General features: G+C 43.6%; 94 protein-coding genes (2 of these 94 only partly in view). 52 read left to right on the plus strand and 42 right to left on the minus strand.

Annotated elements, in window-relative coordinates; genetic code table 11:
- Together AVL57_RS11330 and AVL57_RS11335 are read left to right on the plus strand one after the other, a co-directional pair.
- Window positions 1–462: the 3' portion of an SDR family oxidoreductase gene (locus AVL57_RS11330; RefSeq protein WP_057791297.1), read on the plus strand. 270 nt of this gene lie to the left of the window's left edge; 462 of the gene's 732 nt are visible here — the last part of the coding sequence; its start codon lies off the left edge, out of view; it ends in the stop codon at window positions 460–462.
- Window positions 463–787: 325 nt separating this feature from the next.
- A complete protein-coding gene (locus AVL57_RS11335; protein ID WP_057791295.1) occupies window positions 788–1,252 on the plus strand; it encodes a metal-independent carbonic anhydrase family protein in 465 nt (154 codons plus the stop codon).
- Window positions 1,253–1,320: 68 nt separating this feature from the next.
- Here the strand turns inward: AVL57_RS11335 and AVL57_RS11340 are convergent, their stop codons facing one another.
- Entirely contained in the window at window positions 1,321–1,620 is a 300-nt protein-coding gene (locus AVL57_RS11340) for a hypothetical protein (protein WP_057791293.1), read from the minus strand.
- 298 nt (window positions 1,621–1,918) lie between these two features.
- On the opposite strand from AVL57_RS11340, the gene AVL57_RS11345 reads away from it, so the two are divergent.
- From AVL57_RS11345 to AVL57_RS11355, 3 genes are read left to right on the plus strand one after another with little or no spacing between them, the layout of a single operon-like run.
- On the plus strand, window positions 1,919–2,728 hold the full coding sequence (locus AVL57_RS11345) for an SAM-dependent methyltransferase (protein WP_057796086.1): 810 nt from the start codon (window positions 1,919–1,921) through the stop codon (window positions 2,726–2,728).
- Between the two features lie 41 nt (window positions 2,729–2,769).
- Window positions 2,770–2,979: a hypothetical protein gene (locus tag AVL57_RS11350; RefSeq protein WP_057791291.1), complete on the plus strand. Its 210-nt coding sequence runs from the start codon at window positions 2,770–2,772 to the stop codon at window positions 2,977–2,979.
- Window positions 2,980–3,009: 30 nt separating this feature from the next.
- A complete protein-coding gene (locus tag AVL57_RS11355) occupies window positions 3,010–5,799 on the plus strand; it encodes a tetratricopeptide repeat-containing hybrid sensor histidine kinase/response regulator (RefSeq protein WP_057791289.1) in 2,790 nt (929 codons plus the stop codon).
- 166 nt (window positions 5,800–5,965) lie between these two features.
- On the opposite strand, the gene AVL57_RS11360 is transcribed toward AVL57_RS11355, so the two are convergent.
- Window positions 5,966–8,353 carry a zinc-dependent metalloprotease gene (locus AVL57_RS11360; RefSeq protein ID WP_057796084.1) on the minus strand — a complete coding sequence of 796 codons (2,388 nt, stop codon included), beginning with the start codon at window positions 8,351–8,353 and terminating at the stop codon, window positions 5,966–5,968.
- Between the two features lie 419 nt (window positions 8,354–8,772).
- On the opposite strand from AVL57_RS11360, the gene AVL57_RS11365 reads away from it, so the two are divergent.
- From AVL57_RS11365 to AVL57_RS11380, 4 genes are all read left to right on the plus strand, one after another.
- The gene (locus AVL57_RS11365) at window positions 8,773–9,981 is read left to right on the plus strand and encodes an aminotransferase class I/II-fold pyridoxal phosphate-dependent enzyme (RefSeq protein WP_376738707.1); all 1,209 of its coding nucleotides are present in this window, start codon (window positions 8,773–8,775) and stop codon (window positions 9,979–9,981) included.
- 228 nt (window positions 9,982–10,209) lie between these two features.
- Window positions 10,210–11,385, plus strand: a complete 1,176-nt coding sequence (locus AVL57_RS11370; RefSeq protein WP_057791287.1) for a saccharopine dehydrogenase family protein — start codon at window positions 10,210–10,212, stop codon at window positions 11,383–11,385.
- Window positions 11,386–11,789: 404 nt separating this feature from the next.
- A complete protein-coding gene (locus tag AVL57_RS11375) occupies window positions 11,790–13,655 on the plus strand; it encodes a peroxidase family protein (protein ID WP_057791285.1) in 1,866 nt (621 codons plus the stop codon).
- Between the two features lie 214 nt (window positions 13,656–13,869).
- A complete protein-coding gene (locus AVL57_RS11380) occupies window positions 13,870–14,133 on the plus strand; it encodes a DUF7218 family protein (RefSeq protein ID WP_057791283.1) in 264 nt (87 codons plus the stop codon).
- Between the two features lie 186 nt (window positions 14,134–14,319).
- Here AVL57_RS11380 and AVL57_RS11385 read toward each other — a convergent pair whose 3' ends face one another.
- Together AVL57_RS11385 and AVL57_RS11390 are read right to left on the minus strand one after the other, a co-directional pair.
- A complete protein-coding gene (locus AVL57_RS11385; RefSeq protein ID WP_057791281.1) occupies window positions 14,320–15,504 on the minus strand; it encodes a pyridoxal phosphate-dependent aminotransferase in 1,185 nt (394 codons plus the stop codon).
- A gap of 605 nt (window positions 15,505–16,109) precedes the next feature.
- Window positions 16,110–20,495, minus strand: coding sequence for a hypothetical protein (locus AVL57_RS11390; RefSeq protein WP_138118197.1), 4,386 nt, complete (start codon window positions 20,493–20,495; stop codon window positions 16,110–16,112).
- Window positions 20,496–20,689: 194 nt separating this feature from the next.
- On the opposite strand from AVL57_RS11390, the gene AVL57_RS11395 reads away from it, so the two are divergent.
- On the plus strand, window positions 20,690–21,106 hold the full coding sequence (locus AVL57_RS11395; RefSeq protein WP_057791277.1) for a hypothetical protein: 417 nt from the start codon (window positions 20,690–20,692) through the stop codon (window positions 21,104–21,106).
- Between the two features lie 154 nt (window positions 21,107–21,260).
- Here the strand turns inward: AVL57_RS11395 and recD are convergent, their stop codons facing one another.
- From recD to recC, 3 genes are read right to left on the minus strand one after another with little or no spacing between them, the layout of a single operon-like run.
- A complete protein-coding gene (gene recD / locus AVL57_RS11400; protein ID WP_082604893.1) occupies window positions 21,261–23,321 on the minus strand; it encodes an exodeoxyribonuclease V subunit alpha in 2,061 nt (686 codons plus the stop codon).
- The gene (gene recB / locus AVL57_RS11405; RefSeq protein ID WP_057791275.1) at window positions 23,318–27,418 is read right to left on the minus strand and encodes an exodeoxyribonuclease V subunit beta; all 4,101 of its coding nucleotides are present in this window, start codon (window positions 27,416–27,418) and stop codon (window positions 23,318–23,320) included. Before recB ends, recD begins: the two co-directional genes overlap by 4 nt.
- Complete coding sequence (recC, locus tag AVL57_RS11410; protein WP_057791273.1) at window positions 27,415–31,035, minus strand: exodeoxyribonuclease V subunit gamma; 3,621 nt, start codon at window positions 31,033–31,035, stop codon at window positions 27,415–27,417. Before recC ends, recB begins: the two co-directional genes overlap by 4 nt.
- 594 nt (window positions 31,036–31,629) lie before the next feature.
- On the opposite strand from recC, the gene AVL57_RS11415 reads away from it, so the two are divergent.
- Window positions 31,630–32,283, plus strand: coding sequence for a dUTP diphosphatase (locus tag AVL57_RS11415; protein WP_057791271.1), 654 nt, complete (start codon window positions 31,630–31,632; stop codon window positions 32,281–32,283).
- Between the two features lie 108 nt (window positions 32,284–32,391).
- On the opposite strand, the gene AVL57_RS11420 is transcribed toward AVL57_RS11415, so the two are convergent.
- From AVL57_RS11420 to AVL57_RS11430, 3 genes are all read right to left on the minus strand, one after another.
- Entirely contained in the window at window positions 32,392–34,071 is a 1,680-nt protein-coding gene (locus tag AVL57_RS11420) for an AMP-binding protein (RefSeq protein ID WP_057791269.1), read from the minus strand.
- Window positions 34,072–34,338: 267 nt separating this feature from the next.
- Complete coding sequence (locus AVL57_RS11425; RefSeq protein ID WP_057791266.1) at window positions 34,339–38,520, minus strand: EAL domain-containing protein; 4,182 nt, start codon at window positions 38,518–38,520, stop codon at window positions 34,339–34,341.
- Window positions 38,521–38,632: 112 nt separating this feature from the next.
- Window positions 38,633–39,940 (minus strand): ribonuclease J, encoded by a 1,308-nt coding sequence (locus AVL57_RS11430; protein WP_372620420.1) that lies wholly within the window; start codon window positions 39,938–39,940, stop codon window positions 38,633–38,635.
- A gap of 166 nt (window positions 39,941–40,106) precedes the next feature.
- Here AVL57_RS11430 and AVL57_RS11435 point away from each other — a divergent pair, with 166 nt between their 5' ends.
- Window positions 40,107–40,760 carry a YceH family protein gene (locus AVL57_RS11435; RefSeq protein ID WP_057791264.1) on the plus strand — a complete coding sequence of 218 codons (654 nt, stop codon included), beginning with the start codon at window positions 40,107–40,109 and terminating at the stop codon, window positions 40,758–40,760.
- On the opposite strand, the gene AVL57_RS11440 is transcribed toward AVL57_RS11435, so the two are convergent.
- From AVL57_RS11440 to AVL57_RS21305, 4 genes are all read right to left on the minus strand, one after another.
- A complete protein-coding gene (locus AVL57_RS11440) occupies window positions 40,757–40,987 on the minus strand; it encodes a DUF2789 domain-containing protein (protein ID WP_057791262.1) in 231 nt (76 codons plus the stop codon). The two genes, AVL57_RS11435 and AVL57_RS11440, sit on opposite strands and share 4 nt — an antisense overlap.
- Window positions 40,988–41,052: 65 nt before the next feature.
- The gene (locus AVL57_RS11445) at window positions 41,053–41,403 is read right to left on the minus strand and encodes a DUF2750 domain-containing protein (protein ID WP_057791259.1); all 351 of its coding nucleotides are present in this window, start codon (window positions 41,401–41,403) and stop codon (window positions 41,053–41,055) included.
- A 16-nt stretch (window positions 41,404–41,419) separates the two neighbouring features.
- A complete protein-coding gene (locus AVL57_RS11450; RefSeq protein ID WP_057791257.1) occupies window positions 41,420–42,256 on the minus strand; it encodes a LysR family transcriptional regulator in 837 nt (278 codons plus the stop codon).
- A gap of 128 nt (window positions 42,257–42,384) precedes the next feature.
- Window positions 42,385–42,552, minus strand: coding sequence for a hypothetical protein (locus tag AVL57_RS21305; RefSeq protein ID WP_167347521.1), 168 nt, complete (start codon window positions 42,550–42,552; stop codon window positions 42,385–42,387).
- A 388-nt stretch (window positions 42,553–42,940) separates the two neighbouring features.
- Here AVL57_RS21305 and AVL57_RS11460 point away from each other — a divergent pair, with 388 nt between their 5' ends.
- Together AVL57_RS11460 and AVL57_RS11465 are read left to right on the plus strand one after the other, a co-directional pair.
- Window positions 42,941–43,300 carry a MaoP family protein gene (locus AVL57_RS11460; RefSeq protein ID WP_057791253.1) on the plus strand — a complete coding sequence of 120 codons (360 nt, stop codon included), beginning with the start codon at window positions 42,941–42,943 and terminating at the stop codon, window positions 43,298–43,300.
- A 271-nt stretch (window positions 43,301–43,571) separates the two neighbouring features.
- Complete coding sequence (locus AVL57_RS11465; protein WP_057791251.1) at window positions 43,572–44,315, plus strand: PRC-barrel domain-containing protein; 744 nt, start codon at window positions 43,572–43,574, stop codon at window positions 44,313–44,315.
- Between the two features lie 62 nt (window positions 44,316–44,377).
- Here the strand turns inward: AVL57_RS11465 and AVL57_RS11470 are convergent, their stop codons facing one another.
- On the minus strand, window positions 44,378–44,713 hold the full coding sequence (locus AVL57_RS11470) for an ArsR/SmtB family transcription factor (protein ID WP_057791250.1): 336 nt from the start codon (window positions 44,711–44,713) through the stop codon (window positions 44,378–44,380).
- 188 nt (window positions 44,714–44,901) lie between these two features.
- Here AVL57_RS11470 and AVL57_RS11475 point away from each other — a divergent pair, with 188 nt between their 5' ends.
- Window positions 44,902–45,252, plus strand: coding sequence for a rhodanese-like domain-containing protein (locus tag AVL57_RS11475; protein ID WP_057791249.1), 351 nt, complete (start codon window positions 44,902–44,904; stop codon window positions 45,250–45,252).
- Between the two features lie 72 nt (window positions 45,253–45,324).
- Window positions 45,325–46,260: a LysR family transcriptional regulator gene (locus AVL57_RS11480; RefSeq protein WP_057791248.1), complete on the plus strand. Its 936-nt coding sequence runs from the start codon at window positions 45,325–45,327 to the stop codon at window positions 46,258–46,260.
- Between the two features lie 135 nt (window positions 46,261–46,395).
- Here AVL57_RS11480 and AVL57_RS11485 read toward each other — a convergent pair whose 3' ends face one another.
- Entirely contained in the window at window positions 46,396–47,001 is a 606-nt protein-coding gene (locus AVL57_RS11485; protein WP_057791247.1) for an exopolysaccharide biosynthesis protein, read from the minus strand.
- Window positions 47,002–47,580: 579 nt separating this feature from the next.
- On the opposite strand from AVL57_RS11485, the gene AVL57_RS11490 reads away from it, so the two are divergent.
- The 9 genes from AVL57_RS11490 to AVL57_RS11530 all read left to right on the plus strand — a co-directional run bounded on the left by AVL57_RS11490 (window position 47,581) and on the right by AVL57_RS11530 (window position 55,236).
- A complete protein-coding gene (locus tag AVL57_RS11490) occupies window positions 47,581–48,912 on the plus strand; it encodes a sigma-54-dependent transcriptional regulator (protein WP_057791244.1) in 1,332 nt (443 codons plus the stop codon).
- A gap of 17 nt (window positions 48,913–48,929) precedes the next feature.
- Window positions 48,930–49,154, plus strand: a complete 225-nt coding sequence (locus tag AVL57_RS11495) for a hypothetical protein (RefSeq protein WP_057791242.1) — start codon at window positions 48,930–48,932, stop codon at window positions 49,152–49,154.
- 4 nt (window positions 49,155–49,158) lie between these two features.
- Window positions 49,159–50,673: a sensor histidine kinase gene (locus AVL57_RS11500; RefSeq protein ID WP_057791241.1), complete on the plus strand. Its 1,515-nt coding sequence runs from the start codon at window positions 49,159–49,161 to the stop codon at window positions 50,671–50,673.
- Complete coding sequence (locus AVL57_RS11505) at window positions 50,663–51,115, plus strand: response regulator (protein ID WP_057791240.1); 453 nt, start codon at window positions 50,663–50,665, stop codon at window positions 51,113–51,115. The genes AVL57_RS11500 and AVL57_RS11505 overlap by 11 nt, the downstream gene beginning before the upstream one ends.
- Before the next feature lie 157 nt (window positions 51,116–51,272).
- Window positions 51,273–53,258 (plus strand): response regulator, encoded by a 1,986-nt coding sequence (locus tag AVL57_RS11510; protein WP_057791238.1) that lies wholly within the window; start codon window positions 51,273–51,275, stop codon window positions 53,256–53,258.
- A gap of 255 nt (window positions 53,259–53,513) precedes the next feature.
- Entirely contained in the window at window positions 53,514–53,831 is a 318-nt protein-coding gene (locus tag AVL57_RS11515; RefSeq protein WP_057791236.1) for a hypothetical protein, read from the plus strand.
- 3 nt (window positions 53,832–53,834) lie between these two features.
- Complete coding sequence (locus tag AVL57_RS11520) at window positions 53,835–54,347, plus strand: hypothetical protein (RefSeq protein ID WP_057791234.1); 513 nt, start codon at window positions 53,835–53,837, stop codon at window positions 54,345–54,347.
- Window positions 54,348–54,396: 49 nt separating this feature from the next.
- Window positions 54,397–54,654, plus strand: a complete 258-nt coding sequence (locus AVL57_RS11525; protein ID WP_057791232.1) for a hypothetical protein — start codon at window positions 54,397–54,399, stop codon at window positions 54,652–54,654.
- A gap of 30 nt (window positions 54,655–54,684) precedes the next feature.
- Entirely contained in the window at window positions 54,685–55,236 is a 552-nt protein-coding gene (locus AVL57_RS11530) for a CC0125/CC1285 family lipoprotein (protein WP_057791230.1), read from the plus strand.
- Between the two features lie 94 nt (window positions 55,237–55,330).
- Here AVL57_RS11530 and yfbR read toward each other — a convergent pair whose 3' ends face one another.
- The gene (gene yfbR, locus AVL57_RS11535; RefSeq protein ID WP_057796075.1) at window positions 55,331–55,984 is read right to left on the minus strand and encodes a 5'-deoxynucleotidase; all 654 of its coding nucleotides are present in this window, start codon (window positions 55,982–55,984) and stop codon (window positions 55,331–55,333) included.
- A gap of 256 nt (window positions 55,985–56,240) precedes the next feature.
- On the opposite strand from yfbR, the gene AVL57_RS11540 reads away from it, so the two are divergent.
- Window positions 56,241–56,417: a DUF1328 domain-containing protein gene (locus AVL57_RS11540; RefSeq protein ID WP_041452796.1), complete on the plus strand. Its 177-nt coding sequence runs from the start codon at window positions 56,241–56,243 to the stop codon at window positions 56,415–56,417.
- Between the two features lie 64 nt (window positions 56,418–56,481).
- Window positions 56,482–56,676, plus strand: a complete 195-nt coding sequence (locus AVL57_RS11545) for a hypothetical protein (RefSeq protein WP_057791228.1) — start codon at window positions 56,482–56,484, stop codon at window positions 56,674–56,676.
- Between the two features lie 51 nt (window positions 56,677–56,727).
- Here the strand turns inward: AVL57_RS11545 and AVL57_RS11550 are convergent, their stop codons facing one another.
- The 7 genes from AVL57_RS11550 to AVL57_RS11580 form a co-directional block, all read right to left on the minus strand.
- Entirely contained in the window at window positions 56,728–56,943 is a 216-nt protein-coding gene (locus tag AVL57_RS11550) for a hypothetical protein (protein WP_057791225.1), read from the minus strand.
- 1 nt (window position 56,944) lies between these two features.
- Complete coding sequence (locus tag AVL57_RS11555; protein WP_057791223.1) at window positions 56,945–59,926, minus strand: DUF349 domain-containing protein; 2,982 nt, start codon at window positions 59,924–59,926, stop codon at window positions 56,945–56,947.
- Window positions 59,916–60,209 carry a YeaC family protein gene (locus AVL57_RS11560; RefSeq protein WP_013783657.1) on the minus strand — a complete coding sequence of 98 codons (294 nt, stop codon included), beginning with the start codon at window positions 60,207–60,209 and terminating at the stop codon, window positions 59,916–59,918. The genes AVL57_RS11555 and AVL57_RS11560 overlap by 11 nt, the downstream gene beginning before the upstream one ends.
- Complete coding sequence (locus AVL57_RS11565) at window positions 60,206–60,535, minus strand: M48 family metalloprotease (protein WP_013783656.1); 330 nt, start codon at window positions 60,533–60,535, stop codon at window positions 60,206–60,208. Before AVL57_RS11565 ends, AVL57_RS11560 begins: the two co-directional genes overlap by 4 nt.
- 197 nt (window positions 60,536–60,732) lie before the next feature.
- Complete coding sequence (locus AVL57_RS11570; RefSeq protein WP_057791221.1) at window positions 60,733–62,391, minus strand: alanine/glycine:cation symporter family protein; 1,659 nt, start codon at window positions 62,389–62,391, stop codon at window positions 60,733–60,735.
- A 100-nt stretch (window positions 62,392–62,491) separates the two neighbouring features.
- Window positions 62,492–63,622, minus strand: a complete 1,131-nt coding sequence (locus AVL57_RS11575; protein WP_057791219.1) for a M14 family metallopeptidase — start codon at window positions 63,620–63,622, stop codon at window positions 62,492–62,494.
- 158 nt (window positions 63,623–63,780) lie between these two features.
- On the minus strand, window positions 63,781–65,226 hold the full coding sequence (locus AVL57_RS11580; RefSeq protein ID WP_057791217.1) for a glyceraldehyde-3-phosphate dehydrogenase: 1,446 nt from the start codon (window positions 65,224–65,226) through the stop codon (window positions 63,781–63,783).
- Between the two features lie 147 nt (window positions 65,227–65,373).
- Here AVL57_RS11580 and AVL57_RS11585 point away from each other — a divergent pair, with 147 nt between their 5' ends.
- Window positions 65,374–66,243: a DUF2989 domain-containing protein gene (locus tag AVL57_RS11585; RefSeq protein ID WP_231519009.1), complete on the plus strand. Its 870-nt coding sequence runs from the start codon at window positions 65,374–65,376 to the stop codon at window positions 66,241–66,243.
- 179 nt (window positions 66,244–66,422) lie between these two features.
- Here the strand turns inward: AVL57_RS11585 and msrB are convergent, their stop codons facing one another.
- The 5 genes from msrB to malQ form a co-directional block, all read right to left on the minus strand.
- Window positions 66,423–66,821 (minus strand): peptide-methionine (R)-S-oxide reductase MsrB, encoded by a 399-nt coding sequence (gene msrB / locus AVL57_RS11590; protein WP_057791215.1) that lies wholly within the window; start codon window positions 66,819–66,821, stop codon window positions 66,423–66,425.
- Between the two features lie 84 nt (window positions 66,822–66,905).
- Window positions 66,906–68,459, minus strand: a complete 1,554-nt coding sequence (gene gnd / locus AVL57_RS11595) for an NADP-dependent phosphogluconate dehydrogenase (protein ID WP_057791213.1) — start codon at window positions 68,457–68,459, stop codon at window positions 66,906–66,908.
- A 112-nt stretch (window positions 68,460–68,571) separates the two neighbouring features.
- Entirely contained in the window at window positions 68,572–70,659 is a 2,088-nt protein-coding gene (gene glgX / locus AVL57_RS11600) for a glycogen debranching protein GlgX (RefSeq protein ID WP_057791210.1), read from the minus strand.
- Window positions 70,660–70,667: 8 nt separating this feature from the next.
- Window positions 70,668–72,869, minus strand: coding sequence for a 1,4-alpha-glucan branching protein GlgB (glgB, locus tag AVL57_RS11605; protein ID WP_057791208.1), 2,202 nt, complete (start codon window positions 72,867–72,869; stop codon window positions 70,668–70,670).
- Window positions 72,870–72,983: 114 nt separating this feature from the next.
- Window positions 72,984–75,179 carry a 4-alpha-glucanotransferase gene (gene malQ / locus AVL57_RS11610; RefSeq protein WP_057791206.1) on the minus strand — a complete coding sequence of 732 codons (2,196 nt, stop codon included), beginning with the start codon at window positions 75,177–75,179 and terminating at the stop codon, window positions 72,984–72,986.
- A gap of 240 nt (window positions 75,180–75,419) precedes the next feature.
- On the opposite strand from malQ, the gene gap reads away from it, so the two are divergent.
- Both gap and AVL57_RS11620 read left to right on the plus strand, forming a co-directional pair.
- Window positions 75,420–76,415: a type I glyceraldehyde-3-phosphate dehydrogenase gene (gene gap / locus AVL57_RS11615; RefSeq protein ID WP_057791204.1), complete on the plus strand. Its 996-nt coding sequence runs from the start codon at window positions 75,420–75,422 to the stop codon at window positions 76,413–76,415.
- Window positions 76,416–76,606: 191 nt separating this feature from the next.
- Window positions 76,607–77,455 (plus strand): D-hexose-6-phosphate mutarotase, encoded by an 849-nt coding sequence (locus AVL57_RS11620; RefSeq protein WP_057791202.1) that lies wholly within the window; start codon window positions 76,607–76,609, stop codon window positions 77,453–77,455.
- Window positions 77,456–77,559: 104 nt separating this feature from the next.
- Here the strand turns inward: AVL57_RS11620 and AVL57_RS11625 are convergent, their stop codons facing one another.
- The 5 genes from AVL57_RS11625 to zwf are packed head-to-tail and all read right to left on the minus strand — an operon-like array spanning window position 77,560 to window position 83,190.
- A complete protein-coding gene (locus tag AVL57_RS11625) occupies window positions 77,560–78,207 on the minus strand; it encodes a bifunctional 4-hydroxy-2-oxoglutarate aldolase/2-dehydro-3-deoxy-phosphogluconate aldolase (protein WP_057791201.1) in 648 nt (215 codons plus the stop codon).
- A gap of 3 nt (window positions 78,208–78,210) precedes the next feature.
- Window positions 78,211–79,164, minus strand: coding sequence for a glucokinase (locus tag AVL57_RS11630; RefSeq protein ID WP_057791199.1), 954 nt, complete (start codon window positions 79,162–79,164; stop codon window positions 78,211–78,213).
- Window positions 79,161–80,990, minus strand: coding sequence for a phosphogluconate dehydratase (gene edd, locus AVL57_RS11635; protein ID WP_057791197.1), 1,830 nt, complete (start codon window positions 80,988–80,990; stop codon window positions 79,161–79,163). Before edd ends, AVL57_RS11630 begins: the two co-directional genes overlap by 4 nt.
- Window positions 80,991–80,999: 9 nt before the next feature.
- The gene (gene pgl, locus AVL57_RS11640; protein ID WP_057791195.1) at window positions 81,000–81,692 is read right to left on the minus strand and encodes a 6-phosphogluconolactonase; all 693 of its coding nucleotides are present in this window, start codon (window positions 81,690–81,692) and stop codon (window positions 81,000–81,002) included.
- A 1-nt stretch (window position 81,693) separates the two neighbouring features.
- Window positions 81,694–83,190 carry a glucose-6-phosphate dehydrogenase gene (gene zwf / locus AVL57_RS11645; RefSeq protein ID WP_057791193.1) on the minus strand — a complete coding sequence of 499 codons (1,497 nt, stop codon included), beginning with the start codon at window positions 83,188–83,190 and terminating at the stop codon, window positions 81,694–81,696.
- Window positions 83,191–83,487: 297 nt separating this feature from the next.
- Between zwf and AVL57_RS11650 the strand changes: the two genes are divergently transcribed.
- The 4 genes from AVL57_RS11650 to AVL57_RS11665 all read left to right on the plus strand — a co-directional run bounded on the left by AVL57_RS11650 (window position 83,488) and on the right by AVL57_RS11665 (window position 88,492).
- Window positions 83,488–84,339 carry a MurR/RpiR family transcriptional regulator gene (locus tag AVL57_RS11650; protein ID WP_057791191.1) on the plus strand — a complete coding sequence of 284 codons (852 nt, stop codon included), beginning with the start codon at window positions 83,488–83,490 and terminating at the stop codon, window positions 84,337–84,339.
- Between the two features lie 425 nt (window positions 84,340–84,764).
- Window positions 84,765–86,201, plus strand: coding sequence for a pyruvate kinase (gene pyk, locus AVL57_RS11655; protein ID WP_057791189.1), 1,437 nt, complete (start codon window positions 84,765–84,767; stop codon window positions 86,199–86,201).
- A gap of 183 nt (window positions 86,202–86,384) precedes the next feature.
- Window positions 86,385–87,269, plus strand: coding sequence for a 5'-methylthioadenosine/S-adenosylhomocysteine nucleosidase (locus tag AVL57_RS11660; RefSeq protein ID WP_200965816.1), 885 nt, complete (start codon window positions 86,385–86,387; stop codon window positions 87,267–87,269).
- Between the two features lie 170 nt (window positions 87,270–87,439).
- Window positions 87,440–88,492, plus strand: coding sequence for a DUF2891 domain-containing protein (locus tag AVL57_RS11665; RefSeq protein ID WP_057796070.1), 1,053 nt, complete (start codon window positions 87,440–87,442; stop codon window positions 88,490–88,492).
- A gap of 43 nt (window positions 88,493–88,535) precedes the next feature.
- Here AVL57_RS11665 and AVL57_RS11670 read toward each other — a convergent pair whose 3' ends face one another.
- The gene (locus AVL57_RS11670; RefSeq protein WP_231519014.1) at window positions 88,536–88,898 is read right to left on the minus strand and encodes a hypothetical protein; all 363 of its coding nucleotides are present in this window, start codon (window positions 88,896–88,898) and stop codon (window positions 88,536–88,538) included.
- Window positions 88,899–89,269: 371 nt separating this feature from the next.
- Window positions 89,270–89,881, minus strand: a complete 612-nt coding sequence (locus AVL57_RS11680; RefSeq protein ID WP_057791183.1) for a BON domain-containing protein — start codon at window positions 89,879–89,881, stop codon at window positions 89,270–89,272.
- Window positions 89,882–90,175: 294 nt separating this feature from the next.
- Between AVL57_RS11680 and AVL57_RS11685 the strand changes: the two genes are divergently transcribed.
- Complete coding sequence (locus AVL57_RS11685; protein ID WP_057791181.1) at window positions 90,176–91,162, plus strand: endonuclease/exonuclease/phosphatase family protein; 987 nt, start codon at window positions 90,176–90,178, stop codon at window positions 91,160–91,162.
- A gap of 55 nt (window positions 91,163–91,217) precedes the next feature.
- Here AVL57_RS11685 and AVL57_RS11690 read toward each other — a convergent pair whose 3' ends face one another.
- The 3 genes from AVL57_RS11690 to AVL57_RS11700 all read right to left on the minus strand — a co-directional run bounded on the left by AVL57_RS11690 (window position 91,218) and on the right by AVL57_RS11700 (window position 92,926).
- Window positions 91,218–91,799: a hypothetical protein gene (locus AVL57_RS11690; RefSeq protein WP_057791179.1), complete on the minus strand. Its 582-nt coding sequence runs from the start codon at window positions 91,797–91,799 to the stop codon at window positions 91,218–91,220.
- Window positions 91,800–91,884: 85 nt separating this feature from the next.
- Window positions 91,885–92,475 (minus strand): hypothetical protein, encoded by a 591-nt coding sequence (locus tag AVL57_RS11695; RefSeq protein ID WP_057791177.1) that lies wholly within the window; start codon window positions 92,473–92,475, stop codon window positions 91,885–91,887.
- 214 nt (window positions 92,476–92,689) lie between these two features.
- Window positions 92,690–92,926, minus strand: a complete 237-nt coding sequence (locus AVL57_RS11700; RefSeq protein ID WP_057791175.1) for a hypothetical protein — start codon at window positions 92,924–92,926, stop codon at window positions 92,690–92,692.
- Between the two features lie 141 nt (window positions 92,927–93,067).
- Here AVL57_RS11700 and AVL57_RS11705 point away from each other — a divergent pair, with 141 nt between their 5' ends.
- The 7 genes from AVL57_RS11705 (at window position 93,068) to AVL57_RS11735 (ending at window position 99,240) form a co-directional block, all read left to right on the plus strand.
- Window positions 93,068–94,477, plus strand: a complete 1,410-nt coding sequence (locus tag AVL57_RS11705; RefSeq protein WP_057791173.1) for an ATP-binding protein — start codon at window positions 93,068–93,070, stop codon at window positions 94,475–94,477.
- Window positions 94,477–95,166: a response regulator gene (locus tag AVL57_RS11710; protein WP_057791171.1), complete on the plus strand. Its 690-nt coding sequence runs from the start codon at window positions 94,477–94,479 to the stop codon at window positions 95,164–95,166. Before AVL57_RS11705 ends, AVL57_RS11710 begins: the two co-directional genes overlap by 1 nt.
- Window positions 95,167–95,312: 146 nt before the next feature.
- Window positions 95,313–96,335, plus strand: a complete 1,023-nt coding sequence (locus AVL57_RS11715; protein WP_057791169.1) for a YHYH protein — start codon at window positions 95,313–95,315, stop codon at window positions 96,333–96,335.
- Window positions 96,332–96,775: a hypothetical protein gene (locus AVL57_RS11720; protein WP_057791167.1), complete on the plus strand. Its 444-nt coding sequence runs from the start codon at window positions 96,332–96,334 to the stop codon at window positions 96,773–96,775. The genes AVL57_RS11715 and AVL57_RS11720 overlap by 4 nt, the downstream gene beginning before the upstream one ends.
- 239 nt (window positions 96,776–97,014) lie before the next feature.
- Window positions 97,015–97,917, plus strand: a complete 903-nt coding sequence (locus tag AVL57_RS11725; RefSeq protein WP_057791165.1) for a glycosyltransferase family 2 protein — start codon at window positions 97,015–97,017, stop codon at window positions 97,915–97,917.
- 31 nt (window positions 97,918–97,948) lie between these two features.
- Window positions 97,949–98,614, plus strand: a complete 666-nt coding sequence (gene gntA, locus AVL57_RS11730) for a guanitoxin biosynthesis heme-dependent pre-guanitoxin N-hydroxylase GntA (RefSeq protein WP_057791163.1) — start codon at window positions 97,949–97,951, stop codon at window positions 98,612–98,614.
- Between the two features lie 38 nt (window positions 98,615–98,652).
- The gene (locus AVL57_RS11735; RefSeq protein ID WP_057796068.1) at window positions 98,653–99,240 is read left to right on the plus strand and encodes a DUF1989 domain-containing protein; all 588 of its coding nucleotides are present in this window, start codon (window positions 98,653–98,655) and stop codon (window positions 99,238–99,240) included.
- 119 nt (window positions 99,241–99,359) lie between these two features.
- On the opposite strand, the gene AVL57_RS11740 is transcribed toward AVL57_RS11735, so the two are convergent.
- Complete coding sequence (locus AVL57_RS11740) at window positions 99,360–100,553, minus strand: DUF4861 family protein (RefSeq protein WP_057791161.1); 1,194 nt, start codon at window positions 100,551–100,553, stop codon at window positions 99,360–99,362.
- Window positions 100,554–100,707: 154 nt separating this feature from the next.
- Between AVL57_RS11740 and kduD the strand changes: the two genes are divergently transcribed.
- The 10 genes from kduD (at window position 100,708) to AVL57_RS11790 (ending at window position 111,743) form a co-directional block, all read left to right on the plus strand.
- Window positions 100,708–101,466, plus strand: a complete 759-nt coding sequence (gene kduD / locus AVL57_RS11745; protein WP_057791160.1) for a 2-dehydro-3-deoxy-D-gluconate 5-dehydrogenase KduD — start codon at window positions 100,708–100,710, stop codon at window positions 101,464–101,466.
- Between the two features lie 15 nt (window positions 101,467–101,481).
- Window positions 101,482–102,327: a 5-dehydro-4-deoxy-D-glucuronate isomerase gene (gene kduI / locus AVL57_RS11750; RefSeq protein ID WP_057791158.1), complete on the plus strand. Its 846-nt coding sequence runs from the start codon at window positions 101,482–101,484 to the stop codon at window positions 102,325–102,327.
- A 53-nt stretch (window positions 102,328–102,380) separates the two neighbouring features.
- Window positions 102,381–103,331, plus strand: a complete 951-nt coding sequence (locus AVL57_RS11755; protein ID WP_232363274.1) for a TRAP transporter substrate-binding protein — start codon at window positions 102,381–102,383, stop codon at window positions 103,329–103,331.
- Window positions 103,332–103,335: 4 nt separating this feature from the next.
- Complete coding sequence (locus AVL57_RS11760) at window positions 103,336–103,827, plus strand: TRAP transporter small permease (protein ID WP_232363289.1); 492 nt, start codon at window positions 103,336–103,338, stop codon at window positions 103,825–103,827.
- Entirely contained in the window at window positions 103,818–105,113 is a 1,296-nt protein-coding gene (locus AVL57_RS11765) for a TRAP transporter large permease (protein ID WP_057791154.1), read from the plus strand. Before AVL57_RS11760 ends, AVL57_RS11765 begins: the two co-directional genes overlap by 10 nt.
- Before the next feature lie 106 nt (window positions 105,114–105,219).
- The gene (locus AVL57_RS11770; protein WP_057791152.1) at window positions 105,220–106,236 is read left to right on the plus strand and encodes a LacI family DNA-binding transcriptional regulator; all 1,017 of its coding nucleotides are present in this window, start codon (window positions 105,220–105,222) and stop codon (window positions 106,234–106,236) included.
- 152 nt (window positions 106,237–106,388) lie between these two features.
- Window positions 106,389–107,873, plus strand: a complete 1,485-nt coding sequence (locus AVL57_RS11775; protein ID WP_057791150.1) for a UxaA family hydrolase — start codon at window positions 106,389–106,391, stop codon at window positions 107,871–107,873.
- Window positions 107,874–107,885: 12 nt separating this feature from the next.
- Window positions 107,886–109,301 (plus strand): glucuronate isomerase, encoded by a 1,416-nt coding sequence (uxaC, locus tag AVL57_RS11780; RefSeq protein WP_057791148.1) that lies wholly within the window; start codon window positions 107,886–107,888, stop codon window positions 109,299–109,301.
- A 2-nt stretch (window positions 109,302–109,303) separates the two neighbouring features.
- Window positions 109,304–110,779 (plus strand): mannitol dehydrogenase family protein, encoded by a 1,476-nt coding sequence (locus tag AVL57_RS11785; RefSeq protein ID WP_057791146.1) that lies wholly within the window; start codon window positions 109,304–109,306, stop codon window positions 110,777–110,779.
- 46 nt (window positions 110,780–110,825) lie between these two features.
- Window positions 110,826–111,743 carry a sugar kinase gene (locus AVL57_RS11790; RefSeq protein ID WP_057791144.1) on the plus strand — a complete coding sequence of 306 codons (918 nt, stop codon included), beginning with the start codon at window positions 110,826–110,828 and terminating at the stop codon, window positions 111,741–111,743.
- 76 nt (window positions 111,744–111,819) lie between these two features.
- On the opposite strand, the gene AVL57_RS11795 is transcribed toward AVL57_RS11790, so the two are convergent.
- Together AVL57_RS11795 and AVL57_RS11800 are read right to left on the minus strand one after the other, a co-directional pair.
- The gene (locus AVL57_RS11795; protein ID WP_057791142.1) at window positions 111,820–112,581 is read right to left on the minus strand and encodes a rhamnogalacturonan acetylesterase; all 762 of its coding nucleotides are present in this window, start codon (window positions 112,579–112,581) and stop codon (window positions 111,820–111,822) included.
- Window positions 112,582–112,680: 99 nt separating this feature from the next.
- Window positions 112,681–115,343 carry the 3' portion of a TonB-dependent receptor gene (locus tag AVL57_RS11800; protein WP_057791140.1) on the minus strand. It continues 34 nt past the right edge of the window, so the window shows 2,663 of its 2,697 coding nt (coding positions 35–2,697); its start codon lies beyond the right edge, outside the window; it ends in the stop codon at window positions 112,681–112,683.

Below are 115,343 nucleotides of genomic sequence, written 5' to 3' on the forward strand. Positions count from 1 at the left end.
CTTTTTACCAAAACTGCATTTTCCGAAATTAGTGCCGAGCGCTTCAAAACAATATTAACTACGAATGTACTCAGCGCTTTTCTTTGCTCGAAAGCTTTTGTAAAACAAGTTCAAAGTGATGGTGCAATTGTGAATGTTTCTTCGATCGCGTCTCGTACAGGTGCCCCGTTTGAATACGTAGACTATGCAGCTTCGAAAGGTGCTATGGATTCGCTCACCACAGGTATGTCCTTAGAGCTTGCCGGCCAAAATATTAGAGTCAATAGCGTTCGCCCTGGCTTCATTGCCACTGATATTCATGCCGACGGAGGGGAGCCAGATCGCGTAAATCGCCTTAGCTCACAAATCCCAATGGGGCGCGGAGGCAATACGCAGGAAGTAGCAGATGCTATCGCATGGTTGTTATCAGATGAAGCATCTTACGTAACAGGTTCATTTATTGACATTGCGGGTGGGAAATAAGTCACAATAGTCGCGAATACACTTACGCGTTTAAAACGCAGTAAAAAGTTCTATTCACTTAGTCCTTGATAGATAAAAGCTATCTCCAATTACTATTGCTAACTGTAGCTAAATCTTTAAGCTGAAACCGTGATGATATCACATAACAAAATAAAGCAGTTTGGTTAACAGTATTTGTTTTATTCACGTATTTATTTGTTTTGTCTATATGTTTACAACGTGCGAAACCCTTGCTGGTGTTTTGCGCAAAAGACGAAACCGTTTTAAAATTTGGTAACCAGCTTTAAAACCAACGAAACGATATTTTAAAGGAGAGGTATACATTATGTTTACTAAAGAGATGGTGCATACGGCGCTACAAACTTGGTGCGACAATGTAGTAAAAGTTGGAAAAGTTCATGCCGAAGGTGGAGACGTTCAAGCGTTTTCTCTTCAGGTACTCTCTGACAGCTATGATTATGACAATGGTCATGTGTTGTTTAAGCCTACTTTGACGTTTGGTCAGCAAACGTTCCGCCCGACTAAAGAAGGCGCGCTTTCTTATTTTGTAGGTGGAAACAGCGACTACCCCAACGACAATGGTTTTAAGCTCAAACCTTGGGTTAAAGTGTGGTACAGCAAAGAAGATTTTATTTTAAATGGTGAACTAGCCATTGTGCAGTGCAATGTTCACTTTATTGGGGAAGACGACAGTCACATCTTTGTGAACAAAAGCTTTGTATTTAAGCAGTGTGAAGATGGCAAAGTGCGTATTATTTTACATCAATCCTCATTGCCTTATCAGCCGTAAAGGGCTTATTGAAGGTTAACCTATCGCGTTGCATTTCGTTGTAAAGTGAATGCAACGCGGTATTTGTACTAACGATTACGTCTGTTATCTTCCAACTCACTTTCAATCATGTCTTTACGCTGATTGACCGGAAGCATTTGCTGGTCGAAATCACTATGAGGATTGGTTTCACTATAAGCCAGCGGTTCATTTTCGCAATTGAGCTTGTTCGTTAAAACTGCAACACAAACTGGCTTCTCGGCTTTGGCACGAGGATCATGACTAAATGTACAAGCAGACTGTGTGGACAATGCGCCCAGTGCCACTAAACATAACGCTGAGCTTCTAATAACTGAACTGGTTTTCGTCATACCACCATGTTTAAACATTATAATTCCCTAAATTAACTAACGTTACTTACCAATTGGCCAATTAGTTATGCAGAACTCAGTGCGCTACCAGTACAATACTATTTTTAAATCGGGCGATAAAGCGTTTTGAAATAACCCAGCATGTAATACGGATTTAGGGCCACCAATGAGCGCGAATCAATGTTAATGTTAAGTCACTCGTTTTTTAACGACAAAACCATATCGGTTATAATCACAAAGTGATTAACAATGGATGTATTTTCCATTATATTCAATTAAGGCTATACGTAGCCCACTCTCAATGGAAATGGATGAAATGAACATAGAATCAAAAGGATCTTTGGTAGTTGTAGGTACAGGTATTACTGTGTCAGGCCAGATGACCTTGATTACGGAAAGCCTACTTAAAACAGCCGATATCGTATTGAGCGTTGTAACAGAGTCAGCGCTTGTCAATCTGCAAATGATTAACTCGAATGTGGTGTGTTTACGCCACCTTTACGAGCAAGGCAAATCTCGGGCACTCACCTACCAAAAAATGACCCAACGCATTGTTGATGAAGTCAAGACAGGAAAAAAAGTGGTGGCGGCGTTTTATGGTCACCCTGGGGTATTCGTAAATCCCTCACATGAGGCTATCAAACAACTAAAAGAAGAAGGTTATGATGCCGAAATGCTACCGGGGATTTCTGCCGAAGATTGTTTAGTGGCTGATTTAGGGCTAGACCCCGCACATTATGGATGCCAGTCGTATGAGGCTACTCAGTTTCTGCTGAGGCAATACACCTTAGACCCTCATATGATGCAAATTATCTGGCAGATTGGCAGTATTGCCGATTTCACGCATAACAAACACCGTACATCACACCCGGGTTTAACGCAGCTAAGAAACGAATTGTTAAAATACTTTTCTCCTGAACACACCATTATTGTTTATGAAGCCTCTACCATCCCCATTGCTGCCCCTAGAATTGAATACCTTGAACTAAAAGATTTAGCGGCAGTAATACCAAAACCTATCACTACTTTGGTTATCCCCTCTAAAGGGTTACCAGATTTTGATATGAAATCGATGGCAGAACTAGATTTAACCCCCGCCCTTTTTGAACAAAAATTATTTGGCTAAAACCGTAAATATCTAACCACAAAAAACTAAAGGAATAAGAAATGAATGATTTGTTAGTAAAGTTTTTAATTGCTATGGATAAAGATGAAAAGTTAAAACAGCAATATATAAGCGATCCTAAAGGCACGGCTAAAGCGTTTGGTCTATCAGATGCAGACGTTCAAATATGTGCAAAAAACGATGTTGATGCGATAAAGAGCCGATGTGAGGCTGAAGGCGCAGACACCCTAGAAATTAGTCACTCGAAATAGGTTAATACTGGCTAGTATGGGTATAATTTCATGAGATTGTTGCGTCTTTTGTGGGTAGTGCTTTTAGCACTGCCTAGCTTTTTTGTGTATTCTCAAGACGCTACTGTCGATATTGATAAGGTATTGCAAGCTGCCGATAAGAATGTATTTGTTAACCCAACCCTCGCAAAAAAGCTTCTTACCCAGGCCGAGAGGTACTTAGCAGACAAAGACCTTCCAGCCTATGAAGCTCATTTGCTCAATCTGAAAAGTCATTCGTACATTCTTGAGGGTAACTATAAACTCGCTTACGAAAAGGCAACCCAAGCAAAAAAGCTAGCCACAGAAACTGGTAACCAATTGCAACTTGCCGAAGCGTTAAGACGACAAGGGATAATAACTTACTTCTTTGATTTATATGGAGAATCATTAGAGTTACTACTTAACAGCCTGAGTATTCATCAGTCTTTAGATACCACCTACATACAAAACACGCTACAAGCCATTGGGAATTTGTACGCGAAATCGAATCAATGGGCAGATAACTTAATAAATACCGGTGAACAACTGGTTGCCGAATCGATTAAACGTGGCAACACCTATTATGAAGAACAAGGGTACGGTTTTATTATATCTGGCTTATTGGCTAAGGGAAAAGTAACGCAAGCGAAGTCGTTAATAGACAGGGTAAATACTAACCCAGACGAGTTCGCGCCTATCTTAAATTTTTATTTGGCAAAAACGCATCTGCAATTAGGTAACTATGAAGAAGCGCTTGCGGTTACGGAAGATATTGTCAAGCATGCTGTCGCTGGAAAACACCGCCAGCGTGAGCTTTCTGGCCTCACGTTGCAGTCAGAGGTTTTACTCAAATTAGAACGCATTGATGAAGCCACACAAACGGTTTTGAGGTTCTTATCAATTGCACAAGATTTAGATATTACTGAATACCAGTATGAAGGCTTAAAAATGCAAGCCAATATTGCGCTACTTCAAGGCCAATATCGCGATGCCTACCAATTTCTTTTACAACATTCAGAATTGAAGCAACAAGTTTTTGATACGCGCCAATCAGAGCAATTAGCGTTTAATAGAGCCCGTTTAGAAACCGATCAAAAAATACAAAAAATTACTGAGTTAGAACTTAGTCAGCAACTGTCTGAACAAAATAGTACGTTTCAAGTGTACATCATTGTTACTATTTGCTGCGTGGCTATTCTTCTATTCTTTATGTTTGTTATCACGCTTAAACAGAAGCGAGAATTGCGAGAGCTTGCGTTAAATTTACAAAAAGCCACCGACGCGAAGTCAGAGTTTTTGGCCCGTATGAGCCACGAAATTAGAACGCCCGTGAACGCCATAGTGGGGCTTACTAAGCTGACACAAAAATCTGTCGTTAATGAAGAACAGAAAACCAACCTAACCCAAATTGAGCAGTCGTCTCAAACCCTGCTAGGGGTAATTAACGACGTACTAGATTTTTCAAAAATTGAAGCGGGTAAACTTGATATTGAATCTGAGGCATTTGAACTCGACAAACTGGTTGAGCAAGTCATTCGGTTGCACGGGTTAAATGCCAGAGAGAAACGTATTGAATTATTACAATACGTGGCAAGAGATGTTCCCTTGCAAGTCTCTGGTGACGCCCTGCGTATTGAGCAAGTGCTGAATAACCTGCTAAGCAATGCGATTAAATTTACCGACGAAGGCATGGTGTTCGTATCGGTTAATAAAAAATATTCTGAACGCGGTGTTTTACTTGAGTTTTCAGTAAAAGATACGGGAATTGGCCTATCAACAGATCAGATAGAATCACTGTTCGATGCCTTTACGCAAGCTGACGAATCAATTACCCGTAAATATGGTGGTACAGGTTTAGGCTTATCGATTTGTAAGCACCTTGTCTCGCTAATGGGCGGTGAAATATGGGTAGAGAGTAAGCTGGGTCAAGGCGCAACTTTCTTATTTACGGTGTTAGTTGAACAGCACAATCAAATGCCACAACCCACTACGTTAGGAAACTTAACCTTATCTGACTTAAAAGTGTTGGTGGTTGACGATGTTATGCTTTCAAGACAAGCAATAGCAGAAGCCCTGTTGCGCATCAATATAAACCCAGACTTGGCCACCGGTGGTAAAGAAGCGCTAATGCATCTACGTACCGCTATGGCAAGCAACGCACCGTACGATTTAATTATTATAGATTGGAAAATGGCGGATATTGATGGCATTGAATTAGCCTCAATTATTAACCAAGAATTTAGCCAAGGTAAGCCGAACATAGCGATGCTTTCAGCTTATGATATCGAGTCACTTAAGACCCTCGGCCGCCCAGTGGGTGTAGAATATTATCTGCAAAAACCGGTTAATAGCAGCTCGTTGCAGAACTGCTTACTAAGAATGTCTACTAGAGGTAAGCCTCAAATGGCGGCCTTAGAAAGCGATGCTAATGTACCACCCGATTTTTCTAAGAAAAACATTCTGCTGGTAGAAGATGATGCGATAAACCGTAAAGTTGCTAAGCTATTTTTAGCCGATACAAAGGCAAAAGTGAGTGTTGCAGAAAATGGCTTAATTGCTTTGCAAATGTTGGAGCAAGAGAACGTCTTCGATCTTGTCTTAATGGATATGCAAATGCCTGTGATGGACGGCTTAACGGCAGCTCAAAAGATTCGAGAAGAATTAAAATTAGACGTTCCGATTGTGGCGATGACAGCTCACGCCATGCAAACAGAGATAGAAAAAAGCTTCGCCGTGGGTATGAATGCACACATTGTAAAACCCGTTAAGCCAGAATATTTGTATCAGGTCTTACAAGAGCAGTTTGTAAAAACACCCTAAAGAAAAGCCAAAGCCTCTACAAGATTTATAATAGCGTTAAATTTAAGTACAAAAATATAGACGAAAAAGCGGCTAACCTCTTTAGGTTAACCGCTTTTTATTTATGTTTACGTGTTAAGCATTAGCAAAAATACTCACGTAAAATTCAGCACTCTTTAAGATAGAATTATATGGGCGAGCCTGGTGGCAAAGGCTTCACATCAAACGCCCCAGACCAATGACCTGATTTCCAGTAAGTGTCGAAATACTTATGCAAAACTTCATCTGCATCTCTATCGCTATCATCATCTAGCCACTCGTCGAACTCAAGCAGAGCACTGTGCATGGCCATTTTAGCCTCTGGTGCTAATGCAGGGTTTGTTGCAGCTTTCATGATGGCATTCAACGCTACTAACTGTAGGCGGGTAGCAACTAAATCCTCTTTACCGCCGCGTTTGTGTTTCGCACGATACCAATGTACGTTCAATATTTGACGTACAAGCCCTTCCACACCCACGAGTTCTTTTGTGCGGCTACTTTGCCACGCCAAACGGTTTAAACGTTCTGGATGCAACAACAATGATAATGCGAAATCACTGGCAGATGCAGCCGCAGATACGGGGTCTAGCATTAGCCCCATTTTTCCTTGAAAATGCTCGCGAGTAACATCGTCACCATAGGCAGTGGGCGGTATAAGTGCCAATACTGCTTCAGGAATAGCTAAATAAGGTACGGTAGTAGCCGTTATAAGCTGCTGCATGGCACGTTGCTGTACTTGTGGCGCTACGTCTTGCTGGCCCTGTGGCGTGGTGTAATCACCTTTGCGCTCGTATTCGTATATTAAGCCGCCCACTTGTTTTGCTACCGCTTCTAGTTGAAAACGATGCAGTAAATAAATTGGCACTAACGCATTTTCCAATGAAGACAAGCTAGCATTGGGCTTTAAGGTATCCATTCCTAATTGATCAAGCGCATGACGTCTAATCGCAGAGATTTCATCAAAAGCATCTAGCGGATCGGCGCCATTTTCCCACATGTGCCCGTTGGCTGAACTATGACGAGAGCTTCTTGTATCTGAATCTGACTTAAACGCCAGCCCTTTATTTCGGGTTTTAACAATTTGCTTAGCCAAGCCTTCCGTTTCTTCACTGGTTGAACCAAACTCTTGATAACCATAAACAATAGCGTGTTTGTCCCACGCGCCTATGCCCATATCGTAAGCCCCTTCAAGACTTACTTTTCCGTCTTTTAAGGTAATTCGAGGGTGTGGATAATCCATCACAGAAGCCATTTCGTTTTCACTGGCAGCAAAGTTGTGCGCTATACCTAAGGTGTGGCCTACTTCATGAGCCGAAAGCTGCTTAATACGATCTAATGCCATTGCTTCTTGCTCTGGCGAACTCGCATTGTCACCTGAAAATGGGCTGGTAAGCCCTAGTGCGATTAAATAATCTTGGCGAACACGCAGTGAGCCCAACGTCACGTGGCCTTTTATAATTTCACCGGTGCGAGGGTCGACCACCGATGAACCATACGACCACCCGCGGGTAGCGCGATGCACCCAATTAATCACGTTGTAACGTACATCCATAGGATCGGCATTTTCAGGCAACACTTTAACCTGGAATGCATTTTTATAGCCTGCTGCTTCGAAGGCTTGGTTCCACCAGCTGGCGCCTTCTTTCAATGATGACATCACCGGCTCTGGAATACCTGGGTCTAGGTAATACACAATAGGTTCAACCGCTTCGCTCATAGGAGCATGTGGCGATACCTTGGCTAAACGATGACGGGTAATAAAACGCTGCTCAGTAGGCTCATTAATTGCCGTTGAGTAATCGAAATAGCGGAATTTCCAATACCCTGAATAGGGATGATAAGCACGCGGTGTATAACCATCGTCAGGCAACGCAACAAATGAATGATGAAGGTGCACAGAAAGGTTCTCAGGATCTGGCGTGACATCAGATACATAGTTACCGGGCTTGCTGCCAGCGAATGTAACTAAGGCTTCGAGCTCAGTGTTTTTCTCAAAACCCTTTGTGCGCGATAAATACACCCCGCTTCTGTTTTTGTCTGCTTTAAAGCTGCCTTGATTTTTAGCTGACAACCGATTGCCAATACCATGAATATCGCTGAATAAAAAAGGTGTGTAATCGATTAAATTAGCGCTATCGCTCTTTGCCACTATGACAAAGCCGGCTAATACCGAACTTGCAAAGGCCTCATTAATACTTTGCTTTTCGGCTGCGCTACCATGGGCTGCGCGGTACTTGGTATTTAACTGCTTCAGCATAAGCTTATTGCCAAAGCGTTCGAAGGTAATTAAGCGAGTGCGCCCTAACTGGCCTCTATCTAAACCAATATCGTTAGAGCCTACACCGTAAGGCAAGCTGCTTTGAAATAAAAACCGCTGCTCATCGTTGGGTATCGATAAATACACTTTGTCAGTTTCATCATCATAATAGATGGGGATAAGCCCATCTTTAGTGGACATATCTTTGGTGAATTCGCTGATGGTAGGTAAGGCTGCCCATACCGGTGTCGCGAAAAATGTGGACACGACGACAACCATTAACCACCGAACAGCGCTAAATGAGAACGGCTTCTCACCCTTCGCCTTGTTATTACCTTGTTTGTTTTCGACCAACACGACTGATTTCCTTTTAAATAACGCGTACGCTGTATTTTACTTTTTATATCATCACAACTTATACCTCTTCTACCCTATCGTAAGTGGTTGATTATGCATATGGCTATTCATCGAAAAACACCGTGTATTGCGGGAATTTTTAATGGGTAAGGTGCTAGTCTAGCCGCTGATGTCTAATACTTGTGTGTATTGCTATTAAAGATTGCGACTAGCACCTTTAATGGTAATGACAACTCATCAACGCTACCTGCTTTTGCTATTAGGTATGGCGACTTTGTTGGTAATTAGGTTTGCACAATTGATATAATACTGGGCATTGTTACCCCACGTTGTAAGAAAGCATGTTGAAGTACGCTACACGAGCCACCACCCTATCTCCTTTTTTAGCCATGGCCTATGGTGAAAAAGCCACTGCGCTTAGCAATCAAGGGCACGATGTTATTCGGTTAAATTTGGGTGAGCCCGACTTTGGCGCGCCCACGCCGGTTGTTGAAGCCATGAAACAGTCGCTGTCTCAGGCTGATTACCCGTATACTTCAGCGCTAGGCTTGCCTGAACTTCGCAGCGCCATTGCCCAGTTTTATAAAACACAGCACAACGTTGATATTCCGGCTTCGCGCATTGTGGTTACCGCTGGCGCATCTGCGGCTTTGTTATTAGTAAGTGCAGCGTTAGTTGAAAACGGCGATAAGGTGATACTTGGCGATCCCTCATACCCCTGTAACCGCCGATTTTTAAACACCTTTGGCGGCGAAGTTACATTAGTGCCTACTTCAAGCGAGCAACAATTTCAGTTAACGCATGATGATGTAACGAACCACTGGGATAGTAAAACTAAAGGCGTGCTCATCGCCAGCCCCGCTAACCCTACGGGTACCGCTATTGCACAAGAAGAATTGTTTAGCATTGGTGAAACCTGCAAGCAAAAAGACGGCTTTTTAATTGTTGATGAAATTTATTTAAACTTAGATTTACGTGAAGACTCGCCTTCTACTGCAGAGCAACCTGCCCCACTTAACACAGTGTTGGCGAATGAGAGCCTTCATAACAATACCATTGTGATTAATAGCTTCTCCAAATACTTCGGTATGACGGGATGGCGTTTAGGTTGGTGCGTGGTACCTGAAGGTATGACGCAAGTTATGGAGCGATTAGCGCAAAACCTATTTATTTGCCCTTCTACCCTTGCTCAGCAAGCCGCGCTCGCCTGCTTTACACCAGAATCACTTGCCCAATGTGAACAGAAAAAAGTACTCTTGCGCACCCGTGCTTCGTTTGTAATGCAAGCTATTGCAGACATGGGGTTAAGTATTGATGCTACACCAGACGGCGCGTTTTATGCGTATATCAATATTGAACCTACTGGCCTTACCGCAATTGAATTCTGTGACCGCTTATTAGAAGAAGAATATGTGGCATTAACACCCGGTGATGACTTCGGTGAACACAATGCCACTCGTTACGTAAGGTTATCGTTTGCCACAGAGGTAGGTCGGTTAAAAGAAGGCTTAGCCCGTATAAAACGATTTGTTGAAACTTATACTCGCTAACCGTTATCTTTTCGCTTTTAGCTATGTTGATGTACCTGTTTTGCTCGATATATTTTCTTTATCAATTTAAGGAGCGGTGCGCATTTTACACGGGTAGTGAATTGCATTTGTATTCACACCCAAATCAATACTCAATTATTACCTAAAAAAATAATTTAAGGTTGATAGATTGCGTATATTGGTTGCACATAAGTCTTCCATGAAAAAGTAAAATAGGACACGATATTTATGAGCGATCAACGGGAATTTGATGTTGTAATTTTTGGTGCCACAGGCTTCACAGGTAAATTGGTAGCTGAGTATTTTCAAAATCAATATGGTAGAGACAGCAGCGTAAAATGGGCTGTTGCCGGGCGCAACGAAGCTAAGCTCGCCGATGTTAAAGCCGAGTTAGGCATTAGCGATGCGGTAGTAAGTATTGTTGCAGATGGTGATGACGACGCGGCACTAGATGCGCTGACTAAGCGTACTTCAGTGGTATTAACCACTGTAGGGCCTTATCAAATTTACGGTGAAAAACTACTTTCAGCCTGCGTTGACAATGGCACGGGCTACACCGATTTATGTGGTGAGCCTGCGTGGATGCACCAGATGATCAACAAGTATGAGGCAAAAGCAAAAGAGACTGGTGCTAATATTGTGTTCTCGTGCGGTTTCGACTCTGTACCTTTCGATTTGGGTGTTCACTTTTTACAAGAACACGCTAAAAAGCAAACCGGTGCAGCGATTGAATATGTAAAAGGCCGTGTAAGAAAAATGCAGGGTACGTTTTCTGGCGGTACAGCAGCCAGCTTAAAAGCGACAATGGTAGCGGCACATAAAGACAAATCAATTATGTCTGCGCTTATTAATCCGTTCTCACTTGCCGATGCTAACCAAAGTCACCCACAACCAGATGGCACCAAGCCATACTTCGACGAGTCTTTAGGCTCTTGGGCTGCGCCATTTATTATGGCTGCTATTAATACCAAGAACGTACACCGTTCTAACTACTTGGCAAACTTCGCCTACGGCAAAACCTTTCAGTATGATGAAATGATGCTTACTGGCCCGGGCGAGAAAGGCGAGGCAATGGCGAACCATGTTGCCCAAGATAAGTCATTAGGTGGAGAGGGTGGCCCTAAGCCTGGTGAAGGCCCAAGTAAAGAAGAACGGGAAAATGGCTTTTACGATGTTATGTTTATTGGTGAGGCAACTAATGGCGATACCCTTGCAGTATCGGTAACCGGTGATAAAGATCCAGGTTATGGCTCAACCAGTAAAATGATTTCAGAATCTGCACTTTGCCTCTGTAAAGATGTGTCACTTTCTGGCGGTTTCTTTACACCTGCATCTGCATTGGGCGATAAGTTAATTTCTCGCCTCACTGAAAAAGCAGGGCTTACGTTTAACATCGAGAAGTAATTTACTGCCATAATTCTACATATTTAAAACGCCGCTGCGAGTCACTTTGCTCGCGGCGTTTTTGTTTTTTGCACACTTACATCTTCCCCCTCAGCAAGGCTTTTATCCTTTAACTTTATCACTCACCCTATCACTTCATTCTTATGCTCACCTATTTTCTGCAGAGCAGATAATTGTCAGCAAAGTGTAAAGGTTTGAACAGATTTCGTCTTATTCACTCCTAATCTTTGAACAACAAGATGCCTGCCCCCTCGCCGATCCTTGCCCTCGGTATGCAAATGTCTGAAGAAATAAGAAGTAATTATAAATGCTTCAAAGGATTTGAAGGTTCAAACAGCAATCAATCTCACCCATTCTTTGAACGAGCATGATTGTTTTTTAAATAGGCAATTACAGGACATATTATGAAAAAATTAGCGTTTTTAGCAGTTACGTTAAGCAGCTTATATGGCTGCGGTTCAGACAACAATGACGATGAGCAAACCACGAACGCCACATTAACATTCCCTGATGTTGATACCATTTCTGATGCAAATAATGATGCAAACAGCGATGGAAATGACGGCATCGATAACGATGAAAATACGGACAACAACAGAAACAATACAGATAACAACCAAAGAGGCAGATCTGCTCAGGGAATTGACGAAGATGTAGACCAACAACGTCGCAACAGTCGTGATAGAGAAGGTAGAGACGACTTTGTCTTCAATACTCAAGGGGGTAGAGAAATACGCTCCTATGATGGCAGTAGTAACAATCAAGATAACCCTGATTGGGGTGCTACCTTTAGTCACCTGCAACGTATAGCACCAGCTTTTTACACCGATGGCGTGTCAGAAATGGCAGGTTCAGCACAAAAAAGTGCTAGGGAAATCAGTAACTTGCTAGTGATGCAGGCTGAAGGTGAGAGTATACCCAATACGTATAACACCAGTGATTACTTATGGCAGTGGGGGCAGTTTATCGACCACGATATAAGCCTTACAGACGGAAGTACCTTAGAAGCGGAACACATCATTGTGCCGTCAGGCGATGTGTTTTTCGACCCTAGCGGTACAGGTAGTGTCACTATTTCATTTAATCGTGCAATTTATGACCCTGACACAGGTACCAGTACGAATAACGTTCGTGAACAGGAAAATGAAATTACGAGCTGGATTGATGGCTCGATGATTTATGGTTCTGATACCGAACGTAATGAGGAGTTGCGTGAAGGGGATCAGTCGCCCTTCTTAGCCACTTCTGACAATAACTTATTGCCACGAAACCCTAACGGGTTACCTAATGCAAATGGCTTTGTATCCGACCCAAGTATGTTATTTCTAGGTGGAGACGTTCGAGTAAACGAACAAGCCATACTTACCGCTATGCATACCGTATGGGTAAGAGAGCACAACCGCATTGCGGCTATATTACAAGCTCAACAGCCACAAGCAGATGTTGAAGATATATACGAGCAAACTAGGCGTCTTGTTATTGCCAAATTGCAGATAATTACCTATGACGAGTACCTACCTGCTTTGTTGGGCGAAAACACAATGCCTGACTATCAAGGCTATGATGATGACGTAAATCCTACTACGTACAATGAGTTTTCAACCGCAGCCTATCGGCTTGGTCATAGCGAAGTCAGCAACAATATACTTCGCTTAGATGCCGACAATAATCCAATAGATGAAGGCAGCTTGGCGCTTCGTGACGCCTTTTTTACAGGAATAGGACTGTACGTTGAAGAAGATGATATTGACTCAGTGCTTCGTGGCTTGGCGAAACAACGTCATCAAGCTATCGATATTAAAGTGGTAAATGGACTACGTAACTTTCTCTTTGGCCGACCTGGCAGCGGCGGTTTTGATCTTATCTCTTTGAATATTCAGCGGGGACGCGATCATGGGCTAGCATCCTATAATGATGTTCGCGAAGCCATGGGCTTTGAGCGTGCTGAATTTTTCAGTGATATTACTTCAAACACCACACTGCAAACGGCATTGTCCAACGCCTACAATTCAGTTGATGATGTAGAGCTATGGATAGGCGGGTTATCTGAAGACCCTCAAACTGAAACGGGTTCTCAGTTAGGTGAGTTATTTACTGCTATCAATGTTAAGCAGTTCGACGAACTACGCGAAGGCGACCGTTTTTGGTATCAAAGATACTTGTCCAATGACGAGCTCGAATTGGTAGAAGGCACCACACTAGCTGAGGTGATTCGAGCGAATACCAACATTGGTAACGAACTACAATCCGAGGTTTTCTATGTAGAGTAACGTGTAAAGCGCGGATTTACCCTACTTGCTTTATGGATGAAGGGAACGGTACTAGCGACAAAGGAACAAGTAGGGTTTATTCCGCACATTGGCCCCTCACCTTTCACCTATCAGTGCACCAAAATTGCCAAGTTGGAGTATACAAAGTAAGGCTAAATTAACCTTATCAGCTTTTTTGGTACTACCGATGAGAAAATGAGTAAAGGAGATAACCATGGCCAAGCAACACGCTGCACAGATCAAGAACGACGACACGTATGAAGCACTTCGGGATAAAGGCTACAGCAAAGAAAAATCAGCCAGAATTGCCAACGCGCAAGCCAACGATGCGCAATCGCCCTCGAAAAAAGGCGGTGAAAGTAAAAAGTATGAAGAACGTACGAAGCAAGAACTGTACGACAAAGCAAAAGAAGTCGGTATTTCGGGTCGCTCGACCATGAGCAAAGATGAACTAATTGATGCGTTACGACATCATTAATAGCAGATTGAGCGTAACCTTAACAAAGAAGAAGCGTGTGTAATGCTAATGTGTGCCGGTCTAAGTAATATCAAGGCATTATTTAAAGCTGGTGATTTTGCTGTTGTTAAATCCAATGAAGCAAACAACAAATCCACCAGCATTTAGTTTTTGTATTATCTTACAGGCCTTAAAAACCTTTCAGTATTATGCTAAGACTGTTTTTAATGCTTTTACGCAAGCGTCAGTTTCCTCAGGAATACCTACACTAATTCGCGACCATGTGTCGTAACCAGGCCATGTGCGGCCAACAACTTTAATACCTTGCGCTTTCATTAACTTTGCAAACTCGTCATGTGGCATACCGGTATCCATGTAGATGAAGTTGCCTTGCGGGTTTTTTGCATAAGCCTGCCCAAGTGATTCAGCTGCAGCCGTTAGCTTCTCGCGTTCAACCTTTACCCGCGTGCGCATGGTATTTAGGTTTGCATGATCTGCCATGCTAGCCATACCCGCAACTAATGCTAGGTAATTCACACCACCCATGCGCAACATGCCGCCCATCTTCTTAGCTTGTTCAGCTGGTAAAATGGCATAACCTAAACGCTGGCCTGCCATGGCGTGAATTTTAGAGAAAGTACGGCAGATAACGACATCATGCCCTTCTGCCACTAACTTTGATTGTACGTTAGCAGGATAAGCATCTGACATTTCAATGTAAGCTTCATCGATAAATACCTGCGCCTTTTTAGATACGCGCTTTGCAAACGCGGTAAGCTTAGCAGCATCTACCACTGTGCCCGTTGGGTTATTAGGGTTACAGATATACACGGCTGTAGTGTCTTCAGTGACAGCAGCTTCAATCGCGTCTAAATCGAAATTCATATCTGCATCTAGAGGAACGTAAGTCACATCAGCGCCCATGAATTCAGCGCCACGAGGTACACCCTCGTAAGTAGCCATTGAAGTTACCAGTTTATTACCGTTTTTTGTAATCCAATCGGCGTAGCCAAATAAGATGGGAGAAGATCCATTGGTAACAATAATTTGATCTTCAGATACCCCTTCTTGTGCTGCAATTTTGCTTTTAAGTACATCCACCGTTGCATCTGAGTAGCGTGCTAAGTTGAATAATTCACCTTGCATGGCATCTACTGCTTTAGCTGAAGGGCCAAAGGCGTTTTCATTAGATGATAAACGAACAAGGCCGTCACTCACATTAGGTGTAGCAGTAGGAAAATGATCCGTTTTCATACCTGCTGCGCTAAGTTCTTTAACGCTAGAGTCTACACATGCTGTTAGCGCAACTGCGCCAGCACCTAAACCAACTGACTTTAACCATTTACGACGTGATGAGTTAACTGATGGGTTGTTTTTTAATTCTTGTTTCATTTGCCACTAAGCCTTATATGTACACCGAATTTTAGACTAATGGGTAACAAGCAGGCATGCAAGTGAGAATTTGAAGTAACCCACTGAATTAATTGCACTTATTTAGTGCGCGCAATGCTCAAAAATGTACATTAGTAATAAATAGCTAAATTGTGTTTTTAATTCTTCCTTACATAAGCATTCGTATAATCCACATATAAGGCGGTGAAACTCTGGTATTTAGGTATAGGGGAACATGGCATTGTGCAACGATAGAATGTCGCCCGTTATCTGGCAAGAAGAGGGATTAGTGCCGAAATTTCATCACTCGTGTTGTGACTATTATCTTAGAAATTAAGAGAAAATAGCCTAAATTAGCAGCATAGTTATTATCATCCTAGTTATAGGTATTACACGCTTTTATATAACTATTGGGGCTAAAAGGCGCATCTAAGTATTAATTGTAATGTTCTTGTTTGTAATATTCCCCTTTTCAACTTGCTCAAATCACAAGTTCATTGAAGCGCACCGAATACGATAAAAATCATGCTGTGAGTTGGTGCATATTGGTGCATGTCGAGATCAAAAAAATAGGTGTTTTTTTATTCTTTCACCATTTTAATTTGTCAGTCCTTAGGCAATATCTCCAATGTTCTAAGGCTCGACAAATTCGTAATTAGCATGGGTAGCACGCCTAGTACCGCCGCTAATGTGGTAATAATAGAGTCGAAGGCAATATTGGCACTGAAAATCACTAACAGAAATAATAGCCCCACCAGCATAAATAATGGCGGCCGCAAATTATGCCAAATACTAGAACGCGTTTCTGCAAGCCATACCTCAATGTGCTTCGCAGACTCTGCGCTCATGACAAACTGCCTAAAGCTCTCATTCACCAAGTGCCATCCACAATCTCGATAAATAAGACCCCTTCGTTGTAAATGCCCAACAATTTCAGCACTTGCTGGGTTTAATTTAGCACCCTGGGCAAGCTGTAACAGAATAAGCCGTTCGTTCGTTGTACATTGCTCCCACCGCATTCGATAAGCGGGCCGGGCATGGTGAACAAAAAACTCAACTATTTGCTGAGGAGACCAGAAATCGTCCAGTCTCAGTGCGTGCTGCACCTCTTTTAGGTGAGTCACATTAACTCCATTCAGCGACGACAATACTGCATCTATATTTTCTGCTGAGCGCTTCAGCTTTATTTCTAGGTGGTAAATGAGAAACGCCCTCTGCACATCGAGTAAATCGGGCCAATGAGTAGATTCATGCGCCAATACCGAAAAGGCAGTAGGCGATGTGGTGAGGGTATTTTTCTTACTGGCCACCCAATAATAATGTATAGAAAAACTGCGAAGTAATTTGCTCCACTGCCACAACTCGTTTTTACTCGGTAAATGTTCAGTTTCAAACGCAGGGAAGCTCTCGGCGTGGCTAAGTAGCTGCATCGGTGACATTTCAGATACTAATATCAAGTGATACTTGTGTTTTTGCAGGGTTTGAATAAGCTCAAACGCGGCATCTCGTTCGGTGTGATCAAGCAGTGCTTTGTTTAGCCCTTTTAGAATGATGGTTGGCGTGCTTTTATGTTCGTCTATTTTAATTATCTTTTCAAAATCGGGTTCTTTCACGCGAGTGAGCCAATCTTGAATGTCACCCACTTTATTTTCGAAAATTGTATGTTCGTGCGCTAAGAACGCGTTTTCTAAATCAGATTGGCTGAGTTGACTAATAAATTGCACCTGCATACGTGTTGAATTTTGCGGTGTTAGTTGCTTCCAAATGTACTCACTTTCTTCTGATTCAGATGGCGGGCGTAAACGATAGCTGTCAAAAATATGCTCTCCTAACAGTTTGCGACTAATAAGCAATAGGGCTGCACAAAACACACTGAAAATGAAAATAATTGTAATCGCTAATATCTGTAAAAAGTACAAGGTGCTAGATGCCCGCATGAATCGTTGTGACGAGTAATGGAGGATTTTGTCATTGGTTGTTATTATGTCGGTCCCCGCTTTGAATCTATACTCGGCTGCAGAATCCGTTTGCAACGCTAAACTTCTGACAATAGCGTTAATAAAGGTATCAGTGTTATTGTTCAATACCGATGAATAGTCCTCGGCGTCGTCTAATGTTACCCAATCTTTTCTATCTAGCGCTGGGAATATCGTCTCAAAGGGAATGTCGGGGTCAGCAGCTGGTAGCCCTTCTCTTTGGCTCGATGGGTCTTGATGCATTAAAGTTCGATACTTCTGGCTTTCCAGTGAAACTTGTTGCTGCCTTTCTAGTAGATGTTGATTCTGGAAGGTTGCCTGCCCTTCTAGCATGTAACTGTTTACGCTATTCACTAATATAACCGTAGGTACAACGGTAATAAGGTAAATGCATCCCGCTAAATACCATATGTAGCTGTTTGGCACGCGGCTGCTCAGCTCAGACAAACTACTGGGATTTTTAACTGATTGAACAGCAATTCCTTCGCGGACCGATTTCATCCACATCAAATAAGTTGAATACAAAAATAGCCCGATTCCGACTAGTGGAAAAAGTAACGACTCGAAGTTTAAATGAGATACATGGCTGTTTTCAGTGTTTGTGACAAATCCCGATAAAAGCAGTAAAGACAGCATGGCGAAGCAAGCCAACGGAATAAAGAACGGCATTCTAACTAATAAACTAGGTGTGCTTCCGTATCGCCATGCTAAAGCCTTTAATGATAATTTCTTACCCTCTACTTCAACGGGCACAAAGATAAATTGCAAAATGATGAGCATGAAAGTTAACGTAAAAGACAAAAAGGCCAACCGTGGAATAACAGTATCAATGATGCCAATGGTGAAAAGTTGCATAGCACAAGCAGACCAAATCCATAAGGCCAACCAGCGATAGGTTTTACGCTCTCCTCCTATGACGTTTGCCTTAGGTGTTGCGGTATTTTCATCATCGTACTGATAATGAAACAAACGCGCCCACACACCTTGCGAGCTAACGTATCGACTTACAAGTACTAAGGGAATTAACAGTGTTAAGTAAAGGATAACCGCTAGAAACACCAGCAGCATATTAACTTGCGACGCTTCTTCTTGGTTGTAGAACACCACAAGCGCCCATTCAGGTATTGTGCCGTGCAATGGCCCAATAACCATGCTGTGTTCTTCTCCGCGATAATCTAACTGTAGCTTCGCGGGCTGGTCAACGTCTATATTCTGTAAGTTGGATAGCGTCGTTAAAAGCTGTAAATCGTGTCCGTTTTCAGCCACGAAATTTTCCACTAAACTTCGCTCTTCGTTACTGTGGTAGAGCACTTTCCCCACTTGGTCGATAACGGCGTACCCTATATTTTTCGGCATTATGCGCTGATTTAAGCTAGTCAGTAGCGTACCTATAGAACTTATACGCTTGATTATTTCGCCTGTGCCATTTTCCCCATCTTTATCGATATGTTCGAAAACCAATTGGCTATTAAACCTTGCATCATCGATATTGCGTATTCGTTCAATGAAAAATTGCTGAGGTATGGAGTTAGTTGATTCAAGCAATTTTTCACAGCAAACTTTCCGCCCTGTGGTTTTATAGTGAAATTTACCAACAAGCTGCGTGTCTAAACGCCACATGCCTCCATTCCACGCTCGTTTATAGTATTCCCGTTCATTTAAAGGTGTTTTTTTGAAGTTATGGAGGTTTTTATGCGGGCGAAAAATCATGTCAGGCCTGTTCTCTTTGTAGCGACTCACCACACCGCTTTTGCCAAGCAAGAACCAGTTTTCAATAAAATAAGCGCTGGTATCAGCTACTGATTGCTCATTGATAAGCGAGCAATTCAAAAAATCAGTAGCGTTAACATTATCGTTGCTACCGCCTGAATCTACACAGCCTGAAATGACTTCACTTTGGCTTCTTTCAAAATAACGAGAATCTAATAACAACAGTTCCGATAACTCTTTATCGAAATCTGAACTTATCATTTTGTGTATATGTGCGGAATCTAACGTTTTTTGTTGGAGCCAATATCTAAAGAATAGCTGATCGCTTATCGCTATCGTGGCAACCCCAAGTAAAATAAACAATCCTAAAATACATTGGGTAACATCAGAACGCGTATAGCTATAGGTGGGAGCGCAGTATTGAATTTTAAGAATAGGAAGTGTAGCAACGAGTAATGTTAAAAAAAGTACTATCCATAACGCTGTATTGTTACCAATTTTAAGGTTATTGAGGACCACTTCTTTTTTTTCTACGAAGGCTAGCAGATAGAGAGTCTTCGAATCGGCTGTACCTCCAGCATTTAGGCCCGTTATTGTAATGGGTTGCCGATAAACCCGAAGGTATAGCCCTGCAATTTGCCTATCTACAGAATCACTTGCCTTTAGATTATCTTCACTATCCGATTTATTATTTACCTTTTCGCCCAGTAATTCTTCTACGTTTGAAAAGCGAAGATCAGACAGCGCTTTCGCGAAATTACTATGTCTTTTTTCCGCAATGACCTCACCATTATCATCACTGATGACAAGCAATGGAAACGGGCTTAAGTGATTTGAGATAAGGTCAGCGATGGGTACTGCTACTGTATTATGCGCTACGTGAACTTTAAAAATGCGAGACTTTGCGTCAAACTCGCCTTTATCTTTATTTCCTTCGACCTTGGGGTTTTCTAAAGTACTGGCATTGTTTTTAGTGGTATTATTCACTATTACGAGGTGTTTGAAGTTTTCATTCGAACTGATACGCTTTTTAAACTCACTGACTTTTTCATTTCTATTTTCGCTTTCATTTCCACTTTCATTTTTAGTTTCTTGAGGCTTAAACTCTTCTTTCACGCTTGTTAAAAGCATATCAATAGACTGCTGAAGGCTCTTACCCGCCTCGTTTAACTGCCGCAAATAACCATGGTTTTGCTGAATTTCATTCTGTTGAATTCGAAGAAAGTAGTATGCAGAGCCCACTAAAATAGCAATGAGCAAAAGTAGGCTGTAACGTTTGAGGGCTTCATGTCTGCCTGTTTGCATAATCCATACATCCATGTCGAATTAAGATAAATAAGTATGGCTCACACCACCAGATTTGTACACTTTTTAAACAATAAATTTACGATGACTTAAGCTATGAAGAGAGATTTAGCCCGTTTTGATCCATATCAACGCTATTTTGACTGACATAAACCACACTACACCTATCCTTAAACCATTATGACAATGTGTGTATGCTCTCGTTAGTAGACAACAGCAATGCAAACCACGACATTCGTGCCGAACATCATGGCTTATATAAACTTAGCTTAACGCGTAATGCGGATATTGCAGTTGCGAGCAAGCCGGTCTTTGGTGCGAGCATTACTTTTCACACAGACCTGCTTACTCACGACAGCTTCATTGTTAAACCAGATAATTTATTAGGATGGGTAGATATGGGGGGATTGGTTTATTTTAATATTTGTTCAGGTCAGCATCCCCTTGGCATGGGTAAAGTGAAAGGCGATACTACCACCACACTACCGTCACAATTTATTACCGTGGAAAATGGAATGTTACGCTTCACGACTGCGCTTCGCATATACCTGCTAGCGAAAACGCCCAGAGACATTCAAGAACACGGATTATGTTACTTCACCCCTGCGTAGTTAATAACATGTAGCTACGCGCAGATAGGTTGGCAGGAACCGTATACCTAGCTGCGTCTGGGTTTTAGCTTTTAAGTTTTAGGTACTAGGTTTTAGTTGCCCACTTTTACGACTCAAATTATGGTAAGCATTTATAACTGTAAGTGGTAACACGTTATTCATCTTCTAACACACACATTTTAATTGCCTCTGACAAACCTGAAAAACGCTTATCTCGCCGCTCTACCATAGCGCTAAATGTTGTGGTGTTCGCAATAACCAAACACCCATCTTTAGCCCGCGTTAGGCCGGTGTAGACCAACCCTCGATGAAACAATCCAGCAGCTTTTTCGTTTTCAGGCCTAGGCAGTATTAACACCACGTATTTAAACTCTGAACCCTGCGATTTATGTATTGTCATTGCAAATACTGTCTCAAACGCAGGAACCCGAGATAACGAAATTGAACGTAGGTCGCCGTCTTGCGTTTCAAACCAAGCCAATAGCTTGCCGCTGAGATCAGGCCAGATAATACCCACCTCACCGTTCGATAAGCGTTGTGGATGATTGTTTTTCACAATCATAATGGGTTGGCCTTGGTAGAAAAAACCTTCGCGGCGTTTGATATTGTGTTTTATCGCGTCAAACACCAACGCATTCAACCCTTCCACACCCATGTCGCCCTTTCGAACTGGAGTCAACCATCGCACGCGATTGAGCAGACTCAACGCTTCTTTGGCGCTCTGCGCTTTAAACACAGGTTCATAGCTTTCTTGTGCTAACTTTCTCAACACGCTAGTTGTAAACCGGCTTTCAGGTTGAATAAATACACCGTCTTGTAGCCAGTGGCTTTTCTCGCCTGTATCTCTAGATTTAACCGCCGGCATTTTGTCTGTAAGAGCCTCTGAATGCATAGCATCAAGCGCCTGCTTGCTTTTTCCTGCCTGAATAGCGGTAGCAACTTCAGCCACCTGCCCTTTAAATCGCTGAGGCGCTTGCAGGGTATGCACCCAGGTTTTAGCATTCTCGTTCACAGGCAGCAAGGGCAGATGTGGGCACAGGGAAGCAATATGCTGGCGTAGCTCGCTAGTGACTGCGCCTAGGCTATGGCTATTGGTATGTATACCCGATGCGACAAACTCTTCTTCGTCGCTATCGTGTACAAGTTGTTCAAGCACGTTACCTAGCTCTACCGCAGGCAGCTGATCGGCATCACCAATGAAATACAAACGTGCATGAGGCGGTAAAGCGCGAATAATTCTAGCCATTAGCGCCAAGTCGACCATGGACGCTTCATCCACAATAAGCACATCAAGCATGAGCGGGCTTTGCTGATTGTAACGCGTGGCGATGGTGTGTTCCCGTAGTCCTAACAACCTATGAAGCGTAACCGCATCGGTAGGTACGCTGTTTAACAGGTTGTCATCAACTTTACCCCTTAAGGTTTCCAAATTACTCACGATAGATTCGGTCATGCGCTGCTGCGCTTTACCCGTTGGGGCTGCTAATACGATCCGCTCGTTCTGGTTACACGCCTGAAGCGCTAATAGCAGCCTGAGTACGGTGTAGGTTTTCCCTGTGCCTGGGCCACCGTTAATTACGCTAAATTGTTGCACTAAACTTTTCGCCACCGCGACTTGTTGCCAGTCTTGCTCATCGGTGGTGTTAGTTGGAAACATGGTTGGCCATAGCGCTTTAACCCGTGATAGCCCGTCTTCGCTTAGCGCTGTCACATGCGTTCGATTAGCAATACTGGCGGCAATTTCTTGCTCAAAATTATAGTAGCGGCGGCTGTACAACTTGCCTGATTGATAGACAAATAGCGGAAATAACTTGTTACTCTTGTCATCCTTTTCACTGCCTAGTGCGTTTTTAATCACACTGATCATTTCGGTAAGACCTGGAAATGCGTAGCCTAACTTGCGAGATGATGTCTCTGTACTTGATTCTGTAGGAGCAGGTTCTGCTTGTGACTCAATAACAGTGCTGGGATCAAGATCGGGCTCGCTTTCTGCGTCGCTTTGGGGCTCAACAAACAACCGACTTCCTGCGATTTCAGTCAGTAACAAGCAACTGTGGCCGCTGCGCTGCATAAAAGACAATGCCACCAGCAAATGTAACCAGATGACCTGCTCAGCGTCGGTAAGTCTTTCGCAATGGGCAAACTCCAGAGCTACAAAACGATCAATTGCTTCAATACCGAAAAGTTGTTCTAAATACTCGTCACTATTTATCATAGGTCCAACTCCCCTTGCACTGCATCTGGCGACGGGCCATTTAAGGCGTGATCGTCTGAAAGCTTCTGAACTGAAGCTTTATCTTCTGCAATCACGGGGCCTAAAAACAAGGTATCTAAAGCCTGTAGCGTTACCGAATCTATGGACGTGAAAAAGACGCCCTCCCCGTTCGTATTGCTTGGATGCATGCCCCGTAAATACAAATAGTACACGCCACCAAAGTGCACTTCGGGCGTATAGTCAACAATGGCATTCTTTAGGTATCTGTGTAGTGCTAAGCAATAAATTAAATACTGTAAGTCGTACAAATGATGCTGATTATTAGCGTTTAATGCTTGAGGCTTATAGTGCGATACGCTATCACCAAGCCACGTAGATTTATAATCGGCAACATAGTACTTGCCTTCATGGGTGAATATTAAGTCTATAAACCCGTGCATCATGCCCTCAAGAGCCGACATCATTAAAGATGGAACAGGCTCGGCCTGAATAGGCTCGGCCTGAATAGGCTCGGCCTGAACAGGCTCGGCCTGAATAGGCTCTGCTATAGGTAAATCAATGTCTGATTCGCCACCGTGCTCTAACGCAAGCTGCTTTGCCACAGACTTTCTGTGTTCAAACAATATGTGTTTTAGCTCACTCCATTTACTTTCGTTCATGGGAAAATAAAACTCTGCTTCCCTAAGCGTTTGCGCCAGTGAAAGGTCTGACAGGGTTAAATGACTTGGCGACTGTTTTGTACCCAGTGGCGTAGCCAGTACTTCGTCTAACCAGGTATATAAATCGGCAGTACGTGATGCTTCTAACCCAAATCTAACGGCGAGTTCAGCACCATTTTCATCCCAATTAGGCGCTGAAAAATCGTTAAGCTCAAGTAAGTCATGCAGTAAATTACCGGCGCTCGCCCCTTTTTGTAGGGTAAAGCGTATTTGGTTCTGTGAAACGACCTCACCAGAGGTAACCGCAAAAGCATCATCTGATGTTATCTCCTCGTCTCGCACTGTTTGCATGACAGGAATGCTGGGTACTGTTTGGCTAACTTCTTTTGCTGCTTGGCTTACTGACATCACCGTCATGCGGCTAATGGCCGAGAAAGAATACAATCGCCAATCTTCGCTGCTAGTACCCTCAAAGGTTAAGGTACTTAAGGGGACAAGCGTTTCCGTGCTGTCAAAGCTTGAATACTCATGCGCTAGTGAATCGGCACTAATGTGAGTGGCGTGCGCGTCAGGTTCATTAGCAATGGCGTCTAGCATAGTGCCCCAATCACGCCCTTCATCGTCATTGATGTTTAACGCATGGGCCAAGGCACTTTTTTCATGCCCGTCTAATGGCAAGATGCCCATATAACATCGATGTGCGGCTCGGGTAACAGCCACATAAGCTAATCGCATTTCTTCTGCGTCGCCCTCTTTGCGTACCCGTTCAATTGCCGAATTAGTGCGGCCCAATTGTAGCTGCAATTCTTGGCTCTGTTCGTCGTAATAGGTGAATATTTGCGAGTACGATTTTCCACTTTTCGCGGGGTCACGGTAACCTGTAGCAAAGGGTACGAACACAATGGGATACTCTAAACCCTTAGAGCCATGCTGCGTAACCAAGCGTATTAACTGGCTGTCACTTTCAAGTCTAAGGGTCATTTCCTCATCGCTTTCAGGCTGATGAATTTGCTTGTGTAGCCAATCAAGTAACTGCTCCGGGCGCTGATGGGTAGCCCCCGCTTTTTCTAACGTTTCCGCTAGATGCTGATAATTAGTAAGAGCACGCTCTACTTCGCCACCATATGGCGTGTAGTTTTCTTGCATCAGATGCAGCAATACGCTCATGCAGCCTTTTTGTAGCCACATATCACGTAATGAGGAGACCTTGTCGTAAGCCTCATCCCATAGCGCATCGTCTTCGTGATACAACAAGTTTACGAGGGTTTGCGGTGTATACCCCCATAAAGGTGAAGCCAAACTAGAGGCCACCTTGCTAGTATCAGTGTTGTGCCACACACCATTAAGTAACCGCAGTACATCTTTAGCCTCGGGGGTAGCAAATAAATTACTTCTATCGCTTAAATAAACGCAGGCCAAGCCTTGCTGCTGTAATACATATTTAATTACCGAGGCTTCATTACGATTTTTTACCAATATGGCAATATCGGCAGGTTTTACTGGCCTAACGGGGTTAGTGGGTTCCTTTTCATCTACAAAAGTCACCTCGTTAAACAAACGGTAAATCTCTTGGGCTATCCACTGCGCTAACCCACGGCGTAGCGTATTCGCATCACTTTTTTCATCTAAACTAAAACTCACGTAATTCATTGCATCACGTTCATCGTTAGGATCGTGAAGTGGGTGAGTTGCTGCCGCGGCATTGGGTGTAAATTCCACCGGATTGTATTGAATATTAAAGCCAAACACATTTCTAGCGCTAGACTCTTTTGGATTGGGCGTTTGCGGAACCGGCGCGCCGTAAAACAACCGGTTATAGGCCTTCACCATGCCGGCCACCGAACGCCAGTTGGTGTTCATTACCCAACGATAATCCGCCTGCTGCCCTGCTTTTAAATAAGTAAAAATGTCGCCGCCCCTGAAGCGGTAAATCGCTTGTTTAGGGTCGCCAATCATGAGTAGCGCGTTGTCGCTGTTTCGCTTTCCATAACCTGATTCAACGCCAGCATTTTCCTCGAAAGCTAAGCCGGACTCGAAGCCCGTGCCTTCTGTAGCATTCACATCGCCGACATTAGCGTCCGCTTTAGGGTAGACCGCATCTAAAATAGCGTATTGCTTGGCATCGGTATCTTGAAATTCATCAATTAAGGCAACAGGGAATTTCTTTCTAAGCTCGGGCACTAAGCTGTTATTAGGCTTAACCACCTCATCGGCGAGCATACGAATAAGGTCGTCAAAGTCGATAACCCCAAGTTGCTGCTTTTGCGCCGCCACATTGGTTTTAATAAAGCTAATGGCGTCGTTAACAAGCGTAAAAACAGGGATTTTATCGAGGTTATCTTGCTTTTCTTTGCATGCCGCTATTACGGCATCGGCAAAGCCTTTAATAGGCGCAAGAATTTCTTTTACCCCAGACTTGTTTCGAGCAAACCGGCGGCCATCAAGAAACGCGGCGCCCTCTCGCGGTAACGGCTCATATTCAGCGCTTTCAAGCCAGGATTTCAGTGCAGCGAGTTCAGGCGTGCGCACCGCTTTGTGATCAGGCTTTTTAAGTAGTTGTTCGTGAATAAGCGTTTCGTTATCCACAATATTATTATAATGGAACGTAAATTGTGCTGGCGCAGTACTCTCGTTTTCGTGCAGGCTAGCGGTAAAAGCCTTCTCTATGGTTTCTTCATCTAGCAAAACCGGTGTAAGCGCGCTTCTTACACTTGAAGAAAATTCATTTAATAGGCTGTCCGGCACATGCCAGCCTTGTTCAGCCAACAACATGAAATCGGCTTCATTCTGTGAGACTTTTCTTATCCAATCTTGCGCCGCTTGCAAATAAAGATCGCTAGTGTCTTTACTTAAGTTCAGCGCCATTGCAAAACCACTATTAAACGCTAGTTGCCCAATCACATGTTGGCAAAACCCATGAATAGTAAAGACTGACGCGTCATCGAGTTCTAGTTGAGCGGCTTTTAGCAGAGCCAAACTTTCTTTAGGTGCACAGGCTCGATATAAATGGGCATAGACAGGATCGGTTCTGTTTAATAGCGCAGCTAAATCAGCGTTTTCATTTAAACCGCTAGCATCCATTTCGCCGCGAGCGCTATTTTCTTTCTCATTAATCGCACTGCTATCACCTGTATCAGAGTCATCGACTTGCAGGCACGCTTCCCAAAACGCGGTGGCTTCTCGTAGCGTTTTGGCCACACGCCCTTTAATTTCTTCGGTAGCTGCTTTGGTGAAGGTCATCACCAAAATCTCTTTTACGTTAAGTTTTTTCTCTAACAATAAGCGTAAGTATAAACGAGTGATGTTATAGGTTTTACCTGTGCCCGCACTGGCTTCAATTAAATGCCTTCCTTTTAGCGGCATAGCTGGCACGTTTAGCAATTTAGCTTCTTTCGTGGACGAGGCACTTGTAGATCTTTCACTGTTAGAAAAGCTCATAACTGCTCCTCTGATGAAATGTTAACGACCAAAGCAAACAATAAAAAAGCCTGTGTAGTTGGCATATCATGCCAACTCACGCCATCGGGAAATAACCATTTAACATAAGGGTTACTCGCGATATCAGCGGTAAATTGCCCCGATGACTGTAGCCAATTTTTAAGTATGCGCTGGGCATCTTCACTGGCAAAAAATGCGCATATATCAGGTATGAGGGACTTGCCGACTTCTTCTGTATCTTCGGTATCACTATCAAATTGAATACCACCACCTTGAGCACCGTCTTCAAATTCAGCATCAATCTTTGAATTAGCCTCAAGGCTAGCCAGAAATATGGGTAAGGTGACTTTGTTTGCCAAAAGGGTGCCAGGTGATTTCTTAGTACCACTTACTACAGCACTCATTAATGAGCTATACGCTGGCGTAGGGGCACTTAATATGCCAACGAATAATGATTCAATACTTAACAAAACTTGGCGGGCAGTATTCTTGTCCACTGCTGGAAACGTGCGCTTCATTAGCTTAGTTTCACCTTTTACCCAATCGCAGTAAAAGATATCTAGCGGATATTGAGTATGGGGTGTTACATCATCGCTTGCACTAAACACAAGCTGGGTCATAAAGTAACCTAAGGCTCTTATATCATTCACCTTACCTGCGCACGGCTGCATTAAGCTGCTTCCGCCTTCAAGCGCACTGGCAGTAAAGGTAAAGTGGTTGCCTGCAAATTGCGCTCTTTTCGGTTCGGCATCATGAGGCCCCATCGCTTGGGTAAGAGCTACCGCGCTCTCCTTCCACAGCTCTAGCTCTTCTTGAGCTACAGGGTTATTAGGAATGTCACCACGAAGCGCGGCGAATTGAACTACTCTATCGCTGTGCTGAAGAGTTGCCGCATTCGCATCATCAAATGAAGCACTTGAAGAAAACATTGCGTCGAGTACTTGATACCGTACTAGCGCATTTGTTTCAAAAGGTTCGCTATTGTCTAGTAAGGTGAATGACTGGGATAAGTTTACCCCTAATCGCTGCTGTGAAAAGAACTCTAGTGGATCGCGAAACGCGCGTGCCACCTGCATACACTGAAAGCTGGTGTTTTCAGGTGTGCTGTCTACCGCTAAAGGCGCGAGTGAACTTTGTATTTCGCTGCCTTTTTTACCGCCTTCTCTGCCTTTTTTGTTGCCATCAATGCTAGAGCTTTCGGTTTCGGGGGCAGGCGAAACAGCATCACGTAGTGATTGGGCTAGGCGTAACCAGCCCGTTTCATAGCTGGGGAGTGCGCCAGTAAACGCGCTTTCACTGAACGGGTGTAATGGCGCATGCTTTAAATAATGGCCAATGTTTACCTGATAGCCCGTGTCTAACATATCCAGAAATTCACCTAACACTAAGCTAGGTTGGCGCTCACTGTTATTTTTTACATCGTTACCTTGGTAGCTTAAATACAAGCTTTCTCTGGCCGAAATAATCGCTTCTAAAAAGAGGTATCTGTCTTCTAAACGACGGGAACGGTCACCTACTCTTCTATCAGGCCCCGCCATTAAATCGAGACCTAAGGGTGTAGACTTACGAGGAAACTCGCTGTCGTTAAGCCCTAATATACAGACTTTTTTAAACGGGATACTACGCATTGGCAGCATGGAACATACCGTCACTTGCCCCGTCATAAAGTGGTTACCTGCATCAGGAGATGAGAAACGACTTAGCAGTAATTCCCTCACCTGACGTAAACTTAAATCGTAGGTATAACCTGCTTCTTCACATCGAGCTGCCAAATCAGCGGCCACTTTAGCAATAAGGTCCCAGCTGTGTTCTTGCTCTTTGGTAGGGGTAAAGCAGGTATCACGCAGTGCTAATAAATCGGCCCCCCACGCATTCGGGCTTCGTGGGGTATTAAGCTCAGTGGCAAATCTACCAAGTAGCTCAATAACATGGATTAGCTTACCTAGGGTTACCGTCGACTGACCTTCCACATCGGGAATGGTAAGCATGTCATCGATAATACCTTCGCTATCTGGCGCTAACATACCTAACAATAAACGCCTAATTCCCCACCACCAGCTGTAGGTGTTTTCATGGGTGGCTCCTGCCGATACATTGGCTTTGTGGCTGCCGTCTAACCCCCAGTGAATATGAGCTTGCTTAAGCCATACTGTCATTTGGTCAATATCATCTTGTGCAATACTAAAGCGTTTTTGTACCGCATCAAGTTGCAAGTAATCGACAATATCTGATACGCCAAAACGACTATCAGGCAAATGAAGGAGTGTCATGTAAGCGGCAATAAGAGGCTCAGCATCCATGGGGCTTCTATCGGCAATAGTACATGGCAAGCGCACTGGCCCATTGCCTCCTAGCGGTTTAGTTCCCACCCGATGAAATACCGTGTCTACAAAAGGGGCATAGTTTTCTATCGCGGGGCACATCACCAGCACATCAGATGGCGTTCTTGATGCATCTTGCGATAACCAGTGCAGTAAATGATCGTGCAGCACCTGTACTTCACGTAGCGCTGAATGGGTACACATAATGGTCACACTGTCATCAGCGTTTTCACAGGGGTCTGCATCTGTGCTTTTTATACTGGTGAAAGGCGTAGCCGGTAACGCTTCTAATATATCGTTATGAATTTGGTTTAGTAATAAGATTTCACCGCTTTCACTGTCAGCTGGAATGGGCGCGTCGAAGGCACTGACTTCAAAGGTGTCTAAATCGGTGAGCAGATTGAAAAGCTCTCTGCCCTGCTGACCCAAATTACCTAATAACGGGTTACTTTGATTCGTCTGCATCCATTTCTCTAGCCCGTCCATGCGCAGCTGCCTTGCTAGTTCGCTATCGCTTTTCGCATCGCCCCAATAATTAACACTGGGGTTCAAATGAAAAATATGAATATCGATGTGCACCGCTAACGCATCGAAAAAAGCAATCAACTGCGGCGCCATGGTGTTAATAGCAAACACCACAATACGGCTGGGTAATTCGCTAACGCCGCTTTCAAGATGATCGCCGCTATTTAACGCGGTAAGGGTAAGTTGGTGCAGTCTTGCTGGGTGCAAAGGTTCTTGCTTGGATAGATGACGCCATATTTCACTTTGCCAAATTTCAGACTCATCATTCGTTTTGCGCTGGTTTTCTTCCCACGCAAACAACCAATCTGGACGATATAACAAATACTGCTCGTACACATCGGCTAATGCGGTTGCTAATTGCAGTCGTTGTACACCTTGCTCTTGCACACTGCCCGCTTGTAACCAGTATTTATTAACCTGCTCGAACGCTGCTGTAGATTGTAGCGATGTTTCTTTTCCCGCCGCTTCTAGTAAAAGTGCATCAATGCGCCATGCAAGCACTTCACGTCGGTAAGGCGACTGCTTAGGTACTTTATCTTTACCCAACACTAACCTTGCCGTGTTCCACATAAAGCGAACTGGTAAAGGAAAATCAAGGTTCATCGCCACGCCTTGCTCTTTAGCAAGTTGCATACTTACCCAATGCTGCATGCCTGGGCTTTCTACCAGTATGGTTTCAGGGGTGAAAACGCCATTGGGTTGATGCTTAATTAGCGTAGTAAGAAGGAAGCTGAGGTGTTCAAGTTTGTTCGATGGATAAAGCGCGAGCAATCGGAAAATCCTTTGTCGTATTCAGCGGGCGTTATGATATTGAGTGTATCGTAATTCAGTGAATAGGTAAGCTGAAATTAAACAGATTTAAGCGATATTATTAAGGGAAAGAGCGTTTAATTGATGGCTACTAGGAAGAGACAATAAAAAGAAAAAAACCCATACAGGCCTCAGGACACGAAAAACCTGTATGGGTAAGGTTTACGGGTTACCCAGTAGCAACGTGAATAAGCGTTGCCTGGCGCTCATTCACGTTAGCGCTACTGCATAACACAGTTAACAAAAATGATTTTGCAGGTTAAGTGCCAACTTTTAATTCGAATAAAATCAACAACTTAATCAAAGTCGTGTTTTATATAAGTCTTTCCTTAGGTTACTAATGGTGCAGGTGCACCATTTATGCACCATGAATTCAGCCCGTGTTTCGGACTCAACCTGCGACTGATCCCCTAAACCTTCAACAGCATTACGCTAAATAAGTCATCAATAAACATTCACTGACTCTTCGCATTGCAGTACAATTTCCTCAATTAGAAATTAGGTTTACCGCAGTGTAATGCTTAATTTGATAAAGACATCGTTTTAGGAATAATAATGCTTACACAACAACAACTTGCCACCATGCTCGCACTACAAGACAAAATGAACACAAAAGTTAATCCCGATTGGATTAATGCAGGCTACGGTTATTTGCGAGCCGCTATGGTGGAATCTGTTGAAGCGATTGAACACCACGGCTGGAAATGGTGGAAAGCACAGCAAAAAGATTTGCCACAACTGCAAATGGAATTGGTCGATATTTGGCACTTCGCGCTATCTGCGTGCATCATCGATTCTAAAGGTGAAGTCAGTACTGCTGCTGAAAGTATTGCTGCACAATTAGCCTTAGGTGATGTTATCGTCACCTTCGACGGTAGAGAATACCAGCCAAAACAGCAATCGCTGTTAGACAACTTAGAATTAATGACAGGGCTTTGTGCCGCTAAACGTTTTAGTGTGCCGCTTTTCATGGAAATTGTTGAGCAGTGCGATATGCATGCCGACGAACTTTATCGTCAATACGTGGGCAAAAACGTTCTAAACTTCTTCCGCCAAGACAACGGTTATAAAGAAGGCACCTACAAAAAAGAATGGCAAGGACGTGAAGACAATGAACATTTAGTTGAAGTCATGAATGACTTGAACCTGTCAGACGCTAGTTTCAGTGACAACGTGTATAAAGGGCTTCAGGCAAGATACACCGCCTAATTTAACTGACATTGCGCAAGTCGCTTTTTAATTAGCTGCACTTACAAAAAAAGCCGAGCATAATAATATGCTCGGCTTTATCATAATTTACGCTGCTCACTTACTGAGTTAAGCATCTACCCATACTAATTTTTCTATGTATTCACCTTGAATTACACCGTCAAAACGCTCTTCAAGCACATGGCGTTTCACTTTAAGCGTTGGCGTAAGTAGGTCGTTCTCAATACTCCACTCATTTTTCATGATAACCACACGATCCATCACTTGGTGGCTCTCTAGCTTCGCATTGATGTGTTCAAAGGTCTTTTTGAGGCTAGCTTCAACACTTGCCTTATCGTGTTTTTGCGCGTCTTCACTTAGTACTAACAAGGCGACAGGTTGAGGAAGGTTATTCCCCGTTACACAAACCTGTTCTACGATAGGGTTTTCCATGAATTTAGCTTCAATAGGTGCTGGTGCTACGTATTTACCCTTGGCTGTTTTGAAAATATCTTTCAATCGGCCGGTGATCTTAACGTAACCGTCTGCATCAATAACACCTTTATCGCCCGTGCGAAGGTACTTATCTTCAGTAAAAACTTCTGCTGTTTTATCGGGCTCAAGGTAGTATTCGAGCATGTTACATGGCGCTTTAACTTGAATCTCGCCTTCTTCTGAAATGCGAACATCTACGCCCTGATAAGCTTTACCGATACAACCAATTTTGTCGTGGCGGAAAGGCACGCTACTAGTACCGTAGGCACTGTTTTCCGTCATACCCCAACCTTCTGAGATATAAACACCAATTTTAGCAAACCATTCAATAACAGCAGGTGCTAACGGCGCTGATCCACTGGCCCATAAACGTGCACTGTCGATACCAATACCTTTACGTACTTTCTTCGCCACCAATTTATTGATAATTGGAATCTTCAATAAGGTATCTAGTTTCTTCTGTGGCATTTTAGCCAATACGCCCATCTGGAACTTAGTCCAAAGACGAGGCACAGAAATAAACAAAGTAGGCTCACAATGAAGTACATCACGTTGGAACGACGATAGCGTTTCAACAAAGTGAATTTTGCCGCCACTGTAATAGCTTGCCAATTCAACAAGTACGCGCTCGGTGATGTGGGCTAGAGGAAGATAGCTTAGAAGCCTATCGTCACGGTTAACATCAAGTTGCTCTAGCGATTGCTGTGCAGCCCAACAAATCGTGTAATAACTATGAACTACCCCTTTCGGTTGACCCGTACTACCCGACGTATAAATAATTGTCATGATGCTGTTCATATCTTGAACAGGCGAGTCAGCTATAGGCGAACAATCGATAAACTCTTTCCATTGCTGCTTGGTATCGATATTCGGATAAGGAAAGGCAACAGTCTTATATTCAGCTGGAATAGACGCTACTTGCTCTGCAGTATTATCTAACTTACCTACGAACAATAATTGAACGTCGGCGTGCTTGAGAACGTATTGTACGGTGTCAGGCCCGGCAGTAGAAAAAATTGGCACTGAGACGTGCCCTGCCATCATTATACCTAAATCGGCAATAAACCATTCGGCACAGTTTTTCGAAAAAATACCGATACGGCTGCCTGCAGGCAATGCCATTTCTTCAAGTCGTTTCGCTACGCGACGAGCAAGGTTACCCACCTGCTTCCACGTATAATCTTGATATTCACCATTAACAGGCTGAGTAAGGAAAACGTCGTCCCCACTGGTTTGCTCCCAGTGGTACAACATACTTAATGGCGATTTAATCACTTCAGTGCTGTTTGCGTTTGCTGTCATGTCTAGCGGCATAGGTCACTCATATGTTGTTATAATGTAGCTTATTTTTACAATCATTTCACAGATCTCTAATAAGCCTTATTTTCAGACGAATAACAAGCTTTTTAAACGGACGTTTACATTTCATGCGATGAATGACGTGGCGTAGCGCCGGAAATTTAGATTTCTTATAGTTTAGACTTAACTTCTATGATGATCTAATACGCGTTAATTTTAAGCAAATACCTATTCTTCCATCGCTTGGGAAGTTAACGGCGCACTTAAATTAGTAAACTTCACTCACCATTGCTTAAACAGATAGGAGGAAAGTTCATTGCTGGGCATAGGTTTAGCGTAAAAGTAGCCTTGATGTAATACACATCCTTTTTCAGACAGACTCAGCGCCTGCTCTTCGGTTTCTACGCCCTCAGCAACACTCAACATATTTAAGCTGCTAGCAAGGGTTATTGTGGTCGTTACCAAAGCATCGTTTGCATTGCCTGGTGCCATATCGTTAACGAAGCTTTTATCAATTTTAAGTACCGATAGCGGGTAACGCTTAAGATAACTTAGTGACGAATACCCAGTCCCAAAATCATCTAACGCTAGAATGAAACCTGCATCAACGAAGCGTTCGATTTGACGCAGTGCATTGTCACTATCATCCATCAATACACCTTCCGTGATTTCAAAACGAAACGCTTCTTTTGGCAGATTGAATTCTTTTAGTAAGGAAAAAACAGCGTCTAAATCAAACTCGGTTTTAAAATGAAGGGCAGATAAATTGATTGAAACGAAACCTCTAAAGCCTTCTTCATACCAAATAGCTAAATCTTCGGCAGCCCGACGCATGGCCGACCGAGTCACATCAATGATATACCTTAACTCTTCTAGAACGGGAATAAAGACGTCTGGGTAAATAGGTTTGCCATCTAGCTCACCACGAAGTAGCAGCTCAACCCCGATGGTAGTTTTTTCGTGGGTATTAATGATTGGCTGATAATGATTGAAGAAACTGTCTTCAGAATAAGCACGTTTTATTAAGTTTTCTGTGATGAGCCTGTGTTTAGCTCTGTCGTTCATATCTTTCGTGAAGTATGTAAAACCACTCAGGGTATCTTTCTTTGCAGAATACATGGCCACATCAGCTTGTTTAATTAGCTCAGCGGGCTCTGTGGCATCATCGGGGTAAAAGGCAATACCGACACTGCATGATACCCGTAGCACTTCGTTAGCCAGCGAAATAGGGGTTTCAACCGACTCGATCAACTGTGCTACAAAAGAGGTAAGCCCATCGGTGGTTTCCATGTCTTCAATGACAATCACAAACTCATCGCCGCCCAAACGCGCTACGGTACCTGCATCAGAGGCTAAGTTACGCATTCTATTCGCCACCACTTTGAGTAGCTTATCGCCATAATCATGGCCTAGTGAGTCATTAATACCTTTAAAGCGGTCTAAATCTACAAACAACACTGCCACATGGGTACTTTGTTGACGCGCCCCTGCAATAGCATGTTCTAATCGGTCCAGTAGCAAGCTGCGGTTGACCAGGCCTGTTAGGCCGTCATAATTGGCTAACTTCAGCAGTTTACGTTCTGCATTCTTTTGTTCTGTAATATCAGACACTACAAGCAGATAATGGTCAGCTTGCTCGTCTTTTTCGCTCCCCTTAACAGCGCTAATGTCTATCAGTACGTCATACTGCTTTTTGTCAGCGCCTTCAATAACCGCTTCGTCCTTCCAAAACTCTCCCCCCTTGAGGTCAGAAAGCTTGCCAGATAGCTGCCATTCCAGCGTAGGATAACGGATGAAAAGCCTATCAATCTGCTTTGCTAACGATTCTTTGGTGTTGAATTCAAATACGTTTTCAAATGCGGGGTTTGCAGCCACAGGCACTTTATTTTTGTCAAAAATAAGCACCCAGTCACGGGTTTGGCGAAATGCATCGTTGAAAAGTAACGCTTGCTGCTGCGCTTTTTGGAGTCGAAATAAATGACGCTGGCGTGAAACCACGTACGCAATAATCATCAGCAGTATCAAGATGAAATACATTGCATAGGCAAAGGGCGAGCGCCACGGAACATAAGGCATATCGAACGTTAATGTGGCGGGTAAAACGTTATATTCCACACTGCTGGCCAGTGGTCCCACTGTAAAGTGATAGCGGCCTGGCTCTAAGTTAGTTAAGGTAATTTTATCGTCTTCTGACACGCCATCACTAACCACTTGGTTGTTGCGTAGCAAGGTGTAGTGATACTTTGCTTTACCTACTCCATTCATCGACAAGGATGAAAAGTGGATAGTCATTCCGTAATCTTGATAATCTAAACTGATATTCTGCCCGTTTAAATTACCTAAGGGGAGCAAAAGCTCACGTGAATCGACACTCACATCAGTAATTGCTGTCTGTCTGGAAACGAGGTTCGAATTGCTGCCCATTTGTTTGAGCAACGCGGGAGAGAAAACCACAACACCTGATGTTGAGCCATAAGCGAGACGCCCGTCAATAAGCTCAAGTGATGCCCCTTGATTAAACTCCGACACTGATAATTCTCGGCCGTAAATAAAGTTTTGTACTTGAGCTGAGGCTGGTGAGTACCGGTGCAGCCCAGAATGCGAACTAAACCAAATATCTCCGTTACTGTCTTTTTGTAAGCCGTAAACGATGTTGGAAAGTAACAAGTTACTTTCGTTTAACTTATAAAGCGGTTCAAAGGTATCGGCATCTACTCCGAATAACCCATAACCACTAAAAGCGAGCCACAATACACCTGTGTTATCGATAACCCACGATGTTATCGAACGCTCATTCGCGCGTTGTTTTTCTGAAAAGCGATATACCAACTCATGCTCTAAGGTAACAGGGTCGACCAACCATAGACCGCCAACCATGGCAAGAAACAGACGGTTATCGTGATAAGAAGAGGCACCTAAAAAGCCAATGGAAAAATTGATATCGAAGATATCCTCATCCAAACCGATAATCTCTAATTTTTCCGCCTCTAAGTTGTAGCGGTAGTAATGATTACCGACAAAATATAAGTCGCCGTCAGCACCTATGGTAATACTAGAGTTCCATGCATTGAACACATCGCTATCAAAAGATGATTGCAACGGTGGTATCGATAATTTTCCTGTACTGGGGTCGAACAACCGGATCCCCATGTAAGTTTGCACAAACAACCTGCCATCGCCTGTGGGGACTAACTTTTCAATTAACCACTCTCTTTCGGCCACAAATTCACTGTCAGAGGTAATGAATTGTTCTGATGTGCGCGCTTTGAGGTTAAATCGATTCAATCCGTTTTCGGTACCAATCCATAACACGTCTTTGCCGGTTTGAGTTAAAGACCAAACCACACTGTCGCTTAGCGTGGTACTTTTGTCATTTCGGTTGTTTTGAATAGCATAAATTTCGGCGCTTTTTACGCCAAAATACAATGCCCCCGCGTAAACCGAACTTAACCATAAATTACCGGCATAATCGGTTTCAATATCAAGAATGCGTTTGTTAGAGAGCTCTGTTCTGCCGTTATGGGGCTCAAGGATGTGTTCACTCACCCATTTGTTTTGGATAAGTTGTAATTCAAACAGACCTTCGTTGGTGCCAAACCAAAATGCGTTGTCGTCACGTTGTTCCATCGTCCAGATATTGCGGCTTCTGACTATTTGCTGGAACCCCGAGGGCTTATCGCTAACCACATGAGACAATAATTCAACTTTCGTGGTTTGAAATAGCCCATTAACCGTACCTACCCAAATCCTGCCTTCCGTGTCGTGCATCAGAAATTTAGTGTTTAGGTTATCAATATCGGGCTCAACGCCGTTCAGGTAATTAACGGAAATGGTTTTTGCATCAGCGTTGGATAACTCGAGAGCATCTAATCCATCACTAGTGGCCAGTAATAGCCAGCCGTCTACAACGATAATATCTCGAATGAAATGCCGTTGAGCAATGAGTTCGTCACTGAGTATGAAAACTGTCTCGTAAGACATGGTGCGAGTATCAAAACGAATAACCTGTTCAGGCATGGCAATGAACAACGTAGCTTCATCTTGCCAATAAAACTGACTAACATCTTGAAACCAATCTTCTTGGGTTGAAAACGGTAATGCCACTTGTTTGGTGATAGCTTGGGTGCTGAAATCAAGGCGGTAAACACCCGATGCATACGTGCTTATCCAGAGTGCCTTGTCAGTTTCTAAGCTAATTTTGTTTATTGATGCATTGACGAAAAGATCGTTGGGACCTTTTATAATTTTTGTTCTTACGCCATCCCATCGCGCCACGCCGCCATCAGTGGCTATCCATACAAAGCCATCTTTATCTATAGCGATATCGTTTACAACATCTTGTGGAAGCCCATTTTTCGTGGACAACGATTGGAATACTGGATTTGAAAGACGGGGAGACTCAGCGTAGCTAAAAGTGCTAACGAAACAAACAACAAATAAAACTGAGATTAGGTACCAGCGCATGACAACTCGTATGAATGAATCGTTATTATTATTTTTTATAGTGTATCAGAATGTTTGAGTAAATTGCAGCCAGTACCACTAAGTTCCTAAGACGTGCTTGCGTTAAACTTTATTAATCTTGCTGAACAGGAACTCGCCCAGTATTAATAACTTGCCGTCGAATGCTTGGTTGAGGAGCTAACCGATACAAGTCACCGTTTTGCCCCACGTAGTGTTTTTTTACACCACATTCTTTGGCAATCATCGCATGAGCTTTAAGGTGCACCTCTTCGCCATGCACAGGAATAGCAATTTGTGGCTTCACCCAATGGTACATGAGTTTGAGTTCTTCGGCGCATGGGTGACCACTTGCATGAATAGGCAGCTGACTCTCTTCACTCATGATTACTTTTACGCCTCTAGCACTAAGCACATTATTTACTCGCTTAATGCTGTCTTCGTTACCCGGTATTGCAATAGCGGAATAAATAACGGTATCGCCTTTGTCTAATTGTAAATGAGGGTGACTGTCGTTGGCCATTCTAGAAAGGGCGGTATTTTTCTCCCCCTGACTGCCTGTTGCCACACCGAGCACTTCATTTGGTGGCAAGTAGCCTAAATGAAACGCATCTGCCACTGGCAAGTCTACAGGCCAGATTCCTTGTTGGCGGGCAATGCTGTACATATTGATAAGAGAGCGCCCGTATAGAGCAACGTAACGCCCGGTTTTTTGGGCCACCCTAGCTAGGGTAATTAATCGCGCGATATTACTACCAAAACAGGTAACGACGACTCTGCCCTGCAGTGGTTTAACTGTGCTCAACAAACCGTCGTAGCAATTGCGTTCAGAGATGGAGAAACCTGGTTTTGTCGCGTTGGTTGAATCTCCAACCATGGCAAGAATGTTTTCGTTCCCCAATGCGCGATAGGTATTACTGTCAAAAGGCTTACCGGTAATTGGCTGCGCGTCAATTTTCCAGTCGGCAGTATGTAAAACCGTGCCCGCTGACGTGGCTATTTTTAACGCATAAGGTTCGGGCAGCGAATGGGTTACTGATAACCAGCTTACATCAAAGGGCCCTAATGTCAGCGTTTGCTCAGAGGCTATCTCTACTATAGGTACTTTGTTGGCTAATTTGGTTTGCGCAAGTTTACGGCGTAATACTTCGGCAGTAAAAGAAGTGGTATAGATGGGGCACTGAAAACGTGCCCATAAATACGGTAATGCGCCTACATGATCTTCATGCGCATGAGTGATAACAATGCCGGCAATATTCTCTTTTTGCGCCGCAATGAAAGCGGGATCTGGCGCAACTACCCTGTGATGGGTTTGCTTTTTTGTACCAGTATAGCGATAAGGAGGAATAAGCGGTTCATCGAACGACACTCCACAATCTACCATTAACCATTTGCCGTCATGCCCATACAGGTTCAGGTTCATGCCTATTTCCCCAGTTCCCCCTAATGGCAAAAACCAAAGCTCCTCTTTTTTCGGCGTTATCAAACCTTAACCACTCCTTTAACTGCTTTCAGGTTAGAATATAAAACTTCCATGAGAGTTGTTACTATACTTTCATACGTAAATACTTAAAGACCGAATATTTATCATGACCACACCTTTATCTGATATGGAAGCACGTGTTATTGGTGTACTACTTGAAAAGTCAGTGACTACGCCCGAACAATACCCTTTATCGCTTAATGCGCTCACCAATGGATGTAACCAAAAAAGTAACCGATTACCCGTCACTCAGTTAACTGAAGACGAAGTCATTAAAATACTTGATGGATTGAAAGGTAAACGAATTGTTCAAGCTTCATCAGGCTATGGTAGCCGAGTAGACAAATATTCCCACCGTTTTTGTAATACCGAATTTGGAGATATAAAACTTAGCGATCATCAGCAAGCCATTATTACCGAACTCTTATTGCGCGGACCGCAAACACCCGGTGAATTGCGAGGTCGGTGCCAGCGTTTAGCACAATTTGCTGATATCAGCGATGTAGAAGCAACCATCAGCAGCTTACTTGCTTACCAGCCAGATGCACTTATTTTCTCATTACCAAGAGAGTCTGGTAAAAGAGAAATACGCTATAACCACACATTTTGTCAGCGAGGTGGGTATAACGATAACGGCGAAAGTGAAAGCAAAAGCGAAAGTGCTGATACCGTTGAAACACTAAAGGCGGCTTTACTAGAAGTAAAAGCCACCCTTGCCGATTTAGAATCAAGAATTAATGATTTATCGTCAGACGACTAGTGCAAACGCACATTGAGTTGGTCGATAATTTCAGCCCAATCGGCGTCGTCTTCGATAGCCGTTTTCAAGAAAGCTGCTTGGCTTTCAGACCAGAAGGGCGCTTGGAAAATATGTTGGCTCTTATTTAAGCCTTTGTGCGTTTCAATAAAACTGTCTATTGCTTCATCGCTACTATCTAGCCCTAACTGTTCAAACAAACTGCTCATAGTCGGTTGTTCAGTAAACATGGTAGCTCCTCTTCAATCATGATAGTCCGGTAATATTGAAACGCTAAAAGCAAATGATGAGATCATTAAATTTGCTGTGCAAATTCCTCTGGTTCCATCACTTCACCTTCCTCTCCTGGTACCGGACAAACCATCACCGTAAGGTTATCTTGCGTCATGCCGCCCACCCATTTGGTAAGAAAGTCTTTGGTAGAAATTTCCATCGCTTCACAGTCTGACCAGTCTTCAGTTGCCCATAGCAAAGCAAGAGATGATTCCGGCCATACTGGAATACCATCTTCATCGTCTGTCGTTAACATCACGCAACCATGTTCATCTTTAAGAATAAAAAGTTTGCCCGACGTTTTAATTAATTCAACGCTGGCTTCTAAGCGTTCGAATGCGTTCATCTGTAATAATGGGTGTTGAGTTGTCATAATTTTCTCTTTGCTATTAGGCTGGGTGTATGGCCGATACGCTGGTAATTAAGGCTTCTAGCCCTACACGCCTGACTTGTTTCATGGTGTGAAGATAAACTTTCATGGTTATACCTTCTAAAGGCTGTATTAGTGAAATTGCGATAGTTGGATCAAGTTGATTTACCGCTCCTTCAGGAAGTACAGCAACGCCACCCTCATATTGTAGGTTATTAAGCGCTAAGTTGAGCGAGTTCGTACGTAATTTAGCATCACGAAGTTGAGGGTATAACGTAAGCAATAGATCTCTGGCTTTGCTGCCCCAATCAATGGCTACAAACTCTGCCGCGTCGACTACATCACTGCCTTCGCCAATTCGGTATAACCCTAATTGGTTTTCTAGTAACACTTCACTTTTAACTTCTTCTGACTTTAGCGGCTCGGTTGAAAAAGCCAAATCAGTTACCCGCTCGTGCAATTGACGAGACAGGCCATCGAGAGAAAGTACTTCTGCTTTAACAGACCAATCAGGAAATGTGTTATGAAGGTGGCTTAAGGTGGTAGGCAACATTAATTCACTGGCTAACTGCGTTGCCCCGCATACCACATATTCAGAAGACTGAATTTGCAGTTCTTGCTTGGCTTCATTTAGCGTACTGCAAAGCTGCCGTGCGTACGGCAACAGCTTTTCACCCGATTGGGTTAGCTGAATACTATTTCGCTGACGTATGAAAAGCGTGGTATGAAAGTATTCTTCTAGCAACTTGATCCGCGCACTTACCGCAGATTGCGTTAAATAAAGATTTTCAGCTGCTTTGCCAAAATGTCGGGTTTTTGCAACTTCAATAAATGTGGTGAGAAAGCGTATATCCATGCTTCTTACAAAACCGATAAATAAGTGATTGTAAATTGTCACAGATAATACGGCATGTAAACACAAAAGCACAGCAACGCACTGCTATAAAAGCAGTGCGTTGTATTTATTTTCAACTAAGAAGCGCATTAACTGCCTTCGTGCATCAAACGGCGCTGTTTCTCTCGACGTTGTAAGTCACGATTCTGTTTATTCTTTACGCTTTGGTGGCGCTTAGTGCCCACCTTCTTGGTGTGAAAGTTTTCCTCTTCTACCGAGTCCAATTCTTCACTTTGGTAACGATAGTCTTTACTCATGTCTATCTCTAGGTTATTGCCACTTCGTCATTATTATCTTGGCGCCAAAAATAGAAAACGAATTTTTCTCATCGTTGCGACAATAATTTTTTGTAGTGAGTTTTGGTCATGTATTTCGCTTCGTCGTCTCAATTCACCTACACCTGACCGCCCTTTCATCGCCACATCACAACAATTACAAAATAAATTAAATTTCAATAACTTGAGCATCTTAAAAAGGAGCAGAATCTGTAAATTCACGTTTTTCACGCCCCATAAACTCGTACATTTTTTGGCGTTATATTTTCCAACAAAATTTTTTATTGAGAAGGAAAAAATGTTTTGTTTTATGTTCTGATTCTTTTGTCTTAAAAGTTCGCTTGAAGACAACTCAATGCTGGGTACAACCATGAAAAATTTATCAATTCGCGTTTCTCAAAAACCTTTTATAGATAGACAAAAATTTCCTTATGGCTTTCGAAAATCTGGCGACTTCAGTATTGGTGAGGCAGATATACTAACCGGTTATGGAAAGACCTTACTGGCACTAGAATGCGGGGAGCTATCACCAGAGACAGATGATGAGCGTCACTTTCTAGACTTTATCAGTGGTAAAGTGGAAGCTGAAAACGCTTTAGAGCGCACTTGGGCCAAGTACGTACGCTTATCTCGAGGCAAGAAACACTTCTACACATTACATAGCAGCGCTGCGAGTAACCAATCGGATTACGATGAAGATTACAGCGATGAAGCATTCGATGTAGCCTAATTTTAGATTCGACCTCTTATCAACCAGCTTGGTGCAAATCGGGCTGGTTACCTTTATTTGTGATATTTCCCTCGCTATTCAACCTGTTTGTTGATCCATATCTAGATTGCGCCCGAACAAATCTTTGCATATTTGTAATGTTCAAACAGATGGTTCTATATTAATAACTTAGCATTGTGAAATTGCTATTTTACGCAAACCACGCTGTTAGAAAAATAGTAGAACAATATCTAATGAATTACCCAAGCCTGAAGGCAAAGGAGGCGCAGCGATGATGGTGTCATATAAACAGATTAAACATTTTTCAATTCATGCTACCGATAAGGACATAGGCGGCGTACGAGATATACTTTTCGACGATAAAGATTTCGTTGTTAGATATGTAGTTGCCGATACAAATACGTGGCTTCCCCTAAGCAGGAAAGTGGTTATTTCACCTATTTCGGTCACACGTGTTGATCGGGAAGAAGAAACCGTTGATGTATCCATGACGGCAGACACGCTTAAAAACAGCCCATCAATTGACGAGCACAAACCAGTTTCAAGAGAATTCGAAGAAACGCTATTTCGTTACTTTGGCTACGGCTATTACTGGATTGGCCCTGGCGCGTGGGGCGATTTCGCTCACCCAAACCAACTAGCCGATCCTGAGTTAGCAGCCATGGGTAAAGAGGAGTTAGATAATAAACCTGACAATCATCTAAGAGCTTGCGGCGAAATCAGTGGTTACGAAGTGGCCACCCAAGACGACAATGTTGGGCACATCAGCGATTTCATATTTGATACTGAAGGTTGGCAAATTCAGTTGTTAGTGGTAGATACAAACAACTGGCTACCGGGTGGTAAAAAGCTTGCAGTACTGCCCTCAGACATCAAGAATATCGATTGGTCTTCACATAATGTCTCGGTCGTCCTAACCCACGAGGGGTTGATGGCTAGACCGGAAGTTGACCTTGATAAATTGGGTGACACTGCATACGTAGAGGCCTTGATAGCGAATGCGAAGCTTGTCTAACTAAGTCGAGTGCCATTTGAGCAAGAGCGATTAACTGTCTTTTAGCAAACTTTTAACTAAGGTTAATCGTTCTGAGCGCAAAAGAACTTGTGGAGCAGGCCAATAGTTTGCTTCACTCTTTCGTCGGCTAGCCGATAGTAAATGGTTTGTCCGTCACGGCGTGTGGCCACCATTTTTGATTCTCTTAATAGGGCCAAATGTTGTGAAATCACAGGCTGAGAAACGTCTACTTGGTCTAACATTTGGGTAACAGATAACTCTTTATCCACTAAAGAGCAAAGAACCATTAAACGGGTTTTATTCGCCAACTGCTTTAGATAGAGCTCAGCTTCCATTGTATATTGAGCCATTTCGCTCGTATCTACAGATAGATTATCAACGGCTAGATTATCAGTCATAACAACTCACTTATAAATTTACGTAGACGAGCTACCAACCCGCCATATTATACTAAAGTATACTACTATAGCGGCGAACGCCAAAACTCAATGTCATTTTTTTATAAAAAATATAATGAAAATAGGTGCTAGAAAATATAACCACTTCCTTATATAGTAAACTCATCATTATTTTTCAAGGTGTTCTAATGTTAATTGATATCACTACTAGACTCGCTAATATCCCTTTCCCGCTACGTTGTATTACGGCTAAAGAAGCGATGCAGGAAATATCTTCTAATCATGGTTTATTACTTGATGTTCGTGAGCCCGCAGAGGCAGCGTCTAGCCCGGTTGAAGCTGCATTAAATATTCCTCGTGGCGTGATAGAGATGAAAGTTATCGAAAAATGTAAAGATGCTAAGTTTCCAATCTATATTCATTGCGCCTCGGGTATTCGCGCCAAATTAGCAGCCGAACAGCTAATGAACATGGGGTATGACAACGTGAGCGTGGTAACCTGTTCAATAGGCGATATTAAGCAAGCCACCGACGCATAAGCGCTGACAGCCTCTGGTCGCTTGTGGTATAACCGCTCTATACAGTGACAGAATAATCGATTAGAGCTCGCGATGTTAAAATCTACGTTAGAACAATGGCGCATGTTTAAGGCTGTGGTAGATGCTGGAGGCTTCAATCAAGCTGCCGCATTAGTGCACAAGAGCCAATCTAGTGTGCATCATGCGGTTCAAAAGTTAGAAAATGCCATTGGCGTTGTGCTGTTCGAAAACAGTGGTCGTAAGGTAAAATTGTCCCCTCAAGGGGAGTTGATGTATCGTCGAGCAGCGTTCGTTTTGAATGAAGCTCAAAAGTTAGAAGCGGTAGCGGCTAGCTTACAAGCAGGAACTGAAACACTTCTTCGTATCGCCGTTGATATTATTTTTCCATCAGACTTACTCTATAACGTACTAAGCAAGGTGTCTGAAGAATTCCCGCTGCTGCGTATCGAGATTGAAGAAACTGTATTAAGCGGCGCAAACTCCCTACTAGATAGTGGCAATGTCGATATCGCAATTTCACCTTTCCCCTACCCCGGCGGTTTCAGTGAAGATTTATGCGAGATAGACTTTGCCGCGGTAGCACATGTCAACCATCCTCTGCACGCACTCGACCGCGCATTAACATTAGAAGATCTCAAGTCGCATCGCCAAATAGTAGTAAGAGATTCATCGGCTGAACGTAAAGTTGATGCAGGTTGGCTTGGCGCCGATCAGCGCTGGACGGTTAGCCACATTAGAACGTCGGTAGATATGATTTCTCAAGGGCTTGGGTTTGCTTGGATCCCTATCGCTATCATCAAAAAAGAATTAGAAGAAGGGCTGTTGCTGCCGCTTCCAATTGATAGCAACAGTGGGTTACGCCGCGCCATGCTTTATCTTACATTTGAAGATGGTGACGGCCTAGGGCCCGCAGCAAGAAGCTTTATCGGTGAACTTAGATATCAATCGATGCAGCTTCCTTCTGCTGATGGCATGCTTGATCAATGTACAGAGTCTCTGCATCGTTAGCATAAGCTGTGGGAACACGGTTATAGCAAAAGTGTTATAGCCAAGCTGTACTTAACGTAAAACCTCAGAAGCAAGAACTCGGGTATTTTAACCAATATCTAGTTTGTCCAATTCCAAGTATAGCCAGCGCTTGGTTTACCCAATACCAAGCGCAATTTGTTGGCCGCCATACAAGAAACCAAATAGAGCAATGGATAGCCCAAAGAGTGCTACAGCGCCGTCATCCGTTGCCATACCTATAGCCATAATCAATACGGCGAACGCCGGTATTAACCCCATGAAGGGTACTAATTCTAATGGTACCATCAACAATCCACACGCCGCGCAGCTAAGTGCAATCAATGAACGAAACACTGGTTGACGCATAAAAAACCACCGTGGCATTAAGAATCGGTCAAATCGCACCGCCACAGGTTTCATTTTATTCACCAAAAATTCAATTCTATCAGCGTCCATTTCAATTTTCATAATGGTAGCGGGAAGCCACGGATGACGGCGACCGAGTAAAATTTGCATTGCTATCAGTAAAATTGTCACACCGGTTATGGTAGGTACACCAGGAATGGCTCCTATGGGCGTTGCTGCAATAAACGCAGGTAAAGCCAACATGGGTCCAAACCCCCTCTTTTCCATGGCATTCCAGAACTCGGAAAACGCCATGGCGTCGGTAGTGTTTTTGGGCTGCATCTTGCCCAACAACTCATAAAGTGTCATTGACCTTGCGCCAGTTTCCTCAAACATTTTTATTCCCTATTTATGGCTTGAAGCTTATGCCCCATTTCCATTGAAACCTATGCGTCTTGTGTGATAGCGAAGCGCAATACGCTTTGGGTATTCCATCAAAAATTAAATTAATTCAGCAGTATTTCCGAGCTCAACGATTATATTTTGCGCTAACCCGTAAATAAAAATCTGAGATAAATTTTTCAGAAAAATACGTACAAGCGCTGAATTTTCGCGTTTGGTTATAGAACTACTGTGAGATTGATAATGCGATAACTGTGCCACTGGAGTGGGTCAGCGTTCAAATTTGTGCTTTTTTGGTAGCAATCGGCACAATATGTGCTTTATCAGGAAAAGATATGTCAGTGTGTGAATTATGTTTAGCTAGCCCTCTTTTGCATGATGCGAGGATCGCATCTTGAGGTCAGCCCCAAGATATTGCTGCCCAACTCAACCAAAGTTGAGTATGAATGCGACAACGTCTGCGTTTGAATGTAATAATGCACAAATAATTATAAAATCTGGTCAACTTACCCATCCAATGTGCTGAGACAAGCTATCAGGAAGTGGTTGGTCAATTAAAAAAGGGATATTCAAGTGTTAACTGTTTTACTTGTAGATGATGATGCCGAGTTTACCGAGGTGGCCTGCACTATTATTGAGTTTCTCGGCCACGAAGTTCTAACTGCTGCCACATTAGGTGAAGCGCGAGACTGGTTAAAGAAAGAAACTTTCGACCATGTATTACTTGATTTCATGTTGCCAGATGGCAGCGGTGCACACTTGTTCGATGAACTTAACGCACTTCCCAAACGTCCACGCATTACCCTTATTACCGGACACCCATCGGTAAAAGGCGTCATTAAAGGTTTATGCGGCCCCAATATTGATTACCTTGTTAAGCCTATTCAACGTGAAGACATTGAAGCAGTATTAACGGGGAAACCTAAAGTTGCTGAAGATACCAGCGAAAAAATCGAAAAGCATTTCGACTTGCTTATTGGTGAATCTGCGCCAATGAAAGAACTCTACAAATTAATTGAGAGAGTAAGCAGAACAAGCGCAAACGTTATGCTACTTGGCGAAAGTGGTGTAGGTAAAGAGGTGGTTGCAGCCGCCATTCACCGCGCTTCAGAAAGTGAAGGCCCTTACGTAGTGACCAACTGCGGTGCCTTTTCAAAAGAATTGATTGGTAGTGAATTATTTGGCCACGAGAAAGGCGCATTTACAGGCGCAGTTGGACGTAAAGAAGGTGTTTTCGAACAAGCTGAAGGCGGATGTTTGTTCTTGGATGAAATCACTGAGATGCCTATCGACATGCAGCCAAACTTACTGCGCGTATTGGAAAACAAAGTGGTTATCCGTGTTGGCGGTACTAAAACTATCCCGGTCAATTGCCGCGTGGTGTCAGCGACCAACCGAACCATGGAAGAAATAGCACAAAGCAAAGTGCTGCGTGAAGATATCTACTTCAGACTTGCGGTGTTTCCAATCACCATACCCACTTTGCGCGAACGCAAAGAAGATATCCCTCTATTAGCAAAAACCTTTATTGAAGAATTTAATAAAGATAATGGCTCTAAATTTAGTTGGCAAGAAAGCCAGCTAAACACGTTACAAGCCTACGATTGGCCAGGTAACGTACGTGAATTGCGCCACTTTGTTCATCGCGCCGCCATTATGAGCGATCCGACAAAACAGGTAATAGAGCTTCCTAAAACGATTGAATCGCCTTTTGCTAAAAAACAAAGTACAGCGCCAGCACTCCAAGCAGGACGTACTATTGAAGATGTTGAAAAGGAACTTATTTACGCAACGCTTGAGAAGGTTAATGGGAATAAAACCATGGCCGCTGAGATGCTTGGCATAAGTACCAAGACCCTATACAACCGACTTCACGCGTATGGCGATTTGGTCAAAGAAGACTAGTAAGGCAGGAAAAAGTTATGACTGAAGATGAGTTTGCCCGATTGAGCACCTATGTACACGATGCACGCAAACCGCTGAATCGCATTTCCATGCAAGCTGAATTGGTAAAAATGGCGCTTAATGGTGAAGTTCCCGCCCAAAAAGCGATGGCAGCATTGGATAAAATAATTTCCAGTGCTAAAGACTGCAGTGACTCCCTTTCTGAAATGACTTCAGATTTTGGCGACACATTATTGGATTGATGTAATGCTAAACAAAGTTTTGTCTTCGCTATACAGCTGGGTAATCATGGTGGTATTCGTGATTGCTATTATTACTGCGAATTCATTTTATGTGGTGCAAACCCTTGATGACTTATCAGCCCTAGAAGCGCGCTTGTTTACCACCAGTCGCGTAATAAGTGCGGTAAACAAATTGCACGTGGCCGTTTTGCGCGCCGAATCAGGTCAGCGTGGTTTCCTTCTTACTGAAGATGAAGCTTATTTGGAGGAGTACACACAAACGCTGAATAACTTCACGGCCCTTGCAGATGAAGTTGAAGTGAGTGCTTTGGCGTCTGATTTGCCGGAACAATCAGAACGGATTGAAAAGCTACTCGCCCTTACTCGCGTTAAAATTAACGGTATGGTGCGAATTGTAGAGCTAGTAAGAGTAGGTGATTTAGAGCAAGCCTTTACATTACTTGAAAGCGATAAGGGCCTTGATTTATACAACGACTTCGAGAATATGTTCGAACGCATCGATTCCTCTGAAAGGGATATTCAAGGTACGCACTTAGCCAGTTTGATGAAGCTAAGACGTGACTCAGTGAATACATTATTAATTTCTTCAGGTACCACCCTATTTCTCATTATCTCAATTTTCTTGTTGTTAAAGGCCAACATTCGAGAAAATGAAAAACATAAAGATATCCTGGTTGATGTGAACGAAGATTTGGAGCATAAAATTTCAGAGCGAACCCAGGAGCTCCGTATATATTCAGATGAGTTGGCCCGCAGCAACCGAGAACTTGAGGACTTTGCTTTTGTGGCGTCTCACGACCTGCAAGAGCCTCTACGAAAAATTCGAGCTTTTGGTAACCGGTTAGATTCTGGCTATAGAGATGTTATGGATGAACGAGGACAAGATTTTCTTGCACGTATGCTGAATGCGGCAGAACGGATGTCTATGTTGATTTCTGACCTGTTGTCTTTTTCTCGCGTTTCTACACGAGGTAAAGACTTTGAGCAAGTGAATGTCGGTGATGTCATCGATGGTGTGCTGGGTGATTTAGAAATAGCCATTGAGGAAAAAGGTGCCAATGTTATTGTGCAAGACATTCCGACTATTCGCGCAGACAAATCACAAATTGATCAGCTGTTTCTGAACTTGCTGTCAAATGCGCTAAAATTTCAAACCGCCGACAAAGCTCCCCTTATTGAAATTACGGCGACACCACCAAGTGAAACTGATATGAAGGACATATTGTTAGCTGACGAGTATGACTGGATTAAAATCCAAATCTCAGACAACGGTATTGGCTTTGAACAGAGTTTTGCAGAAAAGATTTTTGCCCCGTTCCAACGCTTGCACGGACGAAGCGAATACAAAGGAACAGGGATTGGCCTAGCGGTATGCCGACGCATTGTTGAACGCCACAATGGTCAAATTTCGGCAAAAAGTTCGCCAGGAGAAGGTGCAACCTTTACTATCCTTCTGCCAATAAACAGCGAGCCTTTTGGCTCTCTAAATAATAATGGAGATACCACACATGACGCGTAAACAAACCCAACCTATTAATATCCTTATGGCAGATGACGATGAGGACGATCGTCTATTAACCGTAGACGCACTAAAAGAAAGCCGTGTGTTAAACAACTTATTTTGTGTTGAAGATGGCGTGGAATTACTTGAATTTTTACGTCATGAAGGGAAATACACAGATGCCAGCAAATTTCCACGCCCTAGCTTAATTCTGTTAGACCTTAACATGCCACGTAAAGACGGCAGAGAAGCGCTGCAAGAATTGAAAACCGACCCTAAATTACGTGGGATCCCAGTAGTCATCCTTACTACGTCCAAAGAAGAAGAAGACATGCTTCGAGGATACGATTTAGGCTGTGCTTCCTATATCACCAAACCTGTGAATTTCGAGGGACTAGTCGAGCTTATGCGCGCGCTAGGTCGCTACTGGATTGAGTTTGTAGAATTGCCACACGATTAATTGAATCATATAAATTCGATTTAAGCTGATGTGAGTCACTATTTTTGGCTCGTTAAGTTTTTACTCATGCCGTACGGCGCTAGCCATTAGTGCCGCTATGTTTTAAAGCGCTGGTTATTTAGCGCTACATTACGACCAATGTTTTATGGAGCGCACAGTGACCGAAGTTATCCGGGTTTTACTGATTGAAGATGACGAAGATGATTATTTTTTAACATCAGATTATTTACTTCAATGTGAAGAACCCCGTTTCCAGCTTACCTGGGTAACCAACAGTGCTGACGCCATAGACGCGTTACAGCGTCGTAATTTCGATTTGTGTCTGCTCGACTATCTACTTGGCGCAGAAAACGCAGTAGATGTATTAGAAGTGCTTAAATCTAATCAGTTCAACCTTCCTGTTGTTATTCTAACTGGTCAGTCAGACTCTCAAGTTGACGAATTAGTAATGCGAGCAGGTGCAGCCGATTACCTGCAAAAAACAGAAATTGAGTCGCCACGTTTCATGCGAACCATCCGCTACGCCATGGTTCGACGAGAGATAGAAAACGAACGATTAGAAAGGCATAAAGTTGAACAACAAAATAAAGCGAAAGATAAGTTTTTGGCTCACTTAGGCCACGAACTTCGTACTCCGCTTACATCAATTTTAGGTTACACAGAGCTGCTATTAGACGACAAAGGTAACGACCCTTTGGCCCAAGAACTTTCTATTATTTATTCTAATGGGAAGCACTTGCTTAGCCTGTTAAACGACCTTCTTGATATGTCTCGCATTATGGCGGACAAACTTGAACTTAATATTAAAGAGGTGCATTTAAGCCCTTTCCTTACTGATATCCACTCATTAATGCGATTAGCAGCGAAAGACAAAGATCTTGTTTTCGATGTGATTGCAGAGACCAAGATACCGGAAATAATTGAAACCGACCCTACCCGTTTGCGTCAGGTATTAATTAACTTAGTCAGTAACGCTGTGAAATTTACCGATACTGGTACCATTACCGTCACCGTTGAAGTTCGTCCACCAGCGCCGGGGAAAACGAACGAAAGGTTACACTTCATTGTTGAAGATACTGGCATTGGCATGCCCCCCGATAAGCTAGAAAAAATCTTTCAGCCTTTCGAGCAAATCGAAGATATCATGCGTGCAAATCATGGCGGTGCTGGATTAGGCTTAGCAATTAGCCGTGAACTGGTGGCTAAGCTAGGCGGAAGCATTAGTGTAGATTCCGTTTTTGGAAAAGGTAGTCGCTTTTCGTTTTCCATCGATCCCGGTGATATTAGCGAGCAAAGTCGTGCTCATCTTGCGCTTAAGGCTCCGAGCAGAGCTGAGGCCAATGATTTAGATTTACAAGTTACTGGCAAAGTGTTGATTGTTGATGATATCCGCGAGATTCGCCGCTTAACCGGGCATTTAGTTAGTCAATGTCACGCTACTGTAGCTTATGCTGAAAACGGGGTTAAAGCGTTAGAGGCAGTATTACAAGCCGAAGAAGATAACGACCCCTTTCATTTAGTGTTAATGGATATCCATATGCCAGTAATGAATGGAATTGAAGCCCTACATGCAATAAGACGGCACAATAGCAACGTACCTGTTGTGGCCGTCACAGCCGCTAGCCGAAAAGGATTAAAACAGTCTTTAATGGATGACGGATTTAATAATGTTATTGGCAAACCTATTGAACGAGCAGCGCTGACTGAAGTGCTCGACCAATATTTGGTTCGCTCTCAAGGTCCAGCCGTGTCGAAGATAGAAAGCGTTAAAACAGTGACACAAAGTACTCAACCTCAACCGACGTCTAAAAAAGTGTTAGTGATAGAAGACGACGAGGATGCAGCAGAGTTGTTGCAATTATTCTTGGTTCATCAAGGCCATGATGTCATTACGGCAAATACGGGCGCGGATGCTATAGAGCGTATGAACGAAGTGGTATTTGACCATGTCTTGATGGATTTAACCCTTCCCGACTACCATGGATATGACTTAGCTGCCGAGTTGAATCAAATTCAACCCAAGGCGAAGTTGGTTATTGTGAGTGGCAACGAGCCAGATAAAGATACTATGAAGCATTTAGGTGTGAGTCAGTCACTTCTAAAGCCTGTTAGTAAAGAAGATTTAATTAGTGTGGTGTCTTAAAAAAACACATCACTTGAACCAGTTAGCTACTACGAGTAGCTAACTTTCCCTCCGCGTTATTTGTTAGATGCTCACCGATTACGAAATTATTACACGGCCTACCTTGCAACTCTTACGTTAAATTGAACTTTAGAAGAACTCTTAAAACTCAAAATCAAATAAAACACTTTAAAAACAATAACTTAAATAATTATAAATATTGGTACAAGCGTTGCAACTCTCTATGTGCAATCTAGCAAACTTAAGGAGAGTACTATGGCGACACAAACTACTACGCCTAAAACAGCGAAAGTGAATAGCGTAACTGAGCCTAGTCACCCAGTCACGGATCAGTTAAAAGAAACACTTCATTCGTCAGTTGATAAACTGGCTGATAGTGCGGCCGTAGCTGAGGACAATATTCGTAACACGGCAAGCCGCTCTGCGGACAACATGTCTGAACGAAAACGTTTAGCTGAGCAAAAATGGCAGGCCTCTGGCGTACGTAAGTACGCTATCGAGAATCCATTGGCAACTGCTGGTATGGCCTTCGCAGCAGGTATGTTAGTTACTTCATTATTTCGCAAGAAATAAAGCATGGAAACTCTACCAGATTTTCGTAGTGCCACATACACGCTGAGCAGCGAAAATCCGTTTCGCCTGACTTCTCCGAGAGGTCAGGCGACATTTCGCATTCACCAGCAACGCACAAACGGCGCTTCAACCGAGTCGTCTAACGACATTCCCCCAGACATTGCTTTTGAAGAGGCGCTTTCTTCTTTTAAAGCGCTTTTCACGCAAAAGAAATATCAAGGTTTTGCCTTAATCGACTTGGTTAACGCTGAACTTCAACTCATTACCAAATCTATTTTTGTCAGCATATTTGGCGCACTTACCGCATTTGCATTAGGTGGTTTTTGCTGGATTTTGCTCAATTCATGTATTGGGTTAGCGATGCATCATGCTGGTATGCCTGCATTGCTTATTATGGTTATATTGTTACTCGTTAATAGTGTATTAAGTGTTATCGCATTTATGCATGCGCAAAGTGCATTCCGTTTTATTAATATAAAGCGGCTTAGCACGTTAATGCAGTCTTTAACTAAATAGCAGCAAACGGGATTGCCGTCAGTGAGTCTAAAACTAAGGAGCACTTATCATGAATATTTTTCTGAAAAAGAACTTGGAGGACATTAGGCAGTGCCAACATAATTACCTAGCTCAAAAACATCACGCTGAAGAATCACTTGAAGAGGCGAAGCGAGACTGTCGACTGCTAATGGGCAAACCTGAAGTATTATTAGGTATTGTTGCTGCAGGGGCTTACAAGGGCATAAAAACTGACGCCCCCAAGAGCAAAAGAAATCAAGCTATTATGACTTTCGTGCGCACCACCGCACTTTCGTTCCTAAAATAATAGTCACTACAATTAATACTAGGAATTACCATGCGCCTACCAACAAAAATGAAAATAGCGGCTTTAGCATGCAGTTTATTTGTTACCGCTTGCACAACCACCCCTATCGCCTCACCAACACCTTATAAATCAGCGGTCACTAAAGAAGGATACGGGTACTCTAGCGTTCAACTAACCGACAATGAATATCGAGTATTATTTAAAGCCACAGATCGCACACCTGCGGATGTTATTCAGCAATTCGCGTTGCGAAGAGCCGCTGAACTTGCAAAAAAACATAATTATGAATGGTTGGCTATCGTCAAAACTGATGTTGATAAAAAGGCCGTCATGGCCAGAGCAGTAACCCACAATACAGATGAGCCCCAACCGTTTGCCACCAATCAGCAATGCACTATGTCAGGATGTACCGAGGTGGCACAGCCCGTGCCAGGTCAGGGGCAAAACACGGTGACGCAGACACAGATTAACGACGTTTACTTTTCTATTCTGGTAAGAATGAGCAATACCCAAGGTAGTTTAGGGAAAAACGTGATGTCTGTTGAAGAAATTCTTGCTAACCAGGCTGATAACGCTAAATAGGCATGATTCGAACAGAAATACGTAAATTTTGATAACACGACCGCCAAGTGGCGGTCGTTTTGTTTTAAGCCCTCGAAGCTATATATGATTTCGTTTAATTTTGCTCTGAATCTAAATGTAATGTATTGGCTCGTTCTACCCAATCAAGATCTTTAGTTTGTTCGTCCAAAGTACCCTTGGCATCTTCTAAGAATACTTTGCAAAAGTACTCTACTGACTGAAATCTTTCTCGGTACTGCTTCAATTGCACTTCCATTTCGTCCATGGCATTTGAAAACTCTGAATTCGATTTCGACAACTCATAATCACATTTAAGATACGCACATAGCACATCAGCGGCTTTAGCAAGTCGAACGTGAACATCATCTTTATCTTGTTCTATTAAGGGCTGGTAGCGCTTCTGTAGCGGCTCAGGCAAGGTTTGAATCAGCATAGCCTCAAACCGACGCTCTAACTTTTTAATAGCCGCAGTAGTTTCAGGATCGTGGTATTTCACCGGGCTTGGAATATCACTCATACCCGCAATTTCGCTACCTTCATGAAATATAGCCATAGCAGCAACTCGGTCAGGGTCAACATCTTCGTTAAACACATCCGCAGCTATTGCGCCTAACATATGCGCTACCATAGAGGCTTCGTAGATATGTGTAGACAACATCTCTTCTTGAAACTGTGCCATCAAGGGCCATCGTTTCACATTTCTTGCCCGTTGCATTAAACCTATAAATGCGGAGTGAGTTTTTGCCATTTCGCGCCCTTTAGAATAACGAGAGTTAAAAAGTGATAGTAGCATCTGCAAATCGTGAATGCTTCTTTGCTTCCTACCCGCCTCGGCCATGTAAAAAGTGCAAATGCTCTGTAAACCTTGTTTACCCTACGAAGAATTCATTAGTAAAAAGTAGCGCAAGATAAGATTAAAATCATTTAAATCAGAAGCTTACCATTTAGGCACGGAGTTCGCATTAGTATCTATGTCAGTAACGGAGCAAAAAGAGGATTTAGCTATGTTAGGTTGGGCAATTACTTTTTTCATTATCGCCATTATTGCAGCAGTTTTTGGTTTTGGCGGCATCGCAGGTGCAGCAACAGGTATCGCACAATTTTTATTCTTTGTGTTCATCGCCTTACTAGTCATTTCACTAGTCGCGAATGCCTTACGCGGTCGGTCACCACGAGCATAAATTTATTACGCTTTTAGATATTTTCAATATCTTTAAGATACTTTTAGGAAACAGGAGAACGGACATGATCTCACAGAAATCATTATTGAAACTTTTAGCAGCTGGTACATTCGCACTAACACTTGCCGCATGCGGTGACGGTGAAGCAGAAAACGCTGGTGAAGAGCTAGACGAAATTGTAACAGACGCAGGCAACGCAGTAGAAGATGCTTGTGAAGATGTTAAAGAAGGCGCAAACGCCGAAGATAAAGACTGTTAATTCACGCTTTATTACGAGAAAAGCTGATGGACTTTGTCCATCAGCTTTTTTTTATACTTCTTCCCCGCCAAGCTCTCGCGCTAAATCGTCTAACTCTGATAACGTTCTATCAAACTCAGCTACCGCATAACGGTAAGATATCAACACGTGACGATCACTGCGTCCAAACTTCACGACAAGTGAATCAACATCCATGTGTTTAACCGTGTTGATAAAACGATATGCCGTCATTTCACTGGCAAAACCAAACTCAACTTGGCTTTTCATTTTAAGCAACCACCTCTGGGTTGTTATCCAATACATTCACTACTCGTTCAAGTAAATGCGTCTCTTGGTCATCGACTTTGCCATGCGCAATCCAATCTTCCAACAACTGCGCAGGAGATAGGCTCTCACCTTTCTCTAGTTTCGCTGTCATCATGGTTAGCTGTACATTGGTTCGCATACTGCTATCGCTTTGGGGGCTTGGTATATCAGTAGCCGCTTCCAAAGCAACGGTTAGCCAATGACGACTTTGTTGAACAGGTGTAGGTTTAGACAGCGCAGACTTCCAACGCTTCCCTAGTAGGTCAGCGTCATCATCACTGATGCTAGTAAAATCGCCTGCCCTCAAACTTTCGCTTAACACTGTAATAACCGATTGAGCACGCTGCTGTACTTTACGTACGTGGCGCTGCTGAGCACGTGTTTGCTGTTGCTTTTGAATAACGGTTATTTTCTTATCAAGTTTTGCACGCATTGCACCAGGCAAATCTTTCGCTTGCGTTTCAATATCCTGAATTGAACTAGCAATCGTTGATTCATCAGATTCCGAGTCAATGGCATTTAATTGAGTAAAAAGGGTATTTAAGGTTTCATCAAATGCAGATGACTGTGCCTTACGCTGCTCTTTTAAGCGTCCAAACAATGCATCATTCGCCAGGCGAAACTCACGCCACAATCGGCTTTCATCACGCTTACCGGCATGGCCTATGGATTTCCAATTGTGTTGCAACTGCTGCGCTGTTTCAGTGGCACTAGCAATATCCTCTTGTACTGACAGCGCTGATGCTTGAGCAACGAGTTCCTGCTTTGCTTTTTTATTCATCCCATGCCACTGGTTCACTTTCGTTTGCAGCGGGCTAATGGTTTTATTCCAACGTTGCTTTAACGACTCGTAATCACGCTTTTCAACTTGGCCACACTCATGCCATTGTTTAACGGTTCTATCGAACACTTTAGCCAGCACAGCTTCGTCTTGTGACAAATCGATGGCGGCAACTTGATCAATCAATGCCTGACGAGCTTTAAGCGCTTTCTCACGCTCTGCATCCAATGCTGCGTAATGTTCGCGACAAGGTTGAAACGCAAGTTCTAAAGCAGCGTCGAAAGCACTTTGTTGTGTGTCATCGTCGCTACCAGCGCCTAACGAAAGCCACTGCTGGCGTAAATAACGAATTGCTTCACCGCGCTGTTTAATATCTTCAACAGGGCTAGCCGCTAATGCCTGAGCTTCCTCTACCAGTGCAGGTTTTCTAGGCGCCGCGATATAATCTTGCCAGCCTTCAAGGTGAGCAATATCTTCAGCGGTTTTCTCAAAACGCTTAGCCAATTGTTTTTTCACATTCTCAGGCATAGATTCGAAGCTTGCAGATAGCTTTTCAAACTTGGTAATAGCCGCGCGGTACTTACCTTGGGCAATCAAGTTGTCAACCACACTGATTTGTTTTCTGCACTGACGAAGCGCGTGGTCTACTTCTGCTTTTTTAGCTTGTTTTTTCTGACTGAAAACGCGCGAAGCTGCATGCCAGCGCTTATTAAGGGCGCTTGGTACTGAAATGAGTTCATTGCGTAAATTATGATACTTTTCACTTAACGCTTTAAATTCAGCCTCAATCGATTCTGGCGCTTTCTGGCTAACGTTCTTGTCTTCAAAATCTTGATCTTGAATGGCTTTGTTTTGAATAGCTTGGTCTTCAACAGAGTCACTTTCAATTGCATCAGTGCTTGCAGCTTTTGACACTTCAGCAGTTTGTTCTTTTTCACCTTTTACTTTAACGTCTTGGGCACTTTTTGCTGGTTCAATAGGCGTACCTGCCGCCTGCTGCTTAGATTCTTCTGCAAGGGATTCCACTTGAGACAAACAAATCAAAAGTTTTTGGCCGTACTGCTGTTGCATCGAAAAGGCTTCTAAACTGTTGTTTAATGCCGCAATGCCAGCTCGAACTTCATCAAGCAGTTTGGCGCTGCCACCTAATGAAGCCATGTGATCAGCACTTACTTCTAACGCGCGTACCGATTCATTAACCACCGCTACATCAGCAAGAGTCGCCTCGCATAAACGCTCACCATAAAGCCAATTAACTTGCGTTGTGGCATGCGATAAGTGCTGCTTACAGAGGGCTTCTATCTCAGCTTTTTCTTTTGCCGCTTTTTGCGCTTCCCACTCAGGTCGAATACGCGATAAGTGACGTGTTACTTTTTCGCTAATACGGGCGAACTTAGCGTCTACTGCCGTCTTATCTTCTGCACTTAATATCGATGCATCTGACATTAAGTCGTTATATTCACCTAACAATTTAACTTGGCGCTTATCAATATCTTCAACATCTGATTTATCTACCAACGCTTGGTACTTAGACAAACATAAAGTAACACGTCGCATTAACTCAATAGGCTTTTCAGCTTGCGCTTTTAATAGCTGAAGTTTTGCAACGATAGCACCGTGAATAGCATTATCTCGGCATTTCTTTTCCAGCTTTTGTAGCACACTACTATCTTCAATTGTGGCTAAAATAGCTTGTTGCAGTGCGTTATCTGCATGTTGAAGAAAAATGGTTTGAGTAAAAGCAGGCTTATCGACTTTGTTAAGCAATGTCATTACTAAGCTTTTGTCTGCCAACAAACTTGCGTCATTAACCAACACGGTCTGAATTAATTCACCATTGGCACTTTCGCGCAAGAATGAAGCTTTTTCATTCGCGTTTATATTGACATCACCCTGCCCCATCAATGCGGCTTCAACGGTGCGTTCAGCAATTTTTTTCACTTTCGCATGTTGCGCGCTTTGTGACATTTTAAGCCACAATACAAAAGTATTTAATTTGCTTAAGGCTGCAAGGCTGACATCAGCATTGGCATCGTTAAATGCCAATTCATGTAAAATTGTTTTGTCTGTAGGCTTTTCCGGTGACAGGTTTTGAATGGCTTCCAGTCTTTTTTCGGGATTCTGACTGGTGTGAGAAGGAGCAAAGAACCGACTAAATATCATCCTGTTTAAACCGCGCTATAGTGTTGTTATCATCTTCTTGCTTGGAAAGTGCACGTTTAAAATCTGATTTACTTTTATGCACTATTTCGCCGCTTTCATTTACCGTCATATGTTCCGACGATTTCTCAATTTTTGCTTGATACAGCATAACTGCTTGCATGCAGCTGGCTTTCTGGTCTTCACTTAACGGCGTACCATCAAGCCATTTACCGGTTTCCACCGATTGACGCAGACGTTCGTACACCTCTGGCGTCATACTATTTAGTAATACTTCTATATTCATGAACGGAATCGTTTAATAAGTACAATTCTTACGCGGTTGACAAGATACCACACGAAGCCTGCAATACTGGCTACAATAGCGAGATTATGTTGCAAGTCGCCGGGTCTTGTTCCGCCCCAATACATAAAACCGAATCCCGCCACAAATATGATCATGGCAATAAGCGATTGATTTTGAATGCTCTGTAACTTTTTGAATTTTTGTAGATTTTTCTTACGTTCAATATCTTCTGAGGAAGCATCGCCTATTTTGAAATCACAATGCGGGCATATTTTTGCTTTGTCAGACGTTTTTTTATTGCACGATGGGCAGTCAACGAGTGCCATAATTTGCTCCTGTAGGAATGATGCGAAAATAACCAGGTAGCATTGGTTTTAGAGGTGAGTATTTTACGTATTGAAATGCGTATTGCAAAGCCTATTCAAAGGCAGATGAGCATTAATATAATTTAATTGAATTTGTGGTGTGAAAGCCAAACTTAAAAGGCTACCACGTTGGCTTACACACCCATTCACACTAACGATTATTTTTTATGTCTAGACCAATAATCATTAACGGTTTCTTTCATTTCTTTACTGAGCAGCACAATACCAAATAGGTTAGGTAAAGTCATTACCACAATGGCCACTGCCGACAGTGCCCATACTAATGTGGTATCAGAAAAGGCAGCCCACACAAAGCCAGCTACGTAAATAACACGATATGGCATTACCGAGCGGGGGCCGAGCAAGTAGGTCATCGCCCTGTCACCGTAATACGACCACGCAATAGCAGTTGAGAACGCAAACAGCATAAGCCCGATGGATACTATGTATTGGCCGAAGTTACCGAAATATCCGCGTGTAAAGGCAATGGTCGTTAGTGCAGCAGAGTGCACCAATGATTTACCGCTTACTTCTAGGTTGTCTCGTACTGGTTTACCCTCTTCGATTTTTAACGTACCGGTAAACAAGTCTTCGCTACCAATGTTGTATTTAACATCTTCAGCAACTGAGCGTGAATTTAACAAGGTAAAACCATCGCTAACCGCAGTGCCATTTACTACCGTGATGCTACCTGTGTACGCTTTTATCTCGTTACCTTCTACATCGTTCAGGTAACCGTAAAGTTTATCGACATCGGCCTGATCGCTGTCATCATATTGGCCTTGAACGAAGAACATGTCTGAACGGTCAAATACGTTTTCATGCTTTTCTTTCCATACACCAGAAGACAAGATAACCAAACCAGTCACCGTACAGATAATGATGGTATCGATGAAAGGTTCAAGTAGCGACACCATACCTTCAGACGCTGGCTCTTTGGTTTTCGCCGCAGCATGAGCAATGGGTGCAGAACCTTGACCCGCTTCGTTCGAGAACAAACCACGGTTTACACCACGATTAAATGCATACGCAAGTGACGCCCCTAAGAAGCCCCCTGCAGCCGCAGACCCTGTAAATGCATCTTTAACTACCGCAGCGAAAGAAGGAATAATATTTTCAACGTTCGCGAAAATTACCGCTAACGCACCAATAAGGTAAATAACCGCCATTACCGGCACGACTCGCGCAGTAAAGGCAGCAATGCGTTGAATACCACCAAGGATAACAAGCGCAAGTAAAATACCTAGCACGCTACCTACTGCCCAAGGCTCGAAACCAAACGTGGCTTCAATACTTTGCGCAATACCGTTACTTTGCGGCAAGTTACCTGTTCCGAATGAACTCACTACAGTGGCAATGGCGAAAGCTACCGCTAACCATTTCATGTTTAAGCGTCTGTCCATGTAATACATGGGACCACCCGCCATGGTGCCATCTTCGGTTTTCACACGGTATTTGTGAGAAAGGGTTACCTCAACGAATTTCGTTGTCATACCTAAAAAGGCGGTAACCCACATCCAGAACAACGCTGCTGGACCACCCAAGAATATAGCAAACGCTACACCACTGATATTACCGGTACCAACCGTACCTGATAACGCGGTAGTAAGTGCGCGGAAGTGTGTGGTATCACCTGGATCGCTCTCTTTGTCGAACTTGCCAGTTACTACTTGCCATGCGTGTTTGAAAAAACGAATTTGAGGGAATTTAAGGTAGATAGTGAAGAATAAACCTACACCTAGCAATACGTAAGGAAACCACCCTGCGCCGCCTAAAAAACCATCCAGTATGACGAGAAAACTATATAACCCTTCCAAGGTATCACCCCTTTATTATCTTGTTGTTATGATTTCTATTATTGTATTTATTAATAAAGCCCCGTTGAAAAGGGGCTTTTTTGTGATGCTAATTTAACGTTTAAGCATTTAACTTCTTTACTACGGCATTTACGGCAATAAGTAAATCCTCGCCAAGCTGTCTGCTGCGCTGAACAGACCAGCCGTAAATTTCATCTGGTACATCTGCGTTGTCTTTAAACGGCATTTCAACGGTGTAAGACATGCAATTAAACTTCTCACCTACTGCATTGGCTGCCACGGTTAGGTTCCCCTCACCTGGCGCGTCTTTATCGTAACCGAACTCGTCTTGGAACTCTGGCGTTGCATTTAACAATGCATCTTTAAAGGTGTTCTCTAACGCTTTAATTTCGTCAGAGTAACTTGGGTTACCTTCACAGCCTGCCACAAAATTGTACGGCAGTGCTTCATCACCGTGCAAATCGACAAACATATCTACGCCAATTTTTTCCATTGCATCCATCACATAAAGCACTTCTGGGCTTTTATCAGCACTAGGGGTTGCCCACTCACGGTTTAAATTAGTGCCTACCGCGTTGGTACGCAAATGACCGCGTGCACTACCGTCAGGATTCATGTTGGGGACTACGTAGAACACTGCGTTATCCAGCAATTGTCGCGCCAGTCCGTCTTGCTCATCAAGCAAACGGTAAATGAGACCTTCTGCACACCACTGTGCCATGGTCTCACCTGGATGCTGTCGGGCTGTAACCCACACCTTTTTCTTATTAGGCGTTTCTTCGCCAATCACTAGCATGGACATATCGCGACCATCTAGAGTTAAACCTAGAAAGCGATGTTCACATAGCAATGACATTTGCGCATCGTGCACTAGGTCAAGATGCCTTTCGTAGCTATAAGGGATGAAGTAAGCGAAATAAACGCTAGGCTGTTCGAGTGTTAGTGAGAATGTGAGGTTATCGCCATCAAACTCGCTGGGAATACGAAACCAGGTTTGGCGATCGTATGAAGCAAGCACATTGTAGCCTTTCCAACCCTCTGGATAGGCCGACTTAGCCAAGTCGGTGATGGTCATTGTATGGGTAACGAACGACTCGCCAACTAAGCGAAAGTGAAACCATTGAGCAAATTCAGATTGATTATCTTTAGGTATAGCAAGACGAATGTCTTCGGGTGATTGTGCGCTTAGCACCTCAATATTACCGCTGTCGAATAGACTAGAAATATGCATAAACTGTCGTTTCCCTCTTTATTTGAGCGCTAATTTAGCATAGTCAGCAACACAAATACCATGTGCCAATGCGCTATTTATGCCACTTGAAGGCACGGTTTTGTTTACACAAATAAAAAACCGACCCTAGGTGGTCGGTTTTTTATTCAAATTGAATATTAAAGCGGCAATGTAGGGAAACTGAGCCCTGCCATATCGCGGATAACACGCATTACCTGGCAGCTATAACCAAACTCGTTATCGTACCAAACATAAAGAGTAAGGCGTTTATCGGCTACAATAGTTGCTTGGGAGTCAACCACTGACGCTGCTCGTGAGCCAACCAGATCAGTAGACACAATCTCTTTACTGGCCGTGTAATCAATTTGGTGTTGCAAGCTAGAAAAGAGTGCGGCATCCCGTAAGAATTCATTCACTGCCACTCTATCTGTGCCTTTCGCTAAGTTAAGGTTCAAAATAGCCAATGATACATTCGGCGTAGGCACGCGAATAGCGTTACCGGTTAGCTTGCCAGCAAGCTTAGGGTAAGCTTTCGATACCGCTTTCGCTGCACCCGTTTCGGTAATAACCATATTAAGCGGCGCACTGCGACCACGTCTGTCACCCTTATGGTAGTTATCAATGAGGTTTTGATCATTCGTGTATGAATGCACAGTTTCAACATGACCGTCTTCAATGCCGTATTCTTCATCTAACGCTTTAAGCACAGGCGTAATCGCATTGGTAGTACAACTTGCAGCTGAAAGAATGGTATCGTCTGGCGTGATCTCTTCATGGTTAACACCATGAACGATATTTTTAATATCGCCTTTACCTGGTGCCGTTAGTACGGCTTTAGACGCCCCCTTCGCTTTAAGGTGTAGACCTAAACCATCGCGGTCACGCCAAATACCGGTGTTATCAACAATAATAGCGTTGTCGATACCGTATTGCGTGTAATCAACCTCGTCTGGGCTGTTAGCGTAAATCACTTGAATAAATGAGCCGTTTGCTTTTAATGCATTGCGTTCATGATCAATAGAGATACTGCCATTAAATGGCCCGTGCACTGAGTCGCGGCGAAGCAAGCTAGCACGTTTTTCTAAATCGCCATCGCGCCCACCACGTACCACAATGGCACGTAAACGTAGTTTGTTGTTTTTACCTTGGCGCTCTATTAATAAACGGGCTAATAAACGACCTATACGACCAAAGCCATAAAGTACAACGTCTTGAGGCTTCTGCTCGTCCTCTTTATCAATCACGTCGCCTAACTTCTCACTTAAAAATGCATTTAAGTCGTCATTGTCTACCGCCGAACCGTAATTAAAGTCGAAGGCCAATTTACCAATGTCAATTTGAGCAGGGGCAATCTGCATTTCACTTAGCGCGAGTAAAATTGGGAAACTCTCCCGAAGTCGCAATTTTACTCCCTCGTGCAAGCGTACTTTGCGATGCGCTTTTATCACATCAGTCGCACTGGCATTTAATAAAGAGCGGCCATAAACTGAAATTTCTACTGCGCTATTTCGGTATAGCTTACCGATAAGGGGCAACATCATTTCCGCGTATTCCTGACGCTCTTGCCAGCTGCTTTGTAATTCCTGCTCAAACTGTTGGTTCATGTTTTTGCCTTTATCGACGTAAATTAACGGTATGTGACACGTCAGTTTTTTAATATTTTAGGGTACACTAGGTGAAGATTTCGTCTGACGGTGACGAGCAGTATCTTAAAGAAACAAACAAGGATGACCAAATTGTTGATAAATTTCATGAAATCACAAAATTCGCCAGTTCTAGGCACTTTATTTAGTAATTTTCCAACAGGTTATAAAAATGTTATTGCCACGCTATCGATGACCGTCATGTTGTCTGGATGTAGCAATTGGTTCGAACCGACTATTAGTGAAATTTGCGAAACCCACAGTGAGATGTGTTTAGATTTGAGCCTAGATGCACGTTGTCGTCATGAACGTGCCGATATTATTAGGTTGAGATACAACCACCAAGCAGATACCTCAGATGCGTTCAAATACCCACTGTTATTGGCGTTTGAAGATTACTTAGTGTGTGTGGAAGAAGTTCAGCATATTGAACACGTGAAACGTAAAGGCAAAGAAGCCACCCGCCTTAAGGGAGTAATTACTGCTCAACGCGAACTTACCCGATTAGCGCGTGAAACTAAACGTTCCCTTGACCCTCACCTTTCTTACTACCATTGGTCTCGTCACAATGATAAAGAGGCATTTCACCGGTTTGAGCGCTATGTCGCGAGTAACAAAGTTAACGATCCTGAGTTGCTCATCTCTTTGGCCTCGGCGCAAATTAAGACCGATCCTGAGCGCACTATCGATACCTTGTATAAAGCGCTAAGCCTGTACAAGGATGCCGATGACATAGACAGTGCGGTTTACCTATCATTGGTGTCGTTAGGCATGGATAAAGAAAACTACAGAATGGCTTATGTATGGCTAGGCGTAGGTGAATACTTTGACGAAAAAATACCCTCAGCTAGGCGGGAATCAATCGGTCAAAAGTTTAATTTACCGGTTGATATTTTAGACAGCGTGGTTAGTGATATTGTCTCTGCCCTTGATAATAGCCAGTTCGATGCAAGCGCACTTAAGCTAAATAGACTGTGATAATGAAAATGAATTACATTTTTTTCGTATAAAATAAGTGTTAAAAAAAGAAAAAATCCGCCAAATAAAGGCGGATTTTTTTATTTCAAACATCAAGGCAATCATAACTGTATATTTTTTGTTCGACTGTTTACCTTGTGAAAATCATTTACTCAACGTATTAGCTACGGCGCTTATGTTTAGCCTTTCACCACAACATCACCATTACCTTTAAACGTCAGTGAAATTGAATTTACACAATAGCGCTGCCCGCTTGGCTCTGGCCCGTCTGGAAACACATGCCCTAAATGGGAATCACATTGTTTACAGAAAATCTCTACGCGATGCATACCATGGGTATTGTCGTCTCGGTAACCTACGTTATCGTTTTCAAGTTGTTGAAAGAAAGAGGGCCAGCCACAACCAGCATCAAACTTGGTTTGTGATGAAAACAAATCAGCACCACAGCACTTACAAACATAGGTTCCTTCTCGGGCTTCATCTAACAATGCCCCAGTAAAAGGTCGTTCTGTCCCCGCATTGCGGCACACCCGGTATTCTTCTTCTGACAGTGTGTCTTGCCATTTTTGCTCAGACATAATTTCTCCTAAATTCAGGCGTCATAAAGAAAAAAGGTGCGCCAATAGAACCTAGCACACCTTTTAAATTGGTACAGGAACCGTTTAGCGTTTTATAGAAGTTTGCGGACGTTGGGGATCACTCCATTCTAAGTGATACTTTTTACCCGCAGGCTTATCTACACGTTGGTATGTATGGGCACCGAAAAAGTCTCGTTGACCTTGTAGCAAGTTAGCCGGTAATACTGCGGTGCGATATGAATCATAATAGCTCAACGATGACATCATAGCGGGGCACGGCACACCAGCAATAGTGGCTTGCGCAATTGATTGACGCCAATCAGATTGGAACTCAGAAATTTGATTGGCAAAGAAAGGGTCCATCAGCAAGTTCGACAACTCTTCGTTGTTTTCGTATGCCTTAGAGATAGACTGCAAGAACACCGCGCGGATAATACAGCCTGCACGCCAAATCTTGGCAATTTCACCAAACTCTAACTGCCAACCGTGTTCTTTGGCAGCAATAGCCATTAGCTGGAAGCCTTGTGCATAAGCACAAATTTTAGAGCAGTATAACGCTTGCTCTAGTTTATTAATGATGTCTTCTTTTTGCTCATCAGAATGAACAACAGGTTCAGGGCCACTAAGCACCTTACTTGCTGCCACACGCTCATCTTTCAAGCTAGAAATACTGCGCGCAAAAACGGCAGACGTAATAGTTTGGGCTGGGCTACCCACTTGCAATGCACTTACCGCAGTCCACAGTCCAGTGCCTTTTTGTCCTGCTCTATCAAGAATTACATCAACAAGAGGCTGCTGGGTATCAGGGTCAAGTTGGTCGAGCACTTCGGCGCTAATTTCCATTAGGTAGCTATTTAGCTTACCTTCATTCCAGCGTCTAAATACGGCTGCAATGTCAGAAGGCGACATTTGCAATGCTTCGCGCATCACATGATAGGTTTCACAAATTAGCTGCATATCGGCATATTCAATACCGTTATGTACCATTTTTACATAATGGCCTGCGCCAACTGGGCCAATATAGGTGGCACATGGCTCACCTTCTAATATTGGTTTACCTGGCACGAAACTCTCAAGCGGCTTACCCGTTTCAGGATCGACCTTCGCGGCAATCGCTTTAAGTACAGGCTCAATACGGGTCCACGCATAGGGATTGCCCGATGGCATTAATGATGGCCCAAAGCGCGCCCCTACTTCACCACCAGAAACGGCAGTAGAAAAGAAGATAAATTTGCCTTTGTATTGCTCTTCGCGGGCAACGGAGTCTGTCCACAAGCTATTACCGGTATCAACCACGATATCGTCGGCATGAATACCCGCATCAATAAGATGATTACATACATGGTCGACAGGGTCGCCAGCTGGAACAGAAAGAATAATAAGATGAGGGGCTTTTAGTTTGCTGAGTAATTCGGTGTAAGAGCTACAACCTTCTACGCGAGGTTCAGCGTTGGCATCTCGCTCACTGGCGTCTTTTGCAAGAATAGCATCGACCTTGTGCTGATCTAAATCGAAACATGCTACTCGATAACCGTGGTCTACCAAGTTCATTGTAAGGTTATTACCCATTACGCCTAAACCGATAAAACCAATATCACACGCTGTTGTGGCGTGCTTACTTCCACCTTCATTTTGCATAGAAAAACCCTCACATTCAGATGGGAGAGCATAATACCACCTGTACCAATAAAGAACAGCATACCGTGCCGATATCCGTTCGGTATGCTATTTTTTTCGTCAGAGGTAAAGCTTACGAGGTAAATTCGTTAAAACTAAACAAAGTAAGAGACTTACCCGCTTGTAAAAAGACCTTCTGAATACAGATTTTAGGTTGCTCGCTGAGTGAAGCGTAACGGGTATCTAAATGCAACGTCCAACCTCCTTTGGGTGACAAACTTGGCAAATTAAATCTCACGTCGTTGTCACTGGCATTTACACACATAAACCAATGCTCTGGGGTTTGCTCACCCACCGCGCAGCCTCTGATTTCTACACCAAAAGCTTTATTGTGTGCCGCGTTCCAATCTTCAGACGCTTTATCGGTGCCATCAGGTTTGAACCAATTAATTTGGCTGACATTTTTCGATAACGAGTAAGGGTCATCTTCTAGTTTTATCTCGCTTAACAAGGTAGAACCTTGTTTTAGGCGAATAACATACTGACAAAAACTAAGGAAATCTTGCTGACGCTTGTTCATTTCCCATTGCGTCCAACTAATTGGATTATCTTGGCAATAGGCGTTGTTGTTACCGTTTTGCGTTCGACTTAGCTCGTCGCCACCTAAAATATGCGGCGTGCCTTGCGAGAAAATAAGCGTGGCGAATAAATTTCGCTTCTGCCGTTCACGTAGCGCCAGTATATTTTTGTCTTGGGTTTCACCTTCAACCCCATAGTTAGCTGATAAGTTATGCCCGTGGCCATCTCGATTTTCTTCCAGGTTAGCGAGATTATGTCGGTCTGCATAACTTACTAAATCATGCAGCGTAAAACCATCGTGGTAGGTGATGTTATTCACCGATGTAGAAATATGACGGTAGCCTTTATGAAATAAGTCGCGAGACCCCATAAAGCGAGTAGCAAAATCGGCTGCTAAACCTTCATCTCCGCGCCAAAACGCCCGCGCGGTGTCTCGGTACTTATCATTCACTTCAAGCCAAGGCGTGGGGAAGTTGCCCACCTGATAGCCACCAAGACCAATGTCCCAAGGCTCGGCCAGCAATACAGTTTGCTTTAAAACAGGGTCTTGTCCGATGGCACGAATCAGACCAGCATATTTGTTGTAGGCTTGAGGCTCGCGCCCCAGGGTTACGGCCAAGTCAAAACGAAAGCCATCTACACCGATAGTGGTTGCCCAAAAACGCATAGCGTCTAAAATGAGGGTCATCATATAAGGATGAGAGGTATGCACTGTATTACCGCAGCCAGAGTGATTCGAATAAACCAACTCTCCCCGCTTAGTTTGCTCTAGCAAGTACGCTTGGTAAGGGCAGAAACCTTTATAGGACAAAATAGGGCCGCCTTTACCGCCCTCTGCCGTGTGGTTGTAAACTACATCTACAATCACCTCAAGCCCCGCTTTATGGTATTCATCAACCATATGCTTAATTTCGGCCAACGCATCTTTGTTTGCATAGCGAGGTTCAGGTGCAAAAAAGTTAACCGGGTTGTAGCCCCAATAGTTGGTTAACCCTTTTTCCGTAATGTAAGGCTCTGGCATAAACGAACACATCGGCATGAACTGAACGGTAGTAATGCCTAACGCTTTTAGGTGAGCAATAACCGCAGGGTGGCTTGCCCCAAGGTATTTGCCTCTGTGTTCTTTCGGCACATCGGGGTGTAACTTGGTTAACCCTTTCACATGCGCTTCATAAACAATACGTTTGTGTTTTAAAACGTTTACTTTGCGAATAGCACTTTCAGGGTAATCGGCGTCAGCCACCACCACACACTTAGGCACCATAAATTGCGAGTCGAATTTATATTGCCTTGCATCCCAATGAATCGGTCTACTGAGTTTTTTCGCATAAGGGTCGATAAGTAGTTTATCGGTAGGAACGCCGTGAAGTTGCCCTTCACCACGCTCTACACGGTAACCATACAGATGGCCTGCTTTTACATTGGGAAAGAAACCATGCCAAATATCGCCGCTTTTTTCAGGCAACAATATTTCTTCCATCGGCTCTTCGGTATCGTTGTGAAAAAGACATAGCGCCACTGCTTTTGCATCTGGTGCATAAACTGCAAAGTTACACCCATCATCATAGGGCGTTGCTCCTAGTGGAAACGCTTCACCCAATAAAACATGGCTTGTCTCTGTGACATTCTGTTTCGCGTCCAACGTAATTCCTATTTCGTGATGTAAAATACGGTAGATAATGGGGGTAAATTAATACTAACTGAGTGGTCTCGGTTATTCCATGCTATCGGAGTAGGCGTGACATGGCCGTCCACAGGATAATCGCTACCCCAAAATACCTGACTATCTGTATTTAGTGCAAGCGCCAACTCACCTGCCCCATCTACACCTACACGGTAATGTTCTCTAGGAATAGGCGTAAAGTTACAAATTACATATACTTTTTGCTTACCATCTAAAGACGTGCGCACAAAAGACACCACACTTTGGTCAGCATTTTCATGGTCAATCCATGCAAAACCATTATGACTGTGATCTTGTTCGTACATGGCAGGAGTGTGGGTATAAAACTGATTCAAGGCTTTATACAAGCTTTGAATACCCTTGTGCTTTTTATGTTCAAGAAGGTGCCAATCTAAGCTGGTGTCGTGGTTCCATTCTTTGCTTTGTGCAAATTCATTACCCATGAAGCTTAATTTCTTACCTGGGTGACCAAACATAAAGCCAGCATAACAACGTAAGTTAGCGGCTTGTTGCCATTCATCACCGGGCATTTTGTGTAATAAGCTACCTTTACCGTGTACCACTTCATCGTGAGATATTGGCAGTACAAAGTTCTCGTCAAACGCGTAAACCATGCTGAAAGTAATTTCGCCATGATGATAATTACGGTAAGCAGGATCTTTAGCAATATAGGTTAAAGAATCGTGCATCCAACCCATATTCCATTTAAAGCCAAAACCTAACCCGCCTTCAAACACAGGTCGTGACACTTTTGGAAAAGAAGTCGACTCTTCGGCAATAGTCATGGCATCAGGGTAGTGCTTATACACTTCTTCATTCATCCAGCGCAGCAGGCTGATAGCTTCGTAATTCTCGTTTCCACCGTCGACATTCGGTATCCATTCGCCTTCATTGCGGGAGTAGTCGAGATAAAGCATAGAGGCAACCGCATCTACTCTTAATCCATCCACATGAAACTTGTCTAACCAGAATAATGCATTGGCGACGAGAAACTGGCGAACGGTTTGCTTACCAAAATCATAGATGCACGAATTCCAATCAGGATGCCAACCGCGTCTTGGATCTTCATATTCATAAACATGGCTGCCATCAAAGCGAGCAAGACCATGGCCGTCTTCTGGGAAATGCGCAGGTACCCAATCAATAATTACCCCTAAACCAGCTTGGTGGCATTTATCGACAAAGTATTTAAAGGCATCTGGGTTACCAAAACGGCTGGTTGGCGCGAACATGCCAACCGGCTGATATCCCCACGACCCATCAAACGGAAACTCTGAAACGGGTAATAACTCAAGGTGGGTGTAGCCCATCTCTTTTGCGTAAGGAATGAGGTCTTCGGCCAACTCTTCGTAAGTTAAATAACGCTGCCCGCTGTCTGCACCAGGGCGTTTCCACGAGCCTAGGTGCACTTCGTAAATACTCATGGGGTTTGCGTATTTATTTTGTTTACGGGATGCTAGCCATGCATCGTCGTTCCATTGGTATTTTTCGTGGTCAAAAATTTTTGATGCATGAGAAGGATATTGCTCTGCGCTAAACCCTAGTGGGTCGGTTTTGTGCGGTAATTCATGCCCGTGAGCATCTTTAATTTGGTATTTGTAGCGTTCGCCTTCGCCTAAGTTTGGAACCACTAATACCCAATACCCCAGTGAGGTTTTTTCCATGGGGTGTAAGCGCCCGTCCCATTGGTTAAAGTCTCCAATTAATGAAACTGACGAGGCGTTTGGCGCGTAAACGCAAAAACGGGTGGCAGCGATTGCTTCGCCTTCATCAGGCGTAACGGTAATGAGCTGTGCACCGGCTTGGTGATACAAATTCTCTGGTTTGCTGTCGATGTAATGTACAGCATGATAAGCATTTTCAGCGAATTGATAAGGGTCACAATAGGTGTAGCTATCCGCTTTAGTGGTGATCGTCACCGAGTAAACTTGTGCGCTTTGGGATTTTGTGATTTCACCTTCAAATAAACCAGCTTCATTGAGTGGTTTCAGCATAACCTTCGGCAATGCGGTATCTGGCCAACTTATTTCGATGGATGAAGCGTCTGGACGCCATACTCGAATCTTAGTTTTACTTCCTGTTTCAATTGGCCCAAGAACGGAAAACGGCTGAGAACATGTTGCATGTTCTAATTGCTGCGCTATCTGTTTTATCCGCGTTACCTGCATCTGCTACTCCTATTAAAAACCCGCAAGAAAACGCGGGTTTACTGCCCTAATATTAGGCAAAGGCGTGCGTATTTGCACGCCAACATATTCATTTTAAAAAATGAAAACTATAACTTAAGCACCGGCTTGTTTACGTGCTTGCGTTAATTGAGCTGCCAACTCTGTTATATCATGAGTCTCGAAAATAGCCTCAACATTCCTGGTCAGCTTTCTACGCCAGTTAGGGTACTCGTTGAAAGTACCTGGAATATTCACTGGCTTGTCCATTTGTAACCAATCTTCTAACTGTAAGCTTAACAAAGCACTTGAACCGCCAGCCATATGCACTTGCATACCTTTACTAAGTTCTGCTGTCATGCCTGTAGCGTTAACATCTCTACCCACATTATCTGCTACCGAGTGATGGCCATGTAGCGAGTCTAATATAGACTGTTTATTCGCGTGACGGTCGGTATAAAGGGATTGCAGAATTTCCTCTGTAGGGTAAAGACCAATGTCTTTGCCTAACGCCAAATCTAAGCAGTGCCAGTAGCCAATAAGCGTAGGCATGTCGTGCGTGGTGAGCGTAGACATAGACTGCACAGGGTAATGGCTTGGCGAGAAGAAACCACCGTCTTCTGCTTGCTCAAAGAAGAAAACTCGGTATGAGTACACACCATTGTCTGCCAACTTACTGCGAATTTCTTCAGGCACGGTGCCTAAATCTTCGCCGATAACTAAGCTTTGGTTACGATGACTTTCGAGGGCTAAGATACCCAATAAATCATCAACCGGGTAATACACATAACCGCCCTCTTTCGCATCATCACCTTTCACTACCCACCACAAACGTAGCAGAGCCATTACGTGGTCAATACGAAGCGAGCCTGACGACGCCATATTGGCTGAAAACAAGTCGATAATAGGTTGGTAAGCTTGTTCATAAAGCTTGCGAGGATCCATTGGAGGAAGACCCCAGTTTTGCCCCAACGGCCCTAAGATATCAGGCGGAGCACCTACGCTTGCATCAGTGCAGTATAAATCTTTGTTGCCCCAAATTTCAGCGCTACCTTCACTCACCCCTACAGCAAGATCTCGATATAAACCAATTGTCATACCACAGTCAGTGGCTTTGCTGCTTGCCGCTTCTAACTGTTGCGCCGCTATCCATTGCAAGAATAGGTAGAACTTAACTTCGCTAGCATTGGCTTTTTTAAATTTCGCAACGGCGGGGTTATGGTAATCTTTGTATTCTTCAGGGAATACAGGCCATCCCCAACAGTCTTTCCCTTTCGCTTTAAGGTGAGATTGAAGCGCATCGTATACCGCTAGCATATCTAAGCTTTCACCGCCTTCGGCAACAAACGCTTTGAATGCTTTATTTTGCTTGGTATTTTTACGAAGATGACGAGTATCGTAAACATCAAACACTGCTTTTAACGCTGCCAATTTAATATGAGCGACAGCCTCATAATCTACGTGTTCTGTTTCACGGGCATGAGTCAGCGTGTTTTGGAACTCGTCAGCATTCACAACGGCCTGAACACTTTCGTCATCAAAACCTTCAATAGCAGACGCATCAATGTATAAGTAGTTTAGCCAGCGGCGAGAACTAGGACCATAAGGAGAACACGCGTCTGGATTGGCAGGATAAAGTGCATGAATAGGATTAAGCCCGATAAAATCTGCCCCTACGCCAGCTGCTTTTTCAATTAGCGTTGCAAGGTCGGTGAAATCCCCTATTCCCCAGTTTTTCTCACTACGCACACAATAAAGCTGCACGCTTAATCCCCAAATCTTTTTGCCAGCGGCAATAGGCTCTGGGGTGTAGCAGGCTTTTGGCGCAACAATAATGCGAGACTCGGCAAACTGATCATCGTCTGCACTTAACGCTATGGTGTGATAACCAAGCGGTAAGTTAAGTGGCAACGATACTACGTATTCATGGAACTCCACCTCATCGATGTGCGCCATGGTCGTCATTTCTTGGTCTACCGGTGTAAACGTATGTTTTTCAATTTTTCCGTTTTCACAGTGAACTGTAATGACATGTTCATCGTTTACAAGCTCTATAGGTAGGCGCACAACGATAACAATAGCTTCATCGCTACGAACCACTTGAACAGGGTTCAAAGGAGATAACCATACTGAGCTAATGTCGTCTATAATTTGCGACTGAATCTTTTCTTCACTGGCGGTGTCATAACCCAGCACGTTAAGTAATTTGGCTTTACTTGACTCTGCGATGGTTGCTGGTTTGCCCCATGCGTCGACGTATTGAGTCTCTATTCCACGCATTTCAACCAGTTGTTGCAGAAGATCTTGTGTCATCGTAACTTGTTCCTGTATTCCTGTGAGAGGCACGCTTGATTTGCACTAAGCAAATTTGCTTATACGTACAAAATATTAACATTATTCTAGAAACAGTCGCGCTATGAAAACTGAATACGATTGCATAAGCTGTTGTTCGTAATTTTCCAACAGTTTAGCGTTTTTGTTTTGCCAATTATGGCATTTTGATCCATACTTTACGTAATTTATTTTCATATTCAAAAATAATCGAGGTACGTCATGACAATTCGCATCGGTATTAACGGTTTTGGTCGCATTGGTCGCTTAGTAATGCGTGCGGCTGCTGCCCGTGAAGACATCGAAGTAGTTGCTATTAACGACTTATTAGATACAGATTACATTGCCTACTTGTTAAAATACGATTCGACGCACGGTTTATTCGACGGTGAAGTTAAAGTAGACAACAACGACTTAGTTGTAAATGGTAAAACTATCCGCATCACCTCTGAAAGAGATCCTTCTAACCTTAAATGGAATGAAGTAGACGTAGACGTGGTAGTTGAGTCAACAGGTCTGTTCTTAACGAAAGAAACTGCCGCTAAGCACATCGAAGCGGGTGCAAAGAAAGTGGTTATGTCTGCACCTTCTAAAGATGACACGCCTATGTTCGTTATGGGTGTTAACGATGAAAGCTACGCTGGTGAAACTATTGTTTCAAACGCATCGTGCACAACTAACTGTCTAGCGCCTCTAGCTAAAGTACTTAACGATAAGTTCGGTATTGTAGACGGCCTAATGACAACAGTTCACGCGACTACAGCTACACAGAAAACCGTTGACGGTCCTTCTATGAAAGACTGGCGCGGTGGTCGTGGCGCTGGCCAAAACATCATTCCATCGTCTACGGGGGCAGCTAAAGCAGTAGGTAAAGTTATTCCTGCGCTTAACGGCAAACTAACGGGTATGGCTTTCCGCGTTCCTACGCCAAACGTTTCAGTGGTTGACCTTACTGTTAACCTAGCTACACCAACTAGCTACGACGCTATTTGTGCGGCAATGAAAGAAGCGTCTGAAGGCGAGCTTAAAGGTATCATGAGCTACACTGAAGACGCAGTAGTATCAAATGACTTTATCGGCAACGCTAATACGTCAATCTTTGATGCAACAGCGGGTATTGCACTTACCGACACATTCGTAAAAGTTATCTCTTGGTACGACAACGAATGGGGCTATTCGAACAAAGTTCTAGACTTGGTTGCTCACATTTCTAAGTAATCGGGTGTATCAATAACGGCAACCCGGTTGCTCGGTTATTGAAGACATTGTTTGTAGATTGAAAAAAGGTGCGAATACTATTCGCACCTTTTTTGTTTTCATAGCACAATAAGCCATTATTAAATGGGAATGCGAGACCTTGTGGAAATCTCGACAACGGTACAATCAACACGTTGCTTCATGGAGGATTTATGTCAACAGAATCATTGCAAGTAAGCGAATCAAACGGATTGACGTTTTTAGAGGTAGATAACCACCTCGGTTCAGCAAAAATCAGTTTATTTGGCGGACATGTTTTATCTTTTATTCCAAAAAGAGATGGGCAGGAACGCTTATGGATGAGCCCCCATGCCTACCTTAACGGTGAACGCCCTATACGTGGTGGAATACCTGTGTGTTGGCCATGGTTTAGTGACGACCATGGCAAAGCGAAAGGTGAGCTGCCTGCCCATGGCTTTTTGCGCACACAAGTGTGGCAGTTAACATCATCAAGCGAAGATGAAACTGGCACGCATATTACGCTTACCCCATCTTTCACGCGAGCAGAAGGGTTTGAACATGACTGTGCTGTTACCCTATCAATTACTGTAGGTGACGCCCTCACCGTATCGTTAATTACAGAAAACACAGGCGTAGTACCTTTTACTTACAACTGCGCGTTACACAGTTACTTTCATGTTGATCATATTCAAGCGGTTCGCCTTGACGGTATAACCGGTGACTATAAAGATAAACTGGATGACTGGGCGATAAAACCCACACCTGAAAATTATACTTTTACCGGTGAAACCGACCGTATTCATATGAGCGCGGTAGAAAAGGCATCTATTGTGGTAAACGATACCTCTTTTACCGATGTTGGCTCAAAAGGCCACGACTCGTTGGTGGTATGGAACCCTTGGCAAGGCGCTGCGTCAATTTCTGATATGGATCCGTTTGGTTATAAACATATGGTGTGTGTAGAGTCGTCTATCACTAAGGGCAAGACACTACAGCCAAGTGAATCTCACGCTATGGTGCAAACGATAACGCCTGTGTAATGCGGTAGCGAGCCCTTTAGCCGCTTGCGGTGTGCTTGATAATCTTAAATAAAAAAAGCCCCGATAATCAGTCACTATTATCGGGGCTTTTTACTATCTTTTTATTAGCTAATCTTGGCACCCGCAACCGCTTCTTTAGCAAGTTGCGTAATACGATCCCAATCTCCAGACTCAATGGCATCATCTGGTGCTAACCAAGAACCACCAACACAAACAACATTCTTAAGGGCTAGGTAATCGTTGTAATTACCTGGGCCAATGCCGCCAGTTGGGCAGAATGTAAATTCAGGGAATGGGCCACTGATCGCTTTAATCGCTTTCACACCACCAGACGCTTCGGCTGGGAAAAATTTCATATGGGTGTAACCCGCATCTTTCCCTTTCATCAGTTCAGACGTTGAAGAAATACCTGGGATAAGTGGAATTTCTGCTTCCATACCCGCTTTTAGCAAATCAGCTGTCATACCAGGGCTAATTGCAAATTTGGCACCCGCCTCAATAACCGCTTTAAGCTGCTGTGCATTTGTTACCGTTCCAGCACCAATAAGAGAATCAGGCACTTCATCTGCAATACGCTTAATTACGTCAATTGCAGCTGGCGTACGAAGGGTTACTTCCAATACTTTAATACCACCGGCCATAAGTGCTTTTGCTAGCGGAACTGCCTTTTCCACATCGTTGATAACCAATACAGGTACAACAGGGCCAGCAGCAAAGATATCAGCTGGCGAATATTTCCATTTACTTGTCATAAATCAGCTCGCAGTATGTTGTTGAAGATAAGCAGCTGCACCTAATAAGCCGTGATCAGGCTCTGCTATCAAATAAGTAGGAATATCTTTCACATAGTGCTTCATCTGCCCTTTTGCTTCGAAACGGGCTCTAAAGTCACTATTTTGAATGAATTCAGGGAAACGGTTTGCTATACCACCGCCGATAAAAATGCCACCTGTTGTGGCCATATTCAACGCCAAATTACCGGCAAAGCTGCCCATAATTCTGCAGAACTGCGTTAAAGTGGCAGCAGCAATATCACAGGTACCCGCTAATGCGGCTTCTGTAATTTGAGCAGGTTCAGCGAATGTAGCTTCTTTGCCTGCATCTTGTGCTAGTGCGGTATAAATATTATGTAATCCCCTGCCAGACATTACTTCTTCAGCCGAAGCACGGCCGAAACTTTTTTGCAGGTGACGCCATACCACAATATCGGTTTCATCGACAGGAGAGAAGTCAACATGACCGCCCTCGCCGTCTAGGGTTTGCCACCCAGTAGAGGTCATCGTGATATGCTCTACACCCAAGCCAGTACCTGGACCAAATACCGCAATGTTACCACCGGCTTTCGCCGTTCCATCACCAATTTGAACAACTTGTGAGTCATTCAGAACCGGTAATGAATGTGCCACTGCGGTAAAGTCGTTGATCACAAACAATGAGTCTAACTTTAACTGCGAGCGTAGCGCATTTTGCGAAAACGCCCAGCTATGGTTAGTCATCACTACTTGGTCGCCCAATACTGGACAGGCAATACCAATACACCCTTCGGTGAATTGGTATTCAGGCATATCACTAAAATACTGTGAAATTGCCAAGTCGATACTAGCAAAATCATTACACATGTATTTCTTTATATCGGTTACGCCTGTTTCGGTAACCCGAGCAACGCGAATGTTAGTGCCCCCTACATCGGCCACAAACTTCTGGCTCATAGCGCCTGCTCCTGGTTGTAGAACAACGAGCATGCACCTTCTTCAGCGCCGGTAAGGATGGCACGCATGCCGCCAAACATTTCACGACCCATACCAATATGGTGGTGACCAATATCAGCAGGTTTCGCTTCACGGGCTTCAAGGGTAGCTTCATCGACGTGCAAGGTTAATGCGCCTGTTTCTGTATTTAGTTCAATCAAGTCACCCGCTTCAACTTTGGCAAGCAAGCCGCCTTTATAGGCTTCTGGGGTTACATGGATTGCCGCTGGTACTTTACCTGATGCACCTGACATACGACCGTCAGTGACCAAGGCTACTTTGAAGCCTTTGTCTTGTAACACGCCAAGAGGCGGTGTTAAGCGATGCAGTTCTGGCATACCAATAGCCGAAGGCCCTTGGAAACGAACGACAACAATACAATCTTTGTCCAAGTCGCCCGCTTTAAATGCAGCGTCTAAGTCGAACTGGTCTTCAAACACAACCGCTGGCGCTTTAATGGTGCAATGAGGGGTGCGAAGCGCTGATGTTTTAATCACACCGCGACCAAGGTTCCCTTCTAGTACACTTAAGCCGCCATCTGGTTTAAATGGTGTTTCTACCGTGGCTAGTACTTCTTTGTCTAACGACTCAGTAGGACCGTCACGCCATTCAAGCTCACCATCTTTCAACATTGGCTCTTTGGTGTAGAAGTCTAACCCTTCACCACAAATGGTATTAACGTCATTATGCAACAACCCTGCATCAAGCAATTGCTTGATAAGCAATGACATACCGCCAGCAGCAACAAAGTGGTTGATATCGGCAGAACCGTTTGGATAAATACGAGTAAGCAAAGGCACAGCATTAGAAATATCTGAGAAATCATCCCAGTTAATGATGAAACCAGCTGAACGAGCAACGGCAATTAAGTGCATAGTGTGGTTAGTAGAACCACCGGTTGCTAGCAAACCAACTAGGCCATTTACAATAGCTTTAGCGTCAACAATGTTACCGATTGGGCGGTATGTATCGCCTAAGTCAGTAATACGTGTCGCTTGAATTGAAGCCGCTTTCGTCAGGGCATCACGAAGCTCTGTACCTGGGTTTACAAATGAAGAGCCCGGTAAATGAAGGCCCATCATCTCTACCACTAATTGATTAGAGTTTGCGGTACCGTAGAAAGTACATGTACCAGCAGAATGATAAGACTGAGATTCAGCTTCAAGTAGCGCATCACGGCCTACTTTGCCTTCAGCGTATTCCTGACGAACACGGGCTTTTTCTTTATTTGGTAAGCCTGAAGGCATAGGGCCGGCTGGCACAAATACCGTTGGTAAGTGACCAAAGCTTAACGCACCCATTAATAATCCAGGTACGATTTTATCGCAAATACCTAACATAAGGGTTGAGTCGAACATGTTGTGCGAAAGTGCAATAGCAGCACCTTGGGCAATGTTGTCACGGCTCATTAAGCTCAAATCCATACCGGTTTGACCCTGAGTAACACCGTCACACATAGCGGGAACACCGCCAGCAAACTGAGCCACACTGCCTACGCTTTTAACTGCATCGCGAATAATCGCAGGATACGTTTCGTAAGGCTGATGCGCAGAAAGCATGTCGTTGTAAGCAGATACAATTGCTACGTTTGCTTTAGTCATCGAGCGAAGATCAGATTTATCTTCTGTTCCACACGCTGCAAACCCGTGCGCTAGGTTTCCGCACGACAGCACACCGCGGTGAGGACCTTGGCGGCGTGCGTGTTCAATTTTTTCTAAGTATGCCTTACGGCTGTCTTTGCTGCGCTCTATTATACGCTGCGTAACTTCTGCAATTCTTGAATCCATCATTGTCTCCTAGGGCGCCCACATCAAGGTTACCGGGGCTCTGTTTACCACGGCCGTGATGGGCTTTTGCGCTTCGGTAGCATTTTCCAGTGCATCAAGCAGTACCTGCTTTTTCTTATCACCGGTTAAATGCAGAAAAATATGTCGACTGTTTAGCAACGCCGGCAACGTAAGTGAAATACGTTGATGGGGTGCAGTTGTAGGTTGTACAGCAATACATGTGCGGCCACTGTTCATGCTTAAGCCATCATTGACTTGTTCAGAACAGGGGAATAGCGATGCGGTATGACCGTCTTCACCCATGCCTAAAATAAGCGCATCAAAAGGCTGGGACATACTTGCAATCGCTTTTTCAGCAGCATTTACGCCTTCACTAGCGTCAGCAACATCGCTTTTTAATTCAACGAAATGCGCTGCACTGGCTTTATTTTGAATAAGATTCGCTTTTACTAAGCTGGTGTTACTGGCTTCATGACCTTCTTCCACCCAACGTTCATCAGCAAGGGTAATATCTACCTTGTCCCACTCTATGTCGGTTTCGCTCAACTGCTTAAAAAGTGCAAGAGGCGTTCTGCCGCCACTCACCACAAGCGAAGCACGCCCGCGGGTTTTAATACCAGTTTTAAGAATGCTAACCAAGTCTTCAGCAAATGCTGAAGTAAGCGCATCGGGTGTATCAAATGAAAGGGTTGTTAAAGCCATATTATTTCTTCTTCTTTACCGTTTTGCTTTCGTACCAACTGCGATTCGCTCGTGCCAAAAGGCCAATTGAATCTACCGGTCCCCACGTACCAGCCTGATAAGGCTCTGGTGGTTCATTAGACGATTTCCATGCTTCAAGAATTGAATCAACCCATGTCCAGGCTTGTTCAATTTCATCACGGCGAACGAACAGCGCCTGGTTGCCTAGCATTACTTCAAGAAGCAGCTTTTCATAGGCATCAGGAATACGATCGTCGGCAAAGGCTTCAGAGAAGCTCAAGTTCAACTTAGATTTTTGTAAATCCATAGACCCAGAGCTGGTTAATCCCGGGACTTTGTTCATTACAGTAATTTCAACACCTTCATCAGGCTGAAGTCGAATTACCAATTTGTTCGGTGGCAAGTTCTTAAAGCTGTCGCCAAACAAGTTGTGTGGCTGACGCTTGAAGTAGATAACCACTTCACTGACTTTCGACGGCATACGTTTACCCGTACGAAGGTAAAACGGAACACCCGCCCAACGCCAGTTATCAATCTCTGCTTTAATTGCAATGAAGGTTTCCGTTCTACTTTGGGTGTTAGCACCCTCTTCTTCCAAGTAGCCTGGAACTTCTTCACCTTTAACAAAACCTGCGGTGTATTGACCACGAACCGTGCTATCGCTAATGTTCGATGAATTGATAGGGCGCAGTGCTTTAAGTACTTTAAGCTTTTCATCACGAATGCTGTCTGCATCTAGTGTTGTTGGTGGCTCCATGGCCACTAAGCTTAAAATTTGAAGTAAGTGGTTTTGCACCATGTCGCGCATTTGACCCGCATCGTCAAAATAACCCCAACGCCCTTCAATACCAACTGATTCCGCTACTGATATTTGAACATGGTCAATACAGTTGTGATCCCAGTTGGTCGCAAAGATAGAGTTAGCAAAGCGAAGTGCAACAAGGTTAAGTACTGTTTCTTTACCTAGGTAATGATCGATACGGTAAATTTGTTTCTCGTCGAAGTACTCAGCGACCTGCTCGTTAATCACTTTTGACGATTCAAGGTCGTGACCAATCGGCTTTTCAAGTACAACACGTACACTTGAATCGATAATTTTGCAGCCGTGAAGACCACGACAAATATCACCATAGATAGAAGGCGGTGTTGCTAAATAACACACCATGGTGCGCGCTGGGTCAACATGATCTTCTAAAACGCAGTAGCTACCGATATCTTTCATATCGACGCACGCATAATGAAGACGGCCCTTCATACGCTCCCATGTTTCTTCACAAAGCTCTTTATCGCCAAACTTTACTAAGTTTGTATGCACTTCGGCGATATAGTCTTCTAATTCCATTTCATGGCGGGCTACACCAACAATGGTTGTATCTGGATGAATGAGTTTTGCTTTTTCAAGCTGATATAAAGACGGCAGTAATTTGCGTCGTGAAAGATCACCCAGTGTGCCAAATAGCACGAAATCACAGGGTTCGTAGGAATTTTCCAATACCATTTTCGTCGACCTTTTAAATGTATGTGTGAAACTAACGTGAGGTAGACGTACCTTCTAACGCCATCCACGTGTTATTAGCATATAGTTAACACCAAATGTAGTAAAATTACAACTTTTGGACACTATTGAATCTCATTTCTATATATTAACGGGTTAGTACCCTATCCAGACCCCTTTTGTTCCCCGCAAGTGATAAAAAATGTCAAAAAATTACATTTTTCTTGTCACTTCCGTCACATTGGGTACTATGAGTCGGGTAACCTACATCAATTTTCCCTTACTAATTGCTATTTCTGTATGAATATTTTAGAAAAAATTACACAAAATAAAGCGTCATTCAGCAAATCAGAACGAAAAGTGGCTGATGTGATCCTTGCGAATCCGCAAACAGCTATTCACTCGAGTATAGCAACCTTGGCTAAAATGTCGGATGTTAGTGAGCCGACAGTTAATCGCTTTTGTCGACGTTTAGATACTAAAGGCTTTCCAGACTTTAAACTTCATTTAGCACAAAGTCTCGCAAATGGAACGCCCTACGTAAACCGTCATGTTGATGAAAATGATGGGCCAGCAGATTATACCAACAAAATCTTCGAATCGACCATGGCTTCTCTTGAAGTTGCACGACAGTCTGTAGACGTGCAAGTGGTTAATCGCGTTGTAGATTTGTTAACTCAAGCACAGAAGATTTCGTTTTTTGGGCTTGGCGCATCCGCCTCTGTGGCACACGATGCATTAAACAAATTTTTCCGTTTCAATGTGCCTGTTGTCTACTTTGAAGACATTTTGATGCAGCGTATGAGTTGCATGAATTGTTCTACTGGCGATGTTGTCGTGCTTATTTCACATACGGGTCGCACCAAAAGCTTGGTAGAGATTGCACAAATTGCCCGCATGAACGATGCAACGGTAGTGGGTATAACTTCAGCCGACAGTCCATTGTCGCATGAATGTACGTACGTATTATCTCTTGAGGTACCGGAAGATACCGATATGTATATGCCAATGGCATCACGTATTGCGCAGCTTACGCTTATTGACGTACTCGCTACAGGGTTCACATTACGCCGCGGTAACAAATTCAGAGAGAATTTAAAACGGGTGAAAGACACCCTGCGCGGTTCGCGCTACGAAAAGCGCAACGAATAAACACTTCTCTTTAACGCATTCGAGTTAGCCTATTTTTATGTTCTACTACATTCTGAGGAGCCTAACTCGGGTTCGTTACATTTTATGAACGTCGCTAAGCGACTAGCTTCCTACCCTATTCGGCAATTAACCACATTTTCTCTCCATACCTGCTACCCTAGTTAAGTGGAAACAAGCTTAACTATTGATTATTTAAAATACAGAAAAGGCAGTGAATGGCATTAACACTCTTTATTGAGATGAATGACGTAACTGGTCGGCTCAGTTCCCAATTCTTCATCTTTCATTCACATTTATGTCAGATTCATCTACTATTCTGTAATAAAATTACGTAAAGCGATTACAGGTTAACCTTTGTACAAATTACATAGGCTAGCCATATATCTATTTGTGCTACATCACTTAAAAATTGCGACGGACTCCTAATGACCAGAAGAACGAAAATTCTTGCAACGCTTGGCCCTGCCACTGATTCACTCGAAAAAATTCAAGAACTAATTGCCGCCGGTGCAAACACGGTTCGTATGAACTTTTCACACGGACAAGCAGAAGATCATATCGAGCGTGCGAAACGCGTAAGACAAGCGGCTAAAAACTTAGGTAAGTACGTTGCCATTTTAGGCGATTTACAAGGCCCCAAAATTCGTGTTGCACGTTTTGCTGAAGGCGCGGTTAAATTGTCTGTTGGCGATAGTTTCACGCTTGATGCTGAACTAGACCGCGATGCTGGTGATGCTAAGCAAGTTGGTATCGACTATAAAGCGCTACCTGATGACGTCAGTGCTGGCGATATTTTGTTACTTGATGACGGTCGTATTCAACTTAAAGTCACCGGCGTAGAAGGCCGTAAAGTGCTAACAGAAGTGACGGTTGGCGGTAAATTATCAAACAATAAAGGCATTAACCGTCAAGGCGGGGGTTTATCAGCTGAAGCCCTGACTGAAAAAGACAAGAAAGACATTATCACAGCGGCTGAGATTGGCGTTGATTACCTTGCGGTTTCATTCCCTCGTAGTGGTGAAGATCTTAATTACGCAAGAAAGCTAGCTGAAGAAGCAGGCTGTTATGCGAAAATTTGTGCCAAAGTAGAGCGTGCTGAAACCGTAGCCACCGATGAAGCTATTACTGACATTATCAGTGCTTCAGACGCAGTAATGGTTGCGCGTGGTGACCTAGGTGTTGAAATTGGTGATGCCGAGCTAGTGGGTGTTCAGAAAAAACTGATTGCCCGTTCACGCCAGCTAAACAAAATCGTTATTACCGCAACGCAAATGATGGAATCGATGATTGATAGCCCTATGCCTACCCGCGCAGAGGTTATGGACGTTGCTAACGCAGTACTAGATGGCACAGATGCGGTTATGCTTTCTGCTGAAACAGCGGCAGGAAGTTTCCCAATTGAAACTGTTCAAGCGATGGCCCGTGTGTGTGAAGGTGCTGAGACACACCCTAGCGTAAAAATTTCAAAGCACCGCATGGATGAGCTTTTCTCATCTACCAGCGAATCAATTGCGTTGTCAGCGGTATATGCAGCTAACCACCTACCAAGCGTAAAAGCGATTGTAGGATTAACTGAAAGCGGCAACACGCCTAAGTTGATGTCGCGTATTACTACCTCGTTACCTATCATTGCGATGTCTCGTCATGAAGGCACACTAAATACCATGGCGTTGTTCCGTGGTGTTAAGCCTGTTTATTTCGATTCATCGAAAAGTGAACCTGGTCAGTTAAAGTATGATGTAGTAGCGGCACTTAAGGCCAAAGGTTTAGTGCAAAGTGGCGACAACATCATTTTGACTTACGGTGATGAAATGGAAAAAATTGGGGCAACTAATACCCTTAAGATTGTTGAAGTAGAATAAGCGTTATTCGTACTTAGTACTTTTTAAAGGCAGCCAGTGGCTGCCTTTTTTATGCGTATTCATCATGCTATTTACCCGCACCTGCCGCCTATTCACATTGTAATTTAGATACTGAACTGGTAGAAATAGTTAGCGTCTTTTACTTGCAGTTTTACTGACCACTCTTTCTTTAACGGAATAACAATGAAAATAATGGCACTACTTTTTTCCGCGCTTTTTGCGCTACTTAGCGTTAACACCATGGCTGAATCTTCCATGAAAAGCGTAACAGTGGCCTCTTCTGAAACCCCGTTAGCGCCAATCATGATTCAAGGGCCAATGCCAATTGAAGCAGAATACTTCGCGTCACTATTAACCGACGTACGAGTTGAGCATTCAGGTAACGCTACCTTCTATTTAGGAACATTAAATGGCCACCCTATCGTAGTGGCAAAAACAGGGAAAGGTTTAGAAAATACAGCTGCGGCAACGGCCATAGGTATAAGCCGTTACCAGCCAAGAATCATCATTAACCAAGGCACATCAGGCGGGCACGATCCTAAACTTAAGGTCGGCGATATCGTATTGGGCGAAAAAAGCGTTAATGCGAGTAACTTCAAGACCCCCAAACTTGAAGCGGGTGAAGGTTCTCGCCCTCTGACTTGGATCCCTATGGATTTAATGGCGTCAGAAGGCAGTGCCGGCGAAGGTGACAGTGCAACAGATGCTGAAAAGATTCGCTTTTATGCGGGTGACGAAACCTTACTTGAACTCGCCATGTCGTTAAGTAAGGAACACAAAACTGGAAACGTTGTGAAAGGCACTATTGGTAGCGGTAATTTTTGGAACAACGAAATTGATCGCATTACATGGCTCCACAAAAATCTAGGTACCAGTGTAGAGGAAATGGAGTCTGCATCGGCAGCGCAAATTGCCCATGCTTATGGCGTACCTTTTCTTGGTATTCGTATTCTATCTAACAACATTACCAATCACGGTGAATATAACCCTGAAACAGCAGAAGCTTGCCAAGTCTTCGTTAAAACCGTTGTTGAAGCCTATATCGCATCGTTGCCTAAGCCTTTATAAACGTCTTTAAAAGCGTCTTGAAAAATAGCTCCATATTGCCGCCAAGTTATTTTACCCTTACAGCAAATAACTTGGCACTTTCATTCTTAAAACACATTGGCATTTACCTTATGAAATTGACCATGCTTTGTAAGCTTACACTACTGCTCACCCTAGTCTCACCATCACTAATGGCGAACAACGCCGACTCTAATGCATCATCGAGTGACTTAACGGTTGCAAACCGCTTTGCCCAACTCGCATTAGCCTGTGTTCATAAAGAGTACCCAAACATCATTAAACACATGATGACAGGGCCAGAGCACGTTAAGCCGCCTAAACAGCTATATCCTGCGTTTTACGGCTGCTTTGATTGGCACTCGTCTGTACATGGGCATTGGTTATTAACCCGAATTGCGAGCCAATATCCAGAAACGCCTCACTACCAAGATATTATAAAACACCTCGATATCAGTTTTACCGAAGAGAATATCGCTGGTGAAGTCGCTTACTTTAACCGTGAGGGTACTGGCACGAGCTTTGAACGTCCTTATGGGCTTGCCTGGTTTTTACAATTAACCAGTGAACTACGTGAATGGAATTCACCTGAAGCTAAAAGATGGCTAACCACCCTACTCCCACTTGAGCAGAAAATCGTGGCCAACGTAACAGATTGGCTTCCTAAACTGTCGTTTCCAATTCGTGTGGGCGAACACAGTCAAACCGCGTTTGCATTCGGCCTTATGTTAGATTGGAGCCAAACGGCTGGTGATGCTGCATTTGAAAATTTGCTCACTAAAACCATCACCAGGCTATACGTAGATGATGTGAATTGCCCACTGGCTTATGAACCATCAGGGCAAGATTTCTTATCACCCTGTATTGCCGAAGCCGATTTGATGCGCCGAGTGTATTCAAGCGAGAATTATGCAACGTGGCTATCTACTTTTTTACCCAGCATTCCAACTGATGGTAATGCCTCTTGGATATCCGTAGCGACGGTAGTGGATAAAAGTGACGGTAAACTTGCGCATTTAGATGGCTTAAATTTGAGTCGTGCTTGGATGCTTGAAGGTATCGCTTCAGCATTGCCTTCAGACGATAAACGTGTAGCAGCAATAAATAGTGCAGCACGTGCACATAAGGCAGCGGGGGTAAATTCTGTTATAAACGATATGCATTATATGGGGAGTCATTGGCTTGGCAGCTTTGCTACCTATTTAGAAACCCAACGTGGACTTTAAACTACTGACGAAAGCTAAATGACATGATAGAGAGTTGGCGAGCTTAAATGCTCGCAAACTCAGTTGTTGTTGCAGTAAACTGTGTCTGGTGGTGAACTAAGATACTCTTTGCGCGGTCAATCAAATCATCACGCTTGAATGTCCAATTGCGCAGATCTGCCTGCTTTGCTTCTGCAAGGTAAAACTCGATACGTGTTTTACGCAATAAATCACGCTTTTGAGATACATCGAATTCGGTTTGTGCAAAAACACGTTCAATCTTTACAATAGAGGCGTGATGAGCCTTGTTTGAATCATCAGCGTTTGCTTTACCTACATAAGCCATGTTATTCGTTAACACGCCTGCAAGCACAATCAGCAGAGAAATCAACACGCCTGAAACTAACCAATTTAATACTTTCATCATTTACTTCCTTTTATACCTAACTTGCGATTATCCATGTAAGAACACGATGGTTCTAAATGACTACTGCACGTTGCAAATCAAAGAATCACTTGCATACTGTATTGCACATTGTGTTCCAAATTTCGTACTGCTATCTAATTACGGCGCAGAGTATACGCAGCAATGGATAGGAAGAAAACCCGACAAAGGTTGTAAGACAAAAGTTGTAAAGTGGATGGGAAAATACTACATGTTGCTGCGAAAAAACGGGATATCGAAAAAAGAGGCTAATAACGCTTTTCTACTTAATACAGGATGTTATTGTAGAAATATCCGTTAGAAAAACATAAAAAAGGGGCCAATTTGGCCCCTTTCATTTCACTAATAACTGCTTAGTTTTTCATTGCTGTTTCGGTAATAACTTGCAAATTGTCTTCAACGTTTTTCACATCTGAAGCGTTTTTGGCTATTTCAACAGCAAGCTGACGCTCGGCATCCGAGTCTACGTTGCCTGTTAATGTAACGTTACCTGCTTCAACATCTACATCAATATCGAAGCCAGAGATATCGCTATCCATTAATAGACGAGTTTTAATTACGGTAGCAATTTTGGCATCTGTTAGCGTACCCGTTTGCTCATCGTATTCTGATTCAGCGTCATCTGACATGTCGCTTGCCATTTTATCCATATCTTTCTCTTCAATAACAGAAAGTTGGTTGTCTACTGACATAACACCGTCAATATTTGAAAGTAGCTCTTCCGCTAATTTCTTATCAACTGAATGATCTACTTTACCTGTTAGAACAACATTTCCGTTGTTTACATCTGTATTGATATCGAATGAATCAAGGTTGCCGTTGAATAGTAATGTTGCTTCGGCCTTGCCGTCTATCCACGCATCCTTAGCGCCTTTTTCCCATTTGTTATCTGTCTCCATGTCACCAGCAAAAGCTGCAGTTGTCATCGAGGTCGCTACAAGTATAGAAAGTAATGTACGTTTCATAACAGTTCTCCTTTGTTGAAACTCCCAATAAGCAATGCGAAACTCGAGCCAACATAGCAAACAACTGATTTATAACAAGTTACCCTACTTTCATTCTAGTTATCACTTGTTAACATCTCTGCAAACTTTTCGGCCTATGAGCATTTTTTACCTACAATTTGCCTAACCGGAACGAAAATTGAATATTCATTAACCAATATACTTATTATTAATCGAACAATAGCCGAGTTTGCCTTTTTTAAAGCGTTTGCAAGCAAGCTAATAATGCAAAAAACAACTTAGTCAGGAACGACAATGAATATTTTACTGAACACCATGGCGATATTTCTTATCGCTGCCACTTTAGCGCCTTCACTCCCGTCGAAGCATTGGCTGGTTAGGGTGTGGGAATTTCCACGGCTACAGCTACTAGGTTTAATGGTGATAGTCTTGATTACCCAAGGGGTTATGTATCCATCGGCTCTTTCTGTATTTAACACGCTTATTACCTCATTGCTTTACATTGGATTAATTGCCTGCGCGATTTACCAAGCTATTTGGATCTTGCCTTATACCTTCTTTTATAAAAAGGAAGTGGTTAAAGCATCTTCTCAAGATGCTGGTGAGAGCATTAGTATTTTATCTAGCAATGTTTTTATGCCCAATGAAGATTACGACAAGCTATTAAAGCATGTGCGTAACACCAATCCAGACTTCGTCGTTACTCTCGAATCTAACAAGCGCTGGGAAATAGCCCTATCGGCGTTAAACGAAACTCATCCACACCAGCAGCATTGCCCGTTGGAGAATCTGTATGGCATGCACCTATACAGCAAATACCCATTGAAAACTGCCAAGCTCAACTATTTAGTAGAAGATGATGTGCCCTCCATGCTTGTCACTATCGATATGGATGGACAAGATGTGACGCTTTACTTTTTACATCCGAAGCCACCTAGCCCTACAGAAAACAAAACAGCTAAACCCAGAGATGTCGAACTTACGATGGTAGGCCAAGAAATAGCTAAAAAAGACGGGCCAATTATTGTGGCGGGTGATTTAAACGATGTGGCATGGTCACCTACTACCCGAAAATTTAAGAAAATAAGCGGTATGCTGGACCCAAGAATCGGTCGTGCATTTTTCAATACGTTTCATGCCCACTACCCATTAGTTAAATGGCCATTGGATCATGTGTTTCATTCAAGTCACTTTATGCTTGAAGACATTAGAAAACTGCCTGACATTGGCTCAGATCACTACCCGCTGTTAACGCGGTTGAAACTAAAACCAAAAGCCTGAATACAGAACGTAAAAAGCCGCTATAAAGCGGCTTAATTTTGAAAATGCTTTACGATTAGGTAGGCACACGATGCGCTGGAACTGACCTAACCGCTTTCGTATTGTGATTAACACACCACATAACGCTTTCGCATGCTTCTTCACGGCGTTTAAAGTGTGCAAGACCAATAAGTTTATCTTCTCGCGGCCACACCGCTTGTTTTAAAATAGCGGTGTCGGTTTCGCTAAGTGCGCTGGTGTCTAAACTCATTTCAACCGCTTTTTTATTCGGTTTAATTAAAGAAGGTTGAGCATCGGTGATAATACTTTTTTTGACGCACACATATTCGCGCAATACAGGATCTCGAACCACACCTATGTATTCGTCATCGCAAATAATGGCTGGCCACCCTTCAGATATTCGGCTCTGCCAGAACATTACAACTGTAAAGGCCACTAAAACAAACAGGGTTAAACCAATAAACTGACTGTCTAAATCCGGTGCAACAGAAACAATTATTCCTACTAATGCAGCAAATAATATCCACCCACCAAATACCCTTCGCATGGCATTGGGTGAAATACCAGAAATAACACTAACTTGTTTTAACTGGCTTTTTTCATAGTTGCGAAGTTCAACTACCGATTCAGAGTTCACAACTCTCTCCACTTGATTTTTACTCACTTTATAAAGATATGATTACGCTCACAAGTGAACCATAGTTTATTATACTAATTAAGATTTACGCTGACTTAGGAAGTTCCGTCGACAATTGACATATTTCAAAATGCATTGAGTCTGCAAGATTATCTTGCTGACGACGTAATTTTGTTAAGATCACAGACGGCTCTGGCTCTCCGAAAAAAAACCATTCAGCAAAGCGCTTTCCAAGCCCGCCACTTCGTAACTGATAAACATGCACTACATAGCGGTATCCATTTACGTAAGCATCTTGGTAAGCACGGCTTTCGTCTACTGATGTCAAACCGCCTCTAGGGTGAATAGCAAAGCTTTTCACCCCTGCTCCTCGTTTGGTTAAAAACGATATTCCCGCTTCAGATACACGCTTAACCGCAGCCTGCTTAAGGGCCTCTAGCGAAATATGCAAATAGGGCACATCAATTTTACCGAACAACCTACAGGCATTTGGGCATCCTGGCGCTAGCCCCACTGAAAAAGCCGTGTGGTCTCGCCCTTCCCAAGGGCGGATCCATACGTAAGGGCTAACGTGAACATAAAGTTCAATGCCATCACACTGGATGCTAAATACGTCTGGGACCTCTGGATTTCTGGCGTTTACTAGCTCGTTAAGGCGCTCGTCACTGTATTGCATACTAGGCCTCCAATAAGATATTTTAAGCTAATGCGCTGTGAAAAACCTAACAAAAGGGCGCGCTATTAATGCTTAGCTTAATGATTGACTAGTATGACATATTCGGTATTTTTTTGTTAGAGCGTTCTGTAATAACAAAGCAAAAACTGACGGTGTATATTTACACTGCCAGCTTACGTTTTTAGATGGGTATAGAAATAATATACTGGGGGAATTAACGCTGTTGACGATGGTTTTCAGGAACCGCTACCAGTTGTTCCTCAACCAATTCGCAAGTACCTTCCACGCTGTCACCGCGACGGGTTTCAAAAGAGACCGTATCGCCCTCAGATTTATCTTCACATGCTTCAATAGCTTCAGGTGGCGGACCATTCGGTCGACCCTGTTGCGCAAATGCGCTTAAACTTCCTGTGAGAAGAGTGGCAACGAATACAAGCTTTAACAATTTCATGACTTTTCCTAAGAAGATTAACTAACTCACATTCAGCATACGCGTTAAATGTGCAGATTCAGTGTAGAGAAGATGTAGAAGTAACGGAATAAAAGCAGAAACAATTGTTAGCAACGTACAAGCATAGATATACTCAGCACAATGAAACTATCCCATAAATTACTTGTTATTCTTGTTGGCTTTACCTGTGTGTCTTTGTCGCTTTCACTAGCACTTGCACGATGGAGCTTCGAGCAAGGCTTTAATGAATTTATTCAAAATCAGGAGCGAGAGCGCCTGATGAGTTTACGTCGCGTGCTTATTGCAGAGTACCGCAGCAATAATAATAGTTGGGATAATATTGAAATAGAGCGTGTTGCACCTACTGGCATCCCTCATCGCCGCCCCGGCATGCGCCCTCACCCCGGTGGATTCCCTCCCCCTAGGCATCAGATTGACGATGTATCTGCCGGCCCACCTACGTTACTGACTAATGCCTCTGGGAACATTATATCTGGGCAAGATTCCTATGCAGACGAAAACGAACGAAATGAAGTAAGCGTGAAACTTGAAGTCAACGGCGAGCTCATAGGTTGGCTTACCAGTTACCCACCCAAAACACCTGACTCTGATGTCGCTCGTGCTTTTTCTGCACAACAGTTGCACGCCATTATTTTTATAGGATTGGTATCACTTATCGCCTCGCTTGTACTGGCATTGGGCGTTGCGCCCCACATGCTAAGCCCTTTCAAGGCAATTTTACAAAGCGTTAAAGGCCTTACCGCACATCAATATAAAACCAACTTGCCAGAAAATCGTCCTGATGAGTTTGGCGAGCTAATGCGGCACATAAACACATTGGGAAATACCCTTGAAGCGCATAAAAATACTAAAAGCCAATGGCTAGCTGATATTTCTCATGAACTTCGTACTCCCCTCACTATATTGTCTGGCGAAATTGAACTGATAAAAGCAGGAATTCGACCACTTGATCAAAAACAACTCGCTTCGTTTGACCAAGAGGTTTCGCGCTTGTCTTTATTGGTTGAAGATTTATACCAATTATCACTGTCTGATATTGGCGGGCTTTCTTATCATTTCTCGTCAGTGGATCTGAGCCAAGTAATAGCGCAACAAAGCGAAAGCCTTGCGCATATTTTTGATACAAAAGGGCTTACCTTCACTTTTTCCTGCCCACCCAACATCACCATTAATGCCGATCACCAGCGCTTGAAGCAACTTATGCTTAACTTGTTAGTTAACGCTTGTGAGTACACCGATGCGCCAGGTACCGTGGAGTTAGTGGTTTCAGAACAACCTTCGTTTGTCGTTATTATTGTACAAGACTCAGCGCCGAGCATTGCGAAAGAAAATACAGCAGCATTATTTGAACCTTTGTTTAGAGAAGATGCCTCACGTAGGCGTCGAACACAAGGCGCCGGCCTTGGTCTATCAATTAGTAAACAAATTATAGAGGCCCATGGTGGCAAAATTAGCGCGTCAGTTTCGTCACTCGGCGGCGTTAAAATTACAGCAGAGCTGCCCAAATATTTCACTACGGATAATAACTAATGACATCGCACAAACATGTACTCATTGTTGAAGATGAAGATAAAATTGCGCAAATTTTAGTTGAGTTTCTTGCCTTGGAAGGGTTCACATCTACCGTACTGAATGAAGGTACCCATGTTGTTGATATGGTAAAAAAGGAAGCCCCCACGGCCATTATACTAGATAGGATGTTGCCCGGTGTGGACGGACTCACCATTTGCAAATCGTTACGTAGTTTTTCTATGGTACCCATTATCATGTTGACCGCTCGAGTCGATGAAATAGACCGACTTATTGGTCTTGAAGCGGGTGCCGATGACTATGTTTGTAAACCTTTTTCAGCGCGTGAAGTGGTAGCACGGATACAAGCTATATTGCGGCGAACCACTCAACAAACCAAAACTGAGTCTTCATTAGAAAAACTCACTTTTCGCCACATCGAGTTGGATATGTCTCGCTTTGAATGCGCTGTGGATGGCAACATTATTGAGCTCACGCCGGTAGAATTTCGGTTATTGAAAACGATGATGACGAAACCCGGTGTAGTTTACTCGCGAGACCAACTTATGGAACTTGGCTACGAAGATGGCAGAGTAGTCAGTAACCGCACCATCGACAGCCATATGAAAAACTTGCGCCACAAGTTAGCTACGGATGAACACATCAGTCCTATTCATGCGGTATACGGCATAGGCTACAAAGTACAATAGCCTGTTTTAGATAAAGTACAGTAGCCTTCTATACATCTTCATTAAAGCCTCTTTGAACCTGCACATAAACTGCACTTTTTAGCGATAGTCTTTGATTAGGTATTCCAATAGATATTCAAATCTAAAAGACAGTTCTGAGGCATTTTATGAAGACGTCATTTTACGCACTGCTTGTACTTACGTTGCTGGGCACATCCGCCTGCTCTGATAGCGACAATTCCAATAACACTTCAACAGCAGCAAGCGATACTTCCACTGGCTCAGATTCAGATGGCGATAGCGATGGTGATAGCGACGCCGACAGTGTTGTTACTGGTCCCAACCCAGACTATTTTTTAGCCGCCGGCCTGGCCGAAACTATTACTACCACGACGTGTACGCTTACGGATGGTACCACTACCGAATGCTACAAAGTCGTTATCAATGGAGCTCCTGCCAATACGGAAATTGGCCCCTTTTGCCCTTCGAATATTACAGATGATGCCACTAAAGGCGGTATATGGTTTGATGGAAGTGGCGACGTATATCAGCTGGAAGGACAATTCTTTGTTGACGTTAAAGCCCTTTATGGCGATGACTGGGAATTATACGATGAAGATACTGGCGATATTTTTGTGACCGATACACAGGTGGCGTGTGAAGCTGCAGCCCGCCCAAATGTAGCAGCGGAATATCAAAACCACTGCGTGCAGTGTTCAATTAGTTATTACGACGGCGGTATGCAACAAACTATTCTTATTCCAGTTACCCCAGTACCTTTATCAAACCCCGAATCTATTGGTGCTGACTTGGGCGTTTCACTTAATGGTGTAGTGATAGCAGGCCCTGCCCCTGTGTCCCAAATACTGGCGGCAAATACCATTGCAGCATTCGACGATTGTGGTGGCCACGTGAACCCCGCTGAAGGCTATCATTACCATGCTTCGTTAGGGTGTAGCGAAGTGGTAACCAGTATTGATGAGCATGCCAACCTAATGGGCTATGCACTTGATGGCTACGGTATCTACGGCATGTTAAATGCCAATGGAGAGGAAGACTATGATCTTGATGAGTGCAGAGGCCATGAAGACGATACAAGAGGCTATCACTATCATGCAGCAAGTGCAGCAGAAAATATGTTTATCGGCTGCTATCAAGGTGCCCAAGGCAGTATAGAGGTAAATGAATGATGTCCATATGTGCCAAATCGCTCAAGATATTATTTGAAAAGTCAGCCGAACGTTTACCTCTACTCTCATTGGTAACGGTACTAGCAATGGCATACTCGACGACAGTTTTGGCTCACAGCGGTCATATTCACAACGAAGCATTTGAAGCCTGTAAAACAAAAACGAAGGGCGAAGCGTGTCATTACCTTGTAGCCGATACCCAGCGTTATAAAGGCAGCTGCCAAGTTTTCAATTTAAAGACCTTATGTGTTCGAAGTGAACCCATCGAATATTTACAAAGCTTGCCAGATAAAATAGGGATAGAAGCTATAACAAACAATGCAAGTCCGCAGCAGCCAGATACTGTTCAAGCTAACAAAGTTAATGCGGCTAACATTCTCTCCCCAGTGAACCAAATCACTCCCAGTGAGCAGCAAACCTCTTCTAAAATGGGGCATTAGCCCCCATTCTCAAACTATGAAATAGATTCACACTGAGTGAATTCTTTGCAAGCCTAAGCACTGGCACCCTTCACAAAAAGAAATAATCTCCAAACTTTTCAACATATTAGACTAAGGTCTAATTATTGCTAGATTACCTGCAAGTAAGCATTACAGATAAGACAGTTAGTGCAACGTTTGATAGCGATGACAGAAGTTCGGTTATCAATCACTCACCAAAGGGAAATTAGGAGGTTTACATGCATTCACCCGTCAGTGTTGTCACGATAGTAAAAAGTCGTACAGAAAAACTCTGCAGACTCATAGAACAGCTTGAGTCGTGTAACCCACTACCCGATGAACTTGTCATTGTTTGGATGTGCTCTCCTTCAACGCTTTCACTAGCGAAGAGTGAGAAATTTAACATCGTGCATAAGTTCGTGGCTAACGGCGCGTTACCCATTGCTAGAGCACGCAACCGAGGCTTACAAGAAGCCAAGAGTAATCTTTTAGCTTACATAAATGTTGATGCCATCGTGGATAAAAACTTCATCGCTAAGGGGATGAACGCGTGGTGTCCAGGCTCAGTGGTATTTACCAAAGTGACATTCGTTCCAGAGTCACAATGGACTTTTCCCCACGACACTTTATGCCACATTAAAAGCCAAGAATTACCAGACGAAGACAATAACGAAATTCCGTCAAGACAACAGGAAGATGATCATGGAAAGTTTAGTGACGATAGCATTTGTTCTACAGTGTTTTTTATTAGCAAGACAGATTTTAAGAAAACCGGCGGTTTCGATGAAGGTTACGACGGCTTCGGACTAAACGACGAAGACTTTTTTACAAATTGTCGTTCACTGGGTTTTTCTTTAAATCAAATTGAATTGCAGACCTTTGCTCCAGAACGACCAAACTACCGCTGCCCTATTAATCACCTTCTTGATTTTGTCAGAAACGCTGAGCGTTATCACGCGAAATGGGGCGTTAACCCTTGTATCGATGTGCTAAATGCATACGCAGAAGCCGGTTACATTAATGAAGATTTTGAAACCGCTGGCATTCATGTTCTGCAATTGCCTAAGCGGGAAAAACCAGCCTCTGAAAACGATGATTCATCGCAAGAACATGATACAACGTTGATTAAGCAATCTGCTTGAAATTCGTGGGAAGACTAATCAAGGAGTGAGTATGTCTATTTTAAAGCCTGATTTAGAACACAAGGTATCAGCCTTTATTGATCAAGCTGATTATCCCTGCGTAGGGGCTAAAACTGCTTTGAACAAAGGCAAAATCACGGTTAAACAGTACGATAATTTTCGATGCGACATGAATGACACCGACATCTTGACGGACATCTACGACTTCATTCATCGTTTTGAGCTAGAAAAAGACATGTATTCCTCGCTGGTACTAACTTTCGAACAACCGGAAATTTTGAGCGAGGTCGTTTTTGATAAATTACTGTGGCGCAAGCTTCAGCAACTTCATGATATCGACACCTGTATGCACGACTGGGATAACCAAGTAGACGAAAATCCGCATAGCCCTAACTTTAGTTTTAGCTTGGGTGGTAAAGCGTTTTTTATCATTGGACTTCACCCAGGTGCAAAGCGAAAAAGTAGACGCTTCGAACGCCCCGCGCTGGTATTTAATCTTCACGAACAATTCGAATTACTTCGTGAACAAGGCAAATTTGAAGATTTAAGAGACCACATTCGTCAACAAGACGAAGCCTTCTGTGGGTCAAAAAATACCTTATTGCAAAATCACGGCGAGCAGTCAGAAGCCTATCAGTACAGTGGAAAGCAGCAGCCAAAGCGTTGGCAATGTCCTTTCCACGCAAGTCAAAACTAATTTACACAAATTCAAATAAAGAAAATAAAGAGGCAGCAATGCGACAAACCATTCAACCAAGAAGTGGCACAGCATTCACCATTAAAAAAGGTGAAAGACTTAAAGTTATTGATCCTGAAGGAGAACAAGTTGCCGATTTATATGCTTTCAATGCCCACGATAAAAATGAGTTCATGTCGTCAGGCCGTTCGCTAGATTATAACGAAAGTACCCATTTTGCAGCTGGCTGTAAGCTCTATTCCAATGAGAGTCAGGTGATGTTTGAAATTATTGAAGACACGGTAGAAGAACACGACTTTCTCTTAACCCCTTGCAGTGTAGATACCTTCAAACACTTCTACCCTAGTGAAACGCCTGTACCTGGATGCCATGGTAACCTAGTGGCCGCTTTTGCTGAATTCGACATTCCTGCACACCACATTGGCACTACATTCAATACCTTTATGAACGTGGATGTGAGCCCCGAAGGAAAAATTGCCGTGTTACCACCTACAAGCAAAGCAGGCGATTTCACTATTTTTGAAGCCAAAATGGATATGATTGTAGGCCTTACTGCATGCTCTGCGGGCGAATCGAATAACTTTCGCTATAAACCTATTCAGTTTGAAATTTTGCCTGCGTTATAGGCAAAACTAATAATGCCATCTCAAAAGAGGCATGACTCGGTATGGGAATACCATTTTATAATAAACACCCCATAACGTTCAATTTGCTGGCGATTGTTAAAACCGCCAGCAATTGCAATTTACATTACTTGTAAACCGTGGTTTAAAGCCCGAACCTTTTGACGCAATAAGGTTTCGAAGCTAGCCTTTGGGTTTTCTGCTCTATCTCTTGCAGGCCAGTATGCCATAATTTCATACTCGAACGAGGTGGCGGGTTTAAAAGTAATCAAATGATCGAACTCACCTTTAGCTACACTACTAACCTCATCTAGTTGATAAAACACAGCTAGGCCAAGTAAGTCATTGTCACTTAACACACTCTGCTCTCCCCATGTAGCAATAACGCCCCATTTGCCTTCTGCAAATGCGATTTTCGTCATTCCCTCATGTGCTACCAGTCCTGTAACTATATTCGATGTAGGAGATGACGTTTTAACCGTTATACGTGTTGATGCATCTCCGGTATTAATCTTATAGCGGGTTTCCACATCAACCCCGTCATTTGAGTTTTCCCGTGTACGCCAATTACTGTAGCTAACATTGAAGGCTGCAGTTAAGTGCGTATTCTCAGTTAATGCCCATCGGGTATCGTCAACATATTGAAAGTGCAGAACCCCTTCTTCGACTTGCCTTCCTAGTGCACCCAGCCCAAGTGACTTCCCTACTTTCAACGCATCACCGCCCCAGTCTGCAAGTTTATGGTAAGCGTCATAACCGTCGTTGCCTACTTGTGGCAATACCACATCATCCGACGTTTTGGCAAAAACATCGATAGCATTTCGCCAGTCTAGGTACAGTCGATAGCCTATCTTGTCATTTTCCCAACCGGGTCCTTCATACTTTAAAAAGTAAGAGTGGTCAGTCAGCTGTGAAGGTGCAGTAAAAGATTCTACAGGCTGAAATGAAAAACCATCTGCCGTATAAGCCGCGCCTTCCCATTGCCCCCCTGAGCGTACTGATAGCTCAGCGTGGGCGGTGTCGGTTACCGACTCTTTGGTTTGAACTAGAGAAAATTCTTTTTCCGCACCCGGTTCCATCTGGATATAAGCGTACAAAGTAGCCTCACCACTTGCGTTCTCACGCCATTCCGATGCTACCTCTTTTAATAACCAACCACGGTATTCTTCGTCCAATGGTATTGAAACCTCTTGAGTGACAAACCCTCCTTCTGCTGGGTTTTTAACCATCACACTTGGTATATTATTATTTTCGCCTTCAGAACACGCCGTTAATATTATTGGCAAAATTAGCGCTAAACCTATAATAAATCTCATATTTTCATCTCCAATCACTGATTAACAATGCATTATTTATAAAACAATATATTGACAAATGCCACCGGTGGCAATTATTTTATAAATTGTTAACTTAATGTGTAAATTTGGTTAGGATAAAAAGCACATTTTCTGAGAATAAGAGGAAATGAATATGGTGAACTTTAATTTAGAAGGGAAAACCGCCCTCGTTACCGGAGCAAGCCGGGGAATTGGACAAGCACTGGCCTTATCCTTAGCCGGTGCTGGCGCTCACGTTATATGCTCAAGTTCACGAGAAGGTGGATGTGAAAACACGCTTCACAAAATAGATGCCATAGGTGGTAGTGCACGGGCAATAAGTGCTGATTTAAGCAACCTAGATGCAGTTGCCAATTTAGCGACATCTGCCATTAAACAGGGCAAACGAATTGATATATTGGTCAATAACGGCGGTACCATATTTCGAGCTCCTGCTACAGAGTTTCCTTTAGATGCTTGGCAACAAGTGATGAAAGTGAACCTTGACGCTGCATTTTTACTAAGTCAAGCCATTGGAAAACATATGATCTCTCATGATGGCGGCAAAATTATCAATATAGCTTCCATGTTGAGTTTTAGTGGTGGTGTAACGGTTCCAGCCTACACAGCAAGCAAACACGCAATTGCGGGATTAACCAAAGCACTCGCCAATGAATGGGGTACTTCGAATATTCAAGTTAACGCTATTGCACCAGGTTATATCAAAACTGATAACACCCAAGCCCTACAAGATGACGCTAAACGCAGCGCAGAAATTCTTTCTCGAATTCCCGCTGGGAGATGGGGTGAAGTTGACGATTTAGCGGGGGCAGCTGTTTTTCTAGCAAGTTCAGCAAGCAATTACGTAAGCGGCCACACCCTCGCGGTGGATGGCGGTTTTCTCGCAAGATAGATGAAGGAAAAGATGATGAATCCAGAGATTGATGTTCGCTATGCCATTGGCAAAAAAGAAGCAAACGCTTACAACACTGAAGAACTACGAGATGCTTTTTTAACCTCCTCACTCATGTCGAAGGGCGAAGTGGTTTGGATTTACACCCACTATGAGCGATTCATGTTGGGAAGCGCAGTACCAACCACCGATGTGCTTACCCTTGATACTATTGAAGACCAGTTAAAAATGCCTTATTTCACTGCACGCCGCGAAGTTGGCATCATCAATATTGGTGGCGCAGGTACAGTCACAGTGAATGGTAATGAGTACCACCTTGCTCCCGAAGAAGCCTTGTACATTGGAAAAGGAAATGAGCAAATTTCTTTTGCGTCTGACGATGCGAATAATCCTGCTAAATATTATATGAATTCTGCGCCTGCTCACCATGCCTACCCCTGTAAAAAAGTAGGTAAGGACGATGCCAACGTGCTGCATTTAGGCAGCCAAGAAACCTCTAATGAGCGAGATATTAAGCAATTACTGATTAATACCGTTGTAGACACATGCCAATTACAAATGGGGCTAACACGCCTTCACAATGGCAGTGTTTGGAATACAATGCCGGCGCATCAGCACGATAGAAGGAACGAAGTATATTTCTATTTTGATATGAATGAAGAAAATCGTGTGTGCCATTTTATGGGAGAACCCCATGAAACACGTCATTTATTTGTGGCAAATGAAGAAGCCATTATTTCCCCTCCGTGGTCAATTCACTGCGGCGTAGGTACAGGAAGCTATGCATTCATATGGGGGATGGCGGGTGAAAACCTTGACTACGATGACATGGACAAGTTTCCACCTTCAGCCTTACGTTAATGAATGGCATGGATAGTATTATGCAGTGTTTTAGCAAGTTTATGGTCTTAGTAATGAGCGTATTTACGCTCTTTGCGTGCTCTCAACACGAGAGTAGCGGCGAAATCACCGTACTGCGTTTGGGTCATACTCTAGACACCCAGCACTCAGTGCATAAAGCCATGGAGTTTTTGGGGGAACGCCTTGAATACTATTCAGACGGTAAGATGACAGTCATCATTTACCCTGGTAGCCAATTAGGTACCGAAAGGGAAATGATAGAGCTTTTACAAATTGGATCTTTGGCGATGACCAAGGTTTCAGCAAGTCCTCTTGAAGGCTTTTCGCCAGACATGAAAATCTTCAGTATCCCTTATATTTTCAAAAACAATGAGCATTTTTGGCGGGTGCTAAACAGTGAGCTTGGTAGCGACCTGTTGAATGGCGTTGAAGATTTTCGTTTAAAAGGCTTGGGATATTACGATGCAGGAAGCCGAAGCTTTTACTCCAACGATCGCCCTATCAAAACACCGAGCGATTTAAAAGGGATGAAAATTAGAGTACTCAACAGCCCTACCGCAGTGGCAACAGTAAGGGCTCTGGGCGGTGCAGCAACACCTGTATCTTGGGGGGAGCTTTATACTGCACTTCAACAAGGCGTAGTGGATGGCGCTGAGAATAATCCGCCTAGTTACCACCTTTCTAGGCATTACGAAATAGCCAGATATTATAGCTTGGACGAACACACGAGTGTTCCCGATGTAATGCTTTGTTCACTCCCCGTTTGGGAATCCTTAAACTCACAACAACAAGAATGGCTGACCAAAGCGATGCAAGACTCTGTTCAGTTTCAGCGCCAGCTTTGGACAACCTCAACAGCAGAGTCACTAGCACAAGTTGAAGCAGAAGGTGTAACCGTTATTCGTCCAAACAAACAACCATTCGTAGACGCGGTCAAACCTTTTCACGATAGTTTCACCGGCACCCATATTGGTGAGCTCATTACGCAAATAAAAGCGATGTAAGTTGATGATTATTAAAACGCTAGACAAGTTACTTGCTGGAACCTTGATTATTGCCATGACAAGTATATTACTCACCGTAATTTGGCAGGTAATATCGCGATACATTTTGCAAGATCCCGCGTCTGTGACAGAAGAACTCTCACGCTTCTTTCTCATGTGGATAGGCATACTAGGCGCAGCTTACGCGTATCGCCAGCATGCTCACCTTGGTTTTAATTTACTCGTAGAGCGTCAATCCCCTTTGGTAAAACGCGTTCTGTTAACCCTAGTTGAAGTATTCGTTATCACGTTTTGTGCTTTGGTCATGGTCTACGGTGGCACTGAACTAGTGATGTTAACTCTAGAACTCGATCAAATTTCTGCGGCGTTAGGCATAAAAATGGGGTTGATTTATCTAGTACTCCCCCTTTCAGGCGGACTTATTGTTATCTACAGCATAGTGAACATTTTTACACTATGGCATTCACCTGAGAAGGAGTTTAACGAATGGAATTAACCGGTATAGTACTTCTTGTGGGATTCTTTTTGCTTTTACTGCTCAATGTGCCCATCTCTATCAGTATAGGATTAGCCACTCTTATCGCAATGTTGATGAGTATGGATTTAGCGCCAGCAACCATTACTGTTGCCCAGCGAATGGCTGGAGGACTAAATAGTTTTGCCCTTTTGGCTATCCCTTTCTTCGTACTGTCAGGCCTAATTATGGGTCGAGGTGGGATTGCAAAGCGGTTAATCGAATGTGCTATGGCTCTTATTGGTGCCTTACCAGGAGGCTTGGCACTGGTCAATGTGGTGTCTTGTATGCTATTTGGTGCTATATCAGGCTCTGCGGTTGCTGCCACATCCGCTATTGGCAGCTTTATGCTACCTGAAATGAAAAAAGCAGGTTACGAACCAAATTTCAGCGCTGCAGTAACCGCCGCCGCGTCAACTACAGGGATGCTAATCCCTCCTAGCAATATCCTTATTGTTTATGCCATCGCCAGTGGCGGCGTGTCGATTGCCGCTTTATTCATGGCAGGATATGTACCGGGAATTATGGTGGGGCTAGCATTAATGATTGTGTGTTTTGGCTATGCCAAAGCCAAAGGCTATCCACTGTCTGCCCGACTTCCCTTATCAATAGTGTTACAAAAAATAGGCGCTGCCCTGCCCTCATTATTTCTCATTGTATTAGTCATCGGTGGGATTGTGGGCGGTATCTTTACTGCCACCGAGGCTGGCGCGATTGCCGTGGTTTATGCTCTGTTACTTGCAGTGGTGTTTTATCGCGAAGTAGAGGTTAAAGCACTTCCTAATATTTTGTTGAAATCCGCAGAAACCACAGCGATTGTTATGCTATTGATTGCAGCATCTACCGCAATGAGTTGGTTACTGTCGTATGAAAATATTCCGCAAATCTTAAGCAATGCATTGCTGGCAATTAGCGACAACCCCATTCTAATTTTACTATTAATCAATTTGTTACTTATTGTCGTGGGTGCCTTTTTAGATATGACGCCGGCCGTACTTATCTTTACGCCCATATTTTTACCCGTTGCCATTCAACTGGGTATGTCTGAGCTACAGTTCGGTATAATGCTGGTTTTAAACTTGTCTATTGGGTTGTGTTCTCCTCCAGTAGGCGCGGTGCTTTTTATTACCTGTGCGATTGCAAAAACAAAATTAGAGAATATTATCAAGCCGTTGCTCCCTCTCTACTTTGCCATGTTCGTTGTATTGATGTTAGTTACTTACGTTCCCTGGTTTAGTGAAGCCCTGCCTAGGGCGCTAGGCTTTTGAAATATGTCAACGAACTGGTGTCAAATGGAATGACTTTATTTTATGGTACTATTCATTCAATAATGTTCAGTAAATTCAATACTCAACCTGCGGAAACTTACCGATAATGAACAAACGCCCCACAATTAATGATGTAGCCCGCCTTGCTGGCGTATCGAAACGAACGGTATCTCGGGTCATTAATGGCGCATCTAATGTGGGCAAAGCAACGCGCGAGCGAATTGATGAAGTAATAAAAGAAACCGGCTTTTCACCTGACAAGCAAGCCCGAGGGCTTGCTGCCAGTAGGTCATTTCTTATCGGGCTTATTTACGATAACCCCGATGCTCTGTATATCGATCAGGTTCAGCGTGGCGTACTAAGCGTCTGCTCTGAAAAAGGTTATGAACTGGTTGTTCATCCTTGCAACTACAATACCGACGACTTTATTAGTAACTGTATTCAATTTGTCAGTCGATCTCGTATAGATGGCGTCATCATATTGCCACCGGTATCCGAAGCTAAAGAGTTAGCTGAAGCACTCAGAGAAAAACAGATTAATTACGTTCGTATGGCCTCGGTGGACTTAGATGATCACAGCAACATTGTTGTCTCAGATGATCGGGCTGCCCTTCGTGACTTAGCCCGATACATGGTGTCTCTAGGACACCGAGACATTGGTATCATTAGCGGTCCACAGCGTTATTACTCATCTAAAGAGCGACTTGAAGGTTTTTTAGAAACATTGAATGAGTTGCACGTTGAAGTTCCCGTAGACCGTATTATCGAAGGTAAGAACAGTTATGAAAGTGGTATTGAATGCGCCAGAACCCTGCTCATTCAGTCCCCCCGCGTTAAAGCTATTTTCGCTAACAACGATGAAATGGCCGCTGGTGTACTCAAGGTTGCACATGAAATGGGCATTACTGTTCCTGATGAATTGTCGGTAGCAGGCTTTGATGACAACTTGCTGGCAGCACGAGTAATTCCTGCATTAACTACAGTTCAGAGGCCTGTAGGCGATATGGCCGCACTTGCGGCTAGGAAAATAATCGCTCAAATCGAAGGCACTGAAGTGAGTGAAACAGAGACCTACTTAGTTAAACCCCACCTTATTATTCGTGATTCTATAAAAAGAGTGTAATTTTTAGCCGCCACCACTAATAAATGATTAGTTTTCCTTTACTATGCCACCGGTGGCACGTATATTACAAAGTGTTAAAATAAACCAATCTGTTTAGTACGTCCGTTAGCCCAAGCTTTTGGTGCTAGTAACGCAAAGTCTGAGGGTACGCGATGAGTTTACAAACCTTGTTAGTGAAAGTTCATGCCAGTGACAATGTTGCCGTGGCAACACAGGACATAGCCGCACGTACCTTTATTGAAAGTCATAAAATTTTTATTACCGAACAGATCCCTGCTGGTCATAAGGTGGCACTTCGCAATATTTCGGTTAATACCCCAGTTATTAAATATGGCTTTGAAATAGGCGTTGCCACACAAAGTATAAAATTGGGAGAGTACGTACATAGCCACAACCTAAAGACCAAACTTGATGGCAGTGAAGTATACGAATACACACCGACTCGAACAGCATTAGCTAAGCCTGCCCATATCCCCACTTTTATGGGGTATCGCCGAGAGAACGGTAAAGTAGGTATCCGCAACGAAGTTTGGATCATCAACACGGTGGGCTGTGTTAATCGAACTGCAGAACACATTGCGCAAGAATGTGAGCGTCGATACTTTGGCGAGTGTGATGGCTTTAGAGCATTCACCCACCCTTTTGGGTGCTCTCAATTAGGCGACGATTTAGATGACACAAGAACGATACTCGCCTCGCTAGCTTCGCATCCAAATGCCGGCGCCGTTTTAGTTATTGGGCTGGGGTGTGAGAACAATCAGCTTAAATCGATGCTACCTGAAATTGATAAGCCCGACTCGAGGCTGCGTTTTTACAATGCGCAGGAAGTTGAAGACGAAATTGAAGCTGGCGTAAATGCTGTTTACTCCCTATTGAAAACACTTGATGAGGATAAACGAGAGCCTATTGGTGCCAACGAGTTAGTGCTAGGCATGAAGTGTGGCGGTAGCGATGCGTTTAGCGGTATTACCGCAAACCCAACGGTGGGTCGAGTCACTGATTTAACCTGTCAATTAGGTGGCTCGGTTATTCTTACTGAGACACCAGAAATGTTTGGCGCCGAGCAACTCCTGATGAACCGCGCCAAAAACAAGTCTGTTTTTGACGATATAGAAACCTTAATTAGCGAGTTTAAACAGTATTTCATTGCCCACAATCAACCCATTTACGAAAACCCATCACCAGGTAATAAAGCTGGGGGTCTTACCACGTTAGAAGAGAAATCATTAGGCGCGGTTCAAAAGGGTGGGCAATCGACGGTGCAGTCGGTGCTCAACTATGGTCAACCGAGAACTGTTAATGGTTTAAATTTGCTTCAAGCGCCAGGTAACGATGCAGTCAGTGCAACTGCATTGGCCGCGTCTGGCGCACATATTGTTTTATTCACCACAGGTCGAGGTACTCCCCTCGGCTTCCCTGTACCCACAATAAAGATATCGTCAAATTCAGATATCGCTAATAAGAAGCCACATTGGATAGATTTTAACGCCGGTCAGGTGTTGGAAGGCATGTCTATCGATAAGTGTGCCAACGCGCTGCTCCAACAATGTCTTGCAGTAGCATCGGGTCAATTAACCTGCAACGAGAAAAATGGCAGCCATGAAATTGCTATTTGGAAACGTGGCGTCACGCTTTAAGAAGAGATTGTTATGGAATCAATTTTATTACATGAAGACAGACTATTCCCATCTGACTCGGCCACTAAAAAAGTAGCCCGTACGCTTTATCAAGAAATACGAGATTTACCGATTATCAGTCCCCATGGACATACTGATCCGCGGTGGTTTGCACAAAATAAAAATTTTACTAACGCCACTGAGTTATTTATCACCCCCGATCATTATGTTTTCAGGATGCTGTATAGCCAAGGTATCTCACTAGAATCATTAGGAGTTCCTCGGTGGGATGGCGGGGCTACTGAGTCTGATCCTCGCAAAATTTGGCAAATCCTTGCAGACAATTATTATTTGTTTGCCGCTACTCCATCAAGAATGTGGCTAGATACCGTCTTTCATGACGTGTTTGGTCTTACTGACATGTTGTGCAGCAATAATGCCACCGAATACTACGAGCATATTACCACCAAACTTCAGGACGCCAGTTTCAAACCTCGGGCTTTGATGGACAGATTTAATATAGAACTCATTGCTACCACCGAAGGGGCGCTTGATGAGCTTTCTCACCACGGTGCATTAAAAGGTACAGGGTGGGATAAACGCGTTATCACCACATTTAGACCTGACGATGTGGTTGATGCTTCGCGGGAAGACATCGTTGCCAATATAGAAAAATTAGGTGCACTGACCAACGAAGACACTCAGACTTGGCAAGGTTACTTAAACGCTATTCGAGCCCGACGCACTGTATTCAGAGCCCACGGCGCAACTGCCACCGACCATGGCCACCCAACTGCTAATACTGCTGATTTAAGCACTAACGAGTGTATTACTCTGTTTGATAAGGTCCGCACAGGGCAAAGTAATGCCGAAGAACAGGAGCTTTTTAGGGCTCAAATGCTAACGGAATTAGCAGGAATGAGCGTTGAAGATGGCATGGTTATGCAAATTCATCCGGGCTCGTTTAGAAATCACAATACTTCACTGTTTAACCAGTTTGGCCGTGACAAGGGTCACGATATTCCTATGCAGACGGATTTCGTACGTGCGCTTCGCCCTTTGCTTTCAAAGTATGGAAATGAGCCTAGCTTAAATATTATTTTATTTACCTTAGACGAAACCACTTATAGTCGTGAATTAGCGCCGTTGGCTGGCCATTATCCGTGTTTAAAACTAGGGCCTGCATGGTGGTTTCACGACAGCCCAGAAGGTATGTTACGTTTTCGCCACCAAGTAACCGAAACCGCAGGTTTCTTTAACACCGTCGGTTTCAACGATGATACGCGTGCTTTCTTGTCTATTCCTGCTCGTCATGACGTTGCCCGACGGATAGATTGTCGATTCTTAGCAGAACTAGTTGTTCAACATCGCATCAGCGAAACCGAAGCCGCTAGTATTGCTAAAAAGGTCACATATGATTTTGCAAAACAAGCGTATAAGTTGGGATAAACATGGAAAAGCAACTTAGTATAAAAACACTCGATCAACTAAGCCGTGACGTTGCCGTTCCTGATTACGACTTGCGAAAATCACAATGCGGTATTGTACATATTGGTCCCGGCGCTTTTCACCGTGCACATCAAGCTTATTATACTGATTTAGCATTGGCCTACGGTGGGAATTGGCGCATTCACGGCGTATCGATGCGAAGCGATACATTGAAAAAAGCACTGGCCCCCCAAGACAATCTTTATTCCCTTGCGGTTGTCGATAACACGCCATCTTTACGTGTGTTAGGTGCGATTAAAACTCTTTCCACGCTAAGTGAAGATAGAGATGTCATTACCGCTGCATTGTGCTCCCCTGCGATTAAGATAATATCTTTAACCGTGACCGAAAAAGGGTACTGCTTAAATAACACCGGAAGTCTCGATGTAGAGAACCCTGATATTCAACACGATCTTGCTAACCCAGATTTGCCCATTAGTGCTGTAGGCCTTATTGCCCAAGCTTTAAAAGCGCGAGAGCATTCTGGCGATGCCGACGTTACCATCATAAGCTGCGATAACGTAACCGATAATGGCAAGAAACTCGCAAAAGCGGTCATTGATTTTGCTTATTACCTTTCACCAGAATTGGCTAAGTGGATTCAAAACAACATCGCTTTTCCTTGCACTATGGTAGATAGCATTACCCCTGCAACTGACGATGAGGTGAAATCTAACGTGAGTGCCAATCTAGGACTTAAAGATGACTGGCCCATTCAGCGTGAGACCTTCACTCAATGGGTCATAGAAGACCACTTTTCAGGACCTCGACCACCGTGGGAAAAAGTAGGCGTTACCTTTACCAAGGACGTGACCTTCTTTGAAAAAGCAAAATTGCGCATACTCAACGGCACTCATTCAACACTGGCTTATGTAGGCCTGCTTTTTGGTAAGGAAACTGTCTATGACGCCATTTCCACTCCATCAATACAGGTCCTCATTAGCGCGCTGTTAGAAAGAGAAATTATACCTTCGATAGAAACCGATAATATTGAAACCTTACGCCAGTATGCTGCTGATATCATCGCTCGCTATCACAACAAGCATATTCGTCACATGCTTTCACAAATTGCGTGGGATGGCTCCCAAAAGCTGCCTTTTCGAATCTTAGACACCGTTCGTGACAATCTACATGCCAATCGAGATATTAACTTACTCTGCATCCCGATTGCAGCATGGTGCTTGTTTGTTTCTCGTAAGGCCAAAGCGGGTGAAAGCATTACCGATCCGAAAGCAACTGCACTCATCGAAAGGGCAACTCGACATGCTTTCGATCCCGTTGCAGTCACTAATGATTTACTGAATGAAACCACAATCTTTGCTGAACTCAGCGCAAATTCGCTATTTCGAGATCATGTGTTAGCGCAAGTAAAAACGTTAAGTGCATGGTCTACACAAGACGTGGATGAAACATTAGACCCGATTTTGGAAGACTTGTAATGAGACATTCTACTGATAGCATGTGTGGGCTTTATGGGGCCTCAGTATGAAAAGGCTAATAATATTTGGCGAGTGTATGGTTGAACTTCGCACTCAACATGGCGATACCATGGCGAAAAGTTTTGCCGGTGATACCTATAACACTGCAGTGTATTTCAAGCGTTGCTTACCCGTATCATCGATAAGTTACTTAACCGCCATTGGTGCCGATTTTTTAAGTGATGAATTGATACTAACAATGGGCGAGCACGAGATTAATACCGACCTTGTATTTCGCTCTACCGAGCGCAATTTGGGTTTGTATATGATTCGCAACGATAATCAAGGTGAACGAACCTTTGCTTATTGGCGCGCTCAGTCTGCCGCAACGCAAACTATAAACCTCATGCCAGATGATAATATCAGTGCCGACTGGTTTTACTTTAGTGGGATCTCAATCGCAATTTTAGATAATGCACAGCGTGAAAATCTATTTAGTTTAATAAAAAAACTAAAAACACAAGGCTGTAAAATCGCCTTTGATCCCAACTATCGCACTCGACTGTGGGAAGATGAAGACATCGCTCAACATTGGACTACCCGAGCTTACCAAGAATCAGATTTAGCATTTCCGGGCGCAGATGATCATTTGATGCTGTTCCGTCACACCTGTGCTGACGATATATTCGCCTACCTTGAAGATAAAAATATTACCGAAGTAGTGATGAAAAACGGCGCGATTGGTGTTCATATTCTTGCTCAACAAGAGCAATGTATTGTGCCCGTCGAACACGTCAGCGCAGTGGTAGATACGACCGCGGCAGGAGATGCTTTTAATGCAGGCTTTATGGCGGCGCGTTTGTCTGGCAAACCCGCAGTTGAAAGTGCAAGCTTTGGGGCAAAAGTCGCTGCAACAGTAATCACCTACCCTGGCGCAATTATTCCTTCAGGCATATTTTCAAGCCATATAACGCCGCTAAAGTAATAGCCTTTGTTTGACACCGCTTTGTACCTTTAACAGCGATTCAAGTTCCCCACTACGCTGCGCTCAATTGAGCGCTTTATAAGGTATCTCGGTAAAAGTAGTCGCTAAGGGGGTGGTCTAACGTTTTTAATTCTCTTACAAAAAACTGAGCGACCTTAGCGGCGCCCACTACATTCAAATGAGTATTATCAATCTTGCCCTGTGGATATCGTCCATACAAATCGGGCGGAACCTGAATGAAGTATTGTTGGCTTTCGGCCTCACCTGTTTCTGTTAAAAACTCGCAGGTTCGGCGGTTCATGGGCACAAATAACACCCCTTTTTCACTCGCCACACGACGTGCAGCCAATGCATAGTCGGTTAACGTTCTTTTAAGCACGCCGGTATCCGTGTAATGACGCCTGCAAATAGAACTGGCGATTATGGCTGTCGCGCCCTTGCTTTCCACATCATCAATGAACTGACGCAGGTAGTTGACATAATCTATATCGGCACTGGCAAAGCGTGCAGGGTCTTCGCGTTTCTGATCATTGTGCCCAAATTGAATCAGCACATAATCATTTGCAGATAGTGATGAAAGCACACTACTCCATCTGCCCTCATCGACAAAGCGTTTAGTGCTGCGGCCATTGGCTGCGTGATTCTTAATACTAAGCTGAGGCAATCCAAATTCAGGTAAAACTTGCCCCCAACCTCGCTCAGGGTAAGCTAAGTTAGTTTTATCCGACATGGTAGAGTCGCCCACCAAGTGAAGACTAATTGATGGCAACTGTGTTTCAGCCTTTGCACCGACTATTCCAATTAATAGTGAAAGCGCAATCGCGAGTTTCTGTCTCATTACTTTTCCATTGTTTTGTTCGTATTGCCTTTATTAAAAAAAAGGCCATCAATAAATGATGGCCAGGACACAACCGCAACATGCGGTACACACACTAGGCTAAAGGGAGTAACGTGCCCCTAAGAAAATTTGTCTTCCAGTATGGTTATATTCACGAACAAGGTTTAGTGAGCCATCACCTGTTGTAAATAATCTCTCATATTCATCGGTAAGGTTAATTATTTCAAACGTAAAAGTAAGTGCCTCACTGAAATTATAAAACGATGAAAAATCCACTTGAGTTGGTCCAGTCGTGCCATGAGCGACATTCCCATTACTCCCTGTAAAATCAGTTATATAGTCGTCTCGCTTATTAACCGATACACGAGCACCGTAAACATCCGTTTCATAATAAAGCGTGAAGTTGTATGACGTCTCACTCATTCCTTCGATGTCATCGGCGTTAACATGGGTATAGTTAGACACCACCCCCATATTTTCAAAAACTCCTGGCAGGAAGCTAAGTGGCTGCTGATAAATAAGCTCGTAGCCACTAATACTGCGCTCGTCTGCATTATTCGGGCTACTGTGTTCATAAGCTACTTCACGAGGGTCTAACGCAATTTGCGGGTCGTATTGTGCATCATTATCGATAAAGTCAAAGTAGGCGGGGTCAACAAATCGCTCTTCTGATGAACGCACTATCCAGTTATCAATATCTTTATAGAAAACCGTAGCGGCTAATAATGCTTCATCATCAAAATACCACTCAACACCGAAATCTACGTTATTTGATGTGAAGGGGTCTAGGAAAGGGTTGCCGACAGAAACAGAACCATTTATGTAATCGAAGCTTGGATTACCAGGGTTCAATGAATTTAGACTAGGACGGGTCATCGACTGCGTTACCGCAAGTCGAACCACGACATCATCGGTAGCTTCAAGTGCTAAATTTACAGCAGGAAGAAAATTACTGTAATCATTCTCAATTTGAACTGCTTCTCCCTGAACAAACCCTTCAGACGTGGTAGTCGTATTCACATATCGCACACCGTAATTGGCACGTAGCAACATATCCGAAATTTCATAGCTTGTATCCATTTCCAAATACAAAGCGCTAGTTTCTTCGCCTACCTGCCAACTTTGCGCGGAGCGAGGTGTCCAAACCACATCCAATAAGTTGGCATTTATCGCATCAAAATCTGCCACAAGGAAAGGTTCAAGCGGGCCGTCAAAGCCACTCCCAAAATCATCAACCGGCATCATTTCGGCGTAACCAACTGCTGAATCTTGATCGGGGAACCCGTTAATTTGCTCTTCTGCATAGGTAACCACTCTATCGTTATACGCAAAACCCGTTTTAATGGTTACTTCATCACCAAAGTAAGACACGTCAACTTTAAATGTGTCATTTTCACGTTCAACATCGGTAGCTCGCAATCGTCCATCACTCAAGTTATAGTTGCTAGCATCGTTGGTATCGTAACCATAGGTAAGCGCTGGTGCATTCTCATTGTTGCTAAAATCGAAGCCATATGTTGTGCTTTCTAACAGCGTCATGTTGTAACGGTACTGCTCTGAGCGTGCGTCTGACTCAGCGGTGCCAAACATCGCTTCCACTTTTACGTTCTCTGATGCAAACCATTCACCAGACAAAACAAACTGGCTAAAATCAGTCGTTGACTCTTGTAATCGGCTTTCAATTCTTGATTTTATTCCCTCATAAGAGCCTGCAAGTACTTGCTTGCCATTCGGATGCACCGTAATTGCGGTGGGAGTGATTTCATCGAACGTACTTCTAAACATGTGGAAAAAGTTATACATCGTCCGCGTGTTTTCTAACGAGGAGACTAAACCGTCAAGCGTAAAGGTTAAATCGTCACTTGGTGCCCACTGAATGGAACCGGTAAACCCTACCCTTTCTTGGTCATTGCCAAAGTAATCTGGACGAGGTAGTCGTGGTGTCCAAAGGCAATTTAGGGGATCTACCTCAACACCATCGTCCACGCAGCTTCCTACATCGGGTGTGCCGGAAACGACCGTGTCAGATGTATCTGCATACAAGCCACCACCATCTTGGACTGGATTCGTCCAACGAACAGTACCGAAGCCTTCTTGACGAACCGTACGTTCAGACATTGCAGCAGAGAAAAGCACACCAATTTTATCGTCAGCAAAACGATTTGAAATCATAAATGCGGCACGAGGATCAGTTTCTTCCGTCACATTGTTATAACCCCCCTGTACTGAAGTGACTAGCTTAAACCCCTCGTAATCGAAAGGCTTGGCAGAATATAAATCGACTGTACCTGCAATACCTCCTTCTTCCATTGAGGCTGTTGGTGATTTCTGAATGTCTACTCGGTTAAACAACTCTGACGCAAATACGTTAAAGTCGAACCCGCGTCCGCCGTTAACGCCACCGCCTGAATCTGTGCCATCTGTACTTGCGGGGACTTCCATCCCGTTTAATGTGGTGCGGGTGAATGAAGGACTAAGTCCACGTAGCGTTATTTGCCTTCCTTCTCCACCCTCTCTAGAAATAGCGACACCTGGCACGCGCTGAATAGACTCAGCGATATTTAGATCGGGAAACTTACCTATGTCTTCAGCAACAATAGATTCTTTATTATTAACTGAAGTACGCTTTTCCATAAGCGACTTATTCAGCGAGCCGCGAAATCCTGAAACTTCAATAATCTCTAGATTTTCATCCTGTGGTTCGGCGCTTTCGTTAGCGACTTGTTGAGCATTCACGTGTGCACCTGACAACGCTAACGCAA

It is taken from the genome of Alteromonas stellipolaris (assembly GCF_001562115.1).
GTDB classification, from domain to species: Bacteria; Pseudomonadota; Gammaproteobacteria; order Enterobacterales; family Alteromonadaceae; genus Alteromonas; species Alteromonas stellipolaris.

Excerpts from the sequence above, each read along its gene's own strand:
- AVL57_RS11335 (WP_057791295.1), top strand. The coding sequence starts at position 788 with ATGTTTACTAAAGAGATGGTGCATACGGCGCTACAAACTTGGTGCGAC.
- AVL57_RS11340 (WP_057791293.1), bottom strand. The coding sequence starts at position 1,620 with ATGTTTAAACATGGTGGTATGACGAAAACCAGTTCAGTTATTAGAAGC.
- AVL57_RS11345 (WP_057796086.1), top strand. The coding sequence starts at position 1,919 with ATGAACATAGAATCAAAAGGATCTTTGGTAGTTGTAGGTACAGGTATT.
- AVL57_RS11350 (WP_057791291.1), top strand. The coding sequence starts at position 2,770 with ATGAATGATTTGTTAGTAAAGTTTTTAATTGCTATGGATAAAGATGAA.
- AVL57_RS11355 (WP_057791289.1), top strand. The coding sequence starts at position 3,010 with ATGAGATTGTTGCGTCTTTTGTGGGTAGTGCTTTTAGCACTGCCTAGC.
- AVL57_RS11360 (WP_057796084.1), bottom strand. The coding sequence starts at position 8,353 with ATGGTTGTCGTCGTGTCCACATTTTTCGCGACACCGGTATGGGCAGCC.
- AVL57_RS11365 (WP_376738707.1), top strand. The coding sequence starts at position 8,773 with ATGTTGAAGTACGCTACACGAGCCACCACCCTATCTCCTTTTTTAGCC.
- AVL57_RS11370 (WP_057791287.1), top strand. The coding sequence starts at position 10,210 with ATGAGCGATCAACGGGAATTTGATGTTGTAATTTTTGGTGCCACAGGC.
- AVL57_RS11375 (WP_057791285.1), top strand. The coding sequence starts at position 11,790 with ATGAAAAAATTAGCGTTTTTAGCAGTTACGTTAAGCAGCTTATATGGC.
- AVL57_RS11380 (WP_057791283.1), top strand. The coding sequence starts at position 13,870 with ATGGCCAAGCAACACGCTGCACAGATCAAGAACGACGACACGTATGAA.
- AVL57_RS11385 (WP_057791281.1), bottom strand. The coding sequence starts at position 15,504 with ATGAAACAAGAATTAAAAAACAACCCATCAGTTAACTCATCACGTCGT.
- AVL57_RS11390 (WP_138118197.1), bottom strand. The coding sequence starts at position 20,495 with ATGCAAACAGGCAGACATGAAGCCCTCAAACGTTACAGCCTACTTTTG.
- AVL57_RS11395 (WP_057791277.1), top strand. The coding sequence starts at position 20,690 with ATGCTCTCGTTAGTAGACAACAGCAATGCAAACCACGACATTCGTGCC.
- recD (WP_082604893.1), bottom strand. The coding sequence starts at position 23,321 with ATGATAAATAGTGACGAGTATTTAGAACAACTTTTCGGTATTGAAGCA.
- recB (WP_057791275.1), bottom strand. The coding sequence starts at position 27,418 with ATGAGCTTTTCTAACAGTGAAAGATCTACAAGTGCCTCGTCCACGAAA.
- AVL57_RS11415 (WP_057791271.1), top strand. The coding sequence starts at position 31,630 with ATGCTTACACAACAACAACTTGCCACCATGCTCGCACTACAAGACAAA.
- AVL57_RS11420 (WP_057791269.1), bottom strand. The coding sequence starts at position 34,071 with ATGCCGCTAGACATGACAGCAAACGCAAACAGCACTGAAGTGATTAAA.
- AVL57_RS11425 (WP_057791266.1), bottom strand. The coding sequence starts at position 38,520 with ATGCGCTGGTACCTAATCTCAGTTTTATTTGTTGTTTGTTTCGTTAGC.
- AVL57_RS11430 (WP_372620420.1), bottom strand. The coding sequence starts at position 39,940 with ATGAACCTGAACCTGTATGGGCATGACGGCAAATGGTTAATGGTAGAT.
- AVL57_RS11435 (WP_057791264.1), top strand. The coding sequence starts at position 40,107 with ATGACCACACCTTTATCTGATATGGAAGCACGTGTTATTGGTGTACTA.
- AVL57_RS11440 (WP_057791262.1), bottom strand. The coding sequence starts at position 40,987 with ATGTTTACTGAACAACCGACTATGAGCAGTTTGTTTGAACAGTTAGGG.
- AVL57_RS11445 (WP_057791259.1), bottom strand. The coding sequence starts at position 41,403 with ATGACAACTCAACACCCATTATTACAGATGAACGCATTCGAACGCTTA.
- AVL57_RS11450 (WP_057791257.1), bottom strand. The coding sequence starts at position 42,256 with ATGGATATACGCTTTCTCACCACATTTATTGAAGTTGCAAAAACCCGA.
- AVL57_RS21305 (WP_167347521.1), bottom strand. The coding sequence starts at position 42,552 with ATGAGTAAAGACTATCGTTACCAAAGTGAAGAATTGGACTCGGTAGAA.
- AVL57_RS11460 (WP_057791253.1), top strand. The coding sequence starts at position 42,941 with ATGAAAAATTTATCAATTCGCGTTTCTCAAAAACCTTTTATAGATAGA.
- AVL57_RS11465 (WP_057791251.1), top strand. The coding sequence starts at position 43,572 with ATGATGGTGTCATATAAACAGATTAAACATTTTTCAATTCATGCTACC.
- AVL57_RS11470 (WP_057791250.1), bottom strand. The coding sequence starts at position 44,713 with ATGACTGATAATCTAGCCGTTGATAATCTATCTGTAGATACGAGCGAA.
- AVL57_RS11475 (WP_057791249.1), top strand. The coding sequence starts at position 44,902 with ATGTTAATTGATATCACTACTAGACTCGCTAATATCCCTTTCCCGCTA.
- AVL57_RS11480 (WP_057791248.1), top strand. The coding sequence starts at position 45,325 with ATGTTAAAATCTACGTTAGAACAATGGCGCATGTTTAAGGCTGTGGTA.
- AVL57_RS11485 (WP_057791247.1), bottom strand. The coding sequence starts at position 47,001 with ATGTTTGAGGAAACTGGCGCAAGGTCAATGACACTTTATGAGTTGTTG.
- AVL57_RS11495 (WP_057791242.1), top strand. The coding sequence starts at position 48,930 with ATGACTGAAGATGAGTTTGCCCGATTGAGCACCTATGTACACGATGCA.
- AVL57_RS11500 (WP_057791241.1), top strand. The coding sequence starts at position 49,159 with ATGCTAAACAAAGTTTTGTCTTCGCTATACAGCTGGGTAATCATGGTG.
- AVL57_RS11505 (WP_057791240.1), top strand. The coding sequence starts at position 50,663 with ATGACGCGTAAACAAACCCAACCTATTAATATCCTTATGGCAGATGAC.
- AVL57_RS11515 (WP_057791236.1), top strand. The coding sequence starts at position 53,514 with ATGGCGACACAAACTACTACGCCTAAAACAGCGAAAGTGAATAGCGTA.
- AVL57_RS11520 (WP_057791234.1), top strand. The coding sequence starts at position 53,835 with ATGGAAACTCTACCAGATTTTCGTAGTGCCACATACACGCTGAGCAGC.
- AVL57_RS11525 (WP_057791232.1), top strand. The coding sequence starts at position 54,397 with ATGAATATTTTTCTGAAAAAGAACTTGGAGGACATTAGGCAGTGCCAA.
- AVL57_RS11530 (WP_057791230.1), top strand. The coding sequence starts at position 54,685 with ATGCGCCTACCAACAAAAATGAAAATAGCGGCTTTAGCATGCAGTTTA.
- yfbR (WP_057796075.1), bottom strand. The coding sequence starts at position 55,984 with ATGGCAAAAACTCACTCCGCATTTATAGGTTTAATGCAACGGGCAAGA.
- AVL57_RS11540 (WP_041452796.1), top strand. The coding sequence starts at position 56,241 with ATGTTAGGTTGGGCAATTACTTTTTTCATTATCGCCATTATTGCAGCA.
- AVL57_RS11545 (WP_057791228.1), top strand. The coding sequence starts at position 56,482 with ATGATCTCACAGAAATCATTATTGAAACTTTTAGCAGCTGGTACATTC.
- AVL57_RS11550 (WP_057791225.1), bottom strand. The coding sequence starts at position 56,943 with ATGAAAAGCCAAGTTGAGTTTGGTTTTGCCAGTGAAATGACGGCATAT.
- AVL57_RS11555 (WP_057791223.1), bottom strand. The coding sequence starts at position 59,926 with ATGATATTTAGTCGGTTCTTTGCTCCTTCTCACACCAGTCAGAATCCC.
- AVL57_RS11560 (WP_013783657.1), bottom strand. The coding sequence starts at position 60,209 with ATGAATATAGAAGTATTACTAAATAGTATGACGCCAGAGGTGTACGAA.
- AVL57_RS11565 (WP_013783656.1), bottom strand. The coding sequence starts at position 60,535 with ATGGCACTCGTTGACTGCCCATCGTGCAATAAAAAAACGTCTGACAAA.
- AVL57_RS11575 (WP_057791219.1), bottom strand. The coding sequence starts at position 63,622 with ATGCATATTTCTAGTCTATTCGACAGCGGTAATATTGAGGTGCTAAGC.
- AVL57_RS11580 (WP_057791217.1), bottom strand. The coding sequence starts at position 65,226 with ATGAACCAACAGTTTGAGCAGGAATTACAAAGCAGCTGGCAAGAGCGT.
- AVL57_RS11585 (WP_231519009.1), top strand. The coding sequence starts at position 65,374 with ATGAAATCACAAAATTCGCCAGTTCTAGGCACTTTATTTAGTAATTTT.
- msrB (WP_057791215.1), bottom strand. The coding sequence starts at position 66,821 with ATGTCTGAGCAAAAATGGCAAGACACACTGTCAGAAGAAGAATACCGG.
- gnd (WP_057791213.1), bottom strand. The coding sequence starts at position 68,459 with ATGCAAAATGAAGGTGGAAGTAAGCACGCCACAACAGCGTGTGATATT.
- glgB (WP_057791208.1), bottom strand. The coding sequence starts at position 72,869 with ATGCAGGTAACGCGGATAAAACAGATAGCGCAGCAATTAGAACATGCA.
- malQ (WP_057791206.1), bottom strand. The coding sequence starts at position 75,179 with ATGACACAAGATCTTCTGCAACAACTGGTTGAAATGCGTGGAATAGAG.
- gap (WP_057791204.1), top strand. The coding sequence starts at position 75,420 with ATGACAATTCGCATCGGTATTAACGGTTTTGGTCGCATTGGTCGCTTA.
- AVL57_RS11620 (WP_057791202.1), top strand. The coding sequence starts at position 76,607 with ATGTCAACAGAATCATTGCAAGTAAGCGAATCAAACGGATTGACGTTT.
- AVL57_RS11625 (WP_057791201.1), bottom strand. The coding sequence starts at position 78,207 with ATGACAAGTAAATGGAAATATTCGCCAGCTGATATCTTTGCTGCTGGC.
- AVL57_RS11630 (WP_057791199.1), bottom strand. The coding sequence starts at position 79,164 with ATGAGCCAGAAGTTTGTGGCCGATGTAGGGGGCACTAACATTCGCGTT.
- edd (WP_057791197.1), bottom strand. The coding sequence starts at position 80,990 with ATGGATTCAAGAATTGCAGAAGTTACGCAGCGTATAATAGAGCGCAGC.
- pgl (WP_057791195.1), bottom strand. The coding sequence starts at position 81,692 with ATGGCTTTAACAACCCTTTCATTTGATACACCCGATGCGCTTACTTCA.
- zwf (WP_057791193.1), bottom strand. The coding sequence starts at position 83,190 with ATGGTATTGGAAAATTCCTACGAACCCTGTGATTTCGTGCTATTTGGC.
- AVL57_RS11650 (WP_057791191.1), top strand. The coding sequence starts at position 83,488 with ATGAATATTTTAGAAAAAATTACACAAAATAAAGCGTCATTCAGCAAA.
- pyk (WP_057791189.1), top strand. The coding sequence starts at position 84,765 with ATGACCAGAAGAACGAAAATTCTTGCAACGCTTGGCCCTGCCACTGAT.
- AVL57_RS11660 (WP_200965816.1), top strand. The coding sequence starts at position 86,385 with ATGAAAATAATGGCACTACTTTTTTCCGCGCTTTTTGCGCTACTTAGC.
- AVL57_RS11665 (WP_057796070.1), top strand. The coding sequence starts at position 87,440 with ATGGCGAACAACGCCGACTCTAATGCATCATCGAGTGACTTAACGGTT.
- AVL57_RS11670 (WP_231519014.1), bottom strand. The coding sequence starts at position 88,898 with ATGATGAAAGTATTAAATTGGTTAGTTTCAGGCGTGTTGATTTCTCTG.
- AVL57_RS11680 (WP_057791183.1), bottom strand. The coding sequence starts at position 89,881 with ATGAAACGTACATTACTTTCTATACTTGTAGCGACCTCGATGACAACT.
- AVL57_RS11685 (WP_057791181.1), top strand. The coding sequence starts at position 90,176 with ATGAATATTTTACTGAACACCATGGCGATATTTCTTATCGCTGCCACT.
- AVL57_RS11695 (WP_057791177.1), bottom strand. The coding sequence starts at position 92,475 with ATGCAATACAGTGACGAGCGCCTTAACGAGCTAGTAAACGCCAGAAAT.
- AVL57_RS11700 (WP_057791175.1), bottom strand. The coding sequence starts at position 92,926 with ATGAAATTGTTAAAGCTTGTATTCGTTGCCACTCTTCTCACAGGAAGT.
- AVL57_RS11705 (WP_057791173.1), top strand. The coding sequence starts at position 93,068 with ATGAAACTATCCCATAAATTACTTGTTATTCTTGTTGGCTTTACCTGT.
- AVL57_RS11710 (WP_057791171.1), top strand. The coding sequence starts at position 94,477 with ATGACATCGCACAAACATGTACTCATTGTTGAAGATGAAGATAAAATT.
- AVL57_RS11715 (WP_057791169.1), top strand. The coding sequence starts at position 95,313 with ATGAAGACGTCATTTTACGCACTGCTTGTACTTACGTTGCTGGGCACA.
- AVL57_RS11720 (WP_057791167.1), top strand. The coding sequence starts at position 96,332 with ATGATGTCCATATGTGCCAAATCGCTCAAGATATTATTTGAAAAGTCA.
- AVL57_RS11725 (WP_057791165.1), top strand. The coding sequence starts at position 97,015 with ATGCATTCACCCGTCAGTGTTGTCACGATAGTAAAAAGTCGTACAGAA.
- gntA (WP_057791163.1), top strand. The coding sequence starts at position 97,949 with ATGTCTATTTTAAAGCCTGATTTAGAACACAAGGTATCAGCCTTTATT.
- AVL57_RS11735 (WP_057796068.1), top strand. The coding sequence starts at position 98,653 with ATGCGACAAACCATTCAACCAAGAAGTGGCACAGCATTCACCATTAAA.
- AVL57_RS11740 (WP_057791161.1), bottom strand. The coding sequence starts at position 100,553 with ATGAGATTTATTATAGGTTTAGCGCTAATTTTGCCAATAATATTAACG.
- kduD (WP_057791160.1), top strand. The coding sequence starts at position 100,708 with ATGGTGAACTTTAATTTAGAAGGGAAAACCGCCCTCGTTACCGGAGCA.
- kduI (WP_057791158.1), top strand. The coding sequence starts at position 101,482 with ATGAATCCAGAGATTGATGTTCGCTATGCCATTGGCAAAAAAGAAGCA.
- AVL57_RS11755 (WP_232363274.1), top strand. The coding sequence starts at position 102,381 with ATGAGCGTATTTACGCTCTTTGCGTGCTCTCAACACGAGAGTAGCGGC.
- AVL57_RS11760 (WP_232363289.1), top strand. The coding sequence starts at position 103,336 with ATGATTATTAAAACGCTAGACAAGTTACTTGCTGGAACCTTGATTATT.
- AVL57_RS11765 (WP_057791154.1), top strand. The coding sequence starts at position 103,818 with ATGGAATTAACCGGTATAGTACTTCTTGTGGGATTCTTTTTGCTTTTA.
- AVL57_RS11770 (WP_057791152.1), top strand. The coding sequence starts at position 105,220 with ATGAACAAACGCCCCACAATTAATGATGTAGCCCGCCTTGCTGGCGTA.
- AVL57_RS11775 (WP_057791150.1), top strand. The coding sequence starts at position 106,389 with ATGAGTTTACAAACCTTGTTAGTGAAAGTTCATGCCAGTGACAATGTT.
- uxaC (WP_057791148.1), top strand. The coding sequence starts at position 107,886 with ATGGAATCAATTTTATTACATGAAGACAGACTATTCCCATCTGACTCG.
- AVL57_RS11785 (WP_057791146.1), top strand. The coding sequence starts at position 109,304 with ATGGAAAAGCAACTTAGTATAAAAACACTCGATCAACTAAGCCGTGAC.
- AVL57_RS11790 (WP_057791144.1), top strand. The coding sequence starts at position 110,826 with ATGAAAAGGCTAATAATATTTGGCGAGTGTATGGTTGAACTTCGCACT.
- AVL57_RS11795 (WP_057791142.1), bottom strand. The coding sequence starts at position 112,581 with ATGAGACAGAAACTCGCGATTGCGCTTTCACTATTAATTGGAATAGTC.